Annotated in this window: 106 protein-coding genes and 1 pseudogene (1 of these 107 only partly in view); 33 read left to right on the top strand and 74 right to left on the bottom strand. The window is 57.5% G+C overall.

What is annotated here, in order from left to right; genetic code table 11:
- Positions 1-183 precede the first annotated feature (183 nt).
- The 22 genes from nuoG to AC2FIC_RS01605 form a co-directional block, all read right to left on the bottom strand.
- On the bottom strand, positions 184-2,205 hold the full coding sequence (gene nuoG / locus AC2FIC_RS01710; RefSeq protein WP_496690846.1) for an NADH-quinone oxidoreductase subunit NuoG: 2,022 nt from the start codon (positions 2,203-2,205) through the stop codon (positions 184-186).
- Positions 2,206-2,213: 8 nt separating this feature from the next.
- On the bottom strand, positions 2,214-2,639 hold the full coding sequence (locus AC2FIC_RS01705; protein WP_496690847.1) for a DUF5333 family protein: 426 nt from the start codon (positions 2,637-2,639) through the stop codon (positions 2,214-2,216).
- Between the two features lie 20 nt (positions 2,640-2,659).
- Complete coding sequence (locus AC2FIC_RS01700) at positions 2,660-3,064, bottom strand: DUF5333 domain-containing protein (protein WP_496690848.1); 405 nt, start codon at positions 3,062-3,064, stop codon at positions 2,660-2,662.
- Positions 3,065-3,162: 98 nt separating this feature from the next.
- Complete coding sequence (locus AC2FIC_RS01695) at positions 3,163-3,546, bottom strand: hypothetical protein (protein ID WP_496690849.1); 384 nt, start codon at positions 3,544-3,546, stop codon at positions 3,163-3,165.
- Positions 3,546-3,962: an MAPEG family protein gene (locus tag AC2FIC_RS01690; protein WP_496690850.1), complete on the bottom strand. Its 417-nt coding sequence runs from the start codon at positions 3,960-3,962 to the stop codon at positions 3,546-3,548. The genes AC2FIC_RS01695 and AC2FIC_RS01690 overlap by 1 nt, the downstream gene beginning before the upstream one ends.
- Before the next feature lie 5 nt (positions 3,963-3,967).
- Positions 3,968-5,266 (bottom strand): NADH-quinone oxidoreductase subunit NuoF, encoded by a 1,299-nt coding sequence (gene nuoF, locus AC2FIC_RS01685; protein ID WP_496691039.1) that lies wholly within the window; start codon positions 5,264-5,266, stop codon positions 3,968-3,970.
- 12 nt (positions 5,267-5,278) lie between these two features.
- Positions 5,279-5,500 (bottom strand): DUF5337 domain-containing protein, encoded by a 222-nt coding sequence (locus AC2FIC_RS01680; RefSeq protein ID WP_142634889.1) that lies wholly within the window; start codon positions 5,498-5,500, stop codon positions 5,279-5,281.
- 32 nt (positions 5,501-5,532) lie between these two features.
- The gene (nuoE, locus tag AC2FIC_RS01675; RefSeq protein ID WP_496690851.1) at positions 5,533-6,633 is read right to left on the bottom strand and encodes an NADH-quinone oxidoreductase subunit NuoE; all 1,101 of its coding nucleotides are present in this window, start codon (positions 6,631-6,633) and stop codon (positions 5,533-5,535) included.
- Positions 6,623-7,075 carry a hypothetical protein gene (locus AC2FIC_RS01670; protein ID WP_142634892.1) on the bottom strand — a complete coding sequence of 151 codons (453 nt, stop codon included), beginning with the start codon at positions 7,073-7,075 and terminating at the stop codon, positions 6,623-6,625. Before AC2FIC_RS01670 ends, nuoE begins: the two co-directional genes overlap by 11 nt.
- On the bottom strand, positions 7,072-8,295 hold the full coding sequence (locus AC2FIC_RS01665) for an NADH-quinone oxidoreductase subunit D (protein ID WP_271950197.1): 1,224 nt from the start codon (positions 8,293-8,295) through the stop codon (positions 7,072-7,074). Before AC2FIC_RS01665 ends, AC2FIC_RS01670 begins: the two co-directional genes overlap by 4 nt.
- A complete protein-coding gene (locus AC2FIC_RS01660; protein WP_271950199.1) occupies positions 8,295-8,426 on the bottom strand; it encodes a hypothetical protein in 132 nt (43 codons plus the stop codon). The genes AC2FIC_RS01665 and AC2FIC_RS01660 overlap by 1 nt, the downstream gene beginning before the upstream one ends.
- Position 8,427: 1 nt before the next feature.
- Positions 8,428-8,601, bottom strand: coding sequence for a hypothetical protein (locus AC2FIC_RS01655; RefSeq protein WP_170433422.1), 174 nt, complete (start codon positions 8,599-8,601; stop codon positions 8,428-8,430).
- Positions 8,601-9,206: an NADH-quinone oxidoreductase subunit C gene (locus tag AC2FIC_RS01650; RefSeq protein ID WP_271950203.1), complete on the bottom strand. Its 606-nt coding sequence runs from the start codon at positions 9,204-9,206 to the stop codon at positions 8,601-8,603. The genes AC2FIC_RS01655 and AC2FIC_RS01650 overlap by 1 nt, the downstream gene beginning before the upstream one ends.
- Before the next feature lie 10 nt (positions 9,207-9,216).
- Positions 9,217-9,750: a NuoB/complex I 20 kDa subunit family protein gene (locus AC2FIC_RS01645; RefSeq protein ID WP_037307875.1), complete on the bottom strand. Its 534-nt coding sequence runs from the start codon at positions 9,748-9,750 to the stop codon at positions 9,217-9,219.
- On the bottom strand, positions 9,741-10,106 hold the full coding sequence (locus AC2FIC_RS01640) for an NADH-quinone oxidoreductase subunit A (RefSeq protein WP_496690852.1): 366 nt from the start codon (positions 10,104-10,106) through the stop codon (positions 9,741-9,743). Before AC2FIC_RS01640 ends, AC2FIC_RS01645 begins: the two co-directional genes overlap by 10 nt.
- Before the next feature lie 182 nt (positions 10,107-10,288).
- Positions 10,289-11,071, bottom strand: coding sequence for a crotonase/enoyl-CoA hydratase family protein (locus AC2FIC_RS01635; protein ID WP_496690853.1), 783 nt, complete (start codon positions 11,069-11,071; stop codon positions 10,289-10,291).
- A 3-nt stretch (positions 11,072-11,074) separates the two neighbouring features.
- A complete protein-coding gene (locus AC2FIC_RS01630; protein WP_142634903.1) occupies positions 11,075-11,929 on the bottom strand; it encodes a hydroxymethylglutaryl-CoA lyase in 855 nt (284 codons plus the stop codon).
- A gap of 64 nt (positions 11,930-11,993) precedes the next feature.
- Positions 11,994-13,925 carry an acetyl/propionyl/methylcrotonyl-CoA carboxylase subunit alpha gene (locus tag AC2FIC_RS01625; RefSeq protein ID WP_496690854.1) on the bottom strand — a complete coding sequence of 644 codons (1,932 nt, stop codon included), beginning with the start codon at positions 13,923-13,925 and terminating at the stop codon, positions 11,994-11,996.
- Between the two features lie 3 nt (positions 13,926-13,928).
- Entirely contained in the window at positions 13,929-14,354 is a 426-nt protein-coding gene (locus AC2FIC_RS01620; protein ID WP_496690855.1) for an ASCH domain-containing protein, read from the bottom strand.
- A 1-nt stretch (position 14,355) separates the two neighbouring features.
- A complete protein-coding gene (locus AC2FIC_RS01615) occupies positions 14,356-15,960 on the bottom strand; it encodes a carboxyl transferase domain-containing protein (RefSeq protein WP_496690856.1) in 1,605 nt (534 codons plus the stop codon).
- Positions 15,957-16,469: a hypothetical protein gene (locus tag AC2FIC_RS01610; protein WP_142634912.1), complete on the bottom strand. Its 513-nt coding sequence runs from the start codon at positions 16,467-16,469 to the stop codon at positions 15,957-15,959. The genes AC2FIC_RS01615 and AC2FIC_RS01610 overlap by 4 nt, the downstream gene beginning before the upstream one ends.
- 5 nt (positions 16,470-16,474) lie before the next feature.
- The gene (locus AC2FIC_RS01605; RefSeq protein WP_142634914.1) at positions 16,475-18,001 is read right to left on the bottom strand and encodes an AMP-binding protein; all 1,527 of its coding nucleotides are present in this window, start codon (positions 17,999-18,001) and stop codon (positions 16,475-16,477) included.
- A 136-nt stretch (positions 18,002-18,137) separates the two neighbouring features.
- Between AC2FIC_RS01605 and AC2FIC_RS01600 the strand changes: the two genes are divergently transcribed.
- A complete protein-coding gene (locus tag AC2FIC_RS01600; protein WP_142635181.1) occupies positions 18,138-18,743 on the top strand; it encodes an OmpW/AlkL family protein in 606 nt (201 codons plus the stop codon).
- A 53-nt stretch (positions 18,744-18,796) separates the two neighbouring features.
- Here AC2FIC_RS01600 and AC2FIC_RS01595 read toward each other — a convergent pair whose 3' ends face one another.
- Positions 18,797-19,960, bottom strand: coding sequence for an isovaleryl-CoA dehydrogenase (locus tag AC2FIC_RS01595; protein ID WP_496690857.1), 1,164 nt, complete (start codon positions 19,958-19,960; stop codon positions 18,797-18,799).
- Positions 19,961-20,135: 175 nt separating this feature from the next.
- On the opposite strand from AC2FIC_RS01595, the gene AC2FIC_RS01590 reads away from it, so the two are divergent.
- Positions 20,136-21,206 (top strand): Hint domain-containing protein, encoded by a 1,071-nt coding sequence (locus AC2FIC_RS01590; protein ID WP_496690858.1) that lies wholly within the window; start codon positions 20,136-20,138, stop codon positions 21,204-21,206.
- Here the strand turns inward: AC2FIC_RS01590 and AC2FIC_RS01585 are convergent, their stop codons facing one another.
- Together AC2FIC_RS01585 and AC2FIC_RS01580 are read right to left on the bottom strand one after the other, a co-directional pair.
- Positions 21,207-22,397 carry a DegT/DnrJ/EryC1/StrS family aminotransferase gene (locus AC2FIC_RS01585; protein WP_496690859.1) on the bottom strand — a complete coding sequence of 397 codons (1,191 nt, stop codon included), beginning with the start codon at positions 22,395-22,397 and terminating at the stop codon, positions 21,207-21,209.
- Positions 22,398-22,437: 40 nt separating this feature from the next.
- Positions 22,438-23,109: an HAD-IA family hydrolase gene (locus tag AC2FIC_RS01580; RefSeq protein WP_142634920.1), complete on the bottom strand. Its 672-nt coding sequence runs from the start codon at positions 23,107-23,109 to the stop codon at positions 22,438-22,440.
- A gap of 134 nt (positions 23,110-23,243) precedes the next feature.
- Between AC2FIC_RS01580 and glmU the strand changes: the two genes are divergently transcribed.
- The 4 genes from glmU to AC2FIC_RS01560 are packed head-to-tail and all read left to right on the top strand — an operon-like array spanning position 23,244 to position 27,655.
- Positions 23,244-24,596 carry a bifunctional UDP-N-acetylglucosamine diphosphorylase/glucosamine-1-phosphate N-acetyltransferase GlmU gene (gene glmU / locus AC2FIC_RS01575; RefSeq protein WP_496690860.1) on the top strand — a complete coding sequence of 451 codons (1,353 nt, stop codon included), beginning with the start codon at positions 23,244-23,246 and terminating at the stop codon, positions 24,594-24,596.
- A gap of 3 nt (positions 24,597-24,599) precedes the next feature.
- Positions 24,600-26,420 carry a glutamine--fructose-6-phosphate transaminase (isomerizing) gene (gene glmS, locus AC2FIC_RS01570; protein WP_496690861.1) on the top strand — a complete coding sequence of 607 codons (1,821 nt, stop codon included), beginning with the start codon at positions 24,600-24,602 and terminating at the stop codon, positions 26,418-26,420.
- A 3-nt stretch (positions 26,421-26,423) separates the two neighbouring features.
- Positions 26,424-26,969 carry a pyridoxamine 5'-phosphate oxidase family protein gene (locus AC2FIC_RS01565; protein WP_496870006.1) on the top strand — a complete coding sequence of 182 codons (546 nt, stop codon included), beginning with the start codon at positions 26,424-26,426 and terminating at the stop codon, positions 26,967-26,969.
- Entirely contained in the window at positions 26,966-27,655 is a 690-nt protein-coding gene (locus AC2FIC_RS01560; protein ID WP_271950220.1) for a DNA alkylation repair protein, read from the top strand. The genes AC2FIC_RS01565 and AC2FIC_RS01560 overlap by 4 nt, the downstream gene beginning before the upstream one ends.
- Here the strand turns inward: AC2FIC_RS01560 and AC2FIC_RS01555 are convergent.
- Positions 27,643-28,059, bottom strand: a complete 417-nt coding sequence (locus AC2FIC_RS01555; RefSeq protein WP_496690863.1) for a hypothetical protein — start codon at positions 28,057-28,059, stop codon at positions 27,643-27,645. The genes AC2FIC_RS01560 and AC2FIC_RS01555 overlap by 13 nt on opposite strands.
- Positions 28,060-28,149: 90 nt before the next feature.
- Between AC2FIC_RS01555 and moaA the strand changes: the two genes are divergently transcribed.
- Entirely contained in the window at positions 28,150-29,157 is a 1,008-nt protein-coding gene (gene moaA, locus AC2FIC_RS01550) for a GTP 3',8-cyclase MoaA (protein WP_496690864.1), read from the top strand.
- Between the two features lies 1 nt (position 29,158).
- Positions 29,159-30,469, top strand: a complete 1,311-nt coding sequence (locus AC2FIC_RS01545; protein WP_496690865.1) for a 3-deoxy-D-manno-octulosonic acid transferase — start codon at positions 29,159-29,161, stop codon at positions 30,467-30,469.
- A 28-nt stretch (positions 30,470-30,497) separates the two neighbouring features.
- Here AC2FIC_RS01545 and AC2FIC_RS01540 read toward each other — a convergent pair whose 3' ends face one another.
- The 7 genes from AC2FIC_RS01540 to AC2FIC_RS01510 all read right to left on the bottom strand — a co-directional run bounded on the left by AC2FIC_RS01540 (position 30,498) and on the right by AC2FIC_RS01510 (position 38,417).
- Positions 30,498-31,661 carry a M20 aminoacylase family protein gene (locus AC2FIC_RS01540; RefSeq protein WP_496690866.1) on the bottom strand — a complete coding sequence of 388 codons (1,164 nt, stop codon included), beginning with the start codon at positions 31,659-31,661 and terminating at the stop codon, positions 30,498-30,500.
- Between the two features lie 15 nt (positions 31,662-31,676).
- Positions 31,677-32,825, bottom strand: a complete 1,149-nt coding sequence (locus tag AC2FIC_RS01535; RefSeq protein WP_496690867.1) for an MFS transporter — start codon at positions 32,823-32,825, stop codon at positions 31,677-31,679.
- Between the two features lie 68 nt (positions 32,826-32,893).
- Complete coding sequence (locus AC2FIC_RS01530; protein ID WP_142634941.1) at positions 32,894-34,171, bottom strand: DUF3422 family protein; 1,278 nt, start codon at positions 34,169-34,171, stop codon at positions 32,894-32,896.
- A 108-nt stretch (positions 34,172-34,279) separates the two neighbouring features.
- A complete protein-coding gene (locus AC2FIC_RS01525; protein ID WP_496689734.1) occupies positions 34,280-34,636 on the bottom strand; it encodes a VOC family protein in 357 nt (118 codons plus the stop codon).
- A gap of 160 nt (positions 34,637-34,796) precedes the next feature.
- Complete coding sequence (locus AC2FIC_RS01520; RefSeq protein WP_496690868.1) at positions 34,797-36,251, bottom strand: NAD(P)(+) transhydrogenase (Re/Si-specific) subunit beta; 1,455 nt, start codon at positions 36,249-36,251, stop codon at positions 34,797-34,799.
- 13 nt (positions 36,252-36,264) lie between these two features.
- Positions 36,265-37,836, bottom strand: coding sequence for a Re/Si-specific NAD(P)(+) transhydrogenase subunit alpha (locus AC2FIC_RS01515; RefSeq protein ID WP_496690869.1), 1,572 nt, complete (start codon positions 37,834-37,836; stop codon positions 36,265-36,267).
- A 128-nt stretch (positions 37,837-37,964) separates the two neighbouring features.
- On the bottom strand, positions 37,965-38,417 hold the full coding sequence (locus AC2FIC_RS01510; protein ID WP_142634949.1) for a methyltransferase family protein: 453 nt from the start codon (positions 38,415-38,417) through the stop codon (positions 37,965-37,967).
- Positions 38,418-38,600: 183 nt separating this feature from the next.
- On the opposite strand from AC2FIC_RS01510, the gene kynU reads away from it, so the two are divergent.
- Positions 38,601-39,794 carry a kynureninase gene (kynU, locus tag AC2FIC_RS01505; RefSeq protein ID WP_496690870.1) on the top strand — a complete coding sequence of 398 codons (1,194 nt, stop codon included), beginning with the start codon at positions 38,601-38,603 and terminating at the stop codon, positions 39,792-39,794.
- Here the strand turns inward: kynU and AC2FIC_RS01500 are convergent.
- Positions 39,787-40,365: a TetR/AcrR family transcriptional regulator gene (locus tag AC2FIC_RS01500; protein WP_142634953.1), complete on the bottom strand. Its 579-nt coding sequence runs from the start codon at positions 40,363-40,365 to the stop codon at positions 39,787-39,789. The two genes, kynU and AC2FIC_RS01500, sit on opposite strands and share 8 nt — an antisense overlap.
- Before the next feature lie 102 nt (positions 40,366-40,467).
- On the opposite strand from AC2FIC_RS01500, the gene AC2FIC_RS01495 reads away from it, so the two are divergent.
- Positions 40,468-40,932, top strand: a complete 465-nt coding sequence (locus AC2FIC_RS01495; RefSeq protein ID WP_496690871.1) for a (2Fe-2S)-binding protein — start codon at positions 40,468-40,470, stop codon at positions 40,930-40,932.
- A 3-nt stretch (positions 40,933-40,935) separates the two neighbouring features.
- Complete coding sequence (locus tag AC2FIC_RS01490; protein WP_496690872.1) at positions 40,936-43,176, top strand: xanthine dehydrogenase family protein molybdopterin-binding subunit; 2,241 nt, start codon at positions 40,936-40,938, stop codon at positions 43,174-43,176.
- A gap of 42 nt (positions 43,177-43,218) precedes the next feature.
- Here the strand turns inward: AC2FIC_RS01490 and AC2FIC_RS01485 are convergent, their stop codons facing one another.
- The 3 genes from AC2FIC_RS01485 to AC2FIC_RS01475 form a co-directional block, all read right to left on the bottom strand.
- On the bottom strand, positions 43,219-43,998 hold the full coding sequence (locus tag AC2FIC_RS01485; protein ID WP_496690873.1) for a gamma-glutamyl-gamma-aminobutyrate hydrolase family protein: 780 nt from the start codon (positions 43,996-43,998) through the stop codon (positions 43,219-43,221).
- Between the two features lie 220 nt (positions 43,999-44,218).
- Positions 44,219-44,644, bottom strand: a complete 426-nt coding sequence (locus AC2FIC_RS01480; RefSeq protein WP_496691040.1) for a GlcG/HbpS family heme-binding protein — start codon at positions 44,642-44,644, stop codon at positions 44,219-44,221.
- A 25-nt stretch (positions 44,645-44,669) separates the two neighbouring features.
- Positions 44,670-46,802, bottom strand: coding sequence for a malate synthase G (locus tag AC2FIC_RS01475; protein ID WP_281972788.1), 2,133 nt, complete (start codon positions 46,800-46,802; stop codon positions 44,670-44,672).
- Between the two features lie 219 nt (positions 46,803-47,021).
- Between AC2FIC_RS01475 and pepN the strand changes: the two genes are divergently transcribed.
- The 5 genes from pepN to AC2FIC_RS01450 all read left to right on the top strand — a co-directional run bounded on the left by pepN (position 47,022) and on the right by AC2FIC_RS01450 (position 53,651).
- Complete coding sequence (gene pepN / locus AC2FIC_RS01470; protein WP_496690874.1) at positions 47,022-49,631, top strand: aminopeptidase N; 2,610 nt, start codon at positions 47,022-47,024, stop codon at positions 49,629-49,631.
- On the top strand, positions 49,628-50,056 hold the full coding sequence (locus AC2FIC_RS01465; RefSeq protein WP_496690875.1) for a hypothetical protein: 429 nt from the start codon (positions 49,628-49,630) through the stop codon (positions 50,054-50,056). Before pepN ends, AC2FIC_RS01465 begins: the two co-directional genes overlap by 4 nt.
- 130 nt (positions 50,057-50,186) lie before the next feature.
- On the top strand, positions 50,187-51,446 hold the full coding sequence (locus AC2FIC_RS01460; protein WP_142634967.1) for a hypothetical protein: 1,260 nt from the start codon (positions 50,187-50,189) through the stop codon (positions 51,444-51,446).
- Between the two features lie 70 nt (positions 51,447-51,516).
- Positions 51,517-53,028: an Asp-tRNA(Asn)/Glu-tRNA(Gln) amidotransferase subunit GatB gene (gene gatB, locus AC2FIC_RS01455; protein ID WP_271950243.1), complete on the top strand. Its 1,512-nt coding sequence runs from the start codon at positions 51,517-51,519 to the stop codon at positions 53,026-53,028.
- A gap of 182 nt (positions 53,029-53,210) precedes the next feature.
- The gene (locus AC2FIC_RS01450) at positions 53,211-53,651 is read left to right on the top strand and encodes a DUF4177 domain-containing protein (protein ID WP_496690876.1); all 441 of its coding nucleotides are present in this window, start codon (positions 53,211-53,213) and stop codon (positions 53,649-53,651) included.
- A 46-nt stretch (positions 53,652-53,697) separates the two neighbouring features.
- Here the strand turns inward: AC2FIC_RS01450 and AC2FIC_RS01445 are convergent, their stop codons facing one another.
- Positions 53,698-54,780, bottom strand: coding sequence for a glycosyltransferase family 4 protein (locus AC2FIC_RS01445; protein ID WP_496870005.1), 1,083 nt, complete (start codon positions 54,778-54,780; stop codon positions 53,698-53,700).
- A 262-nt stretch (positions 54,781-55,042) separates the two neighbouring features.
- Entirely contained in the window at positions 55,043-55,297 is a 255-nt protein-coding gene (locus AC2FIC_RS01440) for a BolA family protein (RefSeq protein ID WP_142634975.1), read from the bottom strand.
- Positions 55,298-55,404: 107 nt separating this feature from the next.
- Here AC2FIC_RS01440 and AC2FIC_RS01435 point away from each other — a divergent pair, with 107 nt between their 5' ends.
- Positions 55,405-56,031, top strand: a complete 627-nt coding sequence (locus AC2FIC_RS01435) for a J domain-containing protein (protein ID WP_496689725.1) — start codon at positions 55,405-55,407, stop codon at positions 56,029-56,031.
- A 5-nt stretch (positions 56,032-56,036) separates the two neighbouring features.
- On the opposite strand, the gene AC2FIC_RS01430 is transcribed toward AC2FIC_RS01435, so the two are convergent.
- Entirely contained in the window at positions 56,037-56,924 is an 888-nt protein-coding gene (locus AC2FIC_RS01430) for a Hint domain-containing protein (RefSeq protein WP_496690878.1), read from the bottom strand.
- Between the two features lie 450 nt (positions 56,925-57,374).
- On the opposite strand from AC2FIC_RS01430, the gene cobS reads away from it, so the two are divergent.
- Positions 57,375-58,358: a cobaltochelatase subunit CobS gene (cobS, locus tag AC2FIC_RS01425; protein WP_496690879.1), complete on the top strand. Its 984-nt coding sequence runs from the start codon at positions 57,375-57,377 to the stop codon at positions 58,356-58,358.
- Between the two features lie 93 nt (positions 58,359-58,451).
- Here cobS and AC2FIC_RS01420 read toward each other — a convergent pair whose 3' ends face one another.
- Positions 58,452-59,273, bottom strand: a complete 822-nt coding sequence (locus tag AC2FIC_RS01420) for a hypothetical protein (protein ID WP_496870004.1) — start codon at positions 59,271-59,273, stop codon at positions 58,452-58,454.
- Between the two features lie 461 nt (positions 59,274-59,734).
- Here AC2FIC_RS01420 and cobT point away from each other — a divergent pair, with 461 nt between their 5' ends.
- The 3 genes from cobT (at position 59,735) to AC2FIC_RS01405 (ending at position 63,854) form a co-directional block, all read left to right on the top strand.
- Positions 59,735-61,612 (top strand): cobaltochelatase subunit CobT, encoded by a 1,878-nt coding sequence (gene cobT, locus AC2FIC_RS01415; protein WP_142634986.1) that lies wholly within the window; start codon positions 59,735-59,737, stop codon positions 61,610-61,612.
- A 53-nt stretch (positions 61,613-61,665) separates the two neighbouring features.
- Positions 61,666-63,447, top strand: coding sequence for an aminopeptidase P family protein (locus AC2FIC_RS01410; protein ID WP_496690881.1), 1,782 nt, complete (start codon positions 61,666-61,668; stop codon positions 63,445-63,447).
- 65 nt (positions 63,448-63,512) lie between these two features.
- A complete protein-coding gene (locus AC2FIC_RS01405; RefSeq protein WP_142634990.1) occupies positions 63,513-63,854 on the top strand; it encodes a DUF427 domain-containing protein in 342 nt (113 codons plus the stop codon).
- 339 nt (positions 63,855-64,193) lie between these two features.
- Here AC2FIC_RS01405 and AC2FIC_RS01400 read toward each other — a convergent pair whose 3' ends face one another.
- From AC2FIC_RS01400 to AC2FIC_RS01370, 7 genes are all read right to left on the bottom strand, one after another.
- On the bottom strand, positions 64,194-64,475 hold the full coding sequence (locus AC2FIC_RS01400; protein WP_282021446.1) for a hypothetical protein: 282 nt from the start codon (positions 64,473-64,475) through the stop codon (positions 64,194-64,196).
- Positions 64,476-64,593: 118 nt separating this feature from the next.
- A complete protein-coding gene (locus tag AC2FIC_RS01395) occupies positions 64,594-64,806 on the bottom strand; it encodes a hypothetical protein (RefSeq protein ID WP_281972780.1) in 213 nt (70 codons plus the stop codon).
- Positions 64,807-64,854: 48 nt separating this feature from the next.
- Complete coding sequence (locus AC2FIC_RS01390) at positions 64,855-65,976, bottom strand: alanine/ornithine racemase family PLP-dependent enzyme (protein WP_496690882.1); 1,122 nt, start codon at positions 65,974-65,976, stop codon at positions 64,855-64,857.
- Positions 65,973-67,172 carry an N-acetyltransferase DgcN family protein gene (locus AC2FIC_RS01385; RefSeq protein ID WP_496690883.1) on the bottom strand — a complete coding sequence of 400 codons (1,200 nt, stop codon included), beginning with the start codon at positions 67,170-67,172 and terminating at the stop codon, positions 65,973-65,975. Before AC2FIC_RS01385 ends, AC2FIC_RS01390 begins: the two co-directional genes overlap by 4 nt.
- Positions 67,173-67,255: 83 nt before the next feature.
- Entirely contained in the window at positions 67,256-68,020 is a 765-nt protein-coding gene (locus AC2FIC_RS01380) for a hypothetical protein (RefSeq protein WP_496690884.1), read from the bottom strand.
- 64 nt (positions 68,021-68,084) lie between these two features.
- Complete coding sequence (locus AC2FIC_RS01375) at positions 68,085-68,438, bottom strand: hypothetical protein (protein WP_142635000.1); 354 nt, start codon at positions 68,436-68,438, stop codon at positions 68,085-68,087.
- A 772-nt stretch (positions 68,439-69,210) separates the two neighbouring features.
- Complete coding sequence (locus AC2FIC_RS01370) at positions 69,211-69,852, bottom strand: cysteine hydrolase family protein (protein WP_496690885.1); 642 nt, start codon at positions 69,850-69,852, stop codon at positions 69,211-69,213.
- A 145-nt stretch (positions 69,853-69,997) separates the two neighbouring features.
- Here AC2FIC_RS01370 and AC2FIC_RS01365 point away from each other — a divergent pair, with 145 nt between their 5' ends.
- The 8 genes and pseudogenes from AC2FIC_RS01365 to AC2FIC_RS01330 all read left to right on the top strand — a co-directional run bounded on the left by AC2FIC_RS01365 (position 69,998) and on the right by AC2FIC_RS01330 (position 78,325).
- Entirely contained in the window at positions 69,998-70,846 is an 849-nt protein-coding gene (locus tag AC2FIC_RS01365; RefSeq protein WP_496690886.1) for a MurR/RpiR family transcriptional regulator, read from the top strand.
- Entirely contained in the window at positions 70,843-72,147 is a 1,305-nt protein-coding gene (locus tag AC2FIC_RS01360; protein ID WP_496690887.1) for a glutamine synthetase family protein, read from the top strand. Before AC2FIC_RS01365 ends, AC2FIC_RS01360 begins: the two co-directional genes overlap by 4 nt.
- Positions 72,147-72,916, top strand: a pseudogene (locus tag AC2FIC_RS01355) (Rossmann-fold NAD(P)-binding domain-containing protein). The gene AC2FIC_RS01360 and the pseudogene AC2FIC_RS01355 overlap by 1 nt, the downstream one beginning before the upstream one ends.
- Positions 72,913-73,683 (top strand): N-formylglutamate amidohydrolase, encoded by a 771-nt coding sequence (locus tag AC2FIC_RS01350; protein WP_496690888.1) that lies wholly within the window; start codon positions 72,913-72,915, stop codon positions 73,681-73,683. The pseudogene AC2FIC_RS01355 and the gene AC2FIC_RS01350 overlap by 4 nt, the downstream one beginning before the upstream one ends.
- Positions 73,680-75,560, top strand: a complete 1,881-nt coding sequence (locus tag AC2FIC_RS01345; protein ID WP_496690889.1) for a branched-chain amino acid ABC transporter ATP-binding protein/permease — start codon at positions 73,680-73,682, stop codon at positions 75,558-75,560. Before AC2FIC_RS01350 ends, AC2FIC_RS01345 begins: the two co-directional genes overlap by 4 nt.
- Positions 75,557-76,708 (top strand): ABC transporter substrate-binding protein, encoded by a 1,152-nt coding sequence (locus tag AC2FIC_RS01340; protein ID WP_142635012.1) that lies wholly within the window; start codon positions 75,557-75,559, stop codon positions 76,706-76,708. The genes AC2FIC_RS01345 and AC2FIC_RS01340 overlap by 4 nt, the downstream gene beginning before the upstream one ends.
- Positions 76,709-76,720: 12 nt before the next feature.
- Complete coding sequence (locus AC2FIC_RS01335; protein WP_496690890.1) at positions 76,721-77,434, top strand: ABC transporter ATP-binding protein; 714 nt, start codon at positions 76,721-76,723, stop codon at positions 77,432-77,434.
- 3 nt (positions 77,435-77,437) lie between these two features.
- Positions 77,438-78,325 (top strand): branched-chain amino acid ABC transporter permease, encoded by an 888-nt coding sequence (locus AC2FIC_RS01330; RefSeq protein WP_496690891.1) that lies wholly within the window; start codon positions 77,438-77,440, stop codon positions 78,323-78,325.
- 524 nt (positions 78,326-78,849) lie between these two features.
- On the opposite strand, the gene AC2FIC_RS01325 is transcribed toward AC2FIC_RS01330, so the two are convergent.
- The 15 genes from AC2FIC_RS01325 to ftsW form a co-directional block, all read right to left on the bottom strand.
- The gene (locus AC2FIC_RS01325) at positions 78,850-80,535 is read right to left on the bottom strand and encodes a chloride channel protein (protein ID WP_496690892.1); all 1,686 of its coding nucleotides are present in this window, start codon (positions 80,533-80,535) and stop codon (positions 78,850-78,852) included.
- An 81-nt stretch (positions 80,536-80,616) separates the two neighbouring features.
- A complete protein-coding gene (recN, locus tag AC2FIC_RS01320) occupies positions 80,617-82,266 on the bottom strand; it encodes a DNA repair protein RecN (RefSeq protein ID WP_496690893.1) in 1,650 nt (549 codons plus the stop codon).
- 35 nt (positions 82,267-82,301) lie between these two features.
- Positions 82,302-83,144 carry an outer membrane protein assembly factor BamD gene (locus tag AC2FIC_RS01315; protein WP_142635022.1) on the bottom strand — a complete coding sequence of 281 codons (843 nt, stop codon included), beginning with the start codon at positions 83,142-83,144 and terminating at the stop codon, positions 82,302-82,304.
- Positions 83,145-83,270: 126 nt separating this feature from the next.
- Positions 83,271-84,191, bottom strand: a complete 921-nt coding sequence (gene lpxC / locus AC2FIC_RS01310) for a UDP-3-O-acyl-N-acetylglucosamine deacetylase (protein WP_496690894.1) — start codon at positions 84,189-84,191, stop codon at positions 83,271-83,273.
- A gap of 212 nt (positions 84,192-84,403) precedes the next feature.
- The gene (gene ftsZ, locus AC2FIC_RS01305) at positions 84,404-86,011 is read right to left on the bottom strand and encodes a cell division protein FtsZ (RefSeq protein WP_271950278.1); all 1,608 of its coding nucleotides are present in this window, start codon (positions 86,009-86,011) and stop codon (positions 84,404-84,406) included.
- Positions 86,012-86,359: 348 nt separating this feature from the next.
- A complete protein-coding gene (locus AC2FIC_RS01300; protein ID WP_496690895.1) occupies positions 86,360-86,773 on the bottom strand; it encodes a hypothetical protein in 414 nt (137 codons plus the stop codon).
- Positions 86,760-88,094, bottom strand: a complete 1,335-nt coding sequence (gene ftsA, locus AC2FIC_RS01295) for a cell division protein FtsA (RefSeq protein WP_281972769.1) — start codon at positions 88,092-88,094, stop codon at positions 86,760-86,762. The genes AC2FIC_RS01300 and ftsA overlap by 14 nt, the downstream gene beginning before the upstream one ends.
- An 8-nt stretch (positions 88,095-88,102) precedes the next feature.
- Positions 88,103-89,098: a cell division protein FtsQ/DivIB gene (locus AC2FIC_RS01290; RefSeq protein ID WP_142635027.1), complete on the bottom strand. Its 996-nt coding sequence runs from the start codon at positions 89,096-89,098 to the stop codon at positions 88,103-88,105.
- Positions 89,086-89,964 carry a D-alanine--D-alanine ligase gene (locus tag AC2FIC_RS01285; RefSeq protein WP_496690896.1) on the bottom strand — a complete coding sequence of 293 codons (879 nt, stop codon included), beginning with the start codon at positions 89,962-89,964 and terminating at the stop codon, positions 89,086-89,088. Before AC2FIC_RS01285 ends, AC2FIC_RS01290 begins: the two co-directional genes overlap by 13 nt.
- A gap of 146 nt (positions 89,965-90,110) precedes the next feature.
- The gene (murB, locus tag AC2FIC_RS01280) at positions 90,111-91,037 is read right to left on the bottom strand and encodes a UDP-N-acetylmuramate dehydrogenase (protein WP_496690897.1); all 927 of its coding nucleotides are present in this window, start codon (positions 91,035-91,037) and stop codon (positions 90,111-90,113) included.
- A 45-nt stretch (positions 91,038-91,082) separates the two neighbouring features.
- Positions 91,083-91,337, bottom strand: a complete 255-nt coding sequence (locus AC2FIC_RS01275; RefSeq protein ID WP_142635031.1) for a DUF2484 family protein — start codon at positions 91,335-91,337, stop codon at positions 91,083-91,085.
- Positions 91,334-91,582 (bottom strand): DUF2484 family protein, encoded by a 249-nt coding sequence (locus AC2FIC_RS01270; RefSeq protein ID WP_142635033.1) that lies wholly within the window; start codon positions 91,580-91,582, stop codon positions 91,334-91,336. The genes AC2FIC_RS01275 and AC2FIC_RS01270 overlap by 4 nt, the downstream gene beginning before the upstream one ends.
- 88 nt (positions 91,583-91,670) lie before the next feature.
- A complete protein-coding gene (murC, locus tag AC2FIC_RS01265; RefSeq protein ID WP_282021454.1) occupies positions 91,671-93,068 on the bottom strand; it encodes a UDP-N-acetylmuramate--L-alanine ligase in 1,398 nt (465 codons plus the stop codon).
- Positions 93,065-94,162, bottom strand: coding sequence for a UDP-N-acetylglucosamine--N-acetylmuramyl-(pentapeptide) pyrophosphoryl-undecaprenol N-acetylglucosamine transferase (locus AC2FIC_RS01260; RefSeq protein WP_496690898.1), 1,098 nt, complete (start codon positions 94,160-94,162; stop codon positions 93,065-93,067). Before AC2FIC_RS01260 ends, murC begins: the two co-directional genes overlap by 4 nt.
- The gene (ftsW, locus tag AC2FIC_RS01255; protein ID WP_496689711.1) at positions 94,162-95,325 is read right to left on the bottom strand and encodes a putative lipid II flippase FtsW; all 1,164 of its coding nucleotides are present in this window, start codon (positions 95,323-95,325) and stop codon (positions 94,162-94,164) included. Before ftsW ends, AC2FIC_RS01260 begins: the two co-directional genes overlap by 1 nt.
- Before the next feature lie 483 nt (positions 95,326-95,808).
- Here ftsW and AC2FIC_RS01250 point away from each other — a divergent pair, with 483 nt between their 5' ends.
- Positions 95,809-96,990, top strand: coding sequence for a BaiN/RdsA family NAD(P)/FAD-dependent oxidoreductase (locus tag AC2FIC_RS01250; protein WP_496690899.1), 1,182 nt, complete (start codon positions 95,809-95,811; stop codon positions 96,988-96,990).
- 22 nt (positions 96,991-97,012) lie between these two features.
- On the opposite strand, the gene AC2FIC_RS01245 is transcribed toward AC2FIC_RS01250, so the two are convergent.
- The 10 genes from AC2FIC_RS01245 to mraZ all read right to left on the bottom strand — a co-directional run bounded on the left by AC2FIC_RS01245 (position 97,013) and on the right by mraZ (position 108,005).
- Positions 97,013-97,387, bottom strand: coding sequence for a glycine zipper family protein (locus tag AC2FIC_RS01245; protein ID WP_246097157.1), 375 nt, complete (start codon positions 97,385-97,387; stop codon positions 97,013-97,015).
- Positions 97,388-97,498: 111 nt separating this feature from the next.
- On the bottom strand, positions 97,499-98,893 hold the full coding sequence (murD, locus tag AC2FIC_RS01240) for a UDP-N-acetylmuramoyl-L-alanine--D-glutamate ligase (protein WP_496690900.1): 1,395 nt from the start codon (positions 98,891-98,893) through the stop codon (positions 97,499-97,501).
- A 72-nt stretch (positions 98,894-98,965) separates the two neighbouring features.
- Positions 98,966-100,069 (bottom strand): tetratricopeptide repeat protein, encoded by a 1,104-nt coding sequence (locus AC2FIC_RS01235; RefSeq protein WP_496690901.1) that lies wholly within the window; start codon positions 100,067-100,069, stop codon positions 98,966-98,968.
- A gap of 321 nt (positions 100,070-100,390) precedes the next feature.
- Positions 100,391-101,473, bottom strand: a complete 1,083-nt coding sequence (mraY, locus tag AC2FIC_RS01230) for a phospho-N-acetylmuramoyl-pentapeptide-transferase (protein ID WP_282021459.1) — start codon at positions 101,471-101,473, stop codon at positions 100,391-100,393.
- A gap of 24 nt (positions 101,474-101,497) precedes the next feature.
- Complete coding sequence (locus AC2FIC_RS01225) at positions 101,498-102,892, bottom strand: UDP-N-acetylmuramoyl-tripeptide--D-alanyl-D-alanine ligase (RefSeq protein WP_496690902.1); 1,395 nt, start codon at positions 102,890-102,892, stop codon at positions 101,498-101,500.
- Entirely contained in the window at positions 102,889-104,370 is a 1,482-nt protein-coding gene (locus tag AC2FIC_RS01220; protein ID WP_496690903.1) for a UDP-N-acetylmuramoyl-L-alanyl-D-glutamate--2,6-diaminopimelate ligase, read from the bottom strand. Before AC2FIC_RS01220 ends, AC2FIC_RS01225 begins: the two co-directional genes overlap by 4 nt.
- A gap of 21 nt (positions 104,371-104,391) precedes the next feature.
- Entirely contained in the window at positions 104,392-106,179 is a 1,788-nt protein-coding gene (locus tag AC2FIC_RS01215; RefSeq protein WP_496690904.1) for a peptidoglycan D,D-transpeptidase FtsI family protein, read from the bottom strand.
- Entirely contained in the window at positions 106,176-106,544 is a 369-nt protein-coding gene (ftsL, locus tag AC2FIC_RS01210; RefSeq protein WP_142635053.1) for a cell division protein FtsL, read from the bottom strand. Before ftsL ends, AC2FIC_RS01215 begins: the two co-directional genes overlap by 4 nt.
- Positions 106,541-107,533, bottom strand: coding sequence for a 16S rRNA (cytosine(1402)-N(4))-methyltransferase RsmH (gene rsmH, locus AC2FIC_RS01205; protein WP_496691041.1), 993 nt, complete (start codon positions 107,531-107,533; stop codon positions 106,541-106,543). The genes ftsL and rsmH overlap by 4 nt, the downstream gene beginning before the upstream one ends.
- Before the next feature lie 4 nt (positions 107,534-107,537).
- Positions 107,538-108,005 carry a division/cell wall cluster transcriptional repressor MraZ gene (gene mraZ, locus AC2FIC_RS01200; RefSeq protein ID WP_246097158.1) on the bottom strand — a complete coding sequence of 156 codons (468 nt, stop codon included), beginning with the start codon at positions 108,003-108,005 and terminating at the stop codon, positions 107,538-107,540.
- Positions 108,006-108,923: 918 nt separating this feature from the next.
- Between mraZ and AC2FIC_RS01195 the strand changes: the two genes are divergently transcribed.
- Positions 108,924-109,148, top strand: coding sequence for a DUF1127 domain-containing protein (locus AC2FIC_RS01195; protein WP_496690905.1), 225 nt, complete (start codon positions 108,924-108,926; stop codon positions 109,146-109,148).
- Positions 109,149-109,542: 394 nt separating this feature from the next.
- On the opposite strand, the gene AC2FIC_RS01190 is transcribed toward AC2FIC_RS01195, so the two are convergent.
- Positions 109,543-111,939: an ATP-dependent helicase gene (locus AC2FIC_RS01190; protein WP_496690906.1), complete on the bottom strand. Its 2,397-nt coding sequence runs from the start codon at positions 111,937-111,939 to the stop codon at positions 109,543-109,545.
- 181 nt (positions 111,940-112,120) lie between these two features.
- Between AC2FIC_RS01190 and AC2FIC_RS01185 the strand changes: the two genes are divergently transcribed.
- Together AC2FIC_RS01185 and AC2FIC_RS01180 are read left to right on the top strand one after the other, a co-directional pair.
- Positions 112,121-113,908, top strand: a complete 1,788-nt coding sequence (locus tag AC2FIC_RS01185; RefSeq protein ID WP_142635191.1) for a sensor domain-containing diguanylate cyclase — start codon at positions 112,121-112,123, stop codon at positions 113,906-113,908.
- 601 nt (positions 113,909-114,509) lie between these two features.
- On the top strand, positions 114,510-115,343 hold the start of the coding sequence (locus AC2FIC_RS01180) for a pyruvate carboxylase (protein ID WP_496690907.1). 2,604 nt of this gene lie beyond the right edge of the window; the window shows 834 of its 3,438 coding nt (coding positions 1-834); it begins with the start codon at positions 114,510-114,512; the stop codon falls past the right edge of the window.

Below are 115,343 nucleotides of genomic sequence, written 5' to 3'. Positions count from 1 at the left end.
TCCGTTTTCCGCACGAAATGCTAAGGCCATGTGCCTGCGCAAAGTGCGTCTGGGTCGGCGCGTTGGTGTAAACAGCATCTGCAGCCGCTACGCCACCCTTTTTATTCCGTTTCATAGGCAAAACAGGGGCGAGCCCCTGTCCGACCAGCACAGGGTCGAGATGCGATATGACAGAGTTTCGGTTCATTCCGCCGCGATCTTTTCGCCTTTGCGTGCCTGCGTCTGCGCCGATAGCTCAGCCATCAACTGCGAGGCCCGTGCAATCGGGTTGCTCAGGTAGAAGTCCTTGACGGTGTGACGGAAGCTCGCCTTGCCCAGAGGGCCGAACTTCAGCGCCTGAACCTCGTTTTCGATCACCTCGTCGATACGGGCCAGATGCGGCACCGCCTCGATCAGCGCGGTGCGCAGTTGCGCCAGCGAGTCATAAGGCAGCGTCGCACCCAGTTCGGCAGACAAAGCGCGCAGGATCGCCCAGTTTTCCTTAGCCTCACCTGGTGCAAACCCGGCACGCATCGCCAGTTGCGGGCGGCCTTCGGTGTTCACGAACAGGCCGTTTTCCTCGGTATAGGCTGCGCCCGGCAGGATCACGTCGGCGCGGTGCGCACCTCGATCGCCATGGCTGCCCTGATAGATGACAAAGGCGCCGTCGCCGATTTCAACTTCATCGGCACCGAGATTATAGATCACATCCGCCGCGCTGATTGTATCCATGCCACCTTCGTTGGTGGCATCGACATCCATAGAACCAACACGTGAGGCGGCTGTGTGCAGGACAATCAAACCGCTTTCGGTATTCGCCGCAATGGTTTGCGCAGCGCCTAAAACCGCAGCGCCATCCGCTTCCTGCAATGCACCCTGACCAATGATGACCAACGAGCGTTTGCCCTTGACCTCATCATCTCCGCCCATATCCACCACCTGCTGCAATGCCGCACGATCATCGCCGACATGGTGGTAGTCATAGGTCAGATCGACTGCCGGGCCGACCACAGCAATCTCGGCCCCATACGCCCAGGCTTTGCGAATGCGCGCGTTCAGCACCGGCGCCTCATCGCGCGGGTTGGTTCCGATCAGCAGAATGCGCTCGGCGCAGTCGATATCTTCGATCGCGGCGGTCCCGGCATAGGCCGCGCGGTTGCCCGTTGGCAACTTGGCGCCATCGGTACGGCATTCGACAACCCCGCCCTGCCCTTCAATCATCTGCTTCAGAGCAAACGTAGCCTCGACCGGGGCCAAGTCGCCCACGATACCGGCGGGCTTTTCAGCCCCTTTCAACGCCTCGGCCGCTTTGGTCAACGCCTCGGGCCACGTCGCCGGGCGCAGCTTACCGTTTTCACGCAGGTATGGCTTGTCCAGCCGCTGACGACGCAGGCCGTCCCACACAAACCGCGTCTTATCACTGATCCATTCTTCGTTCACGCCATCATGATTGCGCGGCAAAAAGCGCATGACTTCGCGCCCTTTGGTATCCACGCGAATGTTCGAGCCCAAGGCATCCATCACGTCAATGCTTTCGGTCTTGGTCAGTTCCCAAGGGCGCGCGGTGAAAGCATAGGGTTTCGAGGTCAGCGCCCCGACGGGGCACAAGTCGATGATATTACCTTGCAGATTCGAATCTAGCGTCTGGTTCAGATATGACGTGATCTCGGCGTCTTCGCCCCGCCCGGTCTGACCCATCTGAGTGATCCCGGCCACTTCGGTTGTAAAGCGCACGCAGCGGGTGCAACTGATACAGCGGGTCATCGCGGTGCCAACCAGCGGACCCAGATCCAGATCATCGACCGCGCGCTTGGCTTCCTTAAACCGCGTGCCCGACATGCCATAAGCCATCGCCTGATCCTGCAGATCGCACTCGCCACCCTGATCGCAGATCGGGCAATCCAGTGGATGGTTGATCAGCAAGAACTCCATCACTCCTTCGCGGGCCTTCTTGACCATGGGCGAGTTGGTTTTGACCACCGGTGCCTGCCCTTCCGGCCCTGGACGAAGATCGCGCACCTGCATGGCACAAGAGGCCGCAGGTTTGGGCGGCCCCCCAACAACTTCGACCAGACACATCCGGCAGTTCCCGGCAATCGACAGACGCTCGTGATAGCAAAAGCGCGGCACTTCGACCCCGGCCTGTTCGCAGGCCTGAATCAGGGTCATCGCACCATCGACTTCGATTTCCTGTCCGTCGATGTTAACTTTGCGGAGGTCAGACATGATTTAAACTACCCTTTCAGGAATGTGCCGATAGCAGATTTTTTGGCGATTTCGCTTCGCCCTGCCGAGCACATCGTATCTGGAACGCCAATCACGATGCCGTTTCCTTGGATATAGCGAATAGCGTCGTCCTGTATCCGCTTCCGCGGCAAATTTCTTTCGAGATAGGCAAAATCGCTTTCCCGATACCCTTTGGCTTCTAGGTCGTTAGCTACCGTTTTCATGCTTTGCCTGATCTGCGAACGATTGAGCGACAAATTCGGACAACCGCCTGCAATCTGCTCTGCCATAGCGTTGGCAAAGGCCACATCATAGAGGCCCTGCGGAACCTGTGTACGAAACTGAGCGCGAGATGTGTCAGCGTCCAAAGCTTGGCTGGATGTTGACTCGCATCCAGCTAAGACCAAAAGCAAAACACCAGCAAAGCCCATCATCAAAGCTCTGAAACCCATACTCAATTCGCCCTCAAATACACGCCGATGGCGCTGTTTCTTTCAATTTCCGCACGACCAAGCGTACAGAAGGAATTCGGCCGACCATACGACACGCCATTCTGGGCCAGATAGGCCTCGCCCTTGGCGCGCATCCGGTCTTTTTCTGCATCCGAATCGACATAAGAGCGGATTTCACTGTCGGAATAGCCCAACTGGTTCGCCTTCGACCGCAAGCCCCACATCACACCAATCGCCTTCATACGCCGCCCGCTGATGGAGGGGCAGTATTCCGAAATTTCGTTCGCGATAGCGATGTAATAGAGTTCATTGTCGATCTCTTTGACTTCGCGCAAGGGAGGTTTAGCCAAAGCAACCGCAGGCAGTGTCAGCGCCGTTGCAACGGCAAGCATTTTGATACCAGACATGACAAATCCTTTCGTCTTGGAAAGACCAAGACGACGGAGGCCAGCATTGCTATGCAATAGCAATGGGCCTGTCACGGCGTGATATGCAAAAACCCGCTTCATGGACGGCGGCAGCTCCCGGCAAAGGTTAGTCTGTCATCGTTGATCTGAAGGTTTTGTGGTTCGGTATCCGGCCCGACCTTCCAGTCGATCCTGGAGGATCCGAAATTCGCGATGCAAAACTTGGTGCCCTCATAACGGCCGGCCTCGCGTGCACCATCCAATGAGGCAGATACTCCTTTGATCACAACGGTGAAATCCGAAGGAGACGCTTTTTTGTTGATGTGCTTTGCTTTGGCTCTGAACGACTTGCCATCGAATAGAATACGATCTTCCGAAGGCTTAATCAGCCCGCAGGCCGAAACCGCCGCCAACAGTAAAACTGCGCCGATGAAAGAAACATTCTTGGTTCTGGTCACAAGATCAACAGTTCGTTCAATCATTAAAACGCCGCCACCATTGCCATGATCCCCATCACGAACATGCAAAGCCAGGCAACCACGTAAAGAACCGAGCGCAAGCCAGAGTTCGGCTTACCCAGTCCACGCAGATGAACAAACAGCATTGCCAGACGCGAAACCAGTGCCACCGAGGCGAGCAAGTTTACCCAAAACGGGCTGACCCCCACCAAAATTGCCGCGATCGTAACCGCCGCAAAAGCAGGAAGCGTTTCAGTGCCGTTCAGATAGGCACGGTTCAACCGATAGGCCCTGTCTGAATAATCTTGCTCGGGCGTGGCGCCTGGCGCCAGCCCCTTACCCTGTTTGGCCATTGCCGAAAATGGGGCTAGGAACAGGACGACGAGGGTGAAGATCATCACCGATGCAAGTGCATGGCCATAGTCCGAGAATACTTCCATTTGAATCACTCCGCTGCCATCGCACCCGTGCGGCCCGATTTCTGGGCCTTGATGCGGTCTTCGATTTCTTCCCGGAAATTGCGGATCAGGCCCTGGATTGGCCAGGCTGCCGCATCACCGAGGGCACAGATCGTGTGGCCTTCGACCTGTTTGGTTACGTCAAACAGCATGTCGATCTCTTCCAACCCGGCCTCACCGCGCACAAGGCGATCCATGACGCGCATCATCCATCCGGTGCCTTCACGACACGGTGTGCACTGACCGCAGCTTTCATGTTTGTAAAACTTCGACAATCGCCAGATCGCTTTGATTATATCGGTGGATTTATCCATCACGATCACCGCAGCCGTACCCAGGCCCGAGCCCAGATCGTTGCGCAGGTGGTCAAAGTCCATGATCGCGTCGCGCATGTTCTCACCGCGCACACAGGGCACCGACGAACCACCCGGAATAACCGCCAGCAAATTGTCCCAGCCGCCGCGAATGCCGCCGCAATGGGTTTCGATCAGCTGTTCAAACGGAATCGACATCGCCTCTTCAACGACGCAAGGATTGTTCACATGGCCCGAGATCGCAAACAGCTTGGTGCCCGCGTTGTTCTGACGGCCAAAGCCTGCGAACCAGTCGGCCCCGCGACGCAAGATCGTCGGCACGACCGCAATGGATTCCACATTGTTCACCGTGGTTGGGCACCCATACAGACCTGCGCCCGCCGGGAACGGCGGCTTCATCCGCGGCATGCCCTTTTTGCCCTCAAGGCTTTCGATCAGGGCAGTTTCTTCACCACAGATATAGGCGCCCGCCCCGTGATGCAGGAACAGATCGAAGTCCCAGCCTGACCCAGCGGCGTTCTTGCCCAACAAACCGGCGTCATAGGCTTCGTCAATCGCCGCCTGCAGCGCCTCACGCTCGCGGATGTATTCCCCGCGCAGGTAGATATAGCAAGTATGCGCATTCATCGCGAAAGAGGCGATCAGGCAGCCTTCGATCAGCGTATGCGGATCGTGGCGCATGATTTCACGGTCTTTGCAGGTGCCAGGCTCGGATTCATCCGCATTTACCACCAGAAAGGACGGGCGACCGTCACTTTCCTTGGGCATGAAGGACCACTTCAGACCGGTTGGAAAACCCGCGCCGCCCCGGCCGCGCAGCCCTGAATCCTTCATCGTCTGGATGATCCAGTCGCGCCCGTTGCCGATCAGGCCAGCGGTGCCGTCCCAATGCCCCCGGGCCTGTGCACCGCGCAATGTACGCTCATGCATCCCGTAGATGTTGGTAAAGATCCTGTCCTGATCCTTCAGCATCATGTGTTACCTTCAGCTGTCCTGACGCATGCGCCAGAGTTGAAAAATGTTGACGCCCGCATAGATGAACCCGGCCAGCGCGGCAAAATCAAACAGCAGCGCATAGCGTCCCGGCAGTTCCATCGCAGGGCCAATGAACATGGTCATGGCAAGCCAGACCAGCATGGTCACGGCGATGACCACTCCGATATGTCGACCCTTGCGGGCCATGGCCTGTTCCTTGTCCTTGTCCATCTTGTCCTAAATGCCCAGAGCGGGCACACATCCTAGTCTTCGTATGTACCGTCGTCCTTGACCCGCTTGGCGAACTCGGTTTCTTCACCCGCCGCCAGCTTGGTGGCCTGATCAATCCAGCCGTCTCTCTCGATCCGGCCTTTGAACTTCAGCCGCGCATCAACCCAAGCAACCTGCTCGGGCGTCCATTTGGCGATCTGATCATAATGATAGAAGCCCAGCTCGTTCAGCGTCTTCTCAAGCTTAGGCCCGACACCTTTAAGCAGCTTCAGATCGTCCGACTTGCCGTCCCGCGCACCCGAAAGCGTGTCGGGTTGGTCTTCTTTGACCGCCTTCGCTTCAGCCGCTTGTTTCACCGCAGGTTTGGCAGGTGCGGGGGCCTTGGGAGGTTTCGGAGCAGCCTTTGTCGCCGCTGCCTTGCCATCCTTGCCCAGCCATGGCGTAAGGATCGGAACCTCGGTCCCGTCGATGCGTTTGACGGTATCCCCCAGATCAGTCGCCAACTGAACGCTGGCGTTATACTGGGTTCGGCCGCTGTCATATTCTGACAGGCTGGTCAGCCCCTTCAAAGGCTCTGCCGCATAGCGCCCGTTCTGAGGGCCCGGTGTCGGCACCTTGCCAGCGGCCAGATCGTCGATGATCTTGCCAAAACCCTCGGCGGTCAGGTCTTCGTAATAGTCCTTGCCGATCTGCGCCATTGGCGCGTTGGTGCAAGAGCCAAGGCATTCGACCTCTTCCCAGCTCAGCTTGCCATCGGCGGACAAAGCATGCGGCTTGGCGGCGATCTTGTCCTTGCAGACCGCAATTAAATCCTCGGCCCCGCAGATCATGCAGGACGTGGTCCCGCACACCTGAATATGCGCCACCGAGCCAACCGGCTGCAGCTGGAACATGAAATAGAACGAGGCGACTTCGAGCACGCGGATATAGGCCATGCCCAGCATGTCAGCGACGGATTCAATCGCCGGACGGCTCAGCCAGCCCTCTTGTTCTTGCGCGCGCCACAGCAGAGGGATCACCGCGCTGGCCTGACGGCCTTCGGGGTATTTGGTGATCTGCGCTTCGGCCCATTGCCGGTTGGCAGCAGTGAAGGTGAAGTTCTCGGGTTGTTCGGGGTGAAGCCTACGCAGCATTCGACGATTCCTCCGCAGGACAGGAGAGCGAGAATCCACCAGCAGTATCGATTTCCATGATACCAACTAATTCAGCTCGGTTGTTGTTCAGTGTCGAAATGAAAATTCCTTCGCAGAAATTCGCATATTCTCGGCTCATCGATGTTTCCCCCGATCGAATTTTGACGAGCAAAGTCGGTGCATCTATCGCTTCTGAATGATTAGTGGAACCTAAAGACCAGCCATACTCCCCAACGATGTAGTACCAGTTGTCCACCTGCTCTTTTATATAGCAGTCGGAATTGCCCCAACCGCTTCGGGCGTTAGGTTCGGCCAATGCGTCTTTTTTGAAGTTACAAATCATTGAACGTTCAAAGTGCTCAGTCGGACCACGAAGAACTGGCATCGCGAATGCAAGCACGACAACTAATGCTCCTGATCCAACAAGATGCGCTTTCTTCACCGGTCAATCTCCCCGAACACGACATCCATGGTCCCAATAATCGCGGCGACGTCGGCCAGTTGGTGGCCTCCGGCGATGTGATCCATGGCTTGCAGGTGCAGGAAGCCCGGCGCGCGCAGTTTGGCCCTGTAAGGCTTGTTGGTGCCATCGGCGACCAGATAGACGCCGAACTCACCCTTCGGGGCCTCGACGGCGGCATAGACCTCGCCCGCGGGCACGTGGAAGCCTTCGGTATACAGTTTGAAGTGATGGATCAGACTTTCCATCGAGGTCTTCATGTCCGAGCGTTTCGGCGGGGTGATCTTGCCGCGGGCCAGAACGTCACCGGGGCATTCGCGGATTTTGGCGATGGCTTGACGGATGATCAGCAAGGACTGGCGCATCTCTTCCATGCGGCAGAGATAGCGGTCATAGCAGTCACCGTTCTTACCGACAGGGATCTGGAACTCGAACTCATCATAGCATTCATAGGGCTGCGCGCGGCGCAAATCCCAGGCCAGCCCCGATCCGCGTACCATCACGCCCGAGAAACCGTATTTCTGGATATCATCCTCGGTCACCACGCCAATATCGGCGTTGCGCTGTTTGAAGATGCGGTTTTCGGTCAGCAGACCATCAATGTCGTCGAGAATGGTAGGGAATTCGTGGCTCCACGCCTCGATATCGTCCAGCAGTTCCGGCGGCAGGTCCTGATGCACACCGCCGGGGCGGAAATAGGCCGCGTGCAGACGTGCTCCGCAGGCGCGTTCATAGAACACCATCAGCTTTTCGCGCTCTTCAAACCCCCAGAGCGGCGGGGTCAGCGCGCCCACATCCATCGCCTGCGTGGTCACGTTCAGCAGATGGTTCAGGATGCGCCCGATCTCGGAATACAGAACCCGGATCAGCGAACCGCGGCGCGGAACCTCGACCCCGGTCAGCTTTTCGATGGCCAGACACCAGGCATGTTCCTGGTTCATCGGCGCCACGTAGTCCAGACGGTCGAAATACGGCAGGTTCTGCAGATACGTCCGGCTTTCCATCAGCTTTTCGGTGCCACGATGCAGCAGACCAATATGCGGGTCGCAACGCTCGACAATTTCGCCGTCCAGCTCAAGCACCAGACGCAAAACTCCGTGCGCCGCAGGGTGTTGCGGGCCGAAGTTAATGTTGAAATTGCGGATCTTCTGTTCTCCGCTCAGCGCGTCCGTGCTGCCGTCATCATATCTTGAGCCGTCCATCAACGCCCCCGCTTATTCTTTTTTGCATCAGCCCGAACCCGGACCTTTTCGGCCTCGGCCGCCTTGGCTGCAGCCCCCGCCAGAAGGACCCCCAGCGCACCCAGCACGATCAGTTCCCCCAGCATCATCATCTCAGCGGCGCTCCAGCTCTTGCAGTTTCAGCCCGACCCACCACAGCAACGCGATCGTGCCAAAGGGGATCAGACAGAGCAGGCACCAGTATTTGTTAATCCCGAAGAACGGCAAAATCTTTACCATCGGGATGATGGTCAGTGCAGATAGGATCAGCCACCAGATGCCACCCATTATTCGCTCTCCTGTTTCTCATCGCCGGGCAGGATGTAATTCGCACCCTCCCACGGAGACATGAAATCAAACTGACGGTATTCCTGCACCAGATTGACCGGCTCATAGACCACACGCTTTTGCGCCTCGTCATAACGGACCTCGGTATAACCGGTGGTCGGGAAATCCTTGCGCAGCGGATAGCCACGAAAGCCATAGTCGGTCAGGATTCGCCGCAGATCAGGATGGCCCGAGAAAAGGATGCCGAACATATCGAACACCTCGCGCTCGAACCAGTTGGCCGAGGGGTGAACGTCGACAATCGACGGCACCATGTCATCCTCACGGATCGACACGCGCAGGCGGATACGCTGGTTCTGGTACATCGACAGAAAGTGATAGACCACATCGAACCGCTTGGCCCGCTCGGGATAGTCAACGGCTGTGATGTCCACCAGGGTCGAGAACTTGCAACTGGCATCGCCCTTCAGAAATTCGATAAATTCCACAAGGTTCGACGGGGCCACGTCCACGTTCAACTCATCATGGGTGACATCCCAGGACAGAACGCAATCGGTCCGTTTGAGTTCCAGCTGCGCGCCGAGTTCTTTGAGTGCTTCGCTCATTGCCCTCTCCTCAGCGTACAATGGTGCCGGTGCGGCGGATTTTGCGCTGCAGCTGCATCAGACCATACAACAGCGCCTCAGCCGTCGGAGGGCAACCGGGCACGTAGATATCGACCGGCACAATGCGGTCACAGCCGCGCACAACAGAATAGGAATAATGGTAATACCCGCCGCCGTTGGCGCAGGATCCCATCGAGATCACATAGCGCGGCTCGGGCATCTGGTCATAGACCTTACGCAGCGCAGGCGCCATTTTGTTGGTCAGCGTTCCGGCCACAATCATCACATCCGACTGACGTGGGGACGCGCGTGGCGCGATACCAAACCGTTCTGCATCATAACGCGGCATCGAGGTGTGCATCATCTCAACTGCGCAACAGGCCAGCCCGAAGGTCATCCAGTGCAACGACCCGGTTCGGGCCCAGTTGATGATGTCCTCCGTCGAGGTCAGCAGAAAGCCTTTGTCCTGCAGCTCGGCATTCAGGGCCTGGGTGGCGACTTCTTTGTCGACGCCGGCGGTGTTTGCACCCGTCATCACTCCCATTCCAGGGCCCCCTTCTTCCATTCATAGGCAAAGCCGATGGTCAGAACGCCCAGGAACACCATCATGGACCAGAATCCGACATCGCTGATGTCTTTGAAAGCCACGGCCCAAGGGAACAGGAACGCAATTTCCAGATCGAAGATGATGAAAAGAATCGCGACCAGATAGAATCGGACGTCGAATTTCATCCGCGCATCGTCGAAGGCGTTGAAGCCGCATTCATAAGCGCTGACCTTTTCAGGGTCGGGATTGCGGACGGCCAGCACCACAGCGGCAAGAATCAAGACGATTCCAAGGCCCGCAGCGACGACCAGAAACACCAGGATCGGGAGGTACTCCCGCAGCAGGTCTTCCACGAATAGCTCCTTTCCTGCGCGTGCCCCGTAGGGGAGCGCCGTCAATTAGCGTGTTGACTGGACATTCTCTATCCGCGCGGGGTCAGAGGGTCAACCAAACACAACCGCATGGCACCCTAATATTCCGTTTCATTCCAGCCGAACTTCGATCCGTGAAACGCACAGACCGACAGAACGTAAACCTAACTATTCCATACAGGTTTTCGCTTGTCGAAGAATGCGCTGATTCCCTCATGCGCCTCGTCGGTTTCCCAGCGCGCAACCAGCGCCCGGATCGTTTGGTCGATAACGGGATCGTCAACACGCGGCCCCAGACTATGGACCAAGGCCTTGGCCGAGGCCACCGCACCAGGCGCACATGACAAATAAGGTTCAACCTCGGCCTCGACAGCGTCCGCCAGATCTTCTGCTGAGGCCGTTTTGGCCAATAGGCCCAAATTGACGGCCTCGGCCGCGTAAAACAATCGGGCCGACATAAAGACCCGCCGCGCACGTGCCGCCCCCATCCGAGCGACAACATAGGGGCCGATGGTGGCCGGGATCAGGCCCAGTCGCGTCTCGGTCAAGCCCATTTTCAGGGTCTCGACACCTATTGCCACGTCGCAGACGGCGGCAAGGCCCACGCCGCCACCAAAGGCGTTGCCCTGTAACGCTCCGATCAGCGGTTTGGGCATCACGTTCAACGCCTGCAACATCTCGGCCAGCTTTCGCGCCTCGACAAAGCGTGTTTCAGGATCCGCCGCCATCTGGTCCTGCATCCAGCCCAGATCCCCACCGGCACAAAAGCTTTTGCCTGCTCCGGTCAGAACGACGACGCGCACAGTGCCATCGCTGCCCAACTGCACCGCCGCTTGTGTCAGTTCCCGGATCATCTGCGCGGACATCGCATTATGCTTTTCGGGGCGGTTCAGCGTCAGGGTTGCAACGCCACGTGGATCACCCGTGACCGAGATCGTTTCAAACATCGCCTACTCCGCCCTCATGGCCAGTGCCATTTGTGCCGCTTGTTCCACGATCCCCAGATCAAGCCCCGTTTCGTATCCAAGACGCTCTAGATGCGCGACCACGGCTTCGGTGGCCACGTTCCCTGCGGCGCCGGGTGCATAGGGGCAACCGCCCAGCCCCCCGACTGCTGAGTCAAATGTCCGCACGCCCAGCGCCAATGCAGCGTCGATATTGTCGATGGCCCGACCATTGGTGTCGTGGAAATGTCCCGCCAAGCGGGTAACAGGCACCGTCTCACGCACCGCCAGAAGCATATGGGCGATAGTGTCCGGTGTTCCTTGCCCGATCGTATCTCCCAGCGATACCTCATAGCAACCCAGCGCAAATAGTGTGTCCGCAATCTCGGCCACCTTCTCGGGTGGGGTCGGACCATCATAGGGGCAGTCGGTCACGCAGGACACGTAACCGCGCACTGGCAGGTCAATATGGCGCGCAGCCTCTAGGATCGGTTTGAACCTCTCAATGGATTCGGCGATGGTCGCGTTGAGATTGGCCTTCGAGAACCCTTCCGAGGCAGATGCGAATACGGCAATCTCATCCGCTTTGGCAGACAAGGCGTCCTCGTACCCGCGCATATTCGGCGTCAGCGCCGCATAACGCACCTTACCAACCCGCTGGATCCCGGCCAGAACATCGGCACTGCCAGCCATCTGGGGCACCCATTTCGGAGACACAAAACTGGCAACTTCGATCCGATTGAAGCCTGCCTTGCTCAGGCAATCGATCAGAGCGACCTTCTCGGCAACAGGAATTTCCCGCTGTTCGTTCTGCAGCCCATCACGTGGCCCTACTTCAAAAATGTCGACCCGTTCACCCATAGCTTTCGCCTCCCGTTATGCCGTGTTGTCCCGACTGTGCCACGTTGCGGCGCAGCGGGACAGGTCATTCCTCCTCCAGCCGGACCAGCGCCGCGCCGGCCTCGACCTGAGCGCCGGTTTCGGCCAGCACCTCGGCGATCACGCCATCACGGGCAGCCAGCAAGGAATGTTCCATTTTCATCGCTTCCAGAATGGCCAGTCGATCACCTTCTGAAACGGCTTGCCCTACGGTGGCGAACATGGCCTTGACCAGACCGGGCATCGGCGCCTCAACCACATTGGTATCGCCCAAGGCGCTTGCATCGCGATCCAGCGGATCGACATGCTCAAACACTTGCCCATAGTCATCGAATACTGTGATTGTCGCACCAGCCAGTGCCACGGGCGGCATCGGGCGGTCATCAATGTACCAGCCTCCATTGCGCCGTTGCGCCAGAACCGTTGTGTCCTTGATCTGCCAGACCTGCCGGTCAGGTCCTTCGATCTGTACGTCTAGATCAATGAGCTCGCTATCGCACTTCAACTGGACGGCCCGGTGCAGCGGCGCCCACAGGCTGAAACCCGTGTCGGGCCCGGTCTCGACCAGATCAAGCGCCGTCATGGCTGCTGCAACAATCAAGCGCGCGCGCGCATCAGAAGTTCGGACCAGCCCGTCGATATCCCGACCGATCAGCCCGGTATCGACATCGCCCGCCGCAAATCCAGGGTGCCGGGTCAGCGCGCCAAGAAACGAGAGATTCGTGACCGTCCCGGCAACCTCGGTCCGCCGCAGAACCCGGTGCAGGTTTTCCAGCGCCACTGCACGCGTCGGGCCATGCACCACGACCTTGGCAATCATCGGATCGTACCAGGGGCTGATTGTATCGCCGGACCGCACTCCGCTATCGGCGCGGCATTCCGCAGGAAAGCGCAGATGTGTCAGCGTACCTGTTGCGGGCAGAAACCCTTTGGGCACGTCCTCTGCGTAAAGCCGGGCTTCGAACGCATGCCCGTTGATCGTCAGGTCATCCTGCGTTTTTGGCAACGCTTCACCCGAAGCGACTCGCAACTGCCATTCGACCAGATCAACGCCGGTAATCGCCTCGGTCACGGGGTGTTCCACCTGCAAACGCGTGTTCATCTCCATGAACCAGAACCGATCCGGGCGCAGCCCGTCCGATGCATCGACGATGAACTCAACCGTGCCTGCGCCCTTGTAGCCAATCGCCTCGGCGGCGCGCACGCCCGCCTGCCCCATGGCCTCACGCATTTCAACCGTCATTCCGGGCGCCGGAGCTTCTTCGATCACCTTCTGGTGCCGCCGCTGCAGCGAACAATCGCGTTCGAACAGATGCACCGCCTGGGTGCCATCGCCGAACACCTGCACCTCGATATGCCGGGGCTTGGAAACGAATTTTTCGACCAGAACGGCATCGTTGCCAAAGGCGGTTTTCGCCTCTCCCCGCGCACTGTCTAGAGCCTCAGTAAAGTCTTCGGGGTGCTCTACCAGCCGCATCCCCTTGCCGCCGCCCCCCGCAACGGCTTTGATCAGCACTGGATAGCCGATAGTCTGGGCCGCGCCCGCTAGATGATCAGGGTCTTGGTTATCGCCGTGATAACCCGGAACCACGGGCACGCCCGCCTGCTCCATCAACACTTTTGCCGCGTCTTTGAGGCCCATCTTGCGGATCGCATCCGCCGAGGGCCCGATAAAGATTAGACCCGCAGCCTCAACCGCGTCAACGAAACCGGGGTTTTCAGACAGAAACCCATAGCCGGGGTGGATCGCCTGCGCGCCTGTATCCAACGCTGCCTGAATGATCACATCACCCTTTAAATAGCTGTCCGCCGGGGCCGCTCCACCGATATGCACCGCCTCATCCGCCATTTGCACATGCTTGGCCGAGGCGTCCGCGTCCGAATACACTGCAACACAGGACACACCCATTTTCTGAGCCGTTTCCATCACCCGACAGGCAATCTCACCCCGGTTGGCAATCAAGATTTTGCTGAACATGGCTTACCCCTCAACCCCGAGATCTTCGACAAGTCGGAACCGCTCGCAGAGCAATTCCATTTCGGGATCAAACCCGCCGTTTCGCTCGAAATACCGGCGGTGATCTTCGCGCCATCCTTCAAGCGTCTCATTCTCGCCCTCGGCCAGCGCAAAATCCTCGGTCACATCGCAATATCGGCAGGTCGTTACCTCAATCGTTTCGATCACCAGCGCGGGACGGCCATCCCAGTCCAAAGCGATATCGCGCCGCCCAACGACCGGAGTATCAGCACTGCCTTCGGGATAGTCTCGCAAAGCACCGCAGGTTGCTGTTTTCCTTCCTGCACGCACTAAGGCCAAAAGTTCTGCGCTCAACGTTGCGTTGTCACCAAACTTGAAAGTCTGAGCACCCGGATAGCGGGCCATGACATCATTCAAAGAAACGTTCATCTTACATCCTGAACACGCCGAAACGTGTCTCCTCAATCGGGGCATTCAGGGCGGCACTCAGCGACAAGGCCAGAACATCGCGACTTTTGCGCGGGTCGATGATGCCGTCGTCCCATAGGCGCGCCGAGGCATAGAGTGGGTGAGATTGTTCCTCGAACATATCCAATGTTGGGCGCTTGAATTCGATCTCTTCCTCAGCCGACCAACTGCCACCCTGCCGCTCGATCCCGTCTCGTTTGACGGTGGCCAGCACGCCCGCCGCTTGCTCGCCCCCCATTACAGAAATACGCGAGTTCGGCCAAGTCCACAGGAACCTGGGCTGATAGGCCCGCCCCGCCATGCCATAGTTCCCGGCCCCGAACGAGCCCCCGACAAGCATGGTGATCTTGGGTACCGAAGTCGTAGCAACGGCTGTCACCATCTTTGCCCCGTGCCGCGCAATGCCTTCGTTTTCGTATTTGCGGCCCACCATAAAGCCGGTGATATTTTGCAGGAAGACCAGCGGGATTTTGCGTTGCGAACACAGCTCAACAAAATGCGCGCCCTTTTGGGCCGCCTCCGAGAACAGCACGCCGTTGTTGGCGATGATCCCAACGGGGCAGCCTTTGACATGGGCAAACCCGGTCACAAGCGTCTCACCAAAGCGCGGTTTGAATTCATCGAACCGAGAGCCATCGACGAGCCGCGCGATCACCTCGCGGATATCATAGGGCGTGCGCAGGTCGGCGGGAACAACGCCCAGAATTTCCTCGGGGTCATAAGCCGGGTCTTCGGGGCTGGCCCAATCCACGGTCTGCGGTTTGCGCAGATTCAGAGAACGCACCGCCTGCCGCGCCAAGGCCAGCGCGTGGGCGTCGTCCTCAGCCAGGTAATCGGCCACGCCGGACAGACGGGTATGGACGTCGCCACCGCCCAGATCCTCGGCGCTGACAACCTCCCCGGTCGCGGCCTTGACCAAAGGCGGACCTGCCAGAAAGATCGTGCCCTGATCTTTGACGATGATCGTCACATCCGACATCGCGGGCACATAGGCCCCGCCCGCCGTACACGAACCCATGACCACCGCGATCTGAGGGATACCCTTCGCGCTCATCCGGGCCTGATTATAGAAGATGCGGCCAAAGTGGTCGCGGTCGGGAAAGACCTCATCCTGGTTGGGCAGGTTCGCCCCGCCGCTGTCGACCAGATAGATACAGGGGAGTTGGCTTTCCTCGGCAATCTCCTGCGCGCGCAGGTGTTTCTTGACCGACATCGGATAATAAGTGCCGCCCTTCACGGTGGCGTCGTTGCAAACCACCATGACCTCGCGCCCCTGCACCCGGCCAATGCCCGCAATCACACCAGCGCTTGGCGCGGCATCGCCATACATCCCATGCGCCGCCGTCGCGCCGATTTCCAGAAACGGGGACCCTGGGTCCAGCAGGTTCGCAACCCGGCGCCTGGGGAGCATCTTGCCACGGGATTCATGCCGCGCGCGGGATTTTTCACCCCCGCCCAGACGGGCCGCTTCCGCAGCGGCAGAGATTTGCGCCAGCGCGTCGAGATGGGCCGCGCGGTTTGCTTTGAAACCCTCGGAGGCGGGCATGGATTTGGATGTGAGTTTCATTCCTGAACCTCTCTTTGAGCGTAAATCTGGAGTCGCTGCGCCGTACGCGCGTCTGCGAGGCGCATCGCCTCGGACAGCACACTGGTCAGTTGCGGTGGAACCGTAGGGCTTGGATCAAGGCGTATTGCCGGTTCTTTTGCGCGGGCAAATGCGAATCGGTAACTTCGGGATCGAAATGTGCCAGAGATGGTCTCGGGAAGATTCGTGATCGTTTTTTGTCGAATTTCGTCGATACTCATTTCGAGTTTAGAAAAGCACTGGTCCTGACTTTCCAGAATACCAACAGAACAAACATCGATTGCGAGCCCCGCACAAAGCGCCACATCCTGAGACGCTGCACCACGAACGTCAATCAATGTGCTTTCATCGGTCACTTTTTCCAGTGTCTCAATTAGGACCTCCGAAAAGGTTTGAAGGCATGATTTCATCAACGCATCAGCAAGGCGAAAATCTCCAGCTGCAACGAAAGACGGAAATGTTGCAAAGAAAAATGCGATGCTGACTAACATTCGACTCATTGCCTTACCTCACCCACCGCACGCGCCTTCAAATCCTTCCGGATCACCTTCCCCGTCACCGTCATCGGCAATTCTTCCAGAAACGCCACTTCGCGCGGATAGGAATACTGCGCCAGACGATCCTTGACCCAATCCTGCAACTCTCGCTCCGCAACCGTGGCTCCCGGTTTCAACACGACATAGGCCTTCACAATCTCAGTCCGCAAAGGATCAGGTTTACCGACCACACCAACTGTCGCCACCGCCGGATGGGTCAACAGGCAATCCTCGATCTCAGCAGGGCCGATGCGATACCCGGCGGAAGTGATCACATCGTCATCGCGGCCAACAAAGCGTAAGTACTCACCCTCCCACATGCCGCGATCTCCGGTGATCAGCCAATCGCCGCGGAACTTCTCGGCCGTGGCCTCAGGTCGGTTCCAGTATTCCAGCAGCATCGAGGCCGAGCCTCGGCGGATGGCCACGTCGCCCTCTTGATCTGTGGGCTGGCCATCCTGGTCGATCACTGCAACTTCATGCCCAGGAACCGGTTTACCGATGCAACCCGGGCGCACCGGAAAATCCTCAGCGCAGGAAGACACGACCATGTTGCATTCGGTCTGACCGTAGAATTCGTTGATCGTCAGGCCGAACGCCTGCTTCCCCCATTCCAACATCTCGGCACCCAGCGGCTCCCCTCCGGAAGCGACCGAGCGCAGACCGGGGATCGCCTGATCCGTGGCCTTGAGCATCCGCAATGCGGTAGGCGGAAAGAACACGTTCCGTACCCCGCCACGTGCGATCACATCCGCACAGGCCTCGGGGGTGAATTTCTCGAGCCGGGCCGCGACCACCGGAATGCCCAGCGCCAGCCCTGGCATCAACACATCGAACAACCCGCCAATCCATGCCCAGTCGGCGGGCGTCCACAGAAAGTCACCTTCGCGCAGATGGTTGTGGCTGATCGAGACCCCCGGCAAATGGCCGGTCAAAACCCGATGCCCATGCAGCGCGCCTTTGGGGCTGCCCGTGGTGCCGGAAGTATAGATCAGAACTGCCGGATCCTCGGGGCCGGTATCCGCAAAGGGCACCGGATCATCAGACGGAGCTATCTGATCGACCCGAACCGGTACGGCCAAATCCCCCAGCAGCGCAGCACCCTCTGCGTCTGTCAACACCAGTTGCGCCCCTGCATCCGCGACACGCGAGGCCAGCGCGTCATGTTTGAACAATTTAAACAAAGGCACCGAAATCGCGCCGATCTTCCAGATCGCAAGATGCGCCGCCGCGCAGCCGGGTGACTGGCTGAGCAGTACTCCAACGCGATCCCCAGGCCGCACCCGATCGAGCAAGGCGAGTGCGATGTCATCGGCCAAGCGTCCGAGTTGTGCAAACGTGACGACCTTGCCCTCACCCCCGGTCAGGTCGATGATCGCCGTCTGCTCTGGGGGCTGTTCCAAACATTGCCGCGCCATGTTCAACCGGTCCGGCAGGTCCCAGCCCCCACCCTGATGCAAACCAGGTATGCCTTCAGCGGGACACATTACCGAAACCCTTTGTTTTTCTAGGTCTTTTCTGAATCGAGCCACCAAAGACGGTCACGGGAATTTGATGCAGATCAGAGTCGGCGGGCTTTGCTTCATGCAAAACCCGGTCATCAACAAATCCAAAGGCCGTAAAATGACCAAGAAACTCGCCGCTTTGACCCTTTCGACCGCGCTCGTCGCGTTTGCTGCGCCCGTTTTCGCCCAAAATCAGGGCGACTGGACCGTTGGTGTCGGTGTCGGCTATCTCGACCCGAAATCCGACAATGGGTCCCTCGCCGGGCTGGATGCAGATGTCGATTCCGACACACGCCCGATCTTTACTGCCGAGTATTTCGTTCGGGATAATCTGGGTATCGAGCTGCTGGCCGCCACCCCGTTCAGCCATGAGGTCACACTGGGTGGCAGCCTCGACGCAGGGACCGTCAAACACCTGCCGCCCACACTGTCGCTGAACTATCACTTCCCGACCAACTCGGTCTGGAAACCCTATGTCGGCGCGGGCATCAACTATACCATCTTCTTCGACGAAAAATCGGCTCTCGGTGATCTCGAACTCGACAACTCGGTCGGCCTCGCACTGCAGGCCGGTCTGGACTATATGGTCACCGAAAAAGGTGCCGTGCGTCTGAACGTTCGCTGGTTCGATATCGACTCGGATGTCACACTGAACGGTGCCGATATCGGCACCGCTGAAATCGATCCTTGGCTGGTCGGCGTATCCTACGTTCACCGCTTCTGATCCTTTACACAGAACGCCCTGCCGTTACCTCGTCGGTGGGGCGTTTTTTTTGCTCAGAGCATTTCGTTCATCAGTTCCCGTCCGATCAGCATCCGGCGGATTTCGCTGGTGCCGGCGCCGATTTCCATCAGCTTGGCGTCGCGGAATATGCGGCTGACCGGCGAATCCGACAGGAACCCCGCGCCGCCCATAGCCTGAACTGCCTGATGGGCCTGCGTCATGGCCTGTTCCGAAGCATACAGACAGCACGCTGCCGCATCTTGCCGGGTCACATCCCCACGGTCACAGGCCTTGGCGACCTCGTAGACATAAGCCCGGGCAGAATTCGTGGCCGTGTACATGTCAGCAATCTTGCCTTGCATCAGCTGAAAGCTGCCAATCGGTTTGCCGAACTGCTTGCGCTCGGCCAAATACGGCATGACTTCGTCCAGACAGGCGGCCATGATTCCGGTTCCGATCCCGGCGAGCACAACGCGTTCGTAGTCCAGCCCTGACATCAGAACCGCGACACCCTTACCCTCTTCGCCCAGAACATTTTCAAAGGGCACCTCAACGTCATCAAAAATCAATTCCGCCGTGTTTGATCCGCGCATGCCCAGCTTGTCGAAATGGGGCGACGTGGAAAAGCCCGTCATCTCTTTTTCGACCAGAAAGGCGGTGATCCCTTTGGATCCAGCATCAGGATCCGTCTTGGCGTAAACGACCAGAGTATCCGCGTCCGGCCCGTTCGTGATCCAGTACTTGCTTCCGTTCAGCCGGTAGTGGTCGTTGCGCTTTTCCGCCTTCAGCTTCATCGAAACGACGTCTGATCCGGCGGACGCCTCAGACATGGCCAGCGCGCCCACATGTTCGCCGGAAATCAACCGAGGCAGATATTTCGCCTTTTGCTCTGGGCTGCCGTTCAGCTTGATCTGATTGACGCACAGGTTTGAATGCGCCCCGTATGACAATGAGATTGAGGCAGAGGCCCGGGCCACTTCTTCGACCGCGACGGTATGGGCCAGATAGGACATGGCCGCGCCACCATATTCCTCGGACACTGTAATTCCCAGCAGGCCCAATTCGCCCATCTCGCGCCAAAGCTCATTGGGAAACGCGTTCGAGGCATCGACCTTCGCGGCCATCGGCTTCACCCGCTCTTGCGCCCAGCGATGCACCATTTCACGCAGTGCGTTCACATCTTCACCCAGATCGAATTGCATGGCCGCCGTGAACATCGAACTCTCCCAGTAAATGAACGATTGTTCAAATAATCTGCCATGACCATGAACCCGGGTCAAGCGCTGACCGAAAAAGGTTCACCCGCGAGCCGATCCGGAGCGTCACAAATTCACCATACTCGACGATTAGATCGCCAAAGCCGTTAAGGTTTTTGCTTCAAGGATTCTGCGAATGGCCCCAACCAATGTCATCGTAAATGGTACTTTTAATAGCGGTTCCGCAAATTGGTCTGGTACGGATATCGAAGCTGACCACACTGAGGGCGCCTATCTCGGGAATGGTTCATCGAATCGTGTGGCCGAAATGGATGGCAACGCAAGCCAAGTCACGGTGATGGAGCAAACCTTTACGCTGGATGACCCCAAATCCGGCGAGCTTAGCCTGGATTCCGCACTTAGGACGGCATCTAACTCGAATGCAGGCAGCGAAGGATTTACCGTCGAGATTCTGGACAGCAACGGCGTCGTTATCGCCTCGATGACTGTTCTGCCGACTGCGAACAGCTTTTCCACATTCACCATGCAGGTCGATTTCCCTTCCGCCGGTGACTATACCCTGCGCCTTACCGAACTTGGCCTTAATGATAGCCTTGGCGCCATTGTCGATAACATCGAGTTACTGGTGTGTTTTTGTCAGGGCACCCTGATCGAGACGGAACTCGGGGAACGTCCCGTTGAAACCTTGCGTGAAGGTGATCTTGTGCTGACCCGATCGGGGCTGAAACCTGTCAGATGGATCGGACAGCGGCATCTTTCGGCAACCGATCTGGCAATCAATCCAAACCTGAATCCGGTTCGAATCGCGAAATCCGCATTGGGGGACGGTTTGCCGAAACAGGATCTATTGGTTTCCCGGCAGCACAGAATGCAAATCTCTTCGGCGGTGGCGCAGCGCATGTTCGGATCGCCGGATGTGCTGGTCGCGGCCATCAAGCTGTCGGAATTGCCGGGGATCGATATAGAAAACAGCCTTGATCAGGTTGTGTATTACCACCTGCTGTTCGACAACCACGAAATCGTTTTTGCAAATGGCGCCCCGAGCGAAAGCCTGTTGCTGACCGACACGTCACTGGCATCCGTTACGGCGCAGGCCCGCGAAGAAATCCAAATGATCTTTCCAAATCTGCTGGAAGCCAAAAATACGGTGCCGTCTTATCCGATCCCTGAAAATCGGCTGCAAAAACGACTGGTCGAGCGGCTGCGGAAGAACCAAAAATCCCCGCTCGAATCACAGGCAATGTGATCAGGACTGGAACACCGCGCCGACCTCGGAGCGAATGATCCGTGCGATCAACCGGCAATCATCCAGTGAAAAAGTCAATGGCACCCGCATATCCATGATCCCGGTCAAAATGCGGTCACTCGCAGGCAGAGGCGCGCTTTCCACATATCGCCAACTGTCATAGCGCGAGGTAAACCCGGTGGGCTCTGCTCCGCCGAACCATTTCAGATCCACACCACGCGCCGCGCAGCGCTGCATCACAAGAGCAATCCGTTCGGGTGACCAGTCCAGCAGCAAGAACTGAATAGACGAGCCCACATAAGTTTCCGCCTCGGGTCGTTCGACAATGGTAAGACCCGGCGTGCCGCGCAGCCCTTTTTCGATCTCGACATAGCGCTCATTCCACCGGTCAATCTGTTGTTCCAGGTTGCGAAGTTGCGGCCTAAGGATCGCGGCCCTCAAATTGTCCATGCGCCCTGAGACATTGGGCGTGGTGTACTTGATCCGCTCGAACACCTCTGGGCCCGGCGCTGCAAGGTGGCGCTCATACAGCATGTAGGATCCTGAAAGGACCGTCGCCTTGGCAGCCAGTTCCTCGTCATCGGTAATCAACAACCCGCCTTCACCGGAATTTATGTGCTTGTAGGTCTGGCAGGAATAACACCCGATAATGCCCTGCCGTCCGGATTTTTGCCCGCGCCATGCGGCGCCCATCGTGTGCGCGCAATCTTCGATCACGGCCACACCGGCGGCATCGCAGATTTGCATCAACCGATCCATGTCGCACAGATGCCCGCGCATATGGCTGAGCATCAGCACATCAGACTGATCCAGTTTGCTTTCGAGATCATCCAGATCAATCGTCAGCGCTTCGGTCACACCGACAAATACCGGCTTGGCTCCGATCGAGGCAATCGCCCCCGGCACCGGCGCCAGGGTGAAAGCGTTGGTCAGAACCGTATCTCCGGGCTGCACCCCTATCGCGCGCAATGCTGTCGCCAGTGCATAGCCGCCCGAAGAGACCGCCAGACAGTATTTTGCGCCGGTCTGCGCGGCAAATTCCTGTTCTAACAGGGCGGTCTCGGCCAGTTCGCCGGGCGACACGTTATATCTGTGCAGCCGGCCATGACGCAAAACGGCCAGAGCCGCCTCGATCGCCTCATCCGGGATTGGTTCCTGCTGGGTGAAATTGCCAGTAAACTTCTCAGTCATCTTTTCGCTCTTGCGGCCGCGATGGGCCGGGGTCAAGGGGTCAGGCTGCAGCTCCGACCAAATCAAAAACAAGTTTCGGCAGGTCATCAAAATGATGCAACAACGCTTCGGGTTTCAGCGCAGCCATGTCGTCGCCAGATGGCCCGAATGTTACAAGCACCGAAGGTACACCTGCAGCACGCGCCGTATTCCGGTCGGTGTCGGAATCCCCGATCAGAACGCACAGATCCGGGTGCCCGCCTGCCCGGCGGGCAGCTTCACGCAGGGGCTCCGGATCGGGCTTGCGAACCGGCAAAGTATCCGCGCCGACGAGTGAGCCGAACCGGTCGCGCACACCCATTTGGGTCAGCAACTGATGTGCCAGAGCCTCGGGTTTATTAGTGCAGATGCCAACGCCATAGCCGGCCTCTTTCAACTTTCCAACCGCGTCCAGCGCGCCTGGATAAAACCGGGTATGGGTGTCAATCGCCTCCGAGTACGCTTCTAAAAGCATCGGGTAATAAGCGTGAACAGCCTGCTCGTCATAGGCCCCAACCCGCTTCAAACCGTGGGTCAGCATCATCCGCCCACCACGCAAAGCGATACCAGCATCCTGCCCGTGGACCAGCACATCGCCGTGCCCCATATCGCGAAAACAATGGTTTGCGGCCTCCAGCAAATCCCCGGAAGTATCCGCCAGTGTCCCGTCCAGATCAAAGATGACTGTTCGCATTACGCCTCCTGCCTCGGCGGGTTTTCGCCACGTCTTGTTGCAAACGGCAATCTAGTTTGATGGCTGAACCGCTTGCGACTTTACCCTCAGCGGATAAAACGGACTGCAACAAAACACAAAGAGAAAACGATTTCATGAGTATCGCCCTTGTCATCCTTGCTGCCGGTAAAGGCACCAGGATGAATTCGGATATCCCGAAAGTCCTGCACCCGATTGCTCAGGCGCCTATGCTGGTCCATGCCATGCGCGCTGGTGCTGTTCTGTCGCCCGAGCGGACCGTCATTGTCACCGGGCACGGGTCCGAAGCCGTTGCCAAAGCAACCCTGGCCGAGGACGAGACCGCACAAATCGCCATTCAGGCCGAACAGCTGGGCACCGCCCATGCTGTCGCACAGGCGCGCGAAGCGCTGCAGGGTTTCAACGGCGACGTGGTTGTTCTGTACGGAGACACGCCCTTTTTGCAACCCGATACGTTGGAACGTATGATCGAAGCGCGGGCCAAGAACGATCTGGTTATTCTGGGTTTTGAGGCCGCAGATCCTGCACGCTATGGCCGGTTGGTCATGAACGGACAGGCCCTTGAACGCATCGTCGAATACAAAGACGCCTCGGATAAAGAGCGCGATATAACACTTTGTAATTCTGGTCTTTTGGCCTGTGACGCTGAATTGCTGTTTTCGCTGATCGACAGCGTGGGAAATGACAATGCCGCCGGTGAATATTACCTGCCGGATGTCGTGGCAATCGCCCGATCCCGTGGCCTGAATGTCACCGCAGTCGCCTGTGACGAGGCACAGACGCTGGGTGTGAACTCACGCGTTGACCTGGCCGCTGCGGATGCGGTTTTTCAGGCCCGTGCCCGCGCCGAACTGCTGGATTTGGGGGTCACGCTGATGGCGCCGGAAACCGTCTATCTGGCCGCTGATACCGTCATTGGCCGCGATACGGTGATCGAACCCAACGTGATCTTTGGCCCCGGTGTCACGGTGGAAAGCGGTGCAACGATCCGCGCGTTTTCGCATCTTGAGGGCTGCCATGTCAGCCGCGGCGCCATCGTCGGCCCCTATGCCCGCCTGCGCCCCGGCGCTGAGCTGGCGGAAAACACCCGCGTCGGAAATTTTGTTGAAATCAAGAATGCTGAGATCGCCGAAGGCGCCAAGGTCAACCATCTCAGCTATATCGGGGACGCAACGGTTGGGGCGGCGACAAATATCGGCGCGGGCACGATCACCTGCAACTATGATGGCGTGATGAAGCACCAAACGACCATCGGCCAGAACGTCTTTGTCGGATCGAACACCATGTTGGTGGCACCTGTCACCATTGGTGACGGCGCGATGACGGCCACCGGAACCGTGGTGACGCGCGATGTGGAAGCGGATGCTTTGGCCGTTGCGCGCGCCAAGCAGGACAACAAGCCCGGTTATGCGCGTAAATTGTTTGACATGTTGACGGCGAAGAAGGCTCGTCGCGACAAAGGAGCCTGACAGATGTGTGGGATTGTAGGCGTATTGGGCAAGCACGAAGCTGCCCCTATCCTGGTCGAGGCCCTAAAACGGCTGGAATACAGGGGGTATGACAGTGCAGGCATTGCTACGGTCAATGGCGGATCCCTGGGTCGGCGTCGGGCTGTAGGCAAGCTGGTAAACCTCAGCGACCTGCTGGTGCATGACCCGCTTCCGGGTAAATCCGGTATCGGCCATACCCGCTGGGCCACCCATGGCGCGCCGACAGTTTCGAATGCGCATCCCCACCGGGCCGGGCCGGTTGCCGTTGTTCACAACGGCATCGTTGAAAACTATCGGGAGCTGCGGACAGAGCTGGCGGAACACGGGATCGGGTTCGAAACCGAAACCGATACGGAAACCGTCGCCCTGATGGCTGAACATTACCTCAAATCAGGGCTGCCCCCGGTTGAAGCCGCCTATAAAACCATCGACCGGCTGGTCGGCGCATTTGCCCTGGCCTTTCTGTTTGACGGCGAAGATGACCTGATCGTGGCCGCGCGCAAAGGCTCGCCACTGGCAATCGGGCACGGGGACGGAGAGATGTTTGTCGGCTCGGACGCCATCGCGCTAGCGCCGCTGACGGATCGCATCACCTATCTGGAAGAAGGTGACCGTGCGGTTCTGACCCGCACATCGCTGGAAATCCGCAACGAGGCAGGTGAGCTTGCCAATCGCGAAACCCGCAAGATCAAAGTGGATCACAGCCGCGCCGACAAGGCCGGGCACAAGCATTTCATGGCCAAGGAAATCGCGGAACAGCCGATTGTGGTTGCCGAGGCGATCCGGTCCTACCTGCCCTCTGCCGGGGATCAGGTCGTTCTGCCGGGGGATCTGGATTTCACCAAGCTGGACCGTCTGACGATGGTCGCTTGCGGGACTGCTTTCTACGCCTGTTTGACCGCCAAATACTGGTTCGAGCAACTTGCCAGAATACCGGTCGAAGTCGATATCGCCAGCGAATTTCGCTATCGTGAACCTCCGATCCCGGAACGCACTATGGCGCTGTTTGTCAGCCAATCGGGTGAAACCGCCGATACGCTGGCCGCCCTGCGGTATTGCGACGGCAAAGCGGACAAGGTCGTCTCAGTCGTCAATGTTCCAGAAAGCTCGATCGCACGTGAAAGTGACATCGCCCTGCCGATCCATGCCGGGGTCGAGATAGGCGTCGCCTCGACCAAAGCCTTCACCTGTCAGCTGAGCGTGTTGCTGATGCTGGCGCTCAAGGCTGCCGCGGACCGTGGCACGTTGAACGACGAGGAACTTGCCGATCACGCCGCCGCGTTGCGCGGGCTGCCTTCGGTGCTGAACACCGCGTTGGATCAGAACCGGGCCATCAGGAAATCCGCCCAGCGCTTGTCCGAGGCGCGCGATGTTCTGTTTCTGGGACGCGGCCTGATGTACCCGCTGGCGATGGAAGGGGCGCTGAAACTCAAGGAAATCAGCTATATCCATGCCGAAGGTTATGCTTCGGGTGAGCTAAAGCACGGCCCCATTGCCCTGATCGACAAACACATGCCCGTGGTGGTTCTGGCCCCGCGAGACACGGTGTTCGACAAAACCGTGTCGAATATGCAAGAGGTCATGGCACGCAAGGGTAAAGTCATCCTGGTGTCCGATGATGACGGCATCGCCGAGGCCGAAGACGGGGTCTGGAGCACGATCCGCATGCCGCATGTGCACCCTAGCCTTGCGCCGATCCTCTATTCGGTGCCCGCTCAGCTGCTGGCCTATCATACGGCGGTGGCCAAGGGCACGGATGTGGACCAGCCGCGCAATCTGGCGAAATCCGTAACGGTGGAGTGACGCATGTCCAAGCAATTTCCGGCGCTGGATGACGCCCATCGCAAGTTTATCGAGGATCAGCATCTGTTCTTCGTCGGCACCGCCGGACCTGAAGGACGGGTCAATGTCTCTCCCAAAGGGATGGACTCGCTGCGGGTACTGGGGCCCAATCGGATTGTCTGGATGAACCTGACCGGCAGTGGCAATGAAACCGCCGGGCATTTGCTTGAGGTCAATCGCATGACCCTCATGTGGTGTTCCTTCACCACACGCCCGCTGATCCTGAGGACCTATGGCACCGCGCGTACATTGCATGCCGGGGACGAGGGCTGGGACGCGTTGGCCGGGCTGTTTCCCGACCACCGCAGCGCCCGCCAGATCTATGACATTGCGATTGACATGGTTCAGACCTCTTGCGGGTATGCCGTACCGTTCATGGAATACCAGTCCGAAAGGGACACGATGCAGAAATGGGTCGACGGTAAGTCCGATGACGATATCGGCGATTATTGGGTTGAGCGGAACCATCAGACGATCGACGGCAAGCCAACACGCGCTGCGGACCAATGACGCCCGTCACCTATCTTGACCAGATCCGGGCCCATGCCGACCCCGAGCGCGCCGTGCAGATGGCGGCTTATCACAAGGTCGAACGCCTCTATCTGGGCGTTGCAAATCCGGTTCTGAACGACCTGACCAAACTATGGCGACAGGAACTGGACGTTGCTGCGCGGGTGGATCTGGCTGACGCCCTCTGGCAGACCGATATCCACGAGGGCCGTCTGGCCGCAGCCAAGTTGCTGACCCAAGCCCGTATCCGCCCCGATGAGGCTGCTTGGGACCTGCTGCAAAGCTGGTTGCCAGATTTCGATGCCTGGGCGGTGGCAGATCACGCCTGTATGGCGATGCAGAAACGCTTGTCTGCGGACCCGGCGCGGTTGGATCAGGTCGAAAGCTGGACAGCGTCAGACCATATGTGGACACGGCGCGCCGCGCTGGTCGCCACCCTGCCCTGGACCAAGCAGAACCACCCTAAGCCAGAAGACCTGAACCGGCGCGACCGTATTCTTGGCTGGGCAGCGGGTTATGTGTCTGACCGCGACTGGTTCATCCAGAAAGCCGTTGCCTGGTGGCTGCGTGAGTTGTCGAAACATGACGCGGACCGAGTGGTTAACTTTCTGCGCGACCATAGTGCGGCCATGAAGCCCTTTGCTCGGCGTGAAGCTGGCAAATATCTGAAAGGTCAGTTGGAATAAACTTCCAGCTCGACAAGTTCGTCATAAGGCAAAAGCAGCGCCCGCATCGCATCCAGCGACAGCCTGCTTCCACTGCCTTGGGGCCCACGGGCCGGGACCAGCGTGATATAGGCCTGCGCCCCTGTTCTGGGCACGACAACGCGACCCGTGAACTCTGTCTCGACCAAAGGCGTTTCCATCCAGCGTCCCGGCGTTGTCGGGTCACCTAAGCTGGCAATGGTGGTCTTGGCGCCAACCCAACCTGCGGCGGTTGCGGGGACCCGAACGGATTCGGTGACGTCTGCTTCCGCGGCAACCTCTGGTTCAGCCGCAGGTTTGTCGCGACCGAAAACCCGATCAGTTGTCGAGCGGACAGTGTCACAGCCCGCAACAAGGATACAAATGGTCAGCAGAGCGTATTTCATGGCCTGAACTTAGCCCCCCTCACAGGACTGTGCCAGCACAAAGCACAGTTCAGGCTTGTCGCAGGCCAGTCGCCGCTTTACGTATGACGCATGACAGCTCCGCTTATCGACCCGTTCGCACGTGCCATCACCTATCTCCGCGTCTCCGTTACGGATCGCTGTGATTTTCGCTGTGTTTACTGCATGTCCGAAGACATGAAGTTCCTGCCGAAAAAGGACCTGCTGACGCTGGAAGAGCTGGACCGTATGTGCACGACCTTCGTGAAGATGGGCGTGGAAAAGCTGCGCATCACCGGGGGCGAGCCGCTGGTCCGCCGAAACATCATGTCATTCTTCCATGCCATGACCCGGCATCTGGACAGCGGCGCGTTGAAAGAGCTGACGCTGACAACCAATGGCTCGCAACTGCACCGCTTTGCTGACGATCTCTATGCGGCGGGCGTACGCCGGGTGAATGTGTCGCTGGACACGTTGGATGATGAGAAATTCAGCCAGATCACCCGTTGGGGCCGGTTGAAACAGGTTCTGAACGGAATTGATACTGCCCAAAAGGCTGGCCTGCGGGTCAAGATCAACGCTGTGGCCCTGAAGGGGTTCAACGAGGCCGAACTTCCAACAATCACCCAATGGTGCGCTGAGCGCGACATGGATCTGACCTGGATCGAGGTGATGCCGATGGGCGATATCGGGAACGAGAACCGTCTGGATCAGTACTGGTCGCTCAAGGATGTCCGCAAGGAATACGAAAGCCACTATACCGTGTCCGATCTGGCAGAACGCACTGGTGGACCCGCGCGATATGCGCGGCTTGAAGAAACGGGCCAGAAGATCGGCTTTATCACACCGCTGTCGCATAATTTCTGCGAAAGCTGCAATCGCGTCCGCCTGACCTGTACGGGTGAGCTGTATATGTGTCTGGGGCAAGAGGACATGGCCGATCTGCGTGCCCCCCTGCGAGATCATCTCGATACCGAGGTGCCGCTGGAACAGGCCGTCCGCGCGGCGATAAATCTTAAGCCCAAAGGTCACGACTTCGACTATTCCCGCCAGGCGGTCGACGGCAAGATGAGCCGCCACATGAGCCATACGGGCGGCTGACATGACCGCCCCCTCTGGCCAGCCGACGCTGCTTTACCGTTTGTATTGCAGCCTGACCGCCGTTGCTGCACCTTTGGCTTGGCGCACCGTGCGCAAGAAACTCCTGGCGGCAGATGTCCCGACAATTCGTCAGCATGAAAGGCTCGGCCATGCCAGCCTACCACGCCCCAAGGGCCGATTGATCTGGTTCCACGCTGCAAGTGTGGGGGAAACCCTGTCGGTCATCAGCCTGATCAAACGGCTGGGTGAACGCCTGCCGGATGCCCAGTTCCTGGTGACCTCGGGCACCCCAACTTCGGCGGCGCTGATCGAAAAACGGATGCCACCCCGTACGCGACACCAGTATCCGCCGCTGGACACCGCAGGGCCGGTCCGGCGATTTCTGGATCACTGGCGCCCCGAAGCCGGAGTATTTGTCGAAAGCGAAATCTGGCCACGCCTGATCGTTGACGCGGCTGGACGGGGAATCCCTCTGGCCCTGTTGAATGCCCGCCTGTCAGAGAAATCCGTCGAAGGTTGGAAAAAACGGCCGCAAACCGCACGATTCATTTTGGACAATTTCAGCCTGTTCCTGACCCAGAATGGCAAAACCGCCGCTAATCTGGTGGACATGGGGGCTGTGGCGGACCGCGTGCAACCGGGAACCAACCTCAAAGCGATGTCCGATCCGCTTCCGGTCGATAATTTTGTGTTGGAAGATATTCAGACCCAGATTGCAGGGCGTCCTGTGTGGATCGCCAGCTCGACCCATGCCGGAGAAGAAGAGATTGTTCTGGCCGCCCATGCGAAATTGTTGGAGCGCTGGCCCAACCTTCTGCTGCTGTTGATCCCGCGCCACCCCGAACGCAGGCAGGATGTGGCTGCGCTGTTGAAACAGGCTGTTCAAACTGCCGTATTCCGAACATCCGAAGGGCGTATCGACACCGAAACACAGGTCTATGTTGCCGACACACTGGGCGAGACTGGCACGTGGTACGCGCTTTGCCCGATCGTATTTCTGGGCGGTTCGCTGCATGAGATCGGCGGACATAACCCGTTCGAACCCGCTCAGGCCGGGGCGGCAGTAATAACCGGTCCCGGATACTTCAACTTTGCCGAAACCTTTGCGCCGCTCATCGAGGCCGGCGGCGCGGTTGAGGTGAACTCGGCGCAGGCCCTGGCAGACGCGGTCACGACCTGGCTCAGCGATCAGGACGCGCTGGATACTGCGCGCGATGCCGCAAAATCCTGCGTCAACACGCAGAAATCCGCGCTCGATTCCATTGTCGAGACCCTGTGCGACCGGCTAAATCTGAAGACCACCGGCGTTTAGGGGCAGAGCATCTGCCTGCCCCTTGGGATCACGCCGCTGGCATCCTTTGTTCAACGATTTCGGCCCACCAACTGCATCCTGCAGGGATGGCCTCATCATTGAAGTTGTATTCAGGGTGATGCACTGCAGCGGTGTCCCCATTGCCCACCAGAATATAAGCGCCGGGGCGTTCTTCGAGCATAAAGGCGAAATCCTCGCCGCCCATGATCAGCGGAGCCTGGTCACAATCGCCCGAGACAGACCGCGCCACCTGGGCTGCGAAATCGGTTTGATCATCGCTGTTCACCATTACCGGATATCCCCGGTAATAGGTCACCTCAACAGCTCCTCCGAATGTGGCGGCCACTCCGGTGCAGATCTCGGTCACGCGCTTTTCAGCCATGTCTCGCATGTCCCGGCTCATTGTACGGACCGTACCGCGCAGCTTTACAGTCTGAGGGATCACGTTGAATGCGGTTGAAGAGGTTTCGAACGAGGTCACCGAAACAACCACCTGATCCACCGGGTCAGCGTTTCGCGCCGCGATGGTCTGGAGCGCCAGAACCGCCTGCGCCGCCATCACCGTTGTATCCACGGTTTCATGCGGCTTGGCTGCGTGGCCGCCTTTGCCTTCAAAAACGATGTCGAACTGATCAGTAGCTGCGAAAAATGCGCCAGGACGGATGGCGAAACTGCCCACCGGACGGCCGGGCCAGTTATGCATTCCGTATACTTCCTGAATGCCCCAGCGATCCATCATCCCGTCTTCACACATCTCACGACCACCGCCGCCACCTTCTTCGGCAGGTTGGAAAATGACCACCACTGTCCCGTCAAAATTCCGCGTTTCCGAAAGGTATTTCGCCGCCCCCAACAACATCGCAGTATGACCATCATGGCCGCAGGCGTGCATCGCCCCATCGGTATTCGAGGCATAGTCCAATCCGGTCGCCTCATGGATCGGCAGCGCATCCATATCGGCACGCAAACCGATAACCTTACCGCCCGTGTCCGCCTTGCCCTTGATCACACCCACCACGCCCGTTCGGCCAATTCCGGTTACCACCTCATCGCAGCCGAACTCTTTCAGCTTTTCCGCCACCAGCGCACTGGTGCGATGGGTTTCAAACAGGATCTCTGGATTTTGGTGGATATCACGCCGCCATTCCGTGATTTCACTCTGCAGTTCTGCGAACCGGTTTTTGATCGGCATGTGTATCTCCCAAAATCATCGTTCGTCGCTGTCACCGGGACGCAACGCGCCTGACAACAGGACAATGAAAACAGCCAGCGGCAGCAAGGCCATGAATGCAAGACGCAATGTAAGCATCTCTGCCAGAAACCCAATAAGGGGCGGGCCAATCAACAACCCGCCATACCCTAATGTGGCCACGCTGGCGATGGCTTGACCAGGCGGGACATGCGGATCATTTGCCGCCCTGCTGAACGCAAGCGGCATGATCACTGCATATCCAAGCCCCATCAGTCCAAACCCAACCAGAGCAATCCCGGCATCATAGGCCGATACCACAGCCAGCACCCCCAAAGCGGCGCATACCCCTCCGAAACGGGCCGTCGCGGTTGGTCCGAACCGCGCGATCACGACACCACCCACCAGACGGAACGCGACCATTGTCACCGAAAAGACTGCATATCCCAGCGCTGCGACGCTTTCGGGCGCACCAGTCACATCCCGCAGGAAAATCGCGCTCCAGTCCGCGACGGCCCCTTCACCCAATGCCCCGCACAGGGCAATAAATCCGACAAGTATCAACGCACCCGACGGAAGTGCAAATATCGCCCCGCCCGCGGCCACAACACGGTGCGAATTCCACTGCACACGGGACAGAGCCAGTGTCAGCCCAACTACGATGCCACCGGCCAGTAAAAAGTGCTGTGACACCGTCAGGCCCATCTGTATCGCACCAAATCCGCTCAGCGCTCCCAGACCGGCCCCCAGGCTCCACATCGCGTGAAAAGACGACATAACGGGCCTGTCATAAGCGCGCTCAACCTCTGCTGCCCAGGCGTTCATCGCCACATCCATTGAGCCGTGGAAGGCCCCGAATACGAACAGGAAAAACGCCAATGCCCAAAAGCTTCCGGCAAAGGCCAGCAAGATAAGGGATGCGGTATAAAGAATGGCGATGATCCGTGTGATCACCACAGCCCCGAACCGATCTGTCAGACGTCCGGTAACCGGGAACGAACACACAGCCCCAGCCGCCATGAACAGCAAGCCGTAGCCAAGCGCTTCGTGCGACAGGTCCAGGTGATCCCTGACTGCGGGAATACGCGAGGCCCAGATCCCGAACAAAGCGCCGTTCAAAATGAACATGGCCGCCACGGCCCGCCAAGCGGCCATAATTCCGATCACGTATTTTCCTTTGCTCCGCGCCCGCCCCTGTCAGTTCTACAGCCTAGGGAAGGTTTAGCAAACGCGGATTAGGCCAACCGCTTTCGTATATGCCTGATACCCAGCCAGACACACAGGACAACCGGCAAGGTTGCCGCCGCGGTCAGCATCCCCTTGCTGATCCCGGTGGCGGTCAACGGGTACAACAGATAGCTGGCCAGTGAGACCGCATAATAGCTAATCGCCACCACGGAAAGCCCCTCGACTGTGTGCTGCAACCTCAGGGCCAGATCAGCACGGCGGTCCATACTTTCCAGCAAGGCCTGATTCTGGGCGCTGCGTTCCACATCTACCCGGGTCCGCAGCAACTCACCCCCCCGGATCGCCCGGTCGGACAAGGTCTGCAGCCGACTTTCCGTGGCTTTCACTGTCCGAATTGCGGGCTCATACCTGCGCATCATGAAATCGGCAAAGGACTGACGGCCCTCGAACCTTTCCTCGCGCAATACCTCGATCCGTTGGTTCACGATGGCCTCATAGGCCCCGGTAGCCCCAAAGCGAAATGCGCATCGGGCAGAAAGTGTTTCCAATTCGATGGATGTTGACAGCAGATCCGGCAGTAGTTCGTCAGGATGCGCCGAGTTATCTGTCATCTGCCCCATAAGCCGGGTCAGCTTTCCATCCAGCTCTCCGATTTTCGGCATCAGTTGCTTGATTCGAGCAAAGCCCAACATGGACATGGCTTTGTAGGTTTCGATCTCGCACAGGCGCTGGATGATGCGCCCGGTTCGGCGCTGTCCTGTTCCCTTGGTCACGAAGAGCGCGAACCGCATATGCCCAGCTGGATCAATCCGAAAGTCACTGGCACAAATCGCAGCATCATCCAGCACGCGCGCAACCGCAAGGCTTTCGGGTTCGAACCATTCGGCCAGCGCGGCTTTTACCGCCTCATCATCTGGTCTTTCAGTCACCCGAACCATGGCCGAGGTTATCCTCTGGCCCGGGCTGGCCATCAGCCAATCAGGTGGGAAAGCCTCAAAATCAGCGGGGTTGAAGGCCCGGTCACTGACATTCCGGGTGATCGCCGTATAGGTCACAAATTCCGTGTGCTGCTCCCACTTGAGCCAGTGACGCCCGATCTGACCCGCGTAATGCGTCGCGTCCGGCTGCGGGTGCTGCGCACCGTGTCGGTCCAAAAGATTGACCAGATGGGCAATGTCTTCGCTCCGGTCCCGCGCTACCGCCGCCACGGGTTTCTTGATGGCCAAAAACGCAACGGTGCATGGCGTCGAGGCCACGGGAAACGGGCGCGCATGCAACTCGTTGGCCAGCGAATAGCGCAATGGATGATCGTCGATCGGCGTCATTGAATGCTCCGGCGTTGTCCGGCGCACTATACGACAGTTCAAAAATACATCAATTATCTTTTTATTTCAATAGCTTACATGGATACTACGGTATACAAACCCCTTATGTCATTGATTTGGCTGCCACAGTTCGATTGGGTTGCCCTCAGGGTCGTGAATACGTGCGAATTTTCCAACCTCGCTATCCCATTCCGGATTGGTCTCGACGGCAATGCCTGCGGCTTGCAACTGGGTCGTCATGGCAGACAGATCATCAACCCGAAAATTGATCATCCACTGCTGCTCGGCGCGGCCAAAATAATCGGTGTCCTGCGCAAACGGGGCAAAGACCGTATAGCCTTCGCGCTGCTTCCAGGGGACGGGATCGTAATGATGAACGCCAAGATGGGTCTCGTACCAATCCCGCAACGCTTCCGGATCTCTGGCGCGAAAAAACATGCCACCTATGCCGTTGACCTTTTCCATGGGGCACCTCCTAGTCTCTCTATAATAGCCCAAGGATACCACATTCCGCCCGCCTCATCTGGCCAAAAAAATCTTGGGGGCTTGGAGGCAAAGCCCCCAACATGACAAACAAGAAAAGGGCGCCCGAAGGCGCCCTTTGCATTTTGGTTAAGGCTTTAGATCAATCGATCATTGGCAGCAGCTTGTCCAGCGACTGTTTCGCGTCGCCATAGAACATGCGGGTGTTCTCTTTGAAGAACAGCGGGTTTTCGATACCCGAATACCCCGTACCCTGACCACGTTTGGACACGAACACCTGCTTGGCCTTCCAGCATTCCAGAACCGGCATACCGGCGATCGGGCTGTTGGGGTCTTCCTGTGCTGCAGGGTTCACGATGTCGTTCGAACCTATGACGATGGCAACATCCGTTTCCGGGAAGTCCTCGTTGATCTCGTCCATTTCCAGAACGATGTCATACGGCACCTTGGCCTCGGCCAGCAGAACGTTCATGTGGCCCGGCAAACGACCGGCAACCGGGTGGATCGCAAAGCGCACATTCTTGCCCTGCGCCCGCAGCTTGCGAACCAGTTCGGACACCGATTGCTGTGCCTGCGCCACGGCCATGCCATAGCCCGGAATGATCACCACGCTGTCGGCGTCATTCAGGGCTGCGGCAACACCGTCGGCCTCAATTGCAATCTGCTCGCCTTCGACAGCCATCTGCTCACCTTGCGGACCACCAAAGCCACCCAAGATCACACTGACAAAGTGCCGGTTCATCGCCTTACACATGATGTAGGAGAGGATCGCACCGGACGAGCCCACCAACGCACCGACCACGATCAGCAGGTCGTTGCCCAGCGAAAAGCCGATGGCCGCAGCCGCCCAGCCTGAATAGCTGTTCAGCATCGACACAACCACCGGCATGTCGGCACCGCCGATGCCCATGATCAGGTGATAACCAATAAACAAGGCGGCCAGCGTCATCAGGAACAGGGGCAGGAATCCGCCCGTGGACGTGTACCAGACCAGACAGATCAGCGAGAGCCCCGCCGCAGACGCATTCAGCGCGTGACCACCGGGCAGTTTGGTTGCCGTCGATGTGACCTTGCCAGCCAGCTTGCCATAAGCCACGACCGAACCGGTAAAGGTGATCGCGCCGATGAAGATGCCCAGGAACAGTTCCACGTGCAGGATTGCCAGCTCTGCCGCTGTCTTCTTGGCGATCAGCTTGGCAAACGCGCCCAGGTCGGACAGGTCGACGTCTTTGGCGGCATCAACAACCGCAAAAACTTCGGCGACATTCTTGATTTCAAAATGCGCGTTGAAACCCACGAACACAGCCGCCAAACCAACCAGCGAATGCATCGCAGCCACAAGCTGTGGCATCTCGGTCATCTGGACGCGCTGCGCCACATATTGACCGATCAGACCACCACCTATGATCAGCAGCAGTGACAGCAGCCACAAGCCCGAACCGGGGCCGACCAGCGTAGCGAAAACCGCCAGCGCCATACCGACGATGCCATACCAGACAGCGCGCTTGGCGCTTTCCTGGTTCGAAAGGCCGCCAAGCGAGAGGATGAACAGAACAGCCGCAACAACGTAGGCGGCAGTGGTGAAGCCATAATCCATGTGCCCGGCCTCCTTAAGATTTCTGGAACATGGCAAGCATGCGCCGAGTTACGAGGAAGCCACCGAAGATGTTGATCCCGGCCATGAATACGGACAGAGCCGCCAGCAGAATAACCAGGAACGACCCGGATCCGATCTGCATCACTGCGCCAACGATGATGATCGACGAGATCGCGTTGGTAATCGCCATCAGAGGCGTGTGCAGGCTGTGCGCGACGCCCCAGATCACCTGGAATCCCACGAAGATCGCCAGCACAAAGACGATGAAGTGCTGCATGAAGGTGGCCGGAGCAATCAGACCGATCAACAGCATTAGCGCACCGCCGATACCCAGCAAGGTGAACTGCTGTTTGGTTTGCGCCTTGAAGGCCGCAACTTCCTGCGCCTTTTTCTCCTCCGGGGTCAGCTCCCTGACCTCAGGCTTTTTCTGAGCGGCAATCGCCTGAACTTTCGGCGGCGGTGGCGGGAAGGTGATTTCACCTGCATGCGTCACGGTTGCGCCGCGGATCACGTCGTCTTCCATGTCATGGTTGATCTGACCGTCCTTTTCAGGCGTCAGGTCTGTCATCATGTGACGGATGTTGGTTGCGTAAAGCGACGAAGACTGTGCCGCCATCCGGCTTGGGAAATCGGTATAGCCGATGATGGTCACGCCATTATCGGTCACGATCTTCTCGTCAGCAACGGTCAGCTTGCAGTTGCCGCCTTTTTCCGCCGCAAGGTCCACGATCACCGAACCCGGTTTCATCGCTTGGACCATGTCCTTGGTCCAAAGCTCGGGCGCTTCGCGGTTGGGGATCAACGCGGTGGTGATCACGATGTCCATTTCCGGAGCAAGCTCGCGGAACTTGGCCAGCTGTGCCTCGCGGAATTCATCGGACTGAACACTCGCGTAACCGCCGGTTGCCGCGCCGTCCTGCTGGTCTTCTTCGAAGTCCAGATAGACGAATTCGGCGCCCATGGATTCAACCTGCTCCGCCACTTCGGGGCGTACGTCGAACGCATAGGTGATCGCACCCAGAGAGGTCGAGGTGCCAATGGCGGCCAGACCGGCCACGCCGGCACCTACGATCAGAACCTTGGCAGGCGGTACTTTACCAGCAGCCGTCACCTGACCGGTGAAGAACCGGCCAAAGTTGTTACCCGCTTCGATCACCGCGCGGTAGCCCGCTATGTTGGCCATCGACGACAGAGCGTCCATCTTCTGGGCACGACTGATACGCGGCACCATTTCCATGGCGATCACGTTGGCGCCCTTGGACTTGGCGGCCTCCATGCCCTTTTCATTCCCTGCGGGGTTGAAGAACGAGATCAATGTCTTGCCCTTGGCAAGACGCTTCAGCTCGGTTTCATTTGGCTGACGTACCTTGGCGACGATGTCGGCGGCTTTCCACAGCGCCGCCGCGGTTCCGATAACCTCGACACCCGCCTCTTTATATGTGGAGTCCGAGAACCCGGCCGCAGCGCCGGCCCCTTTCTCGATCAGGCACTCATACCCGAGCTTTTGCAGTTGACGGGCTGAATCCGGAGTCATCGCGACCCGGTTCTCACCGTCAAATGTTTCCTTTGGCGTTCCAATCTTCAACGGCGCGTCCCCCTAATTTTCGGTCAGTTCGCAAGGATAGTTGGCATTCTATCTGAAGAACCAGTTTTAACTGCGCAAGATTATTTCGCAAGCGCAGCATTGTTACGTCGTGTAAAATCCCGTCCACCTCAGATCCAGCGGCGGGTTTGCCTTTCATATCTGGCGAAATCCGTGCGAAAGGCACGGCGCATACGGTTTTCTTCCGGCACAATAAACCTGCGTTCCAAAATCCAGACAAAAACAGGCATCAACACCAAGGACAGCACCGCGTCGAAACGCAGAATCAAGCCGGCCAGAATAAGTACATCGCCAACGTAGATCGGATTGCGGCTGCGCTTGAAGATACCTGTTTGAACCAGACTCGATGGAGTTTCATGCGGCAGGACGGTCGTTCGATGCCGACGAAACTCGGCAATCGCCAGCACGACAAGAACGACGCCGCCCCCGATCAGAAGGCCGCTGAGCAGGTCGGTAAACCCGCTGGCCAGCGACAGACCGAAGGACGCATAGTTCGCCTGCAGCCAGGCGAGAACAGCAAAGGCCACCAACCAAGCGGGCGGAATGTCGAGTTTGCGCTTCATGCTTGTTCCTCTGATCCTGCGGTATGGATGTCGCATTTGTCGGGGTATGTACCGCTTTGCATCCACGAAAGCAAAACCACAGTTGGTCGCATCTGTGCATTTTCGGCCGAACGCGTAGACACGGCAGAACTGATCAGATAGCCCTTTAGTCAGACATTTGTCAGAATTCTGCACAGGACCTCCATGACTGATTTCGCTGCAACCAAAGCCATGTTCGATCTGCCGAATGGAACCATTTATCTGGACGGCAACTCGCTTGGCCCATTGCCACGTGCTGCCGCCGCGCGGGTGAGTGGAATGATGACACACGAATGGGGTCAAATGCTGATCACCGGTTGGAACAAGGCCGGGTGGATGGGGCTTCCGACCGGGCTTGGCGACCGTATCGGGCGGTTGATCGGGGCGGAACCGGGTACCATCGTGACCGGCGATACCCTGTCGATCAAGGTCTATCAGGCTGTTGCCTCGGCGCTGGAGCTTTGCCCCGACCGCAAGGTTGTGCTGTCTGATAACGGCAATTTCCCTTCGGACCTTTATATGGTCGACGGCCTGCTGCGTTCACTCGGATCGGAATACGAATTACGGGTGGTCGCACCCGAGGATGTTGCCGAAAACATCACCAAAGACGTCGCGGTTCTGATGCTGACCGAGGTCGATTACCGGTCTGGCCGGATCCATGACATGAAGGCGCTGACGGAACAGGCCCATGCGAACGGCACAATAACCGTTTGGGATTTGGCCCATTCCGCAGGGGCGATCCCGGTTGAGCTGTCCAGTTGCAAAGCGGATTTTGCCGTTGGCTGCAGCTATAAGTATCTGAACGGAGGCCCTGGCGCGCCGGCGTTCATCTATGTGGCGCCCCGCCATGCCGATCGCGTGCGCCCTGCATTATCCGGGTGGCTGGGCCATGAAGCCCCGTTCACGTTCGATCTGGATTACCGCCCCGGACAGGGTATCGAGCGGATGCGTGTCGGCACACCTCCGATCATCCAGATGACCGCGCTGTCTGCGGCGATGGACATCTGGGACATGGCCAACATCAAAGACGTGCGCGCCAAGTCAATCGAACTGACCGAGCTGTTTATTTCGGGCGTCGAGGCCACCTGCCCTAACCTGAAACTGGCCAGCCCCCGCGACCCTGCGCAGCGTGGCAGTCAGGTCTCATTCCGTTTCGCCGATGGCTATGCCGCAATGCAGGCCTTGATCGCGCGCGGCGTGATCGGTGATTTCCGCGCCCCGGACATCATGCGCTTTGGGTTCACCCCGCTTTATATCGATGAGCAGGATGTAAACGGCGCGGTGGACATTCTGGCCGACATCATGACCAACCGGTTATGGGACGCACCGGAATACAAAGTCAGACAGCGGGTTACCTGATTTCCAACGCTGCACCAATCATGGCGGCAAGGTTCGAGTTCATCCGGTCGAATTCTTGAAAATCCGTCGCGCTGATTTTGTTTCCCCGCAGCGCAGAGGCAATGGTCTCCGCAGTTTCTCTTGCGCCATCAAACAAACGGGCACGATCATTCGACGCTTCTTTCTGTAGCCACCCGGTATATAAAGATTGCAGCCGGGCCTCGCCCTGCGTGATGATATCCGAGGCCAGCGACTTTCCTGCATCTAACAGTTCCATCCCGTGTGGAGAGGACATGATCTGAGCCATACCATCGGTCTGCACGTGGATTGCCTGGCCGATGATCTGCGAAACCGAGCCGTCTGCCTGCAGGGCTTTCGCAACGGCTTCGATCTTCTCCTCATAGTGCAACTCGGTGAGTCTGCGCAGGATCGCCTCTTTGTTGTCGAAATACAGATACAATGCCGGGCGCGAGATCCCCACGCCCTTTGCGATTTCATCCATCGACGTCTTTTTAAAGCCGTAAGCCGCGAATGCCTTACGCGCCGAATCCAGTATGGCAAGGCACTTTGCGTCTAGCACGAAATCTCTCATCTGAACCTTTTGACACTTTTCACTCAATTTGTCAGTTGACACTCTGACACTCACACCCATTTATGTCAGAACGTCACTAAATGCCAAGAGGGAGACGCAGCCATGACGGCCAGCTTAAAGATAAATGGGACGTCATATGAGGTCGATCTACCCGAGGATGTCCCCCTTTTATGGGTTCTGCGCGACGAGATCGGACTGACCGGCACCAAGTTTGGCTGCGGGGTTGCGGCATGCGGCGCCTGTACCGTTCATATAGACGGAGAAGCCGTGCGCTCTTGCCAGGTTGCCTTGTCCGATGTCTGGGGTGACGTCACCACAATCGAAGGTCTGGGCAGCCCGGATGCAATGGCCAAGATACAGCAGGCCTGGGTTGACCATCAGGTTGCGCAATGCGGTTATTGCCAATCGGGTCAGGTCATGCAAGCCGCCGCGCTATTGGCCGAGAACCCCAGCCCCACGGATCAGGACATAGACGATGCGATGCAGGGCAATCTGTGCCGCTGCGGCACCTATCCCCGTATCCGTGCCGCGATCCATGACGCAGCCTCCAGACTGAAGGAGGCATAAGCGATGGCTTCCGTAGGAAAAATTCTTCGCCGCACGTTTCTTATCGGCTCAGCCGCCATTGTTGGCGGCGTCGCGTTTGGCGCCTATTATGTCAGCCGCCCGGCAGCCAACCCGCTGAAGCCGGGCGATGGGGAAACCGCGCTTAGCCCGTTCATCCTGATTGATCAGCAGGGCGTTACCCTGTTCGCGCCACGTGCCGAGATGGGACAGGGCGTAATGACCACTTGGGCAGCCCTGATTGCCGAAGAACTGGACGTCGAATTGGACGATATCCGGGTCCTTCACGGGCCTGCGGCAGCCGCCTATTACAACTCGGCCATTTTGGGTGAGAGCCTGCCAAACAAGGGATATGATATTTCGAATTTCCAGCAGAATCTGGCACAGTCGCTGGGCGTTCTGGGCAAGGTTGTCAGTCTGCAGGTCACAGGCGGCTCGACCTCGATGCGCGATGGGTTCGAACGCATGCGGGAGGCCGGGGCCACAGCCCGGGAAACGCTGAAACAAGCAGCGGCTGATCGTCTGGGCCTGGAGCGTGACCAGTTGAAGACCGAAAACGGCGCCGTGATCGCGCCGGACGGGACGCGCATTCCCTATACCGAACTGGCTGAGGCCGCCGGACAGATCGAACCCATGCAGGTCGAGCTGCGCGATCCCTCAGACTGGCGTTTGCTGGGACAGAACCTGCCGCGTGTCGATGTGGTCGGCAAATCCACGGGCACGGCCGAGTTTGGCATTGACGTGCGCCCCGAAGGTCTGAAATTCGCCTCGGTCCGGATGAACCCGAAACTGGGCGGTGCGATGAACGGCTTTGACGCCAGCGCTGCGGAATCCATGCCCGGCGTAGAGAAGGTGGTCGATCTGGGCAACGGCGTAGCGATTATTGCCAATAACACCTGGCTGGCCATTCAAGCGGTTGAGGCCATAGAGATCGATTGGGCCGACGCCCCCTACCCGCCGGATACTGACGGTATATTCGCAAAAATTGCCGAGGCGTTTGACGACTCGCCAAATTCGACCATGCGTGACGATGGCGATGTTGACACCTTGCCCGAAGGGGCCACCGAAATTACCGCTGAATATCAGGTACCCTATCTGGCGCATACCACGATGGAACCGATGAACGCCACCGCGCTGTTCACTGGTTCCAACCTCGAGCTGTGGTGTGGCAACCAGGCGCCGACCTTCCTTCTGACCCGCGCTGCAAACACGGCGAATTTGGATAAAGAAGCGGTCGAGATTCACACCACCTATCTTGGGGGCGGATTTGGTCGTCGTGGAGAGCTGGATTTCATCGAAATCGCCACCAAAGTCGCCATGGCCATGCCCAATACTCCGGTCCAGACCACCTGGAGCCGCGAGGAGGACATGCGCCATGACTTCTACCGGCCCGGTGCACTGGCGCGGATGCGTGGCGCGGTCAAAGACGGCAAGGCGGTTCTGATCGACGCCAGAGTTGCATCGCAATCCTGCACGCAACAGGCCGTGGAACGCATATCGGGCCTGCCCGGCGCTGGCCCCGACAAGGTCCTGGTCGAAGGTCTTTTTAACCAGCCCTATGCCGTGCCGAACTACCGCGTCAGCGGCCACATCGCCGATCTGGATGTACCTGTCGGGTTCTGGCGTTCGGTCGGCAATAGCCATAACGGGTTCTTCCACGAGACATTCATGGACGAGCTGGCCCTGGCCGCCGGTCGCGACCCGCTGGAGTTCCGTCTTGAGCTGGCCCAAAATGAGCACGCGCCTTCGGCAGCTGTCCTGCAAGCCGTCAAGGAAATGTCAGGTTGGACGGGTGATACGCCTGCCGGTGTTGGTCGTGGCGTGGCAATGACCTATAGCTTTGGCACCCCGGTGGCGCAGGTGATCGAGGTGGTCGATGAGGACGGCACCATTCGCATCGCAAAGGCGTGGATCGCCTGCGATGTGGGGCTGGCGCTGGATCCCGGAACGATCGAGGCGCAGATGTTCGGTGGCATGATCTATGGCCTGTCAGCAGCCGTGATGGGTGAGATCACCTTCGCCGACGGTGAGGTCGAGCAATTTAACTTCCCCGACTATGACGCGCTGCGGATGCATAATGCCCCGGTGACCGAGGTCCGCATTCTGGAAACCAATCGCCATCTGGGTGGTGTGGGTGAACCGGGCACGCCTCCGTCGATGCCAGCACTTGGCAACGCCCTGTTCGACCTTTCCGGCAAGCGCGCACGCAGCTTGCCGTTGATCAATCAATTCAATCTGCTGGTTTGATAGCAAAGCGCCGGTCCCTTCAATCAGGGCCGGCGCAGGGACTCAGGCGGTTTGTTTAACCAATCCCGATCGCACTCCTGCGGACCAGTCGCGTGCCGCATCGCCAAACGCCTCAAAAAGCGGCCGCGAGACAGGGTCATTGACCGCGTCCCATTCCGGGTGCCATTGCACCGACAGGGTGAAACCGGGCGCGTCCTGCACATAAATCGCCTCGGGCGTGCCGTCTGGTGCAGCGCCGTCAATCACAATGCGATGTCCAACAGTTTTGATCCCCTGCCCGTGCAGCGTGTTGGTCATCACCTCGGCAGCGCCCATCAACCGATGAAACACGCCCCCCTCGGTCAGGTTGACCACATGGCGCAGGGCAAATTTTTCTTCCAACGTGCCGTCGGGTGGCATCCGGTGGTTCATTCGCCCCGGCAAATTCCGGATTTCTGGATAAAGTGTTCCGCCCATGGCCACGTTGACCTCCTGAAAGCCGCGGCAGATGCCGAAAAAGGGCTGCCCTCTTTCGACACAGGCCCGCACCAAGGGTAACGTGATCGCATCGCGAGCCCGGTCGAAATCACCGTGCGCTTCGGTTGCGGGTTCGCCATATTCCTCAGGATGTACATTGGGGCGTCCTCCTGTCAGCAGGAAACCATCACAGACCTCAAGCAGTTCCTCGACACAGACATACCGCGGGTCGGCAGGGATCAGCATCGGCAAGCAACCCGAGACATTGGCCACGGCGTCCGAGTTCATCGTGCCGCCGGCATGAGTCGGATATTGATCGTTCATCAAATATGAATTGCCGATGATACCGACGACAGGTCGAGCCATTATTCTTTCCTAGTTCTTTCCGCACGTTCCGGGAAAGGTATCGACAGGGTCACAGGCGCGCAATAGCACATAGCCTGTGTGTCAGCGCAAGTCTCTGTTCACCCCTGCACAACAAGGGGCCTGATCGGACAACCGCCGAATAAGCCCTATTCGCTTTGCGCGCCGCTTGTGCCTCGAAAAGATCGGAGAGCCTTTGCCGGCTCTCCGAGTTCACCAAAGGTCAAACTTCGCCAGTCAGCCCGGCCGCTTCGATCCCGGCCATGGCAGCGATGGCGTCGTTATCCGACGTGTCGCCGGTCACACCGACTGCGCCGATTACGACACCTTTTCGGTCACGCAGCAGAACACCGCCCGGAACCGGCACGACCTGACCGCCATAAACACCGTTTACGGCGGCCATGAAATAGGCCTGCGCCTCGGCGCGTTGCATCTGGGCTGTGCCCGCCATCCCCAGCATGACCGAGCCGTAGGCCTTGCCCTGCGCAATCGCAAAACGACCAGGGGCAGCACCGTCTTCACGCTCAAACGCGATGACGTGGCCACCAGCATCAAGAACGATGACCGAGAGGGGTTTCAGCCCCAACTCGCGCCCTTTTTCAAGGGCTTTGCGGATAAGGGTACGGGCTTTGCGCAAAGAAATTACCATATTCGATCCAGTCATTTCTGTTGGGTTAAAGGCTGGCTTTCATCTCCAGTCGGCGGGCGTGCAGGACAGGTTCGGTATAACCCGAAGGCTGAACACGGCCTTTGAAAACCAAATCACAGGCCGCCTGGAAGGCGATCCCGTCGAAACCGGGAGCCATTGGGCGATACGCCGGATCGCTATCATTCTGCCGATCGACCACTACTGCCATTTTCCGCATCGCGGCCATGACTTGCGCCTCATCGACAGTGCCATGATGCAGCCAGTTGGCCAAGGCCTGAGACGAAATCCGGCAGGTGGCACGGTCTTCCATCAGGCCAACATCATTGATGTCCGGCACTTTCGAACAGCCAACGCCTTGATCGACCCAGCGAACCACATAGCCCAGGATGCCTTGCGCGTTGTTTTCGATCTCACGCGCAATTTCATCATCGCTGAGGTTGCGGCCGCCCAGCAAAGGCACAGTCAGCAGATCGTCCAGCGTACCACGTGCGCCACCGGCAGCCAATTCGTCCTGGCGCTCCAGGACGTTGACCTTATGATAATGTGTTGCGTGCAGTGTCGCGGCAGTCGGCGACGGCACCCAGGCGCAAGTTGCGCCCGATTTCGGGTGACCGATCTTGGCGTCCAGCATGTCACCCATACGGTCGGGCATCGCCCACATGCCTTTGCCAATCTGTGCCTTGCCCTTCAAGCCACATGCCAGACCGATATCAACATTGCGATCTTCATAAGACGCAATCCACGGCGTGTTCTTGATGTCGCCCTTGGGCAGCATTGGTCCTGCCTCCATCGAGGTGTGGATCTCATCCCCCGTCCGGTCCAGAAAGCCGGTGTTGATGAAGGCCACGCGCGATTTGGCGGCCCGGATACATTCCTTGAGGTTCGCCGAGGTGCGGCGCTCTTCATCCATAATACCGAGCTTTACGGTGTTGCGCGGCAGGCCGAGGATGTCTTCAACCATATCGAAAATTTCGACGGCAAAGGCAACCTCTTCAGGTCCGTGCATCTTGGGCTTTACCACGTAGACCGAACCAGTGACCGAGTTGCCGCCATCGCGCTGCAGGTCGTGCATCGCAATCAGAGTGGTGCACAGCGCGTCCATCAGACCTTCGCCGATCTCGCGCCCTTCGGCATCCAGAACGGCGGGGTTGGTCATCAGGTGCCCCACATTGCGGACCAGCATCAGCGACCGGCCCTTAAGAACACCAGCGCCACCGTCCGCCGCGGTAAAGGTCAGGTCATCGGACAGTTTGCGTGTAAAAGTCGTGCCGCCTTTGCTGACCTCTTCGGTCAGATCACCCTTCATCAGGCCCAGCCAGTTGCCATAGGCAACCACCTTGTCCTCGGCATCCACACAGGCGACTGAATCTTCGCAGTCCATGATCGTCGACAGCGCCGATTCAAGATGCACGTCAGCAATACCGGCCAGGTCGGTGGCGCCAATGGTGCTGGAAGCGTCAATCACGATTTTGACATGCAAACCGTTGTTCTTCAGCAGAACAAAGTCCGGGTTTTCAGCGGCACCGCCAAAACCCACAAACTGCGCTGCATCTGCCAGCGCAGGCACCAGAACCCCATTTTCAACGCGCAGTTCTGACATTTCAGCCCACGATCCGCTGGCCAGCGGGGCGGCATCGTCCAGAAACGCTTTGGCCCAAGCAATCACACGTGCTCCGCGCGCATCATCATAACTACCACCGACGGGAAGATCGCCCATCGCATCGGTGCCATAAAGCGCGTCATACAAGCTGCCCCAGCGCGCATTGGCAGCGTTCAGTGCAAAACGCGCATTGGTAATAGGAACCACCAGCTGAGGACCGGGAATCAACGCGATCTCGGGATCGACATTGTCGGTTTCGATCTGAAAATCCCCGCCTTCAGCCACCAAGTAGCCGATCTCGCGCAGGAAATCCTGATAGGCGACAGCATTATGCGGCTGGCCATTGTTTTCCAGATGCCAGGCATCGATGCGCGCTTGGATATCGGCCCGCTTTGCCAAAAGTGTACGGTTCTTTGGACCCAACTCGTGAACCATTTGCGCAAGCCCGTTCCAGAAGGTGTCAGCCGCAACGCCTGTTCCAAACAGAGCATGCCCTTCTATGAATTCGGTCAGAATCCCGTCGACCTTGAGTCCGCTCCGCATCTGTCTGCTGCTCATGCCACATTCCCTCGTATGTACGCCGTTGTATACAGGCCCCAATTAGGGCGGATATTTCCGATAGGCAACATGTCTTGGTCAGTTTGGGTCTTTGGTCGTCAGGCCACTTCGACATCGACAGATGCTTATCGCCTATTGAGCAAGCTTACTTGCACCGCTTGCAGCCCATCGCAGCAACCCATAACGTCGCGCCTGATACCAACCCATTCGAGGCCACCGATGCGCGACGCAGCCCCCACGACGATCTATCTGAAAGACTACACACCGTTTGGTTATCTGGTGGACAGCGTACATCTGACCTTTGATCTGGCCCCAAATGCGACCCGAGTGACTTCGCGCATCGCCTTCCGGCCCAATCCTGATGCCTTAGACCGTCAGTTTTTCCTGCATGGTGAGCAACTGAAACTGATCCGTGCTACTGTTGACGGGGTTGAGATCACTCCAGACGTCACAGAGACCGGCCTGACAGCGGTTGTCCCCGACGCGGCATTTGTCTGGGAAGCCGAAGTCGAAATCGACCCAGGCAACAACACTGCGCTTGAGGGGCTCTACATGTCGAACGGCATGTATTGCACCCAATGCGAGGCCGAGGGGTTTCGCAAGATCACCTTCTATCCCGACCGGCCCGACGTGATGTCGATCTTCACCGTACGCATTAACGGCGCGTTGCCGGTTCTGCTGTCGAACGGCAACCCGACCGGCAAGGGGGATGGCTGGGCCGAATGGAATGACCCCTGGCCCAAACCCGCCTATCTGTTCGCCCTTGTCGCAGGCGACCTGATTACACATCCCGGTCAGTTCACAACCAAATCGGGCCGCGAGGTTGAACTGAACCTGTGGGTGCGCCCGGGCGATGAGGGAAAATGCGCCTTCGGTATGGAGGCGCTGAAGAAGTCGATGAAATGGGACGAGGACGTCTATGGCCGCGAATATGACCTGGATGTCTTTAACATCGTCGCCGTCGATGATTTCAACATGGGGGCGATGGAAAACAAGGGTCTGAACATTTTCAACTCGTCCGCCGTGCTGGCCAGCCCTGAGACATCCACCGATATGAATTTCGAACGGATCGAGGCGATCATCGCGCATGAGTATTTCCACAACTGGACTGGCAACCGCATCACCTGCCGCGACTGGTTTCAGCTGTGCTTGAAAGAAGGTCTGACGGTGTACCGCGATGCGCAGTTCACCTCGGACATGCGCTCGGCCCCGGTCAAACGTATCCACGATGCCATCGACCTGCGGGCGCGCCAATTCGCCGAGGATAACGGCCCGCTTTCACATCCGGTAAGGCCAGAGAGCTTTCAGGAGATCAACAACTTCTACACCGCGACGGTCTACGAAAAAGGCGCCGAGGTGATCGGCATGCTGAAACGTCTGGTAGGTGACGAGGCCTATGCGCAGGCGCTGGAGCTGTATTTTGATCGGCATGACGGTCAGGCCTGCACCATCGAGGACTGGATCAAGGTGTTTGAAGACACCACAGGTCGCGACCTGACCCAGTTCAAACGCTGGTACAGCCAGTCTGGCACCCCGCGCGTATCGGTGACCGAAGAATGGACTGATGGCATCTACACCTTGACGCTGAGACAGCGCACCGACCCGACCCCCGGACAGTCAGAAAAACTGCCGCAGGTTATCCCCGTTGCGGTCGGGCTGATCGGCGCGAACGGGGATGAAACCATGCCCACAACCATTCTGGAGTTCACGCAGGAAACCCAAAGCTTTGCTTTCGTATACACAGTAGAAGGCTGGCGCTTGCAGGGTTGCGAAGGACCGGAACGCGTGTCCGGTGCCAATCCGCCCAAACCCACGGCCTCAATCCTGCGCGATTTCTCGGCCCCTGTGATTCTGGAACATGACCAGAGCAGCGCTGAGCGGGCCTTTTTGCTGGCTCATGACAGCGACCCGTTCAACCGCTGGCAAGCAGGGCGATCTTTAGCCGAAGACACGCTGATCAAGATGATCTTGACGGATGCGGCACCGGAAACGGATTATCTCGATGGCATCCTCGCCGTATTGCGCGACAGCGATCTTGACCCGTCTTATCGCGCCTTGATGCTGGGGTTGCCGTCCCAATCTGAACTTGCTGCGATGATGCATGAACAGGGTGTCACGCCCGACCCGATGGCCATTTGGACCGCTGTTGAAACGCTGCGGCAGGTAACGGCCCAGCACGTTCAGGATCTGCTGCCCCGCCTGCACAGCGAAACCAGCATCGAAGCAGCCTTTAGCCCGGACGCAGAACAAGCCGGCCAGCGGGCTCTGGGTGGGGCCGCATTGGCGTTGACCTCACGGTTGGACGGGGGTGCAAAAGCGGCCGAGGATTATCAGCGCGCCGATAACATGACCCTTCAGCTTTCGGCTTTGTCCTGCCTGTTGCGTGCGGGCAAAGGCGAACAGGAACTGAACGCGTTTTATGACCGGTGGCAAGATGACCGGCTGGTGATGGACAAATGGTTCGGCCTGCAGGTGGCGATGTCAGCCCCGGCAGAGACAGCAGATATCGTAAGCCACCTGACCGGGCACCCGGATTTCAACTGGAAGAACCCGAACCGTTTCCGGGCTGTTCTGGGGGCGTTGGCGACGAATCACGCGGGTTTCCACCGTGCTGATGGAGCTGGTTATTCTCTGCTGGCGGACTGGCTGATCAAACTGGATCCGGTCAATCCGCAGACCACGGCGCGGATGTGTTCGGCATTCCAGACGTGGAAGCGGTATGACGCAGATCGCCAGGCCCTTATCCGCACCCAGCTGACCCGCATCGCCGAAACGCCAGACCTTTCACGGGACACGACCGAAATGGTGACGCGCATCCTGAACGCATGACCCCCTATTCCTATACACGGCATAACAGGTCACCGCAGGTCATCGCCATTCTGCTGTCGGTCTATTCCGCGCTGGCTGTGTTGGTCATCGCCTTTGATGCCGTCTGGTGGCTGATTGGCCTGCTGGCCCTGTTCACCCTGCCCGCATTATGGGACTTTGCACAAAACACCCGTTCGGGGCTCCGGCTGGATCAGGATGGGCTGCGGTGGTTCTCGGGGCGGCGCGAGGCTGGCGTAAGATTGAGCGAAATCGACCATGTGCGCCTGGATACACGCTGGGATTTCTCGGTGCGCATGTCGCTGGTGCTGACCTCGGAAAAGCGGATTCGCCTGCCTGATGAGTCGACCCCTCCGCATAAGGAACTCGAGTCCCGCCTGAAAGAGGCTGGCCTAAAGGTTGAACGGCATCATTTCGGCCCATTTTGAAACGATCCCGAGCCTCAGGGCGCATTGACCGAAACAAAGCGACAATAAGACGGTTGTAGCTTGAATTTGAGCCAAATAGAGGCCAGTCTCTAAAGCTAGGTTACGATTTTTTTTTGTTTCGAGTGTAAGCATGTTCCGGTTTCTGATGGCCCAAAAGGCCCGCGTTCCACATCCATCCTTGAAAATTGCGTCAGATTTCGACGCCGCCGATGCAGTGCTGGCCGCTGCTCTGCCAGATCAGGGTTCGGTAAATATCCCCGTCGCAAATGTCTCGGCCGATGAACTGATCGGTCAGGACGTCATAGAGCTTGGCCGCGATCTGGCCCGTCAGGATCGGTGGGCAGACCTTTCTGCAAAGATGCGTGCCGCCGATGACGCGCGCGAAACTGCGCCCGATGGGATGCCAATCGCGGATTTGCTGGCATTCGGCGCTCGGTCCGATGTAGTGCTGGCGGTCGAACACGCTCTTTCCGATTATCGGGCATTGTCAGACTATGATCTTCTTGGCGGAATTTCTGAGCTAGAGGATGAAATGCGGGCGCATGAGGATGATCCGATGATCGCCCTTGTTGTGGCTATGGCGCATATTGACCTGGCCTGGGCGTGGCGCGGCACTGCGACAAACGCAGTTCTCCCCCCCTTGCACCGGTCTCGCTGCACCGCCCATTTCGACCGCGCGGCCGATATCCTGCCAAAATGCCGCGAAGCCGCACCCAACAATGCGCTGGTTGCAGCTGTTGGCTGTGCTCTGCTGGCAGGTCAGCGCAAGTCCAATCTGCGCGTGGCTGATCAGTATGAACAATTGATTACGTTGGACCCGCATAACCAACGCCATATGCGTGCAATGGGCACTCATCTGCTGCCACGCTGGTTCGGCAGCTATGAAGAGCTTGAGGTTCAGGCCCTGCGCAATGCAGCCCGTACCCATGACCTTTGGGGCGCCGGTGGCTACACGTGGGTCCAGTTTGATGCCATCGCCCTGGACGACGAAGCCTGCGCACGGCTGGATATCGAATATTTCCTGCAGGGTTTGCACGATATTCTGCGCAACCGCCCCGATCAGCAGATGGTCAATATGCTGGCTGCCTATTGTGCGATAACCATCCAGAACGGCCTTGGGGGGAATGAAAAGGCCGACGCGGTGCGCGCTCAGATCCACGACGCGGCCAACTGGCTGATCCGTGATCACCTGACCGAACTGCATCCGCTGATCTGGGCCCATGCGGCACAAGGGTTCAATAACTCGGTCCGCATCAACTCGCCCGAACGGTTTGCAGCCCGCGGGCACCGCGATGCGTTGCGGGCAATCGGTGACCTGTTTCGTGAGGAACTGCGCAGTGGCATGGATGTGACCTTTACTCCGACAGGGTTGCACCTGTCCGGACACTGATTCCCCCTTGCCCCTTTGGCGCGCCGGGCCTAATACGCAGGCTTAGACTTCTGCGGAAATGAGGCGCGCCATGCTCGACCTGACATACGAAATGCCTAAGCCCAAAACCATTGCCGGGGCCAAGCACGATTGGGAACTGGTAATCGGGATGGAGGTGCATGCGCAGGTCTCGTCCAATGCCAAGCTGTTCTCTGGCGCGTCGACCCAATTCGGGGCCGAGCCGAACTCGAACGTGGCCTTTGTGGACGCGGCAATGCCGGGGATGCTGCCGGTGATCAACGAATATTGCGTCGAACAGGCCGTGCGCACTGGGTTGGGCCTGAAAGCCGATATCAACCTGAAATCGGCTTTTGACCGCAAGAATTATTTCTACCCCGACCTTCCGCAGGGTTATCAGATTTCCCAGCTTTATCAGCCTATTGTCGGCGAAGGTGAAGTTTTGGTCGAGATGGGCGACGGCACCGCGCGCATGGTGCGGATCGAACGCATCCACATGGAACAGGACGCGGGCAAGTCGATCCACGACATGGACCCGCATATGTCCTTCGTCGACCTGAACCGAACCGGTGTTTGCCTGATGGAGATCGTCAGCCGCCCCGACATTCGCGGCCCGGAAGAGGCCGCCGCCTATATCGCCAAGTTGCGTCAGATCCTGCGCTATCTGGGCACCTGTGACGGCAACATGCAGAACGGCAATTTGCGGGCAGACGTGAACGTCTCGATCTGTTTGCCGGGGGCCTATGAAAAGTATCAGGAAACACAGGATTTCTCGCATCTGGGCACCCGTTGTGAGATCAAGAACATGAACTCGATGCGCTTCATCCAGCAAGCCATTGAGGTCGAAGCCCGCCGCCAGATCGCGATCGTCGAAGGTGGTGGCAAGGTCGATCAGGAAACCCGCCTGTATGACCCGGACAAGGGCGAGACGCGTTCGATGCGGTCCAAGGAAGAAGCGCATGACTATCGCTACTTCCCTGACCCTGACCTGCTGCCGCTAGAGATCGAGCAGGCCTGGGTTGACGACATCGCCGCCAACCTGCCCGAGCTGCCTGACGATAAAAAAGCGCGTTTTATCAGCACGTTCGGACTGACGGACTATGACGCATCGGTGCTGACTGCTGATGTTGAATCGGCTGCCTATTTCGAAGAGGTCGCGCAGGGTCGCAATGGCAAACTGGCTGCAAACTGGGTCATTAACGAACTGTTTGGCCGCCTGAAAAAGGAAGATCACGAGATCACCGACTCGCCGGTTTCACCTGCACAGCTTGGCGGCATCATCGACCTGATTTCCTCGGACGCGATCTCGGGCAAGATCGCCAAGGACCTGTTCGAAATCGTCTATACCGAAGGCGGAGATCCGGCGCAGATCGTCGAAGACCGCGGCATGAAGCAGGTGACGGACACGGGCGCGATCGAGGCCGCTTTGGACGAGATCATAGCCGCCAATCCGGCACAGGTCGAGAAGGCCAAGGTAAACCCGAAACTGGCCGGTTGGTTCGTTGGTCAGGTAATGAAGGCGACTGGCGGCAAGGCCAATCCCAAGGCCGTCAACGAGCTGATTGCCAAGAAACTGGGATCGTAGATCTTTCGGTTTTACTGATTTCGGCGGCGGGACTTTAGCCTTTGAGCAAAGTCCCGCCGCTTGTCATTTGTGGCACCAGACCCGCACCAGCAGATGTGCCGGAATTCGCCCGCCGCGCTATGATGACTTTCCCATTGTGATCAACCTGCTAGATTACCCGGAACTTACAGGTAGGAATTCCGATGCCCCGCTACGAATACAAAGTTGTCCCTTCCCCCCAAAAGTCTGCCAAGACCAAGGGTGAAAAGTCAGCCGAGGGACGTTTCGCTGCTTCTATTGAACAAGTGCTAAACCAGATGGGGCAGGATGGCTGGGAATATCAACGCGCCGAGTTGTTGCCCAGCGAGGAACGCTCCGGCCTGACCGGCAGCACCGTGAACTGGCGCAATGTGCTGATATTTCGCCGTGAAATTGATTTGCCTGTTGCCCCGACACCTGGCCCGACCGAAACGAAGGATGGCGTTGCTCTTGCTCAACCTGTTCCTGGTCCCGATACCGTTCAGGCCCCGGCCCCCATTGCAGAACAGGCCAAAGAGCCGCCTTTGTCGCTGAAAGGTGCTGAAACAGAAAAATCGGAAGACGAAACTGCAGAGACTGAAGGTCAAAAAACCTCATTGCCCTAACCGGGCCTGTCAAAAAAAACGGCTGTCAGGAGTAGCGTTTTGAATCTCAGCTCGTGACGTCGCGAATTAGCGTGTCCCATTGGGCAAAGACCTGATCTGGGGACAGATCGGCCTTTAGCGTAGGTGACACCTTGGACATCTGCGCCCTGAGGTCGGGTTCATGGATCAGCTTCAGCACTGCCTGTTCCAAACCACTGACATCGTTGACGGGAACCAGATATCCGTTCCGTCCGTTTTGAATAAACTCTGACGGACCGTAATCGCAATCGAAAGACACGACCGGTATCCCGCTGACCGCCGCCTCAGCGACGACATTGTGAAACCCTTCGAACCGCGAGGTCGCTACCAGAATGTCTGCGCGCTGCGCCCATTCCCCGACCTCGATCGTATTGCCGGGCAGCCGAGCAACCGACTGTAGCCCCAGATCATCGCGCAGTTTCTGCAGATTTTCCCGCTCGCTGCCCTCACCATAGATAATCAGCCTGGTATCTGGAGCTTGGGAATGAATGCGCTGCATCGCCTGCAGCAGCATGTCGAACCCTTTTTGCCGAACGAGGCGGCCAACCGCGACCAGTTGCACACCCTGCCTCGTGCCAGAGGCTTCAACTCGCTCAAAGGGGAGGATCGGGTTCGGAATAACCATCCCCTTCTTGCGCAAAGTGAAGGGAAGATCCGCCAATCCGCGATGTGTCAGCCCGACAACCTTTGCTGCCTTTATCCCCGCAATCCCCTGAAGCGGTGCCCAAAGGGGATGTGCGTCCTGCCGCAGCGGATTATTGCGTTCAGAAATGATAACGGGAATCCCGGTTCCAACGCTTGCCAGAAGAGTCTGAACATTCACCTTGGTCAGGAATGAGATTACAACGTCCGGTCGAAATTTCTTTATGACAGAGCGGATATGCGTAATACGTGACGCCTGTCCCGTCGCCTTTTCTGCAACGCTGAGTTCAACATCGAGATGCATCGGGAAATAGGGACCATCGGTCGGCATCTGAAAACCGGTAACGTGAACAGCACAACCGCGCCGGGCAAAATGCCCTGAAACCATGGCGATTACTTTCTCTGCCCCCCCAGGCCCAAATCCAGCCTGCACAAAAAGAACTCTCAAAACCAAATACCTGAAAAACATCCCGTCAATGGAGGGTAGATTAGGGCCCGCGTTCGAGCAACTGTTATGCATGGAATGTTTTCACATTCAGGCTGAATTTCCTGATTTGTTGCAATCAGTGCAAGAAACCGGTCGAAATCACCAAAACGCCGAAAAATTACCGGCCGGCTTTCACCTATCCAACCCGCGACCCTGTGCCAATCTCTGAACGATCACGGCAAAACCCGCGAATTGTCTTCGCTGCAGGGGTGCGACCGTTCCGGGCCGCGTTACAAAAGCCTGCCTAAACACCGATATCCAATGCCAGAGCATGGATCCGCGGCACGATATCTCCAAGCGCCTTGTGCACTGCGCGGTGGCGGGCAACGCGAGATTGCCCCTCGAATGCAGCCGCGCGGATTCGGATGTTGAAATGGCTTTCACCACCTTCTTGGAATCCAGCATGCCCGCGGTGGCTTTCGCTGTCGTCAACAATTTCAAGCTCATGTGGATCAAACGCCGATTGCAGGCGGCTTCGCATTTCTTCGGTCACGGTCATTTTTACGCTCAGCGGCAAAAATATTACCGCCCCCCTCTTCTACTTTCGGCTGCTTAGACTAAACTGCTGCCTCCGAGTCGAGAAGATGCGTTCTTAAGGATCATAGCATGACGAAATCAGACCCATTTGGATTCGATATGTCCGTCTCCAGCGCGAAGAAAAAAAACCCGCGTGGACGGCGTGGTATGTCTGGCGCGTCTGAAACTTCGGTGCGAATCTGTGACCATGAGGGCTGTGAAGAGCCTGGTAAATTTCGGGCCCCGAAAGCACCGGATGTTTTGGATGATTTCTTCTGGTTCTGCCAGCAGCATGTGCGCGAGTATAACCAGAAATGGAATTTCTTCGACGGCACGACCGAGGCCGAAATGAATGCTCAACAGTCTAAGGACAAAGTCTGGGAGCGTGAAACCAAACCCATGGGCGATCCCGAGGCACGTGCCTGGGCCCGTTTGGGAATCGAAGACCCGCACCAGGTGCTGGGCGCGAACAGTACCCAGAACAAAGGGCGCACTACAGGCGGAGGCGGCCGCCGCCTGCCCCCGACCGAACGTCGCGCTATCGAGATTCTGGAAGCCAATGACAGCTGGTCCAAGGCCGAAATCCGAAAGACCTATAAAAAGCTGATCAAGGTGTTGCACCCCGATATGAACGGCGGCGACCGCTCGCAGGAAGAGCAGCTGCAAGAAGTTGTCTGGGCCTGGGACCAGATCAAAGACAGCCGGAACTTTAAATAGGCGTTTTAATTGCTGGCCATACCCTGCAGCGCCAGCACTTCGGGGCGTTTCAAGCAACGTAACCGCGTTCGAGGAACCGACGCCTCAGCACACAGTTCAGGGAATAGCGCGCGCAATTCGTCGACGTCTTCGCGGTGAAAGGATTGCAGCGCCCTGTCGCCCAGAAACAGGCTTTCGCTGCGCACGCCATTGGATGTCAAAATCTCGTGCCGTTCGCAGGCAATGTGAAAATATTCTACCGGCTTATCGGGCGACACTTGATAGACCGTATCGCCATTGACCAAATGGATGGCAGCCGAAAAAACCTTTGCTTCGCCAAACAATAACTCGGCCCGCCAGCCTTCCAGCACGATCCGATGCTGAGGCGACACGTACAAATCCTGATCCGGCACCCCTTTGCCCAGGGCATTTCTCCGGATGCAGACAGGTCTGAACTTTGGCCTGCTGTGCAAAGCCATAGTGCTAAGAGCCCTTTTGCCGATCCAGACAATAGGCAGTGCCCCGCCATTCGAGACGAGCACCCTGTCGCCAACAACCAATTTCTCGACCGGGACCGGTCCGTTGTCGGTATCAATCAAAGTCCCGGAAACAAAACAGGGTGGGTCTGTTGGATCAAGGTCCGAGGTCGTGATCTTCCAGTTCCCCAATGTCATCGGGCCCGTCGGGTTCGCCGTGTCCCAGGCATAAACCTGGCCGCCCACCCGAATGAACTCGCCAGATTCCCCTGTGCCACGGTAATTGCCTTGGCCAAGATATGTGTAGGTCTGGAACGTTGCCCCACCATCGAACGAGATCGTAGAGCCAGAGATAATGGCAGGAACGGTCGTGTCCTGAACGATCAGGTCTCCGCGGCCGGTGCTGTTGACAGTATGGAGAAGGGCATCAAAAGCCATTGGTCAGTCCCAGGATGCTGACGACCGAATGCGCCAACAAATGACCATGGAATGTACAGAACTGAAAGCAGCCTGAACCAAGCTTCTCATAAACCACCTCACTCGTAACCCATCAAAACTCACCAATATGTTCAGTCTAAAACACAGTTACCCCCAAACTAAGTGATATTTTCATATTTGAATGCATATTGTTGCCTGCCGGCCAACAATATCGCCTAATGTAAGAGTGCAATTTCACCAAGACCATCTCCTTATGTGTAAACCGATTGGGCACTGTCCCTTTATCTGAAACGAACGGAGGCGGTGTGCCGAGTGCGTCAATATGAATGAAACTGCGCCCCAGCCTTTTAGCCTCGCCGCTTCCCCTTGCCCTTACCCGCAATATGTTGCACCACACACGGGTTCAGAAGCCCGCGCGGGGGCCGCGGTATCAGGATAAGGACGACAGGCATGGATTGGCCGATTGACGCAAACGCAAAACCAACAGAAGAGATTTCGGTCCGAGATGTGTTCGGCATCGATTCTGACATGCAGGTCAAACGCTTTTACGAACAGACAGAACGGGTTCCCGAGATCGACCCGACATATAAGTTCGACCCAGATACGACGCTGGCAATCCTCGCAGGGTTTACCCATAATCGCCGCGTGATGATTCAGGGTTATCACGGCACCGGTAAATCGACCCATATCGAACAGGTTGCCGCACGCCTGAATTGGCCGGCTGTGCGTGTGAATCTCGACAGCCATATCAGCCGGATCGACCTGATCGGCAAGGACGCGATCAAACTGCGCGACGGCAAGCAGGTTACGGATTTCCACGAAGGAATTCTGCCCTGGGCTCTGCGTAACCCTGTTGCGATCGTCTTTGACGAATACGATGCCGGGCGCGCAGACGTGATGTTTGTGATCCAGCGCGTTCTGGAAACCAATGGCAGCCTGACCCTGCTGGACCAGAACGAGATTCTGACCCCGCACAAGTATTTCCGCCTGTTTGCCACCGCCAATACTGTTGGCCTGGGTGACACGACCGGCCTGTATCACGGCACACAACAGATCAACCAAGCCCAGATGGACCGTTGGTCTCTGGTCGCGACGCTGAACTACCTTAGCCATGACGCAGAAACGATGATCGTTCTGTCCAAAGCGCCGCATTACAACACTGCCGAGGGCCGCAAGATCGTCGCTCAGATGGTCACCGTTGCCGATCTGACTCGGACCGCCTTCATGAACGGTGATCTTTCGACCGTGATGAGCCCCCGAACGGTAATCAACTGGGCCCAAAACGCCGAGATTTTCCGCAATGTCGGCTATGCTTTCCGCCTATCCTTTCTGAACAAATGCGACGAGCTGGAGCGCCAGACAGTGGCCGAGTTCTATCAGCGGTGTTTTGATGAGGAACTCCCGGAAAGCGCTGCAAGCACCAGCTTGGGATAACAAAATATACGGAATTTCCGGGGGCTTGTGCGTGGCACAGGCTTTCGGAAGCTCTGGTAGGGCCACATCATCAAAAGCTACGAAAGCTAGCCTTTATGCATTATTGGCCAAATGTGCCTGTGCAGCTTCTCGAGCCGCATCTGGAGCCAACAATCCGTCGTCGTCAAGTTTCCAGATTCCAATGTGATTGTCACAGAATTCGCGAAGATGACCGCGTTTACTGACGTCTTCCGCCAATTTGGTTAAACTATCCGCCGCCTCTGTGAAGTTATGCATGGCATAATCATCAAAGTCCTGGGTTTTCCACGGCCGATCATCGCCGAAATGAAACGTCAGACTGACATTCTTGAGCATCAGCATTCGTTTCGAGTGCGCAGCGAGGTTGAATAGCATTGGTTGTATGACCCCAGACATCCCGAGGCAGGAATCTGTACGGACAAATTGATCGAAAACTTCTTTGGAAAAAACAAAGCAGTCGAAACCCGGATGCTGCATACCGACCTCGCCCATAGATAGGGGGTCATGGGAAAACCCATGCGCATCGCCAAATGTCCGACGATTGATCGTGATGGCATCGAAACCACCCGCAATAAGCTGACGTACCGCGCCATAAAAATAGGGCTGAAGACAAATATCTGCATTAGTGTAGATTACAAAATCTCCGGGTTTCGCAACGGATGCACCCTTTTCCAGAATATCAAACAAAAGTGGCAAAGGCCGAGGAATTCGAAACGTTCCGACATCCAGAACCGTGCGTTCCAGTTTTGTCGCAACTTGCAGGCCGAAATGGGCCTGAATCAGATCTTCGTCCCCATGCACCGGAACCTGCACCAATGTTGTTTCACCTTCACCAGCCAACGGATCTGATTTGGCAGTCACCATGCTATCCAACGTAGCGCGCTGCACATCATTCATCGCTCCGTCGACAGAAAAGAAATTGACGATATGCACTAGGTTGATTGGGTCAGGATCTTTGTATTTGGGATCGAAAACGTGAACTATCTCACTCAGCGGCGTTGAGGGTGACTGACAGAAAACATTCTCGGCTAGCCAGCCCGAGGGCTGTAAATCTATGGTCTGCCTTTTGATCCCGAACAATTTTCGAATTTGTCTTCAGAGTCCCATAAAACCGTCCCAAACAAATAACTATATCACGCGTTCGTGTACCGTTCGTTTTGCATTGTACTGATGGAAAAGTCACCCCCAGTTAGAATCACAGGCCACGCAGAAGCCGGGCGTTGCCCCTTTTCTACAAGTCCGGCGTTTTTGCAATTCGGGCGTGCCGCTGATTACCCGGAAAACAAGGCCGACCCTATGGTCAAGACCTATGATTGGCTCTAGGTTGCCCAAGTAGAACAAGACCGGACCTGCCACCGATGAGCAAACCCAAAGACAACCCCGCTGATCCGTTCAAGAAAGCTCTGGCCGAAGCCACCAAAGTGATGGCCGACGATCCGGAACTTACGGTGAGCTATACGGTCGACCCGTCGGGCCTGTCGGGTGAGTCGATGCGGTTGCCTCAGGTCTCGCGGCGCATGACGCGGGAAGAGGTTCTGTTGGCGCGCGGGACCGCGGATGCTTTGGCTTTGCAGCGACGCTATCACGATGATGCTACTCATAATCGCTATGCGCCTCCGGGTGACATGGCCCGCGATCTGTATGAGGCGATGGAGGTTGCCCGGTGCGAAGCGATGGGTGCGCGGGACATGCCAGGCACTGCGTCCAACATCGACGTCAAGATCGGGCACGAAGCGATCCGGCGTGGGTATGATCAATGCAAACAGCCAGCTGACGCGCCTCTTTCGGTGGCCGCCGGCTATCTGATCCGGCATCTGGCCACTGGTCGCGACCTGCCGCCTGCGGCTGACAATGTCATGAACCTGTGGCGCGGGTTTATCGAAGATCAGGCAGGGGGCGTACTGGAGAACCTTGACGAGGTGCTTTCGGACCAGGCCGAATTCGCCAAGTTTGCACGCCAGATGATCAAGGATCTGGGCTATGGCGATCAGCTGGGCGATGACCCGGATGAGCTGGACGAAGATCAGGAAGATCAGGCCGAAGACGACGCCGAAGAACAGCCCGACCCCGACAGCACTGGCCAGGATGATCAGGACGAACAGGACGCGGATGCGACCCCTGAGCAGTCACAGGAAGAACAGCAGGATCAGTCTCAGGCCCAAGTCTCCATGGATGAGATGGCCGAGGATGAAATGGGAGAAGAGGCCGAGATGCCCGAGGGCGAGGCCCCGCTGGAGCCGCCTGCCCCTCCGCCTGCATCCGATGCTGATCCCGACTATAAGGTCTACCTGAGCACCCATGACGAAGAGATCGCCGCCGAGGATCTGGCGGAGCCCGCTGAGCTGGAACGCCTTCGGGCCTATCTGGATCAACAGCTAGAACCGCTGAAAGGCGCCGTCAGCCGTTTGGCCAACAAATTGCAGCGCCGGTTGCAGGCGCAACAGAACCGCAGCTGGGAGTTCGACCGCGAAGAAGGCATTCTGGACGCAGGCCGTCTGGCGCGTGTTGTTGCAAGCCCAACCACACCGCTGAGCTTTAAGGTCGAGAAGGACACTGAGTTCCGCGATACGGTGGTGACGCTGCTGTTGGATAATTCGGGCTCGATGCGCGGGCGACCTATTTCGATCGCGGCGATCTGCGCGGATGTTCTGGCACGCACGCTGGAACGCTGCAACGTCAAGGTCGAGATTCTGGGCTTTACCACGCGAGCGTGGAAAGGCGGGCTGGCGCGCGAGGCCTGGCTGAACGATGGCCGTCCACAGCAGCCCGGTCGCCTGAACGACCTTCGCCATATCATCTACAAAGGCGCAGATGCCCCGTGGCGACGCGCCCGGCCCAATCTGGGGCTGATGATGAAAGAAGGTCTGCTGAAGGAAAATATCGACGGCGAGGCGCTGGAATGGGCGCATCGCCGGATGACGGCAAGGCGCGAGCAGCGCAAGATTTTGATGGTAATCTCGGACGGGGCGCCGGTCGATGATTCAACGCTCAGCGTGAACCCAGCAAACTATCTGGAAAAGCACCTGCGCGATGTGATCGGGATGGTCGAAAAGCGCAAGATGGTGGAATTGCTTGCCATCGGCATCGGCCATGACGTGACCCGGTATTACGACCGCGCCGTGACCATCACGGATGTCGAGCAACTGGCCGGAGCCATGACTGAGCAACTGGCCGCTCTGTTTGACAGTGATCCGCGCGCACGAGCACGGGTGATGGGAATGAAGAGAGTAGGCTGAATCGCCTTTTCCATAACATGGCGTCGCGCGCTCCAAACTGATAGAGGTATGACATGTTTCAGTCCTTCGCCGTGACCGCACGGCCGGAACAGGGCCCGCCCCGGCTGGCCGATCTGCGGACCGAATTGGCACGCGACGGGTTGGACGGTTTCTTGGTCCCGCGCGCGGATGTGCATCAAGGCGAGTATGTGGCCCCGCGCGACGAACGGCTTGCCTGGCTGACCGGGTTCACAGGTTCGGCCGGGTTTTGCGTGGTTTTGGCAGATAAGGCCGGCGTCTTCATTGACGGACGTTATCGCACTCAGGTCAAAGCGCAGGTCGCCGCCGATTACACACCTGTTCCATGGCCCGAGGTCAGCCTTGCCGCGTGGCTAACGGAACAACTCCCGCAGGGTGGTCGGGTTGGCTTTGATCCGTGGCTACATTCGGCGGGTCAGATCGCGAAAACGCAGACCGACCTTGAAGGCCGAGATATTACACTGGTGCGCAGCGACAATCTGGTGGACCGGGTTTGGCGGGATCAACCCGATCGACCAATGAACCCGGTAAAGCTGCACCCGATCGAATTCGCGGGCGAAAGCGCAGACAGCAAAATCGCGCGTCTGGCGCAGTCCCTGCAGGACGCGGGCTGTGGCGCAGCGGTGATTACCCTGCCCGACTCGATCATGTGGTTGTTGAACATTCGGGGCTCCGATATCGGGTACAACCCGGTGGCACATGGGTTTGCTATACTGCATGCGGATGGCCGCGTGGATCTGTTCATGGCGCACCAAAAGCTGAACGTGGCGATGGCCGATTCAGTCACAGTTCATGCGCCGGACACGTTTTTAACGGCTGTCGCAGCGCTTGACGGCAAGGTCCAGGTTGATCTTGGTACGCTGCCACAGGCAGTGGCCGATGTGCTAGAGGGGCAGATGGTCGATGGCGGCGACCCTTGTGGGCTGCCCAAAGCCTGCAAGAACCCTGCCGAAATCGCAGGCAGTGCCGAGGCACATCTGCGCGATGCTGTCGCTGTGATCGAAACGCTGTGCTGGCTGGATGCGCAAGCCGCTGGCGATGTTAAGGAAACGCAGGTGGTCACTCGGCTTGAGGAGAACCGGCGTAAGGATAATGCCCTGCAGGATATCTCGTTCGATACGATTGCAGGGACAGGACCCAATGGCGCGATCATGCATTACCGGGTGACCGAGGAAACCGACAACCTGCTGCAAGACGGTCATATCCTGGTGCTGGACAGCGGCGGACAATATTTGGATGGCACGACTGATATTACCCGGACCATTGCTATCGGCAATGTGGGTGAAGAAGAAAAAGCCTGCTTTACTCGCGTGCTGAAAGGCATGATCGCCATGTCTATGCTGCGCTGGCCTGCCGGGTTGGCTGGACGTGATATCGAATCCGTGGCGCGTATGCCCCTATGGGCAGCGGGTCAGGACTTTAATCACGGTGTCGGGCACGGCGTCGGTGCCTATCTGAGTGTGCATGAGGGCCCTCAGCGTCTGTCCAAAGCCAGCCATGAGCCCTTGCTGCCGGGCATGATCTTGTCGAATGAGCCGGGTTATTACCGCGAAGGTGCCTTTGGAATCCGGATTGAAAACCTTTTGGTGGTGCAATCTGCCCCTACCCTGCCCAGTGGTGACGCGGAACGTCCCATGTTGGAATGGCGCACATTGACCTATGTCCCTATCGACCGACGCTTGGTTCTGACCGATATGCTGACGGCAGTCGAACGCGACTGGCTGAACGCATATCACCGCGAAGTTGCCGAAAAAGTTCGACCAAGGCTGGGAGATGACGCCCAACTGTGGTTGGATGCCGCAACCGCACCGATCTGACACCGCATCGTTACATATACCGGGCAGTGGACAAGCGGGAAACCGGACCAGAGGAAAGAGCAAAGATGACCGAGATCACCATTCGCAAGACACCAGGCAAATGGAGCGTCCGTTCAGGAGGCGCCATTCTGGGTGAAACCACAAATGCTCTGGAATTGCTCGAGGGCGATCTTGATCCGGTCATCTATTTCCCTCGTACCGATATCGCGATGGCATTTCTGGATGTTACCGACAAGGTCACGCAGTGCAAACACAAGGGCCAAGCCACGCATTTTTCGATCGTCAACAAATCCTCGGTCACTGAAAACGCTGCTTGGAGCTATGAAGACCCGATCCATTCTGCCTTAGACATCAAAGGCCATGTCGCCTTCTACCCGCTTGATTCCGTGAAGGTCGAACAAATCTGATGCATGTCCCAGATGCGCAATACCTCTACTCAATCTAGTTGTTGCACAATATGAAAGGCCAGATCGCTTTGGCCTTCACGTCAAAATCTGGCTCGAAGTAAGAGAACGATCCTTTACGCTGGATACCACGAAAGTATCAAACGAGCCCGACCTGCACCTTGGGATTTCTCGCTGCGCCTAAACTAATAACTGCTTTTTCCGGTATTCATGGCTCAGTTTCTTGGCAAAACCCACGCCCAAAATGGTCTGTTTTTCTGGCACCAAATAGATTTGCTTTTTGTCGATCTAATGCCGCAATCAATGTGAGTTTAGAGAGTTAAACTGAAGCCTGCTCAAGATCTAAAACTCATCAAATTCCGGAACATTTCCAAGCCTAATGATGAAGCTTGGCGCCCCGACCTCGCCACTGTTCGGGTCCTCACTGACCATGTAGGCATCAGCGCCAGCGCAATCGTCGGATAGCGCTTCCCTTTCTGCTCTGTTTTGTGCCTCTGCTGCCGTGGAATATTCAAATTGCTTGCCAATTTTCAAGCTTCCTTGCCCTCCGCGACCGGGCTTATTTTCCACATATGTCTGGCAGATATAGTGAATTTTTTCTGAGCTCTCATCTGAGATTGTCATGGCAGTATCCGTAAAATGAGTATGGGTGCGATTGATGCATGGGAAAAAAATGCTCGCTAGCCGCTTTGTTCGTGTTTCGATCATTCCAGTCGCGCAAAAAGAAGGGGCGACTATCCTGTCACCGCTTTTTGACGGGCTTCGGCGGACAGGCTTCAGATAATGTATTCGCATCCCTTTCGAGCCGAGTTTTGCGGAGCCGGGCATTCTTGATCTGTCTTTGCTCTGCTTCTTCGTTGACCATTTCTCTAACGATCCGCGTTGTTTTGTCCATCGGTGTTTCCGCCTTGGGAACGTGTGCATTGAAGACAGTTTTTTTTGTCAGCTTTGCCAATGGTTATTCTCCTAACCGTTTTCAACGGTTCATTTATCAGTTGAGTGTTCAAATCGATGCCAGGTGATTGCCTGATCCTTGAGAGACATGCGCGTGTCGTGAATGACTGCCACGGAGCAGCTTTGTCTTAACGTCAGGAGCGGACATAGCATTCATCAATGCACTATAGTTCATTTGGAACTTCATTTCCGATCCTACGCTTTGCGTCGAATGGTAAGTGCCAACGACAAGATGATCGCTTGTTGCACCAATAAGCCTATATCCAGGGGGCATCGAAAGCCCCAAAATGTCCGTATCTTGCTGACCAACGGCCAGAATTATTTGTGTGCTCTGTCCGCTTTTCGGGACGAGGTGAAGTCTTTTGAATACCGGATCGCAGATGCTCTGAGGGTGAGATGCAGGTTTGGACCCTGTTTCAATTACCTCAGCGACAAGCGTGAATGCATCCGTATACATCCCGCCTATCTGATCTCCGGAAACCGGATCAACGCCCAGAAGTATTGCTTCCCCCAGCCTTAGATCATTGATGCGACAAACTGGGTGTCCGCCGAGGGCCCAAGGAAGGTTGGCCGAGTTTCCGCCAGATACCGTGTGAAGGAAGGGACCACACTGCCCCTCTGTTTCATTCGCCAGGTCAGATAGGGCCTCCATATCTGCAGCATTCGGGGCAATCCCCCCCAGACATGCAAAGTTCGCTCCGATGCCTTTCAGCGTAACACCGGGCATGTCCACCACTTGCTGTGCAACTGAGCCGAGGTCTTTTGGCACGATCCCTTCGCGCAGATCGCCCATCTCAACCATCAGGATAATGCCGTGAATGCAGTCTTTCCGGATCGCGGCGGCGGCCAGAGCGGTAATCACGAGGATTTCTGTATTGTAGCTCGCCTCACAGTATTGGATGACCTGATCGACCTGACTCAGCATTGGTGTACGGATCAATGTGATCGGGCATGTCATGCCCGCGTTGCGTAACCTTCGCACGTTACTAAGCCGCGCTTCCGCAAGACCCACAGCGCCGCCGTCGAGCATTGCCTGAGCGATGGCTGGATGCCCGCACACTGCCTTGGTCACACCGGTGACACCGATGCCGCGTGTCTTGAGGCGCTCGACAACAGTCTTCGCATTGTGACGTATCTTGCTCAGATGCACCTCAATGCGAGGGGTACTCATATCGCGGCCACGGGTGTCGAGTGATGTAACCCAGGATAAGCGGCAACAACCATTGCAAGCAAATGCGAAGCCGGCCGGCTGAGTACATCCGTTACCGGCAGCCCGAGTATTTGTGACTGTGCGGCGATCGTGTCGGTTACCTCGGCCTCGGACATCCCCTCATGATTGAGCGTGACACCAATGACCTTTGTGTCAGCAAATGCTTCGATAAGGGCAATCTCACTTGCAGGCTTGGGCATCGGCATATTGGGAAAGTCACAGCGATGCGCGCGCTTTGGAGCGTGCTGGAGGATTACGGCGTCCGGCTGGCTGCCCCGCAGGATAAAGGCGGATGTGCAGAATGCCGGATGGCTCAACGCCCCTTGACCTTCGATCAATATGACATCGGGTCGTTCAACCTCGGATGCGTCAACAATCGCGCCTTCAAGTTCGCCGCAACAGAACTGCGGCGGCACGGCATCCATTGCCACCCCATATTTTGCACCCTGCATCAAACCTGTCTGGCCCGTACCAACAAGGACAGTCTTGATGCCTCTTGCGTTCAAGGCACGGGCTAAAACAGTCGCTGTTGTCCGCTTTCCAATGGCGCAGTCGGTTCCAAGAACCGCTATGCGCAGTGCTTTCACACCTGCAATACTTCCATCGAACAGGCGCATATCCTTGCTGGGTTTAGGTTTGCGAATATCTCGGATGGTGACTTTGCGTTCGGCCGCAAAAGAGGCGATTTCTGGATCATCGCCCAGATACTCATGCAATCCACTGACGATGTTCATACCAAGTGATATCGCGTCGAGAACAACGTCACGATCTGTCGATGAGAGCCTGCCTGTAGATGGTGCCATCCCGTAAATGAGGGTATCTGGGATTACGGCTTCATGGACAACAGCAGCGTCCAGACTTCTGAAGACCGGAATGTGGTTTACAGTATCGTCAAGAACCAACCCGCTGTCTTTTCCGTCGTGATCGCTATCTATGACAGACAGGATCCTGTAGGCCTCTGAATGGCGAACGAGGCCATTTGCAGTTTTGCCATCCGCCTTGGCAAAGTTACCTTGGCAATAGACAATCGCAGTTGGCGGCAAGATGATCTGAGTGGCAGAAGTTGATCTTATGGGTTCGTCGCTGGTCAATGGCGGCGCCTGCGCCCCGCTAACAGGACGACGGATCGTGTTTGCCACGTTAAAGTCGGTTTTCATGATGTTTCCTTTGTGTGGTCGACACCCAAGGCAACACGGTCGTCACCATCGGATACCAAAGTCGAAATAGTCGCGCCGAGCGCTCAGTTATCGAGAACGCACAGGCCTTTAGATGACTTGAAATTCTTGTTGCAGTTCCAACGGTTTCCGGACCTGTCAAGATGGGCATTCGCAGGAAGCTCTATTGTTTCGCAATTCACACCTGAGGTCGCGTATCCCCGCTCGCACTTCCATCCCGTGCCGTACGTTGCATCGTCCAAGTAGGCATGTTCAGGGACCACGACGGCCGCGCACGTGCCATCCTGTACAAAAAATCCACGTTCACATGTCCAGGGTTGACCGTATCCTGATGAATTCAAATACGCGTTGGCCGGGACCACAATGGCGACGCAACGGTCGTCCAATGCTTCGAACCCACGTTTGCATTCCCACGCGGGTCCATAGGTCGTATCAGCCAGATAAGCGTTTGCGGGTACGACAATTTCTTGGCACGTATCGTCGATTTTGAGAAAACCGCGAGAGCAATGCCAACGTTCACCTGATGAATCAAGGAATCCGCCATCGGGTACAATCACCGCAACACAGGTCGCTTCATCGTTCTCGCGAAAACCATGAAGACATTCCCAACCCAAACCATAGGTACGGTTGGTCGGATAGGCATTTTCTGGCACTACGACAGCTGCGCAGACGTCGCCACTCAACCTATACCCGGCGTTGCATTTCCAACCGTCACCGTAACTCGTTGCAGTGGCATTTTCTGGCACCGATTGCGATGTAGATTGAGCGAATGCAGGCATCGAAAATAAAAGCAAAGCACCGAGTGTAAACCCGATCAGCGCCGCACTCATCTGAATGCCTAGTAACAGATTTGCGCGCCAAGTCGTCCGAAAGAGTTGCGGCATTGCCTTTGCCTTATGATCCATCCAGCTCAAGCCCCGCGATACAGGCATCTGCGAGGTCGCGGCTTGGCGAATCTGACCCCGGCAGTGTTGCCCAACCTGTATCCATCATGGCCTTGCGGCGGTTGAAGCCCGAGGCCTCTTGCAGTGTTTCGATTATTTCTTCGCGCTTGGGGTCAGCGGTTGACCTGTTCAGGCAGACCGGCACCATCGCAAGCGTTACTTCTTCGCTAGCATGGTCTTTCGCCAACTCTTGAGCGCTGCCGCTGGTTGTCCATCCGCCCCAGGTAAAGCCAAGGATTGAGACCGCAACCGCACCACACAAAGCACCGTAGATGCCTGGTTTCGTCCATTCTGGAAATGTCATTTTAGATCCTCTGGCGGAGAAAGCGCCGCCTCGCTGTTTTATGTCTTTCTGCGCAATCTTGATCTTGCGCCCAGGCCATTCCCAGGACGCGATGGTCGATAGGCGCAGTTCTTGCCTATCGGAAGCTCATTTGATCAACGGTTGCGTTGTGGTTTATTGGCAAGCCATCGGTGCGTCTGATCACCACAAACGGATCAACTAACGTCACAAGCGATGTGGTCGTGCGCGAAAACATCGGCAACTTTCCCAAACATCATATCCAAGTAGAGGACGTGACAGCTGAATTTTCATGATGGAAGAACTTAGTTCGCTCTAGCAGGCGATACGCCTGGGCTGCAGAAAACCAGAACTTTAGTGTTTTCTATATAACCACTTGGAGACGCAATTACAACGCTCGTGGCCCTACCGCTGTTCCCAAGGCCCCGATACCGATCAAAAAAATGGTTTCAACCTGGCATTTGCTTTGTGTATCGGCAAATCCGTGACCACTTATGTAGCCTTTTTACTATGTCACTCTGAAACTGGCATTCGCTGCATCAAGGAAAACATGCGGTGAGGGCAGATAATGCTTGGACGTTTTACCGAAAAGTGTGGGTTTGTCTCTGATCTCACATGCTGTTTTGAGTGTGCCTCGCCAAACATTTCTGAGCGATTTTTTGGATGATGACAGGTTGGACTGACGCGCAGGGAAAAATCGGAATTTGGCGAGAAAACGGGCGTGGGTAACGCCTGAGACGCGCCGCCAAACGGATCGGCTGGGCGCCTCACCGACCTAGCCACGACCGATTTCGTCAAGCAATTCGGCTGTCGTCACCTGACGGCAGTAGCCTTTGATCGTTTGCAGGGAATTGTCGTGACGCTCTTGCGTGTAGGTCATGCAGGCATCCGTCACTTGGGTGACCAGATAGCCCAGATCACAAGCATCGCGAATTGCGCTTTCGACGCATTGATCGGTCACGATCCCTGCCAGCACCAATTGCTTTATGCCGAGATTGCGCAGCACGTAATCTATGTGGGTCGAGACAAAGACTGAGGACGAAGATTTTGGAAACACGATCTCATCATCGGCTGGTGCCAGTTCGTCGATCACCTTGCCGTCCCAGGATCCTTTGGGCACGTTGAAGCCCGTGATTTTGTAATCCAGAGATCTGTCGCGCCCGTCTTTGGTCAGACTTTCAATCGTTGTGTAAAGAACCTCGATTCCCGCCGCGCGAAATCCCTTTTGCAAGGCTTGCATATTAGGTACGATACGGGATTTCAGCTGCTCAAAAAACCAGCCAAACTTTGCGTCAAACTCGGCATTTGTCAGCCCTTCGAATTCGGCACCATCCCTGTGGGCTGCAAAGTTCTGCACGTCAATAAACAGCAATCCCGATAGGTCATGTTCTAGTGGAAGATCGCGGGTCAATTCCATGTCTGTCTCTGCTTTCAAATGTATGCCCAAGAGGTCTAATTTTATGAATGAGGGGGATCATGACGTCCATACTAAAAGAAAATAAAATTCCAAAGTCAATTCAATTTAGATTGACAGAAAATATTTTTCCACCACCATATAGCGCATGTTGATCAGAGACCGCATCGAAAACGCAGCCGATATGCTAACCAGCGGAGAGCGCAAACTTGCTGCAGCTATCCTGTCGGATTACCCATTTGCTGGCCTTTCCTCGATCCAGGAGCTGGCAAAACACGCCGAGGTGTCACCGCCTTCAATCTCACGGTTTGTTACCAAGATTGGACTTGATGGATATCAGGATTTCCAACGTGATCTTATCGCGGAATTGAAAGAAGGGCACCGCTCGCCTGTTCAACTCCACCAGGCGGAACGGCCCGTTCATGGGGGATATCTGAAGGACTTTATTTCCAAATCGGCCAGCCAGATGGCCATGGCGGCTGATGCTATCACCGAAGATCAGTTTAACCAGATCTGCACCCTTCTGACCGACCCGAAACGCAGCGTTTACGTGCTGGGTGGCCGGATCAGCGATACGATCGCCAAGCATCTTTCGTTCCACCTGCGTCAGATCCGCAAGGATGTGTTTCATCTGCCTGATACGCCTGAAGGCTGGCCAGAATATCTGTTGCGGATGCGGCCCGGGGATATCCTTTATGCTGTTGATTTTCGCCGCTACCAACCGGCGCTGGAGCAGCTGTCGCTTGTTGCCTCACGCGATCGGAATGCCCGTGTGATCCTGATGACGGACAAATGGATTTCACCGATTGCCAAACACGCCCATGAGGTCATGCCGGTGCCAATTGATAGCGGCACCTTGTGGGATACTTACTCAGCGGCTCTCTCGGTGACCGAGGCCATCGTGACGCGGATCGCCGAGGACAACTGGGATCAGACCCGAGACCGTATCAAGGCCTGGGATGCTTTGCGCTTTACTCAAGAGGAAAATGAAAAATGACCCTGCCGCTAATTTTTGCTGCCATATCCGATGTTGCCGGAAAGGTGCGCGGCAAAGCCTTTCCCGCTGATCAGTTGGAAAAACGGCTGGTGCGGGGGCTCGGCTGGACCCCTACCAATGTGCAGATCACCTGTTTCGACATAATCGCTGACAGCCCGTTCGGCGCGCTAGGTGATTTGCTTTTGATTCCCGATGCAAACGCAGAGGCCCGGGCGACATTTGGAGATGTGACCGAGCATTTCCTGATGGGCGATGTCGTCACGCTTGACGGGGATCCTTGGGCCTTTTGTACGCGCGCTATCCTCAAATCCGCGCTGAAGCGCCTGCATGATGTAGCAGGCGTTCATCTGATCTCGGCGTTCGAGCACGAGTTTCAACTGAAAAGCCCACCGGCGGTGGAAAACCAGGGATACGGACGCGAAGGGTTCGAGATTCAGCGGAAGCTTTGCGAAGTGCTGATGGCGACACTCGCCGAAAACGGGCTTGAACCAGACAGTATCATGAAGGAATTCGGCCCCAATCAATACGAGGTCGTTATCGGCCCTGCCAAAGGTGTGCGCTCGGCAGATGAGGCAGTAATCCTGCGCGAGCTTACTCGCTCGGCAGCGCGTCACCTGGGTGAGGCTGCAACCTTTACGCCAATCCGCGATGTGGCGAGCGTCGGCAATGGCGTTCATATCCACATGAGCTTTGTCGACGATGCCGGCGAGCCGGTCACATTTGATGCAAGCGGCCCCTGCGGGATGTCCAGACTTACTGATGGGTTCGCTGCTGGCGTGCTAAAATACCTGCCTAACATTCTGGCGCTAACGGCACCGTCTGTCGTGTCATACGAACGCCTTACTCCGCACCGGTGGTCGGCTGCGTATAACAATCTCGGGTTCCGAGACCGCGAGGCCTCGTTAAGGGTCTGCCCTGTGACGGCAAAGGACCCCGCTTCAATCGCCAGACAATTCAACATTGAATACCGCGCGGCGGATGCAGCGGCGTCGCCCTACCTGGCTTTGGCCGCTGTTGTACATGCTGGTGTTCAGGGGATCGAAGATGGGCTGAAAGCGCCCGCGCCGACCGAGGAAGACCTGTCGCTTCTGTCAGCGGATGATCTCACGGCGCGTGGTTTTGTGCGCCTGCCCGAAACGCTTGAGGCTGCCCTTGAGGCGTTTCAGGCGGATACGACAGTCACCGGTTGGTTCGGACCAGATTTCGCGAGCGTCTACGCCGCCCATAAGGCTGCAGAAATCGACGCGGTAAAAGACCTGGACACAGCACAGAAATGCGCCGCGTATGAAGGAACATACTGATGAGTGCGCCCTCTGACAGAGCATTAGCTCCATTTGTCAGCGTCGAAAACATGCGGGACCTGGTCCACAAGCATGGCCTACGGGACTGCCTTGCGGAATTGGCCAATATGATCGAAGCCGATTTCAAACGCTGGCCGGTATTTGACAAAACACCGCGCGTTGCGTCCCATTCTAAGGCGGGTGTGATTGAACTGATGCCAACCTCTGATGGTGTGGATCACACCTTCAAGTCCGTGAACGGGCACCCATCGAACACCAAGGTCGGCCTGCAAACCCTAACCGCCGTTGGTGTGCTGGCCTCTGTTGATACCGGCTATCCACAGCCCTTTTCTGAAATGACCCTTCTGACGGCGCTTCGCACGGTGGCAACATCGGCGATGGTGACGCGTATATTGGCCCCAAAATCAGCTAAAACCGCTGCGAGTATCGGCTACAGGATATTCTGATGCGCAATGATATTTCTGTAGAGTACCCAAAACAGACGCGCATCGAGGGCGATATCCAGCAACTCGACTCGGATCACGCGGTCAACGAACTGTGGCAGGTTCTAACCGGTTCTAAAAAGGGACGAACCTCCGAAGATCAGATCACGGTTTTTGATGGTGTTGGCTTTGTGGTCGAGGATTTCTCGGCCACACGCTGGCTGCACCAAAAAGCGACTGACGGCGCCCCAAGCGAAATGCTGGATCTGATTGCCGACCCGCACGATCCCAAGGATCTGCTCGGTATGATAAGACGATACACACACCGTGCGGTCCAAGCTGCATGAATTTGTGTACTCATACCTTATTGGGGCCGAACGATCCTGCGCCGATTGACGTCGTTAATGCGGATAGCACGTCGGAGATCGTGCTGCTGTGTGAGCATGCAGGCAATGCGGTCCCCGAGATGCTTGGAGATTTGGGCGTCCACCGCGACGTCATTGAAAGCCACCGCGGCTGGGACATTGGTGCTCAGAATGTAGCTCGCCAGTTGGCTGAACAGTTGAACGCGCCTCTCGTCGTCCAAAATTACTCACGGCTGGTATTTGACTGTAACCGTCCCCCTGACAGCCCCTTGGCGGTCCCTGCGATCAGCGACCAGGTTGAGGTGCCGGGGAACAGCGCGATCACCGAATTGAGCCGGGCCATGCGTGTCGATGAAATCTTCCGACCTATGGATGCAGAGTTGAATCGGCTCTTTGCCAACCGTCCGCGTCGTGCCGCGTTTTCGATCCATTCCTTTACACCGCATCTCGATGGCAAGGACCGGCCTTGGCAGGCAGGCTTTTTAAGCCGCGGTACAGGCGGTGCTGCCAAAGCATTGATGGCACATATCGCGCAGCGCCGCCCTGACATGACCTTTGCGTTGAACAAGCCCTATCAGATCGAAACTGAGGGCGATTGGTTTATTCCAGCGCATGCAGAACCCCGTGAGCTTGTGCATTGCCTGATTGAAATTCGAAACGATCAAATCCGCGAACAATCGCAAGTCGGGCTGTGGGCGGATCTGCTGGCAGACGCAATCCTTACAGCAGTAGGGGACATTCCCTCATGAGCATCGCCCCCCTTCATACACATCCCGGACGCTTGCGGGCGTCCAACTTGCTCCGGACGGCGGCGGCGGTTGCTGTGCTGCTGGCTGTGGTGCTTGGGCTGACGTTGATTTTTGGACGCACTGGCGAGCGGATTGCTGTACAGATGTGTGTCAATGTGGTCGCCGTAGTGGCCCTTGCGATTTATTGCGGCAACACGGGCATTGTGTCTTTCGGGCATGGCGCGTTTTTGGCGCTAGGCGCTTATCTGTCAGGCATTCTCACCATGCCTGCTGCTCTTCAACGTTCTGCCCTACCGGATCTACCGTCATTTCTGGCAGGCCATGAAGTAACGATCTGGGTGTCGCTGCCGGTGGTCGCCCTTGCGGGACTTGCCTTTGCAGCTTTAACCGGAAGCGCCATCGCTCGGCTTGTGGGTGCGTCTGCCACGATTGCCACGCTTGGCCTGCTGATCATCGCCCATGGCGTGGCCATCGCCGCACGCGAAATCACACGCGGCAGCCAGACGTTTTACGGTGTGCCAAGGGTGACAGATCTGGTTCTGGCCCTCGGCGCGGCCACGGTCGCAATCCTGCTGGCCCGTTGGTATCGCGAAAGCCGTTTGGGCCTGTTTTCCCGCGCGGCCCGTGACGATGAGGATGCCGCAACAGCACTTGGCATCAATGCCCGACGCACAAGATTCATCGCTTGGTGTGCCTCTGGTACCATGGCGACAGTCGCAGGTGCACTTTACGGGCATATGCTAGGGGCATTTTCACCCGCATCCTTCTACCTTGGGCTCGTCTTTGCGCAGGTGGTCATGATGATTGTCGGCGGAATGTCATCGGTTGGCGGCGCAGTGGTCGGGGTGATCGCGGTGACGCTGCTGCAGGACACTGTGCGCCAGTTCGAAGGCGGCTCAACTGTGCTTGGCGTCACCTTGCCCGAGGTCTTTGGCCTGACGACGATTGTCCTGGGGCTTGCCATCCTGCTGGTGATCTGGGCGCGACCTCAGGGTCTGGTCGGAGGCTTTGAACTTGGCCCTGGCTCCGATGCAAATCTGCTCGGGCGCCTGAAGTCCCGAGTAACTCCTGCGCGCACGCCCGAGCCCGTCGTCCCAGCCACGCTGAAAGCATCAAACCTGTCAAAAAGTTTCGCAGGCGTCAAAGCCGTAAGAGACGTCAGTTTCGAAGCTCCGACTGGGCGCATCACTGGCCTGATTGGCCCCAACGGTGCTGGCAAGTCCACGCTTGTTAACTTGCTGACACGCGCCTATCAGGCGGACACCGGTTCTGCGCATATGGGCGAGGTTGATCTGACCCGTGTCTCGCATCACAAAGTGCCAGGCTTTGGTGTCTCGCGTAGCTTCCAGAACTTGCGCCTGTTCAGCGGTCTGACAGCCTATGAAAATGTTCTTGTTGCCGCTTTGGCCGCAGGTCACGACCGCAAGACTGCCGCGGCTATCACCCTGCGTGAACTAGATGCCTTTGATCTTGAGGAAGTCGCCGGGTATCGCGCCGACAGCCTGCCATATGGTGCCCGCAAGCGCCTGGAAATCGCCCGCGCTTTGGCACAAGACCCGAAGATTCTTTTACTGGATGAACCGGCCGCTGGCATGAATCCCGGCGAAACAGATGACCTGGCTGATCGGCTGATTAAGGTCGGCAAAACACGCGGCCTCGGTGTCCTTCTGATCGATCATGACCTGAGGTTCGTGAACCGCCTGTCGGACTGGATCGTGGTGATGCACCAAGGTGGCGTCATCGCGCAAGGCACGCCTGAAGACGTGCGCGCAAATCCCAAAGTCATCGAGGCTTACATCGGCAAAGGGCGCACAGCCCAAAAAGCAGAAATTAGCGAAACCAACCGAAGTCAACCAACAGAGGTAGCAATAAAATGATACGTAATGCCCTTCTTCTTTCAACAGCAGTTATCACCGGCCTGGCTGGAACAGCGATGGCTGAGAGTTATAAAATCGGCGTAATGTCCGCGCAATCGGGCTATCTGGCCCCCTATGACGGACCCGCCTATGCCGGGTTCCAGTTCTGCATTGACGAAATGAACGCCAAGGGGGGCCTGAACGGCACAACACCGGTTGAGTTGATTGTGCGCGACACCCGGTCTGACATCGCCGAAGGCGTTAAAGTTGTACAGGAAATGATCGATGACGGCGCGCAGTTCATCGTGGCGTCAGCCGATGCCGATCCGACAATCGCCGCGGCCCAGATCACAGCGGCTGACAGCATCCCAACAATGACCTTTGCCGGAACAGCCCCGGTTCTGACGCAAGTCGGTGAACATGTCTTTGGCAGTTACCCTGCGGACAACCAGCAGGCCGCCGTACTAGCAGGCCACGCACGCGAGCAAGGGTTCGAACGTGTCTGGCTCGTGAAATCCCCAGACAGTGCCTACACATTGGGTGGGCCCGAGTACTTTGGCGAGGCCTTCACATCGCTTGGTGGTGCCGTTGTCGGGGAAAGCAACTATTCGCTGAACCAGCCCGACTTTTCTGCCATCGTGACGACCATCAAGAATGCGGATACCACCCCGGATGTGATCGTCACATGGGCTTGGGAGCCTGATTTCCCGGCCTTCATCCGTGCGCTGCGCGGTGCCGGGGTTGATACCCAGGTGATGGGAGGTGACGTACTCGATTCACCAACCGTACGCGGCCTTGGTGATGTCGTCACAGGCGTAGCGCATACATCTGGTGGCTTTCCAGACGAAGGCTCTGCCTATGCCGATTTCATCGCGCGGTTCTCTGCTGCAAAGGGGATCACGCCTGACAACAATTACTACGTCAATGGCTGCGATATTGCGCATATGATCGAGGATGCTGTCGCAGCGGCTGGCACGACAGACCCTGCTGCCGTGACTGCCGCGATGGCCGGCATTGAGAATGGTGAGGGTATCATGTCCAATTTCACTTTCGCGGGGACCGACCGGATGCCTCTGCGTGATGTTGTGGTCGCACGGATTACCGATGCAGGCGAAAAAGAGTTTGTCCTGCGCACCTCAGCTGATCCCGCAATCCTGCCACAGCCGTAAGGTCTGAACCCAATGGAAACAGCACTCGATATCCAAGGCTTGCACGTCCGCTATGGCCCAATCCGCGCGGTTCAGGGCATTGACCTGATCGTCCCCAAAGGCGGCATAACAGCGCTTTTAGGGGCCAATGGCGCAGGCAAGACAACGACGGTCATGGCCATCGCAGGTGCTTTGCCCGTGGTATCGGGCGCTGTTTCCCTTTTTGGCAAGGATATGACAGGAGCCGCACCCGACGCCATTGTGCGGGCGGGTGTGGCCATCTCACCGGAAGGACGCCGCGTGTTTGCGCAGCTGACGGTCGAAGAAAATCTTATGCTGGCCGGATCAATTCTGGGCGACGAGACGCTCAGCGCCAAACGTTTGGCCGAGATGAAAGAGCGTTTCCCGATCCTGGGCGAACGCCGCCGTCAGATGGCGGGGCTTTTGTCGGGGGGCGAACAACAGATGCTGGCGGTGGGACGTGCCTTGATGAGCGGACCGCGCTTGCTGTTGCTGGACGAACCGTCGCTTGGCCTTGCGCCGCAGGTCGTGGATCAGATTTTCGACATCGTAGAAGAATTGAAAGCCGACGGTATTTCAGTGCTTCTGGTCGAGCAAAACGCGGCTCTTGCCCTGGACATTGCCGATCATGCTGTCGTGCTGGCGAATGGCGCTGTTGCCGCTGCCGGTGCACCGTCGGAACTAGCAAATGACGCGGTCTTGCAATCCGCATATCTGGCGGCTTGAGCGATGGATGTTCTTCTTCAACAAATGATCAACGCGCTTAGCCTTGGGGGAATTTATGCGATGCTGGCCCTGGGGCTGGCGATTGTGTTCTCTATTGTGCGATTGATCAATTTCGCGCATGGCGAAATCATGACGTTCGGGGGCTATGGCATCTTTCTGGCCATGAGCTTTGGCCTGCCGCCGATCGCCGCTCTTGTTGTCGGGCTTGGCGCTTCTGTGTTCATGGCCATGGCAATGGAGCGTACAGCGTTTCGCGCCATGCGCGGCGCGGATGTCGTTGCACTTTTGATCACATCTTTCGCGGTATCCGAGATCCTCAAAGTTCTGTTCCAGAACGGAATTTCCGCCAGACCCGTCCCGATCTCTTTTCCAGCGTCATGGTCTGGCACCTATCATATCGGCCAGACGACATTTGGCATTATCCCGACCGTATCAATCATCGTAACATTTTCAGCCCTTGCAGGCCTGACATTCGTGTTGCGGCGCACAACGATTGGCATGGCCATGCGCGCCGCTGCCGAAGATATCGAGATGCTCAAACTGCTGGGTATCAAGGCCAACCGGGTCGTTGCTGTAGCTTTTGCCCTGTCAGGGCTACTTGCGGGTATTGCCGCTGTCATCTGGACGGCACAACGCGGGTCAGTGGATCCACTGATGGGATTTTTCCCCGTTCTCAAGGCCTTCATTGCCACCGTACTTGGGGGTTTGGGCAGCTTGGGCGGCGCTGTCCTTGGTGGGTTCATCGTCGGCGGGCTGGAGGTTCTGCTACAGGCTTTCCTGCCAGACAGTCTGGCCCCATACCGGGATGCAATGGTTCTGGCCTCAGTCATCTTGTTGTTGCTGTTACGCCCGGATGGCCTCCTTCCAGCGGCGAATGCCAACAGATCGTAAGGAGCGGTGTTGGCGCATAGTTCATCACTCGCTCGGATTGTTGCCCTCAGAGCGCGATGACAGACAAAGAGTGTGCAAATCGGATTCTGCGGAAATTGAATCTAACTTTCAAAATCAGACATTGGTGCAGCCGCAGCGGAATTGGGCTGTACCACACTGCCGTTCTTTGACCAGATACCGACAAGAGTCCGCAATAGATCAGAATTCCTCGATGTTACGGCCAATATTGCATGACCCGCTGGCTCCAAAAGATTCTGGGAAGCTGTCGACGGCTCAAAGTTGCGCGTCGTTCCACAAATTCCAGAGCGTCAGTGAGGTAAAGTTAGTCCTTCACCAGCACTCCAAGGCCTGATGCTTTTCAGCCAGAAAGCTCAGTTCTGCACAGCTTGTCAGATCGAACACATGAGCCTCTGGATTTCGACTGGCCACGCCCGGTAGGTGCAGATCCAAAGATCGTATCGCTTCAATGCCTCGCCTGTTTCAAGGAACAAGATGGACAAAGACCAATGTTCCAGGGGCCTCTGTTATGAATGTTCTTCTGCAGCCGTGGCTGCCAACGCGCGGTTATAGGCCTTTAGCGCATCAATATGGTAGAGCGTACCGACTGGCGTCTCAGCTCCGTCATTACCGCTCACCACCACCGGTATGCAGAGGATTTCGTCTCGGTCGAAGAACGGCATCGCCGCCTCAAGTGTAGCGCTTGCTTGAACAAAAAGACCCTGATCAATCAAAACCTGTGCTTCTTCCCGGGTGATTGAACGTGCATCGCCAAGCGGTCGCATCACTGCGCCTGCGCGCAACATCGCCAGAAGATAGGCCTGTGGCCCCGCGGCCAGATGCACATTGCGCCGTTCCAGTTGGGTCAGGAAGAAGGATCGATCCACGAGGCGCGAAGCCAGCGCCGTGGACATTGAAACCGACACCATCACCGCCAGACCGATCTGCCAATCTCCGGTCAGTTCAAAGACAATCATCGTGGTCGAAATCGGGGCACCAAGCACGGCAGCGGCCACCGCGCCCATCCCGGCAAATGCGTAGAGGGTATGGGTACCCGATACATCGGGCAGCAAACCCGTTGCAATCAACCCGAATGCCAACCCGGTTAACGCACCTATCATCAGCGAGGGTGAAAACACACCGCCACCCATACGTCCCCCCATCGTGATCGCAACAGCCACAGTTTTGATGATTGCGAACAGGATGGCGGTTGTCAGAACCAAATCTCCGGCCAGAGCCCGGATCGTGGTTTCGTATCCAACGCCGATGATGTGGGGAAACCAGATCGCGATCAGTCCCAACATTGCGCCTGATACAGCAGGACGCAGCCATCCGGGCAAGGACAGCCGGCTTTGAATGTGATTGCCAATTTCTTCTGCAAAAAAGATCGACCGCATCAGAAGCAAGGCCACCAACCCGCAGATCAACCCAAGGATCAGAAACGCGGGCAGCTCGACATAGAATTGCAGTGATCCGGGCGTATCCAGAGTGAATTCGGTCACGTCGCCGTATTCCAGCCGGTTAATCACCGTCCCGGCGACCGAAGCGATAACGATGGGCGCAAAAGCATGCACCGCGAAATGGCGCAACACCACCTCAAGTGCGAACAAAGCACCGGCAATGGGTGAGTTGAAACTGGCCGAAACTGCCGCCGCCACCGCACATCCCAGCAAATCACGCCCGGTAATTCCGTCGGCATGGATACGATTACTGACCCAGGCCGAGATCACGCCTGCCATATGCACAACCGGCCCTTCTCGACCCGTGGACCCACCTGTGCTGAGCGTAATCAGCGAGGAGAAAAAAGACGCGATACCCGCCTTGCCTTCGACCCGACCATCGGTGAGGGCAGCGCCTTCGATTACGTCGGCAACTGAACGCACGCGCCCGTCATCGGTATACCGGTGCAGGATGATGCCAACGATAAGACCGCCGATGATCGGTGTGATCAGGATCAGGAACCAGGGTAGCTTTTCCACATGGCTGTGTAGTAACGAGATATCCCCGGTGTCGTAAACATAGGCCTGCAATGCCTGAATTGCCTTACGAAATCCCAATGCCATAAAGCCTGCGGCAATCCCGATCGCCAGCGCGATGAACCAGAACTGGATTTGGCTGGGCCCACGCCTGCGCATCACCCGCCACGCGTCCTTTATCGCGGCCAGAGCCTGATTGAGCTGGTTGCGCAGAACGGTGCGGGTTGACTGGGTCATTTGCCCTCGGGGGATCAGGATACACCCCTTACTAAGCCACGGAGGGCACGGATAAAAGCCGGATCGCGCGTCTGTGAGGGCCTATGCGTCCAGAAGAGCACGGGCAGCGGCGCGCGCTTCGTCCGTGATCGTGTCTCCGGCGACCATCCTGGCGATCTCGTCCACCCGGTCGGCCTGGGCCAAGGGCACCACGGTCGACAGAGTTTGCCCATCGGTCACATGTTTCTGAACACGCCAGTGATAGGCGGCACGTGCGGCGACCTGCGGGGAATGCGTCACGACCAATACCTGCCCGCCCTGTGCCAGCGATGCCAGACGCCTGCCGACGGCGTCCGCGGTCGCGCCGCCAACACCCCTGTCGATCTCATCAAAGATCATCGTGCGCACGCTGTCATCGCCGGTCAGACAGACCTTGAGCGCCAGCAAGAAGCGGCTCAGTTCACCGCCCGAGGCGATTTTGTTTAACGGTCCAGACGGTGCACCGGGGTTGGTGGCAACGGTGAACGCCACAGCATCCGCACCTTCGGGGCCGGGATCGGACGGGGTGATCTCGGTCTGGAACACAGCGCGTTCCATTTTCAGCGGTGCAAGCTCGGCCATCACTGCGGTGTCGAGTTTCGACGCTGCCCGCTGACGCAAGGTGCTGAGCGCCTTGGCAGCTTTGTTGTAGGCGGCCTGTGCGGTTTCAACCGCAACGCGCCTGTCGGCCAGATCAGCGTCACCAGCATCCAAACGGTTCAGCCGCTCACGCAAGGTGTCCGCGAACCCGCCCAAGTCGTCCGGGGCAACGTCATGCTTTCGGGCCAACGCACGAATGGCGAAAAGCCGTTCCTCGACTGCTTCCAGTTCAACCGGATTGAAGTCCAGCGCCTGAAGACTGGCATTAACGCCATCTTGCGCCTCGCCCAATTCGACCAGTGCACGCCCCAGTGCGGCAACAGGCTCTTCCATCTGCCCGCCCGCATTATCGGACACGCCTTCCAACCAGCGCAGAGCATCAGACATCGCGCCCTCGGCCCCATCGCTGCCAAGCAAGTCATAGGCACGGGCGACGTCATCGCGAATCCGCTCTGCCCCCTGCATCATGCGGCGCCTTGCATCCAGTTCGGCATCCTCGCCGGGCTGCGGATCAAGCTTATCAAGCTCAGTGACCGCATGGCGCAGAAATTCTTCCTCTGCCCGCATGGCAGCCAAGGCAGATTCGACCTCAGACAAAAGCTTGCGCGCACGCGACATCTCGGACCATGCAGAGCGCACAGTGGCCAGTTGCCCCCTTGCCTCGGCAAAATCATCCAGCATCGCGCGGTGGCCACGTGGGTTCAGCAGGCCGCGATCATCGTGCTGGCCATGCAGTTCCACCAGGGTTTCCGACAAGGCCCGCAGCACCTCGCCCGAGCAACGCCGGTCATTGACCCATGCGGTTTTCCGGCCCTCGGCTGTGTTCACGCGGCGCAAGATCAGCTCTTCGCCTCCGGGCAATCCGGCTTCGGCCAAAATCGCATGTGCGGGGTGGTTTTCGTGCAGCTCGAACTCGGCCACAACTTCGCCCTGAGCGGCCCCCTGACGCACCAGCTCTGCTCGCCCGCGCCAGCCCAGAACGAACCCAAGCGAATCCAGTAGGATCGACTTGCCCGCGCCGGTCTCGCCGGTCAACGCGTTCAATCCCGACTGGAACGTCAGTTCCAACCGGTCGATGATCAGCATATCGCGGATATCAAGGGCGCGCAGCATCGGGTCTCAGCGTCCCACGCCTTTAGCCATGGCGATTACAACCACTGACCTTTGACGGTCTGGCGATAAATCGTGCTGAGCCAGTTGTTGCCGCGGCTTTTGAGTTTCAGCCCGCGAGAGGTCAGCAGCTTATAGCCAGCGTCATACCATTCCGAGGATTGGTAGTTGTAACCCAGAATTGCACCGGCCGATTGCGCCTCATCCACCAGACCCAACGAGAGATAGGCCTCGATCAGGCGATAGAGCGCTTCAGCGGTATGCGAAGTTGTCTGAAAATCCTCTACCACAACGCGGAACCGGTTGATCGCGGCAGTATAGTGATCCTGACGCAGATAATAACGTCCGATCTCCATTTCTTTGCCAGCCAGATGGTCAAAGGCCAGATCGAATTTCAACACGGCGGAGGTTGCATATTCGCTGTCCGGATAGACTTCGATCACCGTGCGCAATGACTGAAGCGCCTGGAACGTCAGGCCCTGATCGCGGCCCACCTCGTCAATCTGGTCATAATAGCTGAGTGCCAACAGATATTGGGCATAGGCCGCATCTTCGTCGGTTGGATAGAAATCTATATAGCGCTGTGCCGCTGCACGGCTTTCTTCGTAATTCTCATCTGCATGGTACGAAAACGCCTGCATGATCAGCGCGCGCTTTGCCCAGTCAGAGTAAGGGTAAAGACGTTCAACCTCAGAGAAGTACCACGCCGCATCGTCGGAACGATTCTCCGACAGCTCAAATTCCCCACGCGTGAAAATCTGTTCGGGGGTGAACCCTTCTAGGTTCTGATTGCGGTCAGCGCCCCCGCTGTTGCACGCTGTCAAAACTGCTGTCAGAAGTACCGCCCCTGCGAATCTGACCGCCGCTTTGGTGCCTATCATTCCGCCAATCCTTGTCGTCTTGCTTAATGGGAATACCCCGGTTTGGGCCTTGGTCTAGCACATAAAATTCCAGTGCAAAACGCCTTAGTAGGCCCTTTGGCGGATTTGTCAGCAGAGTGGAACCAATCAGGCGACTTCGGGGATTTCGTCCCAGACCAGACCCTGCCCGGGCAGACGCGCGGCCTGTTCGGGGGTACACAGGATCGGACGCACAGCACCGGGCGTTTCAAACAGCTTGCGCAGCAGCGTGTTTGTCATCGCATGACCAGACTTGTCGCCGGTGAAATGACCCAGAATCGGTCCACCCGCCAAATACAAGTCACCCAGAGCATCTAGCATCTTGTGACGCACTGCCTCGTCTGCGTGGCGAAGGCCACCCGGGGTCAGAACTTCGTCGCCCTGAACGACCACAGCATTTTCAAGCGTGCCGCCAAGAGCCAAGCCGTTCTCGCGCATCGCTTCGACGTCGGTACGACGGCAGAATGTCCGGCAATCACTAAGCTCGCGTGCAAAAGAGCCATTGCACATATCCAGCCTCTTAGTCTGACGACCAATGGCGCTGTCTTCAAAATCGATATGAAAATCGATAATCAAACCGTCCGCAGGCGCAATCGAAGCACTGGCACCCTCACGGGTTGCGGTCACAGGTTTAAGAACTTCATAGGCCAGGACCGGGCTTGCCTGACGACGCACGCCTTTCAACATGATGCCACGAACGAATTCAATCGAAGACCCGTCCATGATCGGCACTTCGGGGCCATCGATCTCGATCAGCGCATTGTGGACACCGCATCCAGCCAAAGCTGCCATGATATGCTCGACGGTGGAAACCGTAACGCGCGCTTCATTGACCAGTCGGGTACAAAGCGGGGTACGATCGACCACATCGTAGATTGCAGGGATCAACGCATTGCCCAGCTCGATATCCGTCCGTTTGAACCAGATGCCGTGGCCAGCAGCAGCCGGCTTCAGGATCATCGTCGCAGGCTTACCGCTGTGCAGCCCCAGGCCTGTAAACGTGATCGGAGATTTGAGCGTATGTTGCAAGTGTGACCTCGGTGAGTGGCGTCCGACCTGTGATGGCCGTGTTGGCATTCAACTAAGGAAGCAGGTCAAAAGGCTCAACTCACTCTTTGCAACCGAATGAAACATGAATGTGACAGGTCGGCAAAACCCTGCTCACATAGGGATAATGCACTGTTTTAAAATAAGAAAGGGCCGCCAAATGGCAGCCCCTCTTTAGTATATTGTTACCGCGATCAGTTGGCTTGACGGCGAAGGAAGGCCGGTATTTCGATCCGATCCTGCTCCGGGTCGTCCTCGACATGTGCAGGTGCCGTAGCGTCAGATTGGCGCAATACCGGCTGCTGGCGGGCCGGTTGCTGCGCCGGAGTATCGGCTGCGTGGCCGGTCATGCGATCAATCAGGCGGTTAAAACCAAATCGCGGGCGGTCGGCATCCCCATGATTATCGGAGACCTCCTGCGGTCGAGGCGCAGGATGACCTCTTTCAGCCGGAGGTACATTCTGGACGGCTGCCTGCAAGCGCCTCAGCGCTTCAGGTGACGGCGATCCTGCGGGTGCTTGCGGCTGAGGTGCGACAAAGCTTTCTGGGGCGTATTCGACCGGCTCGGGAGTCGGCTCGAATTCGGCCACGCGCGGCTGATAGGCCGGGGGTGGCAGGCCGTCATCATCCTGTTCTGCGCGCGGTTGGAACTGCGGTTCCATCGGCTCTTCAGTTGTTTCAAACAGCGAAGGTTCACGCGTTGGTTCGGGCTGAGGTTCAGGTTCGGCGCTTGCCGCCACTGACATTTCTTCCAGGGCCGCTTCCTCTGCAGAAACCGAACGGGTCAGCGGTGCCGACATCGAACGACGCGCGACAGGCACATCATCCTGCTTTTCGCTGGCGTCGATACCTGTTGCCACAACCGAAACGCGCATGCCGCCTTCCATTGCGGTATCCAGCGTGGAGCCGACGATGATATTCGCCTCTGGGTCCACTTCCTCACGGATACGGTTTGCGGCTTCGTCCAGTTCGAACAGGGTCAGGTCGTGGCTGCCAGTGATGTTGATCAGAACGCCCTTGGCGCCCTTGAGGCTGATTTCGTCCAACAGCGGGTTGGCGATGGCCTTCTCGGCGGCCTGAACCGCGCGATCTTCGCCGGTGGCTTCGCCCGTGCCCATCATCGCCTTGCCCATCTCGTCCATAACGGCGCGAACATCCGCGAAGTCGAGGTTGATCAGGCCCGGACGCACCATCAGGTCGGTCACGCCTTTGACACCCTGATACAGAACGTCATCCGCCATCGAAAACGCCTCGGTAAACGTGGTCTTTTCGTTGGCCAGACGGAACAAGTTCTGGTTTGGAATGATGATCAGCGTGTCGACTACGCGCTGCAAGGCTTCAACACCGTCTTCGGCCTGACGCATCCGCTTGGCGCCTTCGAACTGGAAAGGCTTGGTCACAACACCGACGGTCAAAACACCCAATTCACGCGCTGCCTGCGCGATGATCGGTGCGGCACCCGTGCCGGTGCCACCACCCATACCGGCCGTGATGAAGCACATATGCGCGCCTGCCAGATGGTCTACAATCTGCTCGATGCTTTCTTCGGCCGCTGCCGCACCCACTGTCGGACGCGCGCCCGCACCCAGACCTTCGGTGACTTTCACGCCTAGTTGAACTCGTGACGAAGACTGGCTTTGCTGCAGCGCCTGGGCATCGGTGTTGGCAACGACAAAATCGACACCGTCCAACTGTTTTTCAATCATGTTGTTGACGGCGTTACCGCCCGCTCCGCCAACGCCAAAAACTGTAATCCGAGGCTTCAGCTCGTCGTGCCCGGGCATCGAAAGATTCAATGTCATGCTTCTGTCCGCCTGTTTATATAACCCGCCAACGCGGTGTTTTTCTTACCTATCCACTCACAATCCTACCGATCCAAACGGCAAACGTCACGCCAAAAATCGCGAAAATCCACAAAATATGGAGGAAATAAGGCACCTGAAAACAGTATTTGGCAGATATTGCCAGATGTTGCGGAATTATCTCAATGCACCACAAAACATGCGACGCTCGCGCCACTGTTGACGGGCGCGTCACTTGCAATTCATTCACATTCTGTCTGCGGAAAACTGCTCAAGCCCTCTCGCAAGGCCTCTGACGGGCCCTGTGGATATCTTGCGGGATTTTGACAGCCCCTGCAAGATATTTCTTTAGCTAATTGGGGCACTTGGGCAGTTAAGACCTTTCTCAGAAATGTCCCTGACCTCTTGAATTTCTGTCCTGGAGAAACCGACCATTCGCACCATCAACTGGTTTTCATACAAAAACGGCCACCAGCAAACTGGCAGACCATCCTCGTCATCGTCGTACAGAAAGCAAATCTGCCCATTAGGAGTTGTAATTTTCCCGTACACACAACCCTTGCCCTCCATACGCCAGACCGAGAGAGTCGGGCTCAGGAACTCTTCGGTGCCGACCAGCATACCGCTGTCATAGACGTGAAACTTTACGGTCTTTCCTTGAACGGCCCCCAGGAAGGCTTCGGGTGTGATACGGGTCTGAGCCTCTATCGCTGACGGCACAGCCATGACCAGCGCCGCGATCGCGGCCTTACCAGTTGTCACGGAACCACCGCACAGCGCGCTTGAACGGGCGTGCGGAATAGGTGTCTACGGGGATTTCAAAATCCCACCATTCATCCTGTGGGTTGGCTGCAAACAGGCTTAGCCCCACAACCGAAGAGAACCCCGGCCCTGTGGCCGATTGCGGCAACCCATGGACCCGCAGCGGGCGACCAAGGCGAACACGCTGGCCCAGAATACGAGAGGCCAACCCGTCCAGCCCCATGATTTGGCTACCGCCTCCGGTCAGGACGATCTGCTGACTGGGCATGTGCTCAAAGCCAGCCGCATCCAGCCGTACACGCACTTCTTCCAGGATTTCTTCGACACGTGGACGCATGATACCTATCAACTCTGCCCGGCTGACGGTACGGCGGTCATGTTCCCAATCGCCGGTATCACCGCCAATGTCGATCAGGTCGCGGTCATCCGCGCCTGTCGCGTGAACGCCGCCATTGAATGTCTTGATCCGTTCGGCAACAGACGCCGGAACGCCCAGCCCCATCGAGATGTCACTGGTCACATGATCCCCACCCATGCGCACGCAATCGGCATAGATCATGTGTTTCTTCATGAATATTGACACGCTCGTGGTGCCACCGCCCATGTCGATACAGGCCGCACCCAGTTCCTGTTCATCCTCAACCAGCGCCGAAATACCCGAGACATAGGCCGAATTTGCGATACCGGCCAATTCGAGATCGCAACGCTTGATACAGCGCACGATATTCTGGATTGCAACCGCGTCCACGGTCAGCATGTGCATATCGACGGCCAGCGATTGCCCCATCTGACCCCTTGGGTCGATCAGGCCCGATCGGTTATCCAGCGCAAAATTCACCGGCTGAGCATGTAGGACTTCGCGGCCCGCACCATAGTCGGGCACGTCACAGGCATTCAGAACCCGGCCGACTTCGGCCTCGGTTACCAGCTGACCTTCCAGATCCACCTGGGCATCCAAACCATAGGACCGCGGGTTTGCCCCCGAGAAACAGGCGATCACATGGTCGACACGGATATCTGCCATTTTCTGCGCGGCCTGAAGCGCGGTTCGAATGGCGCGCTCGGTCTCCTGCATCGCAGTGACTTCGCCAAATTGCACACCACGGGACCGCGTGGTCGCGGCACCGATCACCCGAAACCCGGATTGTCCGGCCAGAGACCCGATGCCACTGTCCTCGTGCAAACGCCCGGCGCCGTCGAACCGCAGAACAAGGCAGGAAATCTTTGAGCTCCCGACATCCAGAATAGCGACAACGCCGCGTTGCATCGCCTGCCTGCGCATTTGCCGCATGGCCCGTTGGGACTGATAAAGATCGGTCATCATTGTCGTTACTGCCCACTACTCACATCTACTTTTGTATTCCACCAGTCTTCGCTGGCGGCTTTGGTCATTCGGATTGTTGGTCGCTGACCCAGGCGCATATCCACCACGGCCACATCGCGTTCCAGAAGATCCTGAACCTCGTTCACGGCCAACACGCGTTCCAATGCGCGCACTGGCCGTTCTGTCGGCAACATGATGCGCTGACCGCGATCCAGAACCAGATCCCAGCGACGTTCGCCAATTCGCACCAGACCGCGCACCCGATTGCCAAGACTGCTGGCTGTGGCAGTCAGTTGCAGCGCTTCGGGTACATAGGAATCCGCGCCCTCACCCGCGATCAGTGGCAGATTGGAGTGATCCTGCCGCGATGCGATGATTTCAACATGCGCGCCAGTTTCATCCAGCAATTCGACCCCTCGGCGGGTACGCCAGACAATGGCGGGCTGCCGTTCGACAACATCCACCTGCAGGATACCTCCTGGACGGATGCGCACAGAGGCTGATTTAACCGGATCCAATCCTGTGATCGTTTCGCGCATCTGTTCGACATCCAGGTCCCAGGAACTGATTGGGAAGTCCAGCGGCACCACTTCACGAATGTCTTCCGAAAGGTTGGTTCCCGCCCCATCAATCGCCATCAGGTTGACCATGAATTCTGGTCGCTGCTGGATCGAGATTTTCACATCATGGACATGAGCCACAATCGCTTCGCGCCGGTCCTGAGAGCTGAAATACCCGCCAAGCGCAGCACACACAGCGAAGACCGGCAGCCCGTATTTCAGGCCACGGCGAACACCAGGCGTCAACATCCAGCGCTGCAACCGATAGCTTAGGCGGGACGGCGCCGGATCAAACGCCGATGACTTACGCCCCCAAAGTCGCCGCAGGCGGAACTTGGGTTCTACATTGTTGCGGTCCCCCGAAGCGAAATCGGCATCCGGACCGGCAAGTGGCTTTGACCGATGGATAACCGGCGCACGGGTGGCTGTCAGCGGTCGCATGATGCGTCCTCCACCATCCATGCGCAAAACTGGCCGAAGGTTATCCCGCAATGCGCGCCCTGTTCCGGAGCCAGTGACGTCGGCGTCATTCCTGGCTGGGTGTTGGTTTCCAGCAGGAACAAGCCCTCTGCGCCCTTGCTGTCATCCCACCGAAAATCTGTGCGGCTGACGCCTTTGCAACCCAACAGATCATGCGCCTGTTTGGCAAAGCCCATACACAGGTCAAAAATGTCCTGCGGGATTTCAGCAGGCAGCACATGCCACGACCCGCCCGGCTTGTACTTGGCATCGTAATCGTACCAGCCATCCGTCATGATTTCTGTCACGGTCAGGGCGCGGTCGCCCATGACTGTGACGGTCAACTCGCGGCCAGCCACATATTGTTCGACCATTACCAGTTCGGGCATGTCGTCTGCCAGTTTCGGCGGAGTGTTGGCGCCCTCATGCACCAGATAAATGCCGACGCTGGAACCCTCGTTGTTGGGCTTGACCACATAGGGCGGTTCCATCGTGTGACGCGCGGCAACTTCGGATTTGGCCTCGATCACACTTTCGGCGACTGGCAGACCCGCGATACGGAACGCCGCTTTGCTGCGCTGCTTGTCCATGGCCAACGCCGAAGCCAGCACACCCGAATGGGTATAGGGAATACGCAACCACTCCAGCAGACCCTGCACGCAGCCATCCTCGCCCCAGCGACCATGCAGAGCGTTGAAGACCACATCCGGCTTGATATCCAAAAGGCGCGCATAGAGGTCCGGACCCGCGTCCAGTTCGACCACTTCAAAGCCTTCTCCCCTTAGGGCGGCTGCGCATTCGCGCCCAGAGCTGAGAGACACCTCACGTTCCGCCGAGGGTCCACCCATCAATACCGCCACTTTGGGGTTTGTCCTGCTCGAACTACCCACGTCGTGCGCCTCAAATCCTGCGGACCTTATGTGGTGGTCCGTCCTGCTTTATGCCTTTGATCCGTCGCCCTATTTTGCCTGTTTTGGGTCTGACGGTCGGAGCTTTAATCTGTCAGCGGATCACCGACCCGCATGATTTCCCACTCTAGCGTGATGCCGCTTGTTTCGTAAACCTTTTTTCGCACATCTTCGCCCAACCCTTCGAGGTCGGCAGCGGTGGCAGAGCCGGTGTTGATCAGAAAATTGGGATGCTTGGGGCTCATCTGCGCTCCGCCCCGCATCACGCCCCGCATTCCCGCGTCGTCGATCACCTTCCAGGCCTTGAGGTCATGCACATCATCTGCGCGGCCCGTCGAGGAAAACCCGGCCGGATTGCGGAAGGTCGAGCCCGCGCTGCGATCTTTGGTCGGCTGGGTCTCATCCCGCTTTTTCAACTGCGAGTCCATGCGGGCATGCAGTTCATCAGGATCATCTAGGGGGCCTTCGAACGTGGCCGAGATCAGCACTGCCCCCTCAGGCAGATCCGACTGACGATAGCGAAAATTCAGTTCTTCGGGCGTCAGATCGACGACCTGCCCTTGCCGCGTGATGATCGTCGCCTTGCACAGAACATCCGCCGTATAGCTGCCATAACATCCCGCATTCATCCGCACAGCGCCGCCAATCGACCCCGGAATGGTTCGCAAAAACGTCAGGTCCACGCCCGCATCAGCTGCCTTGCGCGCCACATGCCCATCCAGCGCCGCCGCGCCTGCGGTGACAATGTTGCCCTCAATCGAGATGCCATTAAATCCCCGGCCCAACCGGATCACTACGGCGCGCAGCCCTCCGTCCCGGACGATCAGGTTCGAGCCGACGCCCATCGGGAAAACCGTGATATCGTCAGGTAAGTCGCGCAGAAACTGCTGCAGGTCTTCCTGGTCGGCGGGTTGAAAGAGGTAATCCGCCGGTCCTCCGACCCGCAACCAGGTCAGATCATTCAGCGGGCGGTTCTGGGTGAGCTTGCCGCGTGGCGAGGGAACAGAAGTCATGGCCGCTAATTCGCGGATTTGAACCGCCAAAGCAAGCTGTATCCGCTATTGCGCGGCACCCAGGATCCGACGCAACCACCGGCCCAGATAAATCACGGGCCAACGCAGTACCGAGATCCCAGCAACCAGAACAATCAACCCGATCCATGGGCCGTTCTGCAGCGTGACATAGCCAACGATAGGAATACCCGCAGCAATCAAGAAATAGGCGCGGGTCCAGTGATTATCCTTGCTGGGGATCATCGCCAGCACATTCGCAACAACTCCCCACAGGGCGGCAAGGGCAATGGACCAATTCATTCGTCGTCCCCTCGGCCTGTCCAACGTTGCCAATAGTGGCGAATTGGGTTGCGGAACATGGATGCAAAAGCCGCAAAGCCCAGGACCGAAAAGAACCAGCCGAAATCGTAACCCAGCCAGACAATCAGCGCCGGCGCAACGATAACCAACACAATCCCCGGTGGAAATTGCAGGCGCATCGGTAGCATGGCCACGATAGTCGACGCTATGACCCACAACCCTGCAAATAATACCGAGTACGCCAAATCTTGCCTCCGAGACCGCTTTTTCTGCGGTTGCACGATCACTCTTTAGGGTTGCACCACAAAAGAGTCCATTACGTCACATCGCCTGTTATTTCTGCAAGCGCGAAGGCAGGCCATTGGCCCAGGCGCTGATCGTACCGGCTCCAAGGCAGACAACCATGTCTCCGGGGCGGGCCTGTTCACGAACCAGACGTTCAAGATCGGATTCGTCCATCAAAGCGCGGGCATGTCGATGCCCATGCCGGATGAGCCCCTGAACCAGGTCATCGCGGGACGCCCCTTCGATCGGGTCCTCTCCGGCAGCGAAAATATCGGCGATGGCAACAACGTCGGCGTCATTGAAACAGGTACAGAAATCATCGAACAGATTAGACAAACGCGAATACCTGTGGGGTTGATGGACCGCGATCACACGGCCTTCGGTGGCCTGGCGTGCGGCTTTCAGAACCGCTGCGATTTCAACCGGGTGGTGACCGTAATCGTCGATGATCGTGACACCATCGACCTCACCCACTTTGGTAAAGCGACGATTGACGCCACCAAAATTAGCCAACGCTTCGCGGATTTCGGCGGCTTTCATGCCCAGATGGCGGGCAACAGCAACCGCAGACAACGCGTTCGAGACGTTGTGGTCGCCTGGCATCGGCAGGGTGCAGCCCTCGATCCTCTTGTCTTCGTATTGCAGGTGAATGTCGAAATGTGCGACGCCGCCCTTATAGGTCAGGTTCTCGGCCCGCACATCCGCCTGCGCGTTGAAACCATAAGTCCGCACGCGCCGGTCTGTGATGCGACCCACCAGTGTTTGCACTTCGGCGTGGTCGGTGCAGCAGACGGCAAGCCCGTAAAACGGCAGGTTCGAGACAAATTCGTAGAACCCGTCGCGCAGCTGGTCGAAATCGCCCCAATGCTCCATATGCTCGGGGTCGATATTGGTGACAATGGCAATGGTCGCAGGCAGACGGTTGAACGAGCCGTCGGATTCGTCCGCCTCGACCACCATCCATTCGCCCTGCCCCATTCGCGCATTCGAGCCATAAGCGTGAATGATACCGCCATTGATCACGGTCGGGTCAAATTCCCCTGCCACCATCAGTTCAGCCATCATCGTGGTGGTGGTGGTCTTGCCGTGGGTTCCGGCAATGGCAATGTTGGATTTCAAGCGCATCAACTCGGCCAGCATATCGGCCCGACGCACCACTGGCAGGCCCCGCGCACGGGCACCGTCCAGCTCCGGGTTGCCCGGTTTGATCGCGGTCGACACCACAACCACGGCGGCGTTCTCAAGGTTTTCAGCGCTTTGACCGACAAAGATCTCGGCGCCCAGACCAGCAAGGCGGTCGGTGATTTTCGACGCTTTCAGGTCCGAGCCCTGCACCCGGTAGCCCAGATTCAAAAGCACCTCGGCAATGCCCGACATCCCGATCCCGCCGATACCCACGAAATGGATCGGCCCGACATCCTGCGGCAGTTTGGTTGCTGGGGTCATGCGGTCTCCTTCTGGGCCAACTGTTCGACCTGGGCGACCAAACGCTCGGTCGCGTCCGGTGCGCCGGTCGATAAGGTGGCATGGGCCATCTTTTGCGCGGCTTCGGGGTTTGTCAGAACTGCGGTGATTTGCTGTGTCAGCGAAGGAACGTCAAGCAGGTTCTCTGGAATCATGATTGCCCCTCCGGCCTGAACCAGCCCGCGTGCATTGGCGGTCTGATGATCGCCCGCTGCGGCGGCATACGGGATCAGGATCGAGGGCCGTCCGATGACGGAAATATCCGCAACACTTGACGCACCTGAGCGTGATATCACCAGCTGCGCATCGGACATACGACGGGGCACATCCTGAAAGAACGGTTTCACTTCGGCACGGATACCGTGGTCGTCATAAAACGCGGAAACACGGGCGCCGTCTTCGTCACGGGCCTGATGTGCGACACGAATATGGAGGCGCATCTCATCAGGCAGCGCGGCAATCGCTTCGGGCACAATCTGACTAAGGATGCGCGCACCTTGCGAGCCACCCATCACCAGGATCGACATCGGGTAATCGCCCGGTGGGATATAGCCCGCCGCAGCCCGGTCCAGCACGGCGGCCCGAACCGGGTTGCCGGTATGTATGCCCTTTGCACCGTCCGGCAGATCAGTCGGCCAGACACCACAAGCCACCTGCGCCACGCGGGTCGCAAACAGCTGATTCACGCGGCCCAAAACGCCGTTCTGTTCATGGATCATGCGCGGGATCTTCAACATCGTCGCAGCACCCAGCGCTGGGATCGAGGGGTAACCGCCAAAGCCGACCACGACGTCCGGTCGGTCGCGCAGCATCTGAAACGCCATACCGGCGACACCACCTGCGATCTTGGGACCGACCATCAGTTTGGCGGGCAGTCCGCCACGAGCGAAGGTTGCCGAGGACGCCTCGACAATTTCAGTCGAATGCGGAAAGCCACCCGTATATCGTGCGCCGCGCGTATCGGTGGACAAGCGCACACGCCAGCCCCTGTGCAGCATCGCCTCGGCCAGCGCCTGAGCCGGGAACATGTGGCCCCCGGTCCCGCCAGCCGCAATCAGAAGGTAGGGTTTGCTCATCAGCCTCGTCCGCGTAGAATATCACCAAGTTCGCCCTGAGGGCGGGTGCGGGTAAACGCCAGAAGCATGCCGATTGCAATACCACCTGCAATCAGGGACGAGCCGCCATAGCTGACGAACGGCAAAGTCATGCCTTTGGCAGGCAAAAGACGCACGGCGACGCCCATATTGATCATCGCCTGAACCCCGAACATGCAGGCCAGACCGGTGCCCGCCAGACGGATGAACATGTCGCGCTCGCGCATCAGCCGCAGCAATGACCGCACGACGATCAGGGAATACAGTGCGATGATAATCAGCACCAGGATCAGGCCATATTCCTCGGCCGCGACAGCGATGATGAAATCCGTATGGGCATCGGGCAGCGACCATTTCACCTGCCCTTCACCCACGCCGACACCGAAAAGCCCGCCCTCGCGGATCGCATTGGTGGCATAGCCCAGCTGAGTGGTCGGATCGACCTCTTGGTTCAGGAACCCGTCAATGCGTCGGGCGAAATGTTCCGAGTTGGAATAGGCGAACATACCGCCAAGCACGACAAACCCCGCCATACCAACCAGCAACAACATCGGCGCACCGGCAACGAAATACATCACGCCCCAGCCAAACAGGATCAGGCAGGCCTGACCAAAATCGGGCTGCATAACCAACATGGCGACAATCGCCATGCACAGCGCAAAAGACCATAGCCGACCGGGCGGGCCGTTGATCTGTTGTGACGCGGCCAACAACCAGGCCGCCACAACGATAAACCCGGGTTTCAGAAATTCAGACGGCTGCAGCGAGGCAAAGCCAAGCGAATACCAGCGCACCGCACCTTTGCCAAAATCTGTGCCAAAGACGGGAAGGAAGACCAGCGCGACAAAAGCAGCAAGAAACCCCAACACCGCCAGACGTCGAACCAGTGTGGGCGACATCATCGAAGTCAGCAGCATCGCAACAAGCGCCATTCCGCCGAACAACGCCTGGCGTTCGACGTAATGGAACGGATCGAACCCGTTGCGACCAGCCAGCGGCGGCGATGAGGCCAGCCCCAGCAACAGCCCGATGACAAACAGGATCAGTACGCAGGACATCGTCCAACGATCAATCGTCCGCCACCACTTTGGTAGAATCGGTTCTCCGCGCTGGTCCTGGACCGCGCCATACACCATCTCAGTCATGAGATACCGCCACTATCTGCCTCGTCAACGCCCCGTTTTCGGGGTCTATGTGCGAGTCTACAGGGGTTTTAGCGTTTGGGCTAGTGGAATGACGCCGCGACAGGGGGAAATTAGCGCCTTCAAGCCAGTGATCCGCTTCAGGGCTTCCCGTACCGGGCGTTCGGATCACCTAGGGAACAAGATCGTAGTGCTTTATCCTTCTGGATTCGACCAATTCAGCCTTTTTTCCCAGTCGAACTGTGACTTGGGAAATGCGCGTGATCACTGAACCGCCCTCCTGTGCAGTGCGTCAAATTGAGCTTCCTTGTCGGGCGTATTCTGGCACATGGTATTCCGGCCAACATCACAAGTGTTCCAACTGCCAATTTCAGACCATTTTCCCAAACCAATCAGAGGACGGAGCCACAGTCACGGACAGACGTTTGCAGCGCGCGTTTACGTCTCCCCCTTGCCATCCCAGTCATTCCACGCCATCCCCCGAGCATGACTTATGATACGATCATCCTGGGCGCCGGTGCTGCTGGCTTGATGTGTGCAGCCCATTGCGTTGGGCGCGTTCTGGTGATCGATCACGCGAAGGCGCCGGGTGAGAAAATCCGCATCTCGGGCGGCGGGCGGTGCAATTTCACCAATATGTATGCCGGGCCGGGCAACTTCCTGTCTCAGAACCCGCATTTCTGTAAGTCCGCATTGGCGCGCTACACGCAGTGGGATTTCATTGAAATGGTCGGGCGTCATGACATCGCTTGGCACGAGAAAACACTGGGACAGCTGTTCTGCGACGGTTCCTCGAAACAGATCATCCAAATGTTGCTGGATGAAATAGAGCGCGCCGGGGCCGAGCTGTGGGTAAGGACCGAGATGAAGGACCTGTGCAAAACCGACACTGGTTTCGCGCTGACGGTTGAACGCGAGGGACAGCGTCATGCCCTGACCTGCACCAATCTGGTTCTGGCCACGGGTGGCAAGTCGATCCCTAAAATGGGGGCGACGGGTCTGGCTTATGACATCGCACACCAGTTTGGATTGCGGATGACCGAGACACGCGCGGCTCTGGTGCCGTTCACCTTTACCGACGGCAGATTCAAGGACCTGTCCGGTGTCTCGCTGCCGACGCGGCTGTCGAACGACCGGACCAGCTTTGACGAGGCTTTGCTTTTCACCCATCGCGGCCTCAGCGGACCAGCTGCGCTGCAACTATCCTCATACTGGCGCGAGGGTGAGGCGATCCGGGTCAACCTGATCCAGGATATGCCACTGTTCGACCTGCTGCGAGATCAGCGCCAAAACAGCGGACGCAAAGCCCTGACTACTGAACTTTCCCGGCAGTTACCCGCGCGATTGGTCGATTTCCTGAGCCAACACATTCCCATGCAAGGCAATTTGGCCGACCAATCGGACACCGCCCTTTCGGACCTGGTCGAGGCCCTGTCGAACTGGCATCTGACCCCGTCCGGGACCGAAGGCTATCGCACCGCCGAGGTCACGCTGGGCGGCATCGACACCGATGATCTGTCGTCAAAAACGATGGAGGCCAGGGATGTCCCCGGCCTCTATGCGATAGGTGAAGCGGTGGATGTCACCGGTTGGCTGGGCGGGTACAATTTCCAATGGGCATGGTCCTCAGGCCATGCCGCTGGAACTGCAATCGCCAGTCGTGGTTAGCCGACACGGTATTTGCGCGGCACTAGCCGACGACGTTGTATCCACGGCCACGCATGCAGTTACGCACCAACACTTCTTTGTTCTGGTTCTTGTTGATCACATCCGCACCGGCGCCAACCAACGCACCTGCAACTGCAGCGCGGCCCAGATTATCGCTGCTGTCCTGTACGATCCCGGTCACTGCGGCTGCGCCAACGGCGCCGATGGCTGCATTCCCGGCCGTGGTGCCATCAACAGATGCCTGCGATGCCGCAAGCTGTTGGCACTGCTGCAGATCAACGTTGTAATTAGGGCCAACCGGACCATCGATGATCGGCTGGTAGTTTGCGCCAGTGTTGGTGCAGGCACCCGCAATCAGAATGGCAGGCAGGATCAGGGAAAACTTACGATATGGCATAGTCATAACCTCGTGTTGAATTTGACGGGTAGCAAAACCAAAAAATATGGCGCGTCAAGCTGATAGCATCTCAGCTTGGCCCAACCGGCGATCTATTGCAAATGGCGTGTCCTAAAGCCGTTTACGAACCTGTTCTGCAAAATCCTCACCGCGTTGTTCGAAATTGTCATATTGATCAAAACTGGCTGCGGCAGGGGCCAGCAAAATCGTCTCGCCCGACTGCGCGTCGTTCATTGCCTGTTCAACGGCTTCTGCCATTGTGGTGCAAACCAGGGTATCTGCCTGTAACTGCATTGCAAATCCGGCAGCTTCGCGCCCGATCACATAAGCCTTGAGCACATGTTCACTGGCTGAGTTGAGTGCAGACAACCCGCCCTCTTTCTCAAGCCCGCCACAGATCCAGCGGACCTTCTTGAACGCATTCAACGCCTTTACTGCGCTGTCGACATTGGTCGCCTTTGAATCGTTCACATAGGTGACCCCATCCGCTTCGGCGATGATCTGACTGCGATGCGGCAGGCCCGGATAGCTGTGCAACGCATCCTGAATGATCCGAGGGGCCAACCCCAACGCGCGGCACGTGGCGTAGGCGGCACAGGCATTCTGGTGATTATGTGCACCGGGCAGACCTTTGATCTCGCGCAGGTCAATCGACCCCGCCTGTCGCCCCTTGCGATACTCCGACAGGAACCCTTTGCGCGCAAATACCTGCCATCCGGGTCCGGTCAACTTGCGGGCAACTGAGATACGGATCACCCGGTCATCCGTTGGCGCTTCGGCCAGCTGGCCGGCCAGAAAGGCGCCTTCGTCCTCATCCACACCGATCACGGCGCGGTCAGGGCCGCCCTCGGCAAACAGACGGCGCTTGGCGGCGAAATAGCCTCCCATGCCGCCATGACGATCCAGATGATCCGGCGACAGGTTGGTGAAAATGGCCACATCGGGTGTCAGCGACCGCGCGAGCTCTGTCTGATAGCTGGACAGTTCCAACACCACGACCGAGCCATTGCCCCCCGGATCAATATCCAGAACGCCGCGGCCTATGTTCCCGGCCAACTGCGCCTCGCGGCCCGCTTCGGTCAGGATATGATGGATAAGGGCGGCGGTGGTTGATTTCCCGTTCGACCCGGTCACCGCGACCACGCGGGGCGGAGTATCCAGATTGTCCCATTCCGGCCCAGCAAATGAGCGGAAAAACAAACCGATATCGTTATCCACCGGCACCCCGGCCTCAAGCGCTGCGGCCACCACAGGGTTCGGCGATGGGTAGAGATGCGGTATTCCGGGCGAGACAATCAGACAGGCAACCTCATCGAACGCCCCGTGACGCCCAAGATCCTGACACGTAAACCCTTCGGCTTCAGCCGCCGCGCGTGCAGCCGGATTATCATCCCAGCAGACGGGTTCAGCCTTACCGGCCCGCAAGGCGCGCGCCGTGGTCAGGCCAGACCGACCCAGCCCCAGAACCGCAACTTTCTGTCCTGAAAACCCTTTGACCGGGATCATTCGTGCACTCCATCCTTGCCGTTTGCCGCGCAGACTACCCTGTACAGGCCGCGATGTGGAATGCAAGCGCGGTTAACCGGGCTTGTTTGCGAGCAAGTCATCCAAGTTTTCCCGAACCGTTACTGTTCTTGGGTGCTGGGACCCTAGGGCCTTCTCAAGAATGCCCAGCGCCTTGCGAAAAAACGGCTCGGCTTCATCATAACGACCCGTATCTACAAGCAACCCTGCGAGGTTATTGAGGTGGTTCGCATAGTCGGGATGCGAGGCACTGATCGTTTTGCGGTCAATCTTCAACGCCTCGCGAAAAAGCGGCTCGGCCTCATCATAGCGGCTCATTGCCCTCAGCAATTCAGCGAGGTTATTGAGACCGATGGCATAGTTCGGATGCTCGACACCGATCGTTTTGCGGTCAATCTCCAACGCCTCACGGTAAAATGGTTCAGCCTCACCGTAACGACCTGTTACCTCCAGCAACACTGCGAGGTTGATGAGGTCCGTTGCATAGCCAGGATGCTCGGCACCAAGCGTTTCGCGGTCAATCTTCAGCGCCTCGCGAAAAAGCGGCTCGGCCTCATCGTTGTGACCTAATGCTCTTAAGTTGATTGCATGTTCGTTAAGCGCTTCGGCAAGACGATCCATTGTCTCATCCAGTCGAGCAACTTCTAGAAGTTCACCACTGAAACGCAAAGCTGCGTCATAGTTGCCAGAGAGCTCGGCAAGATCACTGGCTTTTCGCAAGTTCTCAAAACCAGCATCCAGTTTTGCCGCGCGGGCGTAGTGCTCTGCGGCATCGGCCCAGCGGATTTCGGCCTCAGCAATCTCTCCACGGCCAAAGGCCGCGCGCGCGGCTTCCTCGATCTCCAGTTTGCGGCGTTCCTCAATCTCGGCAAACAAATTATCCGCAATGGAGTAGTCGCCTTTTTCCAAAGCTTCCCGCGCCTCTGCCAGACGGTCTCCGCCGATTTCATTGCCGGATCGTTCCAGCAGCGCTTCTAACTCGGCAATACGTTTTCGCGCTGTTGCAAGCGACGCGTCTGGATTGGCCATCTGATTTTTAAGCTCAGCGATCTGCGCAGTTAACTGCGCTTTCTCATCATCATGGGCAGTTGCCAGTTTCTGCTCTAACTGATGCTCTCGTTTCTCTAGAATCGCCAAATGCTGATCCAGAGTCAGCACGTTGACGTCCGGAAGCGGAATTGGTTTTTGGTCGTTCTGCAGGGGTTTTGGTTTTGGCGATATCCATTGAATACAAAACCAGATCGCCCCCAGTACCATCCCGATTAACGGCAAGAAAACTGCGACCGCAGCCGAAATTGCCGTCACCCTGTTTTGGTGATCCTCATCCCCAAACCAAGCCCAAATGGAAAACCCAAAATCTGCAAGCCAATCCAACGCCGCACCAATCCATAATCTATTGCGCCACCATACCGGCATGTGGCGCGTTTGGAAGGTGGATTTCGCCTGAGTTCGGGCGAAACCTGCAAGGAAAAGGCCTTGTTAGCGCACTTTCAACGTGGCCAGACCGATCATCGCCAGGATCAGAGAGATGATCCAGAACCGGATTACGATGGTGGGTTCTGCCCAGCCCTTTTTCTCATAGTGATGATGGATCGGGGCCATCAGGAACACGCGGCGTCCAGTGCGTTTGAAGTACAGCACCTGGATGATCACGCTCAGCGCTTCGACCACGAACAGACCTCCGACGACGGCCAGAACCAGCTCGTGTTTGGTGGCCACCGCAATCGCGCCCAAAGCGCCGCCCAAGGCAAGCGATCCAGTATCGCCCATGAACACGGCAGCAGGCGGCGCGTTGTACCATAGAAACCCAAGGCCAGCACCGAACAGGGCCGAGGTGAAAATAAAGATCTCGCCGGTTCCGGGCACGTAATGCACATCCAGATACTCGGTAAAGTCGACCCGGCCCACCGCATAGGCGATAATCCCCAGGGTCGATGCGGCGATCATTGCGGGCATGATCGCCAGCCCGTCCAGCCCGTCAGTCAGGTTCACCGCATTTGCGGACCCAACGATCACGACAATCGCGAAGGGAATGTAGAATATCCCCAGATTGAGCAGCGTGTCTTTGAATACCGGCACAGCAAGCTGATTCTGCAGCGCCTCAGGGTGGTGCATCGTGGCCCAAATAGACGCAAGAACTGCGATAACCACACCAAGTCCTAACCGCATTTTCCCCGAAACACCTTTGGTGTTTTGCTTGGAGACCTTGGCATAGTCATCTGCAAACCCAATGGCGGCATAGGCCAGCGTTACGAATAAGACCATCCAGACATAGGGGTTGTCCCACCGTGCCCAAACCAGTGTCGATGTGACAAGCGCGCCCACGATCAGCAAGCCGCCCATGGTCGGCGTACCCGCCTTGGAAAAGTGCCCCTCGGGGCCATCATCCCGGATCGGTTGCCCTTTGCCCTGCTTGCGGCGCAGAACATTGATCAGCGGTTTGCCAAAGATAAACCCGAAAATCAGCGCTGTCATAAAGGCACCGCCCGCCCGGAACGTGATGTACCGGAAGAGATTGAAAAAATCCCCTCCGTCCGACAGGCCGGTCAACCAATAGAGCATATCAATACCTTTCCCGTGCGGCGATCATGGCTCAAGCGCGTCCCCTTGCCCCATTTCCCGCAAACCGTCAACAATTCGCGCCAGTGCCATGCTGAGTGATCCTTTGGCCAGAACAGTGTCGCCTGCGCAGATCAGCTCTGGCAGCCGTTCAGCCATCTCAACGCTGGTCTCAAACCAAAATCCGCGCTTTTCCGCTGGCAACGCATCGTAAAGCGCTTTCATAAGCGGGCCAATGCAGTGAACCTGATCCATCTGCGTCATAGCCGCGACATTCGCCATCGCTGCATGCATGGGGATCTCTTGCGCGCCCAGCTCTTTCATATCACCCAGAAACGCGATCCGGCGCCTGCCCTGTGAGGCGGCCAAAACTTCCAAGGCAGCCTCCATCGAAGTTGGATTGGCGTTATAGCTGTCGTCCAGCAATTCGACCTGACCACCATCCGCCAGTGAAATCTGCTCGCGAACGCCGCGACCTTTTACCGGCAACCAGTTGCCCAAGCCTGCGATGGCTTCGTTCAGGTCGACACCAAGTTCAACGCAGGCCGCCAATGCCCCAAGTGCATTCATGGCAAAATGAGTGCCTGCTGATTGCACATCAAAGGAGATGGCTTTTCCGTCGACCCTGGCCGTTGCATGGACCGAGTCCGGTTTCTGCACAACATCGGTCAGCACGTAATCTGACGCAGCGCGCCCAAAATCGACGATCCCTGCTCCGGCCTCATCTGCGTATTGGCGCAGAATGTCGGCGTGTTCGATATCCGCATTCACGATGGCCGCACCGCCTGGGACCAACCCTTCGAATATCGCGGCTTTCTCTTTCGCAATACCTGCAACCGACTCGAATGCTTCCAGATGGACTGCCGCAACTGTGGTGACCAATCCCACGTGTGGACGGGCCTGACGCGCCAGCGGAGCAATCTCTCCGGGATGATTCATCCCGACCTCGATCACAGCGAATTCGGTATCGCGCGGCATCCGCGCAAGCGTCAGCGGCACCCCCCAATGGTTGTTGTAGCTGGCAACGCTGGCATGTGTTTTCCCATGAATTTCCAAGATGTTGACCAGCATTTCTTTGGTCGATGTCTTGCCGACGCTGCCGGTTACACCGACCACGCGCGCCTCTGTCCGGGCACGAGCCGCCTGTCCCAGCGCCTCAAGCCCGGTCTGCACGTCCTCGACGATCAGTAACGGCGCGTGCGGGGAAACGCCTTCGGGTATCTGCGAGACCAGCGCTGCGCCTGCGCCCTTCTCAAGCGCTTGCGCCACAAAATCGTGGCCGTCGCGCGCCGCCTTCAGCGCAACAAACAGATCTCCGGGCTGCAATGTGCGGGTGTCGATGGATACGCCATTGACCTGCCAATCGGCGGTGGCACGCCCGCCAGTGGCCGCAACCGCCTCAGCCGCAGTCCAGAGCGTCATGCCACCCTCCCATCGAGGGCGGCCACGCTGATGCTGGCCTGTTCTACGTCGTCGAAAGGTAAAACCTGATCGCCCACGATCTGTCCTGTCTCGTGCCCTTTACCGGCGATCAGCAGCGCATCACCCGGTTGCAGGGCATCTATGCCGCGCAGGATGGCTTCGGCACGATCACCCACCTCGGTCGCCTCGGGCGCGCCCAGCATCACCGCAGTACGAATGGTGGCCGGGTCTTCGGTGCGGGGATTGTCGTCGGTGACAAATACCACATCAGCGTTATTGGTCGCAGCCTTGCCCATCAGCGGGCGCTTGGTCGCATCACGATCTCCGCCGGCACCGATGACGGCAATCAGCCGGCCCATAACATGAGGGCGCAAAGCCTTGAGTGCCGTGGCCACAGCATCTGGCGTATGGGCGTAATCGACAAACACAGCAGCCCCGTTTTCACGCGTCGCAGCCAGTTGCATCCGTCCCCGGACCGTCGTCAGATGCGGCAGGGTCTCGAAAACACGCGTGGGATCTTCGCCACCAGCGATCACCAGCCCACATGCCAGCAGGATGTTTTCAGCCTGGAACCCACCGATCAGGTTCAATCGGGTCTGATAAACCTTACCCTGCCACGAAAACCGCAGATCCTGCCCGGTTGCATCAAAGCGCTGATTGAGCAGACACAGATCTGCATCACCCAATCCAACGGTCAGCACATTTTGTCCACGGGTTTCAGCGATACGACGAACCTGCCCACCCTTTGGATCGCTCATGTTGACCACAACCGTGCCGTCCTGAGGCAACACGCGGTCGAAAAGTCCTGCTTTGGCGGCAAAATACGCCTCGAAGGTTTCGTGATAATCCAGATGATCCTGGGTGAAATTCGAGAAACCCGCTGCCGCCAACTGTACCCCGTCGAGGCGGCGCTGCTCGAGACCATGCGAGGATGCCTCCATCGCCGCATGCGTCACGCCATTCTCAGCCGCCTCGGCCAAACACCGATGCAGGGTGATCGGTTCGGGCGTTGTATGCGCCAAAGGGGCCGTCCATGCGCCTTCGACCCCGGTTGTGCCCAGGTTGACGGCGGCATGACCCAGTTCCATCCAGATTTGGCGGACAAAGGTCGCGACAGAGGTTTTACCATTGGTCCCCGTCACAGCCACGATGGTCTGAGGCTGCTTTCCGAACCACAGTGCTGCGCATCCTGCCAGCGCCTGCCTTGGGTCTTCAACCACCACCAGCGCGGCATCCGTCCCCGCAAGCACGCCCGCTGCGACCTCGGCCCCTTCGGCATCGGTGAGGATTGCGGCGGCCCCCATGCGCAGAGCATATTGAATGAACTCTGCGCCATGGACCCGCGTTCCCGGAAGTGCCGCAAACAGATAACCGTCTTTGACCTCGCGGCTATCAACGGCCAACCCGGTGATGTCGGGGTTCGCACCTGCGCGCGCAGTCAGGGCCAGTTGGCTGAGTTTCTTAGTCCTAGTGCCCATGACCCACCTTTCGCCGGACGCCTAATTCGAGGTCAGCGTTATAGCAGCGCGCGCCTCAGGCTCAAGCCGGGGACGCAGGCCCAGCAGTGGGGCAATCCGTCCGATCAATTCCGCGGCCACAGGGACGGCTGTCCACCCCGCCGTCCGGCGCTTTTCGCCATAGGCCACGATGGACGGTTCATCCAGCGTGACGATCAGCACGTATTTCGGATCATAAGCCGGGAAGATCGTGGCGAATGTGGCAATGACCTTGTCATCATAATACCCGCCGCGCGGCTTGGGTTTGTCTGCGGTACCGGTTTTGCCCGCCACGTCATACCCGGCGACATCGCCAAAGCTGGCCGTGCCATCGGTGACAACCTTGCGCAGCATCTTCTGTGCCTGCGTCGCAGCCCCCAGAGACATCACGCGCGGGCCATATTGTGACCCGCTCCGGCGCAAAATGGTCGGGCTGACATAGTATCCGCCATTGGCAATCGCCGCATACCCCGCAGCCAGATGCATCGGGCTGGTCGACAAGCCATGGCCATAAGAAATGGTCACGGTGCTCAGCTCACCCCATTTCTTGGGCTTGAGCGGTTCGCCACCTTTTGCTTCGACAATCTCGAACGGGGTGGGTTCGAACATGCCCAGCGAACGCAGGAATTCCTGTTGCCGCTGCGCGCCAATTTGCAGCGCCAGACGCCCAGTACCCCGGTTCGAGCTGTGGACGATCACATCCGCCACGCTGATCTTGCCGTAATTCTTGCCGTTGAACTCACCAATCGGAAAACGCCCGATTTTCATCGGACCCGAGGTGTCGATGATCGTTTCAGAGTTCACCAGACCAAGCTGAATTGCCTGCGCGGCGGTGAATATCTTGAACACCGATCCCAGCTCGTAAACGCCCTGCACATAGCGGTTGAACAAAGGGCTGTCCGATGGATCGAACCCCGACGTCGGGGGGCGCGGGCGATCATTGGGATCAAAGGATGGCAGCGACGCCGCCGAGATGACCTCGCCCGTATGCGCATCCATCAAAACGGCTGAGGCGCCTTTGGCGTTCATGATCTTCATGCCACCAAAAAGCACCTGTTCGACAGCGGCCTGTACAGTCAGATCCAGCGAGAGTTGCAGCGGCTTGTTTCCGTTGGCAGGGTCCCGCAGATAATCGTCAAACTGCTTTTCAATCCCGGCCACGCCTATCACCTCGGCAGCGCTCACGCCTTCACGCCCAAAACCTGACCCGCCAAGGATATGTGCTGCCAGCTTGCCATTCGGGTAAAGGCGCATTTCGCGGGGGCCAAACAGAATACCTGGATCACCGATGTCATGCACGGCTTGCTTCTGCTCGGGCGAGATACGCTTTTTGATCCACAGGAACTTGCGGTTGCCGGTGAAATCCTTGATCAGACGCTCTTTTTCCAAATCCGGGAAGATTGCCACCAGTTGATCCGCGGCGGCAATCGGATCGATCATCAACGGCGGCTGGGCATAGACGGAATAGGTGTCCAGGTTGGTCGCCAGAATGCGCCCTTCGCGGTCAACAATATTGGCGCGCTGCATCGCGATTGTGGCACCGGGGGCGTTGGCCAAGGGCTCTTGCGCCTCGGATGTCGCAAGCATCCCCATCCGAACGCCAACCACCGAGAAGGCGCAAAAGAAGAAAAGACCCAGCACCAGCAAACGGCCCTCGGCCCGAGCGCGGGCCCTGTCCTTCATATCTTCATGGCGCTTCTGGATGTTTTCGCGCTCGATAACCTTGGGGTTTTCACCGCGTGCGCGCGCATCCAGGACACGGGCCAGAGGGCGGAGGGGCGTGCGCGTCATGGGAACTGCACCTCTCCCAACGCCTTAATGTTGGTTATCGCCTGCAATTCGATGGGATCGACAATCGGAAGATCCGGATCCTCGGCATAGGCAACCTGATCCGCGCGTCCGAACTGCTCTGCTCGCAAGGGCAGCAGGCCGAGACGTTCAAAATTCAGATCCGCCAGCTCTCGAAGACGATCAGGACGGTTCAAATAAGCCCATTCCGCATTCAGAACGGCCAGTCGGACCTGTGCCACGCCGATCTCTCGTTGCAGTGTTTGCGTTTCTTTCACAACTTGCTGGGTGCGGTAGTTCTCTTGATACGCCCAAAGGGCCACCCCGAACACGGCCAAGGCAGTCAACACATACAATACACTCTTCATTTTGCCCTTCCCCCTAGTTGCGGCATCCCAATGGCACGGGCTTCAATTTCCCCTGCCGGAGCCTCGGTGCGCACAGCAACACGCAGCTTGGCTGAGCGCGAACGCGGATTTTCCTGCAATTCCTGATCGTCCGGCCCCACCGCCTTACGGGTTTTAAGCGTAAATTGCGGCAGGTCCTGCTCAATTTCGGGCGCATAGCGATTGGCCCGGCCGGTTTTGCCCGCCCGCGACTGAAAGAACCGCTTTACCATGCGATCTTCGATCGAATGGAATGTCACAACAGCCAGCTGCCCGCCCGGTTTCAGCGCGCGCTCAGCGGCCATCAGGCCCTGGAACAATTCTTCATATTCTGCATTCACCGCGATGCGCAGCCCCTGAAAGCTGCGTGTCGCGGGATGCGATTGACCGGGTTTGGGCCTGGGCAGACAGGATTCGACAAGCCCCACCAACCGCAAAGTGGTTGTGATCGGCTCTTCCGCCCGCGCCTTTACGATAGCCCTGGCAATTCGCCTGCTGGCGCGTTCTTCACCATAGTGAAACAGGATGTCGGCGAGCTGCGCTTCGCTTGCAGTGTTGACCAGATCAGCCGCGCTTTCGCCGTCCTGGCTCATGCGCATGTCCAGCGGGCCGTCCTTCATAAAGGAAAAGCCACGCTCGGCCAAATCCAGCTGCATGGAGGAAACCCCAAGGTCCAGCACCACCCCGTCCAAGTCCTGCGCGTATTCGTCCAGACGCGAAAAGACGCCGGGCTGCATCACCAGCCGATCGCCATAGCCCTTGGCCCAGTCCGCGGCCATTTCAAAGGCCAGCGGATCACGATCAACGCCGACGACCTTGTCCGCGCCTGCCTCGAGCAGGCCACGGGTATATCCCCCGGCACCAAAGGTTCCGTCCAACCAAACACCCGACACCGGAGAGACCGCAGCCAGCAAAGGGCGCAATAATACCGGAATATGTGGTTTGTCAGAAGAGGGTTGCGCACCGGCCATGCCGTCACGCGTCCCCGACGCCATCTAGGAACACCAGAGGGTCAAAATCTTCGGGCTGATCATCCAGCCATTCTTCGGCCGCCGCCAATTCATCAGACTCGTAGGTTTCAGGCTTCCAGATCTGGAACGTGTCCCCAGCGGCAATAAAGAAGGCTTCACCCTCTAGGTCAATCTTGCTGCGCAGCTTGGCGGGTAGAACCAGACGCCCGGTCTCATCCACGTTTGTCGGAAAGGATTGTCCGTGGAACATGCGCTGCAGTGTCTTCCGCTGCATTGAACCCCGTGGAAGCGCATCAATCTTGGCGTCAACTTCGTCAATCGCCTGCATGGTATAGCATTCAAGGAATTTGCGCCGGTGGTCGCCATAAACAATTACAAGTTCGGGATTGTCACCGGGCTGCCAGTTGGGGTCAGAAGCCTCAAGCACACGGCGAAACGAGGCCGGGATCGAGACCCTGCCCTTCGTGTCCACCTTATGGTGGCTTTCACCTCTAAACCTGCGCGCCAAGACGACTGTCCCTTTCGCTTGCGCCCCACTTGAAATTCTCACTCCCCCCAGAATTAAAACGGCGGGTTGATCTGCTGCCACTGATCAACCCGCCGCATTGACCCGCTTTGCGGGATGTCCAGCTGCGCGCGCCACCTGGGGGGATGTCTGCTCGCCCGCGCGCCGGATCTCTTGATTGATGAAAGCGAGATGCCTGTATGAAACCTGATTTTATTGGTTCGGGGTCGTTTAGCGCCCCATGTGCCTCGTCCTCATCGGATAACCAAGGGATGGCATGGGAATTCATGGAAATCAATAGAAAATTTCTCACACTCACGTCCCAACTCACAATGTAATCGATAAGAAAATGAATAGAAACTCTATTTATACACCAGAATTAGAACACAACTACCTCAAAGCAACCATATATAGACAAATCAGAGAAATTATGAGCATCCCATGAATTCCCAACATTTTTTCACTTTCATCGATTCCCGGTAGATAGAGCCAGCAAATCCTCCATTCCAAACTACGAATCAACAAAGGTGGCTCGGTTCCCACGCACTCCCAAGTTACTAAAAACCACCTGAACCCACGATTTCCCATATACGCACGACCACAGCCATTCGGCTTCTTCGATAACCGTACCGAAGCAATCGGACCTTACGTCACGATCCTATGGTTTTCAGTGGAACCGCATTAGAAGCGACACCCTTGGCGCAACTCAAACCCATATTTTTAAGGCATATTCGATTGCCAACATTCAACTCTTTGATATCCATGCATTTGCTGCATAGCAGCATTGACGACGTCAACTATTGTGCAATCGCAGCATTTGCTTATTTTCATCCTCAAGCAAACGCCGAAACACTTCGGCACCAACATACGAAACGGGTTACGCAGATGGGTGTAGCAACACAACAAACCGCTCTGAGAAGCGCTCCGGCATTCGGCCTGGCTTCGATGATCGAAACCGCAAAGACCCGGTTTGCACGCTATCGGGCCTACCGCCAGACGGTTAACGAACTGTCCGAGCTGTCCGATCACGAGTTGGCCGATCTGGGCCTGCACCGCTCAATGATCCGTCGGCTGGCAATGCAGGCCGCAGAAGAACAATTCGCGCGTTAAGCGCACAGCAATACAGAGATCAGACCCTACTCCTCCCTTGGGTCTGTAATCTGCGGCAACGTCTCTCCTCCTCCCTGACGTTGCCGCCTTTTATACCGGCCCTGAACGCCGGAAGCAGATACATCGGGGCTCTCCTCCTCCCTGCCCTGATGTTGAAAGTACGCGGCGACGTCTCTCCTCCTCCCTGACGTCGCCGCGTCTTCCTCATACCGGGATCAAACCCGGGTTCGGATACATCGGGGCTCTCCTCCTCCCTGCCTTGGTGTTGAAAAGAACGGCGGTTTCCTTCCTCCTCCCTGGGAACCGCCGTTTTTCGTTTCTCCCAAAGAAAAAGGCGCCCACCCAGGCGCCTTTCAAAACATTGAGCATGCGCCGTCAGGCGCATTCCTTTTGGTTAAAACGGTACGTCGTCCTTCGGAAAAAGATACTGGGCAACAACCTTCTTGGTGCCCGCCTTGTCGAACGCGACCTCAACCTTGTCGCCCTCGATGCCCTCCACTGCGCCATAGCCGAATTTCTTGTGAAACACCCGCTCGCCCAGCGTGAAACTTGCCACCGCGGTTGCGTCGATCACCGTGTTGCGGGTTTCGCGCGGTTGCGACATGCCATATTGTCCCTGCCGCGCCTGCAGCCGTTTCCAGCCGGGTGAGTTATAGACATTTGCCTCAGCCGCGCGGGTTTCGATCCCGGCCGACGGCTGCCCCCCGCCATAGAGCCCCGGAGGCGTCAGAACCTCGACATGCTCCTCGGGCAGTTCGTCAATAAACCGTGATGGCATCGAATTCTGCCATTGCCCGAACACCCGGCGGTTGGCGGCGAAGGAAATCGTACAGACCTCTTCGGCACGGGTGATGCCCACATAGGCTAGACGCCGTTCCTCTTCGAGCCCCTTGATTCCGGTCTCGTCCATCGACCGCTGCGACGGGAACAACCCGTCCTCCCAACCCGGCAGGAACACGGCGGGAAACTCCAGCCCCTTGGCCGCATGCAGAGTCATGATCGAGACCTTTGCCCCATCCGTTTCCTTTTCATTGTCCATGACCAGGCTGACATGTTCCAAAAACCCTTGCAGGTTCTCGAAATTGTCCAGTTGGTTGACCAGTTCCTTGAGGTTTTCCAGCCGGCCCGGCGCCTCGGGCGTTTTCTCATTCTGCCAATGGGCGGTATAGCCGGATTCATCCAGCACGATCTGCGCCAGTTCGATATGCGTGCGCTCGGGCGCGCCATAGCGGATCGGAGACACCCCGTCATCAATGACGGTGTCATCATCCACTTCGATCCGTGGTCCGCGTGTCATCGCATTCCACCGAGCCAGCCCGTCGATCAACTCGCGCAGCGCCTTGCCACCCTTGCCCTTGATCAGCCCCTGCTCGACCACGATCCGCGCCCCTTCGACCAGGGACACCCCGTTTTCACGCGCCACCACTTGAATGGTCTGCTGCGCCTTGTCCCCAAGGCCGCGCTTGGGCGTGTTTACGATCCGCTCGAACGCCAGATCATCCTCGGGGCTGACCGCCAACCGGAAATAGGCCATGGCATCGCGAATCTCCATCCGCTCATAAAACCGCGGCCCGCCAATCACCTTGTAGGGCATCCCAATGGTCAGAAACCTATCCTCGAACGCGCGCATCTGGTGCGACGCGCGCACGAGGATAGCCATTTCGTCCAAGTTCATCGGGCGCACGCCACGCGTCCCGCCCTGCATCGCGTCGATCTCTTCTCCGATCCAACGCGCCTCTTCCTCACCATCCCAATGTCCAATCAGGCGAACCTTTTCACCCTCTTCTCTGTCGGTCCAAAGCTCTTTGCCCAACCGGCTTTCATTGCCCCGAATAACGTTCGAAGCCGCCGCCAGAATATGCGGGGTCGAGCGGTAGTTCTGTTCCAGCCGAACGACAAAAGCACCGGGAAAATCTTTCTCGAACCGCAGGATGTTACCCACCTCAGCCCCGCGCCAGCCATAGATCGACTGATCGTCATCGCCAACACAGCAGATATTCTTATGCCCCCCGGCCAGCAGACGCAGCCAGAGATATTGGGCGACATTGGTATCCTGATACTCGTCGACAAGGATGTAGCGGAACCAGCGTTGGTATTGCTCCAGCACATCCGGGTGGGTTTGAAAGATCGTCACCACGTGCAACAGCAGATCGCCGAAATCCACCGCATTCAGCTCACGCAGGCGGGTCTGGTATTGGGCATAAAGCTCAATGCCTTTGTTATTATAAGCTCCGGCATCCGCAGCAGGCACTCTATCTGGTGTCAGCGCGCGGTTTTTCCAGTCATCAATGATCCCGGCCAGCATCCGCGCAGGCCAGCGTTTGTCGTCGATATTGGCTGCCTGAGTCAGTTGCTTGAGCAAGCGCTTTTGGTCATCCGTATCCAAAATGGTAAAATTCGACTTGAGGCCCGCCAGTTCGGCATGGCGGCGCAACAATTTGACGCAGATCGCGTGGAACGTTCCCAGCCACGGCATCCCTTCGGCAGGTCGGCCCAGCATGCGCCCGACCCGTTCTTTCATCTCGCGCGCGGCCTTGTTGGTGAAGGTCACGGCCAAAATCTCGTTCTCGCGTACCCGATGCGATCTGAGCAGATGGGTGATCCGCGCGGTCAGTGCCTTGGTCTTGCCCGTGCCGGCACCTGCCAGCATCAAAACCGGACCGTCCAGCCGCTCGACCGCTTCGCGCTGTGCCGGGTTGAGGTCGTTCAAATAGTCGGCAGCCACCGCAGGCATCGCCCGCGCCGACAGCGATGCGCCCTCGAAGGCGTCCATTTCGTCAAAACTGCTCATACTCTCAAACTACGCCGGATGGGCGCAAAGGGAAAGGCTTTGTTCACGGCTTGTTCACAAGCTTTTAAGATTTTCCTTGCGTTCAATTCTAACCAAATGAAGCGGTGTTCGACTGATGCCATTAACTCTCTGTAAAGCCTTAGGTCAGATGCTTGGCTCAAAGGTTTGGGAGCATATGGATATGGCATTGGCTGAGCGGGGGACGATCAATCATCGACTCAAATGGACCGGGATCACCCTATTGCTGATCAGCCTCGCCATTGGAGCGGGCTGGGGTGTCTATAGGCTCCCTGCGCCCTTGGTGGAACGGATGCTGCGGACAGATATCCTCAAGCAGTCAGAATTGTGGAAACGCCGCGTTGTTTTGCATCTTGAAGACCCCGAAACAACGCTGCGAACCGGCCATATAGACGGGCATGACGCAGAGTTTCTGACCTCGATGCCCGAAGCATCGGATGTCTACCGGTTCAGGTTGTTCGACACGAGTGGACGCGTGGTCTGGTCCACTCGTCAAGGTGAGGTCGGCCTGCGCGAAGACAGCGCGTTCTTTCGCGCCGATGTTGCCCGGGGAATGGTGTACTATTTACAAGAGGTTGTGCCCCTATCCGAGATTGACGGCCTGGACTTGCACACAGGCAACATTCAGAACTCCAGTGCGCATCACATAGTCAAAGTCTTTATGCCGGTTACAAAAAACGGTCGCTTCATCGGTGCGATAGAGTTTTTTACCGATATCTCGGATTTGCGGGCGACCTTCATAACCCGGCTGAGAATTTCGCTGATCGTTCTAAGCGGTGTGGCCCTGTTGGCACTGGCGATGGTGTCATTGGTGACCTACAGGACCAACCGGGCGCAACTGCGCTCTTTGCACAAACAATCCGAGAAAGAGCGTGATCTGATGGCTGACCAGTTGCGGCTGGCGCGTGAGGTGCGGCTGCTAGGGGAGCTGAACGAGTGGCTGCAATCCAGCCGTTCTCTGGATGAGCTGTTCGACATGGTCTCACGTTTTATGACCCATATCCTGCCCGAAGCAGAGGGCAGCGTTTACGTCTACTCGAACTCGCGCGATGTGCTTGATGGCTGCGCCAGTTGGAACGGCGGCACCCATAAGGCACATATCCACCCAGAGGGTTGCTGGGGCCTGCGCCGAGGACGCACATATGAATTCGGCGCCTCAGAGATTGACTTCATCTGCGAGCATGCCGAACCGCATGACGGGCGCCAATATTTCTGCTTTCCGATTCTGGCTCATGGCGAGACGGTTGGATTGTTGCATCTTCGGGCACATGAAAACTGCGAAGAAGAGTTTCACGTCAGCAGGAAACTGGCGCAGCTCTGCGCTGAACAGATCAGCATGGCCATTGCAAATGTGAGGATGCGCGATCAGCTGCACGACCAGTCCGTGCGTGATCCTTTGACCGGACTGTTCAACCGTCGTCATATGACGGAAACCCTGCGCAAGTCTATTTCACGCAGTCAACAGACCGGTGTACCGCTGAGCCTGATCGCCGTTGATGTCGATCATTTCAAGAAGTTCAACGACACTCATGGCCATGATGCAGGTGACATGGTGCTGCGCGCAGTCGGAGCCGCCTTGGAACAGGGCTGTGACCGGGACGAGGTTGCCTGCCGTATTGGTGGAGAGGAATTCATGCTGATCTTGCCGGACAACACCCCGGATGACGCGGTGAGCCGTGCCGAGAAGTTACGGCAGTCGGTCGAAGCGGTTTCGGTCCGATACGGTGACAAGTCGCTGCCGCGAATAACGATTTCGGTTGGTGTATCGCATTACCCGGCGCATGGCACCATGCCGCAAGATTTGATGCGCGCCGCCGATGACGCGCTGTATATGGCAAAAGACAAAGGGCGCAATCAGGTGCAAGTCGCCAAGGGAACGCCAACCGAAACCGGGTCCGCTGATAGCAACGGCCAAAAGGTTCGGACTTCAGGCCCAGTCGCGGCGGCGTGAAGCTCTAGCTAATACTTAGCAAAAACTTCAGTTACTCGGCGCCTGACTGAGCGGGCAAGGTAGCCACTTCTATACTTGTTAGCTTTCACCAACATCTTGGCCACATCGCGATCTTGCCAACCGTCCTAGTCAGCCCTATCGCTTTTGAGCGGCACAATCCCTAGACTCTTAAACGGTCGGTGATCTTTCAGAGGATTGGATAAAGAAGTAACGCAATAATTTGAGGCAAGCAGCACGCAAACGATCTGCCAAAAACCTCTCGGGGCTGCACATCCACGATAACCGGACACGGTCAGGCCTTTCGTTCCCAACGTTCTTGAAGTCAATCGGCTCGGCACCCGGCACGACCATGCGCGCAACTTGCCTGCTGTGTCGAAACTTGGGAAAGCACCTGCCGACCGTGGCCAAAAAGTCTTTAATGAACACGCCAAATCACGCCGCAATTCACCAGTCTTGATGCCGCAGCGCAGCAAGGCTATCAAGCATTCACCAACAGGAGGCGTTTGCGAGCGTTAACATGCCGGTTCTACCCAAATCACCGATATACCTGCGCGTATTGTTCGCCTAGAAGTTCGCCAAACAAACAGGACCGGGACCTGATATGACACATTTCGACAAGATCCTGATCGCCAACCGCGGCGAGATTGCTATTCGCGTGATGCGCGCTGCGAATGAGATGGGCAAACGCACAGTCGCCGTATATGCGGAAGAGGACAAGCTTGGCTTGCACCGTTTCAAGGCGGACGAGGCCTATCGCATCGGCGAGGGGATGGGGCCGGTTGCCGCTTACCTCAGCATTGACGAGATTATTCGCGTGGCCAAGGAATGTGGTGCGGATGCCATCCACCCGGGCTATGGCTTGTTGTCGGAAAACCCAGATTTCGTGGATGCCTGCGTCCAGAACGGGATCACCTTCATTGGACCAAAGGCCGAAACCATGCGCGCCTTGGGCGACAAGGCCAGCGCCCGCCGCGTGGCCATCGCCGCCGGAGTTCCGGTGATCCCTGCGACCGAAGTGCTGGGCGACGATATGGACGCGATCCGGTCACAAGCCAAAGAGATCGGATATCCCCTGATGCTCAAAGCATCCTGGGGCGGAGGTGGCCGCGGCATGCGCCCAATCGAATCCGAGGGCGAACTGGAAGAAAAGGTCCTGGAAGGCCGCCGCGAAGCCGAGGCTGCCTTTGGCAATGGCGAGGGCTATTTGGAAAAGATGATTATCCGCGCCCGCCATGTCGAGGTGCAGATTCTGGGCGACAAACATGGCGAAATTTACCACCTGTATGAGCGCGACTGCTCGGTCCAGCGCCGTAATCAGAAAGTCGTGGAACGCGCGCCTGCCCCGTATCTCAGCGAAGAACAACGCGCGGAAATCTGCGAACTGGGCCGCAAGATTTGCGCCCATGTAAATTATGAATGCGCAGGCACCGTCGAG

This window comes from Ruegeria sp. CDSC079, from assembly GCF_059610505.1.
The sequence above is the reverse complement of the archived record's forward strand: the minus strand, read 5'-3'. Positions and strand labels throughout refer to the sequence as shown.

What these genes read in the sequence shown, in the direction of transcription:
- nuoG (WP_496690846.1), bottom strand. Translation starts at nt 2,205, where the DNA reads ATGTCTGACCTCCGCAAAGTTAACATCGACGGACAGGAAATCGAAGTC.
- AC2FIC_RS01705 (WP_496690847.1), bottom strand. Translation starts at nt 2,639, where the DNA reads ATGATGGGCTTTGCTGGTGTTTTGCTTTTGGTCTTAGCTGGATGCGAG.
- AC2FIC_RS01700 (WP_496690848.1), bottom strand. Translation starts at nt 3,064, where the DNA reads ATGTCTGGTATCAAAATGCTTGCCGTTGCAACGGCGCTGACACTGCCT.
- AC2FIC_RS01695 (WP_496690849.1), bottom strand. Translation starts at nt 3,546, where the DNA reads ATGATTGAACGAACTGTTGATCTTGTGACCAGAACCAAGAATGTTTCT.
- AC2FIC_RS01690 (WP_496690850.1), bottom strand. Translation starts at nt 3,962, where the DNA reads ATGGAAGTATTCTCGGACTATGGCCATGCACTTGCATCGGTGATGATC.
- nuoF (WP_496691039.1), bottom strand. Translation starts at nt 5,266, where the DNA reads ATGCTGAAGGATCAGGACAGGATCTTTACCAACATCTACGGGATGCAT.
- AC2FIC_RS01680 (WP_142634889.1), bottom strand. Translation starts at nt 5,500, where the DNA reads ATGGACAAGGACAAGGAACAGGCCATGGCCCGCAAGGGTCGACATATC.
- nuoE (WP_496690851.1), bottom strand. Translation starts at nt 6,633, where the DNA reads ATGCTGCGTAGGCTTCACCCCGAACAACCCGAGAACTTCACCTTCACT.
- AC2FIC_RS01665 (WP_271950197.1), bottom strand. Translation starts at nt 8,295, where the DNA reads ATGGACGGCTCAAGATATGATGACGGCAGCACGGACGCGCTGAGCGGA.
- AC2FIC_RS01660 (WP_271950199.1), bottom strand. Translation starts at nt 8,426, where the DNA reads ATGATGATGCTGGGGGAACTGATCGTGCTGGGTGCGCTGGGGGTCCTT.
- AC2FIC_RS01655 (WP_170433422.1), bottom strand. Translation starts at nt 8,601, where the DNA reads ATGGGTGGCATCTGGTGGCTGATCCTATCTGCACTGACCATCATCCCG.
- AC2FIC_RS01650 (WP_271950203.1), bottom strand. Translation starts at nt 9,206, where the DNA reads ATGAGCGAAGCACTCAAAGAACTCGGCGCGCAGCTGGAACTCAAACGG.
- AC2FIC_RS01645 (WP_037307875.1), bottom strand. Translation starts at nt 9,750, where the DNA reads ATGGGAGTGATGACGGGTGCAAACACCGCCGGCGTCGACAAAGAAGTC.
- AC2FIC_RS01635 (WP_496690853.1), bottom strand. Translation starts at nt 11,071, where the DNA reads ATGTTTGAAACGATCTCGGTCACGGGTGATCCACGTGGCGTTGCAACC.
- AC2FIC_RS01630 (WP_142634903.1), bottom strand. Translation starts at nt 11,929, where the DNA reads ATGGGTGAACGGGTCGACATTTTTGAAGTAGGGCCACGTGATGGGCTG.
- AC2FIC_RS01625 (WP_496690854.1), bottom strand. Translation starts at nt 13,925, where the DNA reads ATGTTCAGCAAAATCTTGATTGCCAACCGGGGTGAGATTGCCTGTCGG.
- AC2FIC_RS01620 (WP_496690855.1), bottom strand. Translation starts at nt 14,354, where the DNA reads ATGAACGTTTCTTTGAATGATGTCATGGCCCGCTATCCGGGTGCTCAG.
- AC2FIC_RS01615 (WP_496690856.1), bottom strand. Translation starts at nt 15,960, where the DNA reads ATGAAACTCACATCCAAATCCATGCCCGCCTCCGAGGGTTTCAAAGCA.
- AC2FIC_RS01610 (WP_142634912.1), bottom strand. Translation starts at nt 16,469, where the DNA reads ATGTTAGTCAGCATCGCATTTTTCTTTGCAACATTTCCGTCTTTCGTT.
- AC2FIC_RS01605 (WP_142634914.1), bottom strand. Translation starts at nt 18,001, where the DNA reads ATGTGTCCCGCTGAAGGCATACCTGGTTTGCATCAGGGTGGGGGCTGG.
- AC2FIC_RS01600 (WP_142635181.1), top strand. Translation starts at nt 18,138, where the DNA reads ATGACCAAGAAACTCGCCGCTTTGACCCTTTCGACCGCGCTCGTCGCG.
- AC2FIC_RS01595 (WP_496690857.1), bottom strand. Translation starts at nt 19,960, where the DNA reads ATGTTCACGGCGGCCATGCAATTCGATCTGGGTGAAGATGTGAACGCA.
- AC2FIC_RS01590 (WP_496690858.1), top strand. Translation starts at nt 20,136, where the DNA reads ATGGCCCCAACCAATGTCATCGTAAATGGTACTTTTAATAGCGGTTCC.
- AC2FIC_RS01585 (WP_496690859.1), bottom strand. Translation starts at nt 22,397, where the DNA reads ATGACTGAGAAGTTTACTGGCAATTTCACCCAGCAGGAACCAATCCCG.
- AC2FIC_RS01580 (WP_142634920.1), bottom strand. Translation starts at nt 23,109, where the DNA reads ATGCGAACAGTCATCTTTGATCTGGACGGGACACTGGCGGATACTTCC.
- glmU (WP_496690860.1), top strand. Translation starts at nt 23,244, where the DNA reads ATGAGTATCGCCCTTGTCATCCTTGCTGCCGGTAAAGGCACCAGGATG.
- glmS (WP_496690861.1), top strand. Translation starts at nt 24,600, where the DNA reads ATGTGTGGGATTGTAGGCGTATTGGGCAAGCACGAAGCTGCCCCTATC.
- AC2FIC_RS01565 (WP_496870006.1), top strand. Translation starts at nt 26,424, where the DNA reads ATGTCCAAGCAATTTCCGGCGCTGGATGACGCCCATCGCAAGTTTATC.
- AC2FIC_RS01560 (WP_271950220.1), top strand. Translation starts at nt 26,966, where the DNA reads ATGACGCCCGTCACCTATCTTGACCAGATCCGGGCCCATGCCGACCCC.
- AC2FIC_RS01555 (WP_496690863.1), bottom strand. Translation starts at nt 28,059, where the DNA reads ATGAAATACGCTCTGCTGACCATTTGTATCCTTGTTGCGGGCTGTGAC.
- moaA (WP_496690864.1), top strand. Translation starts at nt 28,150, where the DNA reads ATGACAGCTCCGCTTATCGACCCGTTCGCACGTGCCATCACCTATCTC.
- AC2FIC_RS01545 (WP_496690865.1), top strand. Translation starts at nt 29,159, where the DNA reads ATGACCGCCCCCTCTGGCCAGCCGACGCTGCTTTACCGTTTGTATTGC.
- AC2FIC_RS01540 (WP_496690866.1), bottom strand. Translation starts at nt 31,661, where the DNA reads ATGCCGATCAAAAACCGGTTCGCAGAACTGCAGAGTGAAATCACGGAA.
- AC2FIC_RS01530 (WP_142634941.1), bottom strand. Translation starts at nt 34,171, where the DNA reads ATGACGCCGATCGACGATCATCCATTGCGCTATTCGCTGGCCAACGAG.
- AC2FIC_RS01525 (WP_496689734.1), bottom strand. Translation starts at nt 34,636, where the DNA reads ATGGAAAAGGTCAACGGCATAGGTGGCATGTTTTTTCGCGCCAGAGAT.
- AC2FIC_RS01520 (WP_496690868.1), bottom strand. Translation starts at nt 36,251, where the DNA reads ATGGATTATGGCTTCACCACTGCCGCCTACGTTGTTGCGGCTGTTCTG.
- AC2FIC_RS01510 (WP_142634949.1), bottom strand. Translation starts at nt 38,417, where the DNA reads ATGAAGCGCAAACTCGACATTCCGCCCGCTTGGTTGGTGGCCTTTGCT.
- kynU (WP_496690870.1), top strand. Translation starts at nt 38,601, where the DNA reads ATGACTGATTTCGCTGCAACCAAAGCCATGTTCGATCTGCCGAATGGA.
- AC2FIC_RS01500 (WP_142634953.1), bottom strand. Translation starts at nt 40,365, where the DNA reads ATGAGAGATTTCGTGCTAGACGCAAAGTGCCTTGCCATACTGGATTCG.
- AC2FIC_RS01495 (WP_496690871.1), top strand. Translation starts at nt 40,468, where the DNA reads ATGACGGCCAGCTTAAAGATAAATGGGACGTCATATGAGGTCGATCTA.
- AC2FIC_RS01490 (WP_496690872.1), top strand. Translation starts at nt 40,936, where the DNA reads ATGGCTTCCGTAGGAAAAATTCTTCGCCGCACGTTTCTTATCGGCTCA.
- AC2FIC_RS01485 (WP_496690873.1), bottom strand. Translation starts at nt 43,998, where the DNA reads ATGGCTCGACCTGTCGTCGGTATCATCGGCAATTCATATTTGATGAAC.
- AC2FIC_RS01480 (WP_496691040.1), bottom strand. Translation starts at nt 44,644, where the DNA reads ATGGTAATTTCTTTGCGCAAAGCCCGTACCCTTATCCGCAAAGCCCTT.
- AC2FIC_RS01475 (WP_281972788.1), bottom strand. Translation starts at nt 46,802, where the DNA reads ATGAGCAGCAGACAGATGCGGAGCGGACTCAAGGTCGACGGGATTCTG.
- pepN (WP_496690874.1), top strand. Translation starts at nt 47,022, where the DNA reads ATGCGCGACGCAGCCCCCACGACGATCTATCTGAAAGACTACACACCG.
- AC2FIC_RS01465 (WP_496690875.1), top strand. Translation starts at nt 49,628, where the DNA reads ATGACCCCCTATTCCTATACACGGCATAACAGGTCACCGCAGGTCATC.
- AC2FIC_RS01460 (WP_142634967.1), top strand. Translation starts at nt 50,187, where the DNA reads ATGTTCCGGTTTCTGATGGCCCAAAAGGCCCGCGTTCCACATCCATCC.
- gatB (WP_271950243.1), top strand. Translation starts at nt 51,517, where the DNA reads ATGCTCGACCTGACATACGAAATGCCTAAGCCCAAAACCATTGCCGGG.
- AC2FIC_RS01450 (WP_496690876.1), top strand. Translation starts at nt 53,211, where the DNA reads ATGCCCCGCTACGAATACAAAGTTGTCCCTTCCCCCCAAAAGTCTGCC.
- AC2FIC_RS01445 (WP_496870005.1), bottom strand. Translation starts at nt 54,780, where the DNA reads ATGTTTTTCAGGTATTTGGTTTTGAGAGTTCTTTTTGTGCAGGCTGGA.
- AC2FIC_RS01440 (WP_142634975.1), bottom strand. Translation starts at nt 55,297, where the DNA reads ATGACCGTGACCGAAGAAATGCGAAGCCGCCTGCAATCGGCGTTTGAT.
- AC2FIC_RS01435 (WP_496689725.1), top strand. Translation starts at nt 55,405, where the DNA reads ATGACGAAATCAGACCCATTTGGATTCGATATGTCCGTCTCCAGCGCG.
- AC2FIC_RS01430 (WP_496690878.1), bottom strand. Translation starts at nt 56,924, where the DNA reads ATGGCTTTTGATGCCCTTCTCCATACTGTCAACAGCACCGGCCGCGGA.
- cobS (WP_496690879.1), top strand. Translation starts at nt 57,375, where the DNA reads ATGGATTGGCCGATTGACGCAAACGCAAAACCAACAGAAGAGATTTCG.
- AC2FIC_RS01420 (WP_496870004.1), bottom strand. Translation starts at nt 59,273, where the DNA reads ATGAATGATGTGCAGCGCGCTACGTTGGATAGCATGGTGACTGCCAAA.
- cobT (WP_142634986.1), top strand. Translation starts at nt 59,735, where the DNA reads ATGAGCAAACCCAAAGACAACCCCGCTGATCCGTTCAAGAAAGCTCTG.
- AC2FIC_RS01410 (WP_496690881.1), top strand. Translation starts at nt 61,666, where the DNA reads ATGTTTCAGTCCTTCGCCGTGACCGCACGGCCGGAACAGGGCCCGCCC.
- AC2FIC_RS01405 (WP_142634990.1), top strand. Translation starts at nt 63,513, where the DNA reads ATGACCGAGATCACCATTCGCAAGACACCAGGCAAATGGAGCGTCCGT.
- AC2FIC_RS01400 (WP_282021446.1), bottom strand. Translation starts at nt 64,475, where the DNA reads ATGACAATCTCAGATGAGAGCTCAGAAAAAATTCACTATATCTGCCAG.
- AC2FIC_RS01390 (WP_496690882.1), bottom strand. Translation starts at nt 65,976, where the DNA reads ATGAGTACCCCTCGCATTGAGGTGCATCTGAGCAAGATACGTCACAAT.
- AC2FIC_RS01385 (WP_496690883.1), bottom strand. Translation starts at nt 67,172, where the DNA reads ATGAAAACCGACTTTAACGTGGCAAACACGATCCGTCGTCCTGTTAGC.
- AC2FIC_RS01380 (WP_496690884.1), bottom strand. Translation starts at nt 68,020, where the DNA reads ATGAGTGCGGCGCTGATCGGGTTTACACTCGGTGCTTTGCTTTTATTT.
- AC2FIC_RS01375 (WP_142635000.1), bottom strand. Translation starts at nt 68,438, where the DNA reads ATGACATTTCCAGAATGGACGAAACCAGGCATCTACGGTGCTTTGTGT.
- AC2FIC_RS01370 (WP_496690885.1), bottom strand. Translation starts at nt 69,852, where the DNA reads ATGGAATTGACCCGCGATCTTCCACTAGAACATGACCTATCGGGATTG.
- AC2FIC_RS01365 (WP_496690886.1), top strand. Translation starts at nt 69,998, where the DNA reads ATGTTGATCAGAGACCGCATCGAAAACGCAGCCGATATGCTAACCAGC.
- AC2FIC_RS01360 (WP_496690887.1), top strand. Translation starts at nt 70,843, where the DNA reads ATGACCCTGCCGCTAATTTTTGCTGCCATATCCGATGTTGCCGGAAAG.
- AC2FIC_RS01350 (WP_496690888.1), top strand. Translation starts at nt 72,913, where the DNA reads ATGAATTTGTGTACTCATACCTTATTGGGGCCGAACGATCCTGCGCCG.
- AC2FIC_RS01345 (WP_496690889.1), top strand. Translation starts at nt 73,680, where the DNA reads ATGAGCATCGCCCCCCTTCATACACATCCCGGACGCTTGCGGGCGTCC.
- AC2FIC_RS01340 (WP_142635012.1), top strand. Translation starts at nt 75,557, where the DNA reads ATGATACGTAATGCCCTTCTTCTTTCAACAGCAGTTATCACCGGCCTG.
- AC2FIC_RS01335 (WP_496690890.1), top strand. Translation starts at nt 76,721, where the DNA reads ATGGAAACAGCACTCGATATCCAAGGCTTGCACGTCCGCTATGGCCCA.
- AC2FIC_RS01330 (WP_496690891.1), top strand. Translation starts at nt 77,438, where the DNA reads ATGGATGTTCTTCTTCAACAAATGATCAACGCGCTTAGCCTTGGGGGA.
- AC2FIC_RS01325 (WP_496690892.1), bottom strand. Translation starts at nt 80,535, where the DNA reads ATGACCCAGTCAACCCGCACCGTTCTGCGCAACCAGCTCAATCAGGCT.
- recN (WP_496690893.1), bottom strand. Translation starts at nt 82,266, where the DNA reads ATGCTGCGCGCCCTTGATATCCGCGATATGCTGATCATCGACCGGTTG.
- AC2FIC_RS01315 (WP_142635022.1), bottom strand. Translation starts at nt 83,144, where the DNA reads ATGATAGGCACCAAAGCGGCGGTCAGATTCGCAGGGGCGGTACTTCTG.
- ftsZ (WP_271950278.1), bottom strand. Translation starts at nt 86,011, where the DNA reads ATGACATTGAATCTTTCGATGCCCGGGCACGACGAGCTGAAGCCTCGG.
- ftsA (WP_281972769.1), bottom strand. Translation starts at nt 88,094, where the DNA reads ATGACCGATCTTTATCAGTCCCAACGGGCCATGCGGCAAATGCGCAGG.
- AC2FIC_RS01290 (WP_142635027.1), bottom strand. Translation starts at nt 89,098, where the DNA reads ATGCGACCGCTGACAGCCACCCGTGCGCCGGTTATCCATCGGTCAAAG.
- AC2FIC_RS01285 (WP_496690896.1), bottom strand. Translation starts at nt 89,964, where the DNA reads ATGGGTGGACCCTCGGCGGAACGTGAGGTGTCTCTCAGCTCTGGGCGC.
- murB (WP_496690897.1), bottom strand. Translation starts at nt 91,037, where the DNA reads ATGACTTCTGTTCCCTCGCCACGCGGCAAGCTCACCCAGAACCGCCCG.
- AC2FIC_RS01275 (WP_142635031.1), bottom strand. Translation starts at nt 91,337, where the DNA reads ATGAATTGGTCCATTGCCCTTGCCGCCCTGTGGGGAGTTGTTGCGAAT.
- murC (WP_282021454.1), bottom strand. Translation starts at nt 93,068, where the DNA reads ATGACCCCAGCAACCAAACTGCCGCAGGATGTCGGGCCGATCCATTTC.
- AC2FIC_RS01260 (WP_496690898.1), bottom strand. Translation starts at nt 94,162, where the DNA reads ATGAGCAAACCCTACCTTCTGATTGCGGCTGGCGGGACCGGGGGCCAC.
- ftsW (WP_496689711.1), bottom strand. Translation starts at nt 95,325, where the DNA reads ATGACTGAGATGGTGTATGGCGCGGTCCAGGACCAGCGCGGAGAACCG.
- AC2FIC_RS01250 (WP_496690899.1), top strand. Translation starts at nt 95,809, where the DNA reads ATGACTTATGATACGATCATCCTGGGCGCCGGTGCTGCTGGCTTGATG.
- AC2FIC_RS01245 (WP_246097157.1), bottom strand. Translation starts at nt 97,387, where the DNA reads ATGCCATATCGTAAGTTTTCCCTGATCCTGCCTGCCATTCTGATTGCG.
- murD (WP_496690900.1), bottom strand. Translation starts at nt 98,893, where the DNA reads ATGATCCCGGTCAAAGGGTTTTCAGGACAGAAAGTTGCGGTTCTGGGG.
- mraY (WP_282021459.1), bottom strand. Translation starts at nt 101,473, where the DNA reads ATGCTCTATTGGTTGACCGGCCTGTCGGACGGAGGGGATTTTTTCAAT.
- AC2FIC_RS01225 (WP_496690902.1), bottom strand. Translation starts at nt 102,892, where the DNA reads ATGACGCTCTGGACTGCGGCTGAGGCGGTTGCGGCCACTGGCGGGCGT.
- AC2FIC_RS01220 (WP_496690903.1), bottom strand. Translation starts at nt 104,370, where the DNA reads ATGGGCACTAGGACTAAGAAACTCAGCCAACTGGCCCTGACTGCGCGC.
- AC2FIC_RS01215 (WP_496690904.1), bottom strand. Translation starts at nt 106,179, where the DNA reads ATGACGCGCACGCCCCTCCGCCCTCTGGCCCGTGTCCTGGATGCGCGC.
- ftsL (WP_142635053.1), bottom strand. Translation starts at nt 106,544, where the DNA reads ATGAAGAGTGTATTGTATGTGTTGACTGCCTTGGCCGTGTTCGGGGTG.
- rsmH (WP_496691041.1), bottom strand. Translation starts at nt 107,533, where the DNA reads ATGGCCGGTGCGCAACCCTCTTCTGACAAACCACATATTCCGGTATTA.
- AC2FIC_RS01195 (WP_496690905.1), top strand. Translation starts at nt 108,924, where the DNA reads ATGGGTGTAGCAACACAACAAACCGCTCTGAGAAGCGCTCCGGCATTC.
- AC2FIC_RS01190 (WP_496690906.1), bottom strand. Translation starts at nt 111,939, where the DNA reads ATGAGCAGTTTTGACGAAATGGACGCCTTCGAGGGCGCATCGCTGTCG.
- AC2FIC_RS01185 (WP_142635191.1), top strand. Translation starts at nt 112,121, where the DNA reads ATGGCATTGGCTGAGCGGGGGACGATCAATCATCGACTCAAATGGACC.